The organism is Subdoligranulum sp. DSM 23681 (assembly GCF_057005535.1).
The window spans coordinates 345,552-457,512 of sequence record NZ_CM168050.1; the positions used below are offsets into that span (position 1 = coordinate 345,552).

Below are 111,961 nucleotides of genomic sequence, written 5' to 3' on the forward strand. Positions count from 1 at the left end.
GTGTGCGAAAAAAGACAAGACGCAGAAAAGCATAAATTCAACGAAAAAAGACCGTCGTTTCGGGTCCTCTGCCCGACGGCGGTCTTTTATTCTGCCTTCCGGCGGCCTCTGCCACGCCATACAAAAAGAGCCCGCCGCAGAAAGGCCGGAGCCCTTCCGCGGCGGGTTGGAAAAGGTGGTGAGAAACAGCAGGATTACTTCTTCTGGACGTACTTCAGGCAGTCGAGCATAACGGCGACCAGAATGATGATGCCGGAGAAGACGAACTGCAGGTTGGTATCAATGCCCAGAGTGGTCAGGGAGTAGGTCAGCGCGGTGAAGATGAAGACACCGACCACAACGCCGGAGATCTTACCGATACCGCCGGTGAAGGAGATGCCGCCCACGACGCAGGCCGCGATGGCGTCCATTTCCCAGCCCTGGCCGTATGCAGCGGAGCCGGAGCCCACCATGCGGATGCATTCCAGCCAGGAGCCGAAGCCATACAGGATACCGGCCAGGATGAAAGCGCCCACGGTGACGCCGAAGACGGAGATACCGGAAACGGAAGCCGCTTCAGGGTTGCCGCCGACAGCAAACAGGTTCTTGCCGAAGGTGGTCTTGTTCCAGATGAACCAGACGATGGCAACGGCCGCGACAGCCCACAGAATGATGGTGGGGAAGCCGTTGATCTTGGGGATGATCATGCTGGGAATGCTGGATTCAATGGCACCGAAGGATACGCCCTTGGTGGAGTAGGTAACCAGACCGAAGATGACCAGCATGTTTGCCATGGTGGAGATGAAGGGGTGCATCTTGAACTTGGCCGTGAAGAAGCCGGCGATGGTCGTGAAGATGGTGCACAGCACGATGCAGACCACCAGAGCCAGCAGCACACGGGCGATGACCGGCAGGCCGGTGAAATCGAAGGTGTGGCCGAACACAGAACCGGTGTTGGGGCCGGAGTGCATCACGATGGTGGCGGCGGTCATGCCCATACCGACCATACGGCCGATGGACAGGTCAGTACCGGCCAGCAGGATCAGGCCGGCAACGCCCAGCGCCAGGAACATACGCGGCGAAGCCTGCTGCAGAATGTTCAGGATGTTGTTGACGGTGAGCAGCTGCACATTCTTGACGATCGGCGTGATGATGCACAGGGCAATAAAGATGACGATGATGGCAATGTACAGGCCGTTGCGCAGCAGGAAGTCCCGACGGTTGAAAGTGTACTTGTAGTTTTCCCACTTCTGGGCCAGGGACTCCCCTACCGTGAACTTGGACATGCGCAGCATGTCAATGAGGTGATACTTGTAGTCAAAGGCCGCATGCTGGCGGTCCTTGACCAGCTGCAGGTCCTTGTCCAGCCGCATCTTGGCGTCAAACAGACGGTTCTTGTGGACATACTTTTCGTCCTTGATCTCATGGGCGTCGGTGAGCTTGGACAGGGTGGCCTGATGCTCCTTTTCCAGTTCAGCCACAGCTGCCTTGTACTTTTCCTGGGCGGCGACCTTTTCCAGCTTGCAGCTTTCCACCACGGCCTGATAATAGTCGGTGTCATAGTGGGCTTTCAGGTAGCTCTCCGCTTCGCTGACAAGCTTGGCAATGGCATCCTTGTTCTTGGCTTCCACAGCCTTGGCCTTTTCCAGCGCAGCTTTCTGCTGGGTGATCTTGGTCTGCTTTTCTGCTTCGGTATAAATGCGGTCACGCTTGAGGTTGTCGATGTTGTTCTGAATCTCGATGACCTGGTCGGTGCCGTCCACGCGCAGGGCGTTGATCTTTTCCTGAATGGCGCCGACGTGCTCGTCGATGGGCTGCAGAAGCGCTGCTTCCTGTTCAGCCGTCAGGATTTTCGTTTTTTCTGTCACCATAAGTATTTTCCCCCACTTACAGGTATTTCGCACTGAGTCTCAGCAGCTCTTCCTGATTGGTCTCCTTGGTATTGACAATACCGGAAAGGTGACCGTTGGACATGACGCCGATACGGTTTGTGATGCCCAGGATCTCAGGCATTTCGGAGGAAACAACGATGATCGTCTTTCCCTGTTTAGCCATGTTGATGATCAGCTCATAGATTTCGTACTTGGCGCCGACGTCAATGCCGCGGGTAGGTTCATCCATCATGAAGACCTGCGGTTCGCGTTCGAGCCACTTGCCGAAGATGACCTTCTGCTGGTTGCCGCCGGAAAGGCTGGTAATCATATCATCCGGGCCCATGCACTTGGTGTGCATGATCTTGATTTCCTTGTTGGTGGCCTTGACCATCTTGGGGTTGGACAGCGCCACGCCGGCCTTGTACTGGTTCAGGTTGGCAATGGTGGTGTTGAAGGTCAGGTCACACTTCAGGAACAAGCCGTTGGCCTTGCGTTCCTCGGTGATCATGGCAAAACCGTGCTCGATGGCTTCCTTGGCGTTGTTGAAGTTCATCATGCGGCCCTTGAAGTACACGCGTCCGGCGGCGCGGGTACGAACACCGAAGATGGTCTCCAGCAGTTCAGTACGGCCGGCGCCGACCAGGCCATACAGGCCGAAGATCTCGCCTTCCCGCACGTCGAAGGAGATATCCTGCAGGTGCGGCGCGTACTTGGTGGAAAGATGCTGCACCGAGAGGATCGGTTCGCCGGGGGTGTTGTCCACCGGCGGGAAGCGGCTTTCCAGAGAGCGGCCGACCATGGCGGAGATCAGTTCGTTCATGTTGGTGTCGGCAGTGTCCTTGGTCATGACCAGGTTGCCGTCACGCAGCACCGAGATCTGATCACAGATCTCGAAGATCTCGTCCATCTTATGAGAGATGTAAATCAGAGAAATACCCTGCGACTTGAGCATGCGCATCATCTCGAAGAGCTTTTCCACTTCCTGCACGGTCAGGGAGGAGGTGGGCTCGTCCAGAACGATGACCTGGGAATTGTAGGAGATGGCTTTCGCAATCTCGCACATCTGACGCTGGGAAACGGACATATTCCGCATGGGCTGGGTCAGGTTTACGGTCATGCCGAGCTTGCGGAACAGCTCGGAGGCCTTTTTCTTCATTCTCGTCTCGTCAACAACGCCGGCGGAATTGACCGGGTAACGGCCAAGGAACAGGTTATCGATGACGTTGCGTTCCAGGCACTGGTTCAGTTCCTGGTGGACCATGGCAATGCCGTTTTCCAGGGCATCCTTCGGGCCGGAGAAGTTGATCTCCTTGCCGTTGAGGAAAATCTTGCCTTCGTCCTTCTGGTAGGTGCCGAACAGGCACTTCATCATCGTGGACTTACCGGCACCGTTCTCGCCCATAAGCCCCATGACAGTTCCGCGCTTTACGTCCAGGTTGATATGGTCAAGAACCCGGTTGCGGCCGAAGGACTTGCACATACCACGAATTGACAAGACGATATCGTCTTTCGCATCTGCCATTCTAGTTACTCCCGTATCTGCAAATTTACAAGCGGCGGCGCAGGGCCACGCCTGCTGTGGTTTCATCAAAAAACGCTATTAGGGAGAAGCTGCTTTGCATATCAACTCCCTAATAGCAAGTGGGTGTTACCTGTTAACGAATCGGTTCACCGCACACTGCGGTGGGAATCACTGGCTCAGCAGAGCAGTGTAGGAAGCGCCGTTGTCAGTCTTGACCATGTTGATGGCGAAAGCATCATACTGGCTGGGGTTGCTCAGACGGTTGGTGATGTTGGCCTCGGTCTGGCCGTCGCCGGCGATGTACTCGACTTCCAGGTTCAGCAGATCGTCATAGTTCTGCAGCAGGGGCTGGTAGGTGGAGCCCAGGAAGTTATCGGCGGAGTTGTAGATGTCCAGCCAAACCTTCTTGGTGGGATGGGTGGTGGCATCCAGCTGGTTGGAGACGGGCTCGTAAACCTTGGTGGAGTCCATGAAGTCCTGATAGTTTTCCTCGGTGACAGCCACGTTCAGAGCGTAGTAGGAGCGCTCGGTATCAACGTACTTGTAAACGTCGTCGCTCAGCACGTTGCCGGCTTCGTCGGCGGTGCCGATACCGGTATCAATGTCCACGCCGTCCAGCGCGTTGCGGATAACACGCAGGGTCAGGTAAGCCTGAACGTCGGCGTGCTGGCTGATGGTGCCGCCGTAGCCTTCGCCGATAGCAGCAACAGCGTCAGCGTTGGCGTCATAACCGAAGGTGGGGATGCCCTTTTCCTTGGACCAGGCGTTGAACATGGACATGCCCATGCCATCGTTGTTGGAGACGACCACGTCGATGGAGTCACCGAAGGAAGCGGCCCAGGTGCCGATGGCGTTGCCGGCAGTGGCAGCGTCCCAGGTGGCGCCGGCGGAGTTCTTCATTTCCTGAGAAGCCAGCTCGCGGACGGTGTAGGTCTTGCCGTTGATATTCAGGGTGCCGTCCTGAACGGCGGTAGCAGTACCGTCGGTGTTGGTGCCGACAGGATCGCTGTTCACAGCGCCGTCAACCTCAACGGCGGTGCCCAAAGCGCTGCGGACGCCGCGGGTACGGGCGATGGAGTCGTTGTGGCCGATATCGCCGATGGCCAGAACGTAGCCAATGATGCCGTCACCGTTCTTGTCAATGGTATCGATGTTCTTGGTGATGTAATCCAGAACCATCTGGCCCTGCAGCTCGGCGCCCTGGTTGGCGTCGAAGCCGACGTAGTAGGTGTTGTCGTTGAACTGCAGAGCAGTCATGTCCAGCTCACCGGTAGAGCTGTTGGAGGGCTGACGGTTGAACCAGACCAGAGGCTTGTCCTTGTTGGCAACTTCGCCGGAAGTGGCATCGGCGGAAGTAGCGGCCTCAGAGGTGCCGGTGGAAGTGGTGGAATCGGAAGTGGTAGTGGTGGTGTCGCCGCCGGAGCAGGCTGCCAGACTGAGTGCCATGGCCGCAGCCACGGTCAATGCAAGCGCTTTTTTCATAGTATTTCTCCTTCTAACTATGAGATTTTTTTGCGGAGCCGTTCCTCTCACGGTCCCGCCTGACAATATTTATGGTAAAGGAAAAACACCCTGTTTTCAAGGTGAAATTTCACCGAAATACAGGGTGTTTTTTTATCCCATTTGGCTGTTTTGCAAGCATTTTGTCGGCGCTTTTTGTGCAGATTGTTTAACTCCGGGCCAAATGATGGAATTTTATTCCGTTAGCCGAACGCAAAAAGGGCCTTTTGGCTGTCCATAGCGAAAAGATTTTTCCGATCCACGATGCGGGTGGCAGTATCCACAGTCTGGGACAGCTCAGACCCCTGTCCGCTGAGGAGTTTGTAGGCGCTTTCCACCCCCAGATAGCCCATGGCATAGGGATTCTGCACAACCAGGGCATCCACCGCTCCGGTCTGCAGATCATCCACCGTTTCCACGTTGGAGTCAAATCCGACCAGAAACACCGTATCCGAAAGGCCCAGCTCCCGCACGGCACCTGCCGCACCCACACTGGTGGGTTCATTGAAGGCGAGCAGGACATTGATCTCCGGGTTCTGCTGCAGAAGGGTCACGGTATCCGCCTGGGCGGCGCCGGCTTCCGCCAGAGTATGCACCACCTGCACCACCTGGGCACGGCCGCTCTCTTCCAGGGCATCGCAGGCTCCCCGTTCCCGTTCCTGGCCGTTGGCACTGTTCAGACCATAATTGATGATGCCTACGTTCAGCTGCCCTTCCGTGCGCTCCAGCGCCGCCTGGGCGGCCATACGGCCGGCGGCGTAGTTGTCGGTACCGATATAGGTGGCCACCGCCGTGGAATTCACATCCGAGTCAATGGCCACGATGGAAACGCCTTTCTGGGCAGCGGAATCAATGGCCACCGCGGTGTTCTCATAATCGGTGGCGGAAAAAACAATGGCTTCGGCGCCATCCTGCACGGCCTGCTCCACCAGAAGATTCTGGGCGACGTAGTCTTCTTCGGATTCCGGCGCGGTGATGGTCAGGTCAATGTTGTATTCCGCGGCGGCGGCCTCCGCACCCGCAAACATGGAAAGGAAAAACTGGGTCTCGCTGGATTTGACCACCAGCGCCACCTTGTGGGGGTCACCGGCGGTGGGGTCACCCATACAGCCGGACAGCGACAGGAGCAGGACGGCAGCGGCCATTCCCAGCGCCCCGACGGCGCGCAGGCGGGTGTTATTTCGTTTCATATTCACCCTCCCGTACTTGCGGCATGCGGATCTCCACACAGGTCCCCACATCCGGCTCACTCTCGATGTGCAGGCCGTAGCCTTCCCCGAAATAGATGCGCAGGCGGTCATTGACGTTCTTGATGCCAATGCCGGTACGGTCTCCCGGTTCGCTGTGCAGGATGTGCCGGACCTGCTCTTCGTCCATTCCCACACCGTCATCCCGTACCCGGAACAGGATATCCTGGCCGTCACGGCAGACCTCCACATCAATGTGACCGGGTTCCACCATCAGGTCCAGACCGTGGGCAATGGCGTTTTCCAGGATGGGCTGCAGGGTAATTTTGTTGCACAGACAGTCCAGACAGCTTTCGTCCACCTGGAAATCATAGGAAAACTGGTTCTTGTAGCGGTATTTCTGGATCTGCAGATAGCTTTCGGCATGCTCCAGCTCCTTGCGGATGGGAATGAGTTCATGCCCCTTGCTGATGCTGATGCGGAACAGGCGTGCCAGAGCGTGCACCATATTGACGGCATCCGTATTGCGGCCCTGCTCACACATCCAGGCGATGGAATCCAGCGTATTGTACAGGAAGTGCGGGTTGATCTGAGCCTGCAGCGCCTTGAGTTCCGTTTTGCGCAGGTTGACCTCTTCTTCCCGGACAGTGGCCATCAGATGCTGGATGCGGTGCACCATATGGCCGAAGGAATCGGAAAGCTCTTCCACTTCCCGGGTGCCGGCCACCGGCTCATAGGCAAAGTGGTCCGCGTCCTGCTCGAACCGTTCCATGGCGGAAGCCAGCGCCGCCAGCGGCCGGGACAGGATGCGGGAAAGCAGCCAGCCGGCCCCCAGCACCACAGCCAATACCGTGACCACCACAGCCAGACAGATACGCAGCATGGCCTGCACGCTCAGGTCCACCAGCTCATCCACATAGCTGACGCCCACCACCCGCCAGGTGCTGTTCTCAATGCCGGTGATGGAATAGATCACCGTTTTTTCCGCCCAGGTTCCGTCCCCCAGTTCAGCCAGGTGGGCGGTATCCTCGCTTTTCAGACCGGAATAGATCAGCTGCTGCTGGGGATGGTATACGATGGTTCCTTCCTCATCCATCAGGAAGCAATAGCCGTGGGCACCGATGCCTACGCTGGAAATATACTCCGAGATGGTGGAAAAGCTGATGTCCAGGGACACCCATGCCGCCTGTTCCTCCCCTTCCAGGCGGGCTGCTATGGTCACCACCCAGGGATAATATCCTTCAAAGATGGTTTCCACATGGGGTGGTGTAACATAGCTGTCCGACACAGCCGCACTCTGCGCATCAAAGGAGAGGTTCTGCAGGATCTCGGCGCGGGGCTCATGGCCCAGCGCCCAGCAATCCACCAGGGTCCCGTCCTCGGTATAGGTGGTGACCGCCACCACATCCGAGCGTACCCGAAGAAGGTCGCGCAGGAATTCATCCCGCTCGGCCCCCTCATATTCCATGGAGGTCTGGACCAGGTCCATGACCTCATTCATATCCCGCACATACCGTGCCACCGTGACCGCAGCCTGGGTGCAGGCCTGCGCACTGGTGGTCCTGGCGCTCTGGACCATACCGGCCCGGTACTGGGCAATAAAAATGGTGCTGACAGCGCCCAGCACCACGGCGGTGACCCCGGCCACCATCCCCACCAGCATGGTCAGCAGACGGGGACGGCGGGGATGGCGCAGGGCGGTCATTGCTTCGCCCCCTGCTGCCGGCGCAGGGCATTGGGAGAAGTCCCGCAGTATTTCTTGAAGCAGTAGCTGAAATAGTGCTGGTCGGTATACCCGCACCGGGCAGCAATCTGCTGGATCTTCAGCGGCGTGGTCATAAGCAGCTCCCGGGCTGCATCCATCCGCTTGCCGATGAGGATGTTGATGAAGGTCTCCCCTGCATACTTCTTGATGCAGGCACTGAGATGGTTGGGGCTCACATCCAGCATGGCACTGAGGGATACCAGGGACAGATCCTTATCCATATAATGTTCGTCGATGGCGGCCAGGGCCTTCTGGCACAGAAGGCTGCCGCCTTTTTTCTGTTGGGTGCTGAGCTGGTCCATGGCTCCCAGGCACAGGTCCTGCAGGGCCTGCCGCAGCTCTCCGGCGTTACGGTAGTGGAAAGACAGGTCCGGCAGAAGTCCCCGGCGGTCCAGTTCATTCAGCGCTTCCGGTCCGGCACCGGCTTCCAGGACCCGGTACACTTCCGCCATGAGCTGGATAGCCACCGCATCCAGCCAGGGGCCGGTACTTTCCCCCGGCTGCTGGCTGCACATGCGGGACAGACCAGCACACAATGCATCCCGGTCTCCGGCACGGAAAGCCGCCTTCACCTCTTCCAGGCAGGCGGTGACCGCCTCCACGGCTGCGGGCGTGCCCCGGTGAACGTCGGTGATAAACTGGACGCCGCCTTCCTCCGACGGCGTAAAGCCGGCGGCTTCAACAGCTTCCCGATAGGCCGCATGCAGCCCGCCCAGGCGGTCGGTGCGGCGGCTGACGCCCACGCGCCCCCGCCGGCCCAGCACACGGTGGGCTGTCTGGAGGATCTCTTCCGCCAGGATATGCAGATACTCTTCAAAGTCCGAAGCATTGCCCATGAGCACCGCCACCACCCGGCCGGGGCTGCAGAACACCGCATGGCGCAGATACTTGCCGGCCAGCGTCTCGATCACATGTACAAAGGTGGGCAGGGTGCAGTTGTTGCCCTGTTCATCATACAGCGAGGTGGTCAGCACCACATACTGCGGGTGATCGTCCGCCCCGCGCAGCAGCCCGCACCGGCAGGCATCCGCCCGCAGATGAAATTCCGTATCATGAGCAGGCAGCTCGGCATGGCCGTCCAGCACCAGAGGGACCAGGAACTCATCCCGGCCGGTCTGGGCCGCCGCCGCGTTCAGCTGCTGCTGAAAAGCGGCAAACTGACGGTCAATCTTTTCGTGGATCCCCCGCAGTTCCGTTGCCAGACCTTCCATGGTCAGGGGCTTGAGCATATAGCTGATGATGTTGTACTGGATGGCCTGTTTGGCGTATTCAAAATCGTCGTATCCGCTCAAAAAGGCAATGTGCATGGCCGGACGGATCTCCCGCACCTGACGGGCCAGCTCAATGCCCGAAATAAAGGGCATGCGGATATCGGTGAGCAGCAGATCCGGTTCCAGCTTTTCCACCAGTTCCAGGGCGTCCAGACCGTTGCTGGCGTTGCCCACCAGGTGAAATCCCAGTTCCTCCCAGGGGATCATGGTGCAGACAGCCTGACGAAGTTCATCCTCGTCGTCCGCCACCACAACGGTATAGATGGTTTGGCCAGCCATGAGAGCTTCTCTCCTTTATTGGTCTTCCAGCGCTTCGGCCCGGGCCTTTTCCGCCTTGCGGCGCATCCGTTCCCGCTGGGCGGCTTCCTGCCGTTTCCAGCGTTCGTAGGTATCGGGACGGATGGCCTCGGTGCAGCGGGCAAAATTCCAGTGCAGACCGTCCCGGCGAGACAGCTTGAACCGCACGAACCAGGAGCCGTGCTGCGGACAGACACCCTCGGTATAATAGCCGGTATTGCCGCGCTTGAGCCAGATGTCTCCCAGAGTCAGGGCGGCTCCGCACTCCGGACAGGTCACCCGGCACAAGGCGGGGTCCGTTTTGTAGGCGTCATGCTCCATCAGGCCGAACCAGGTCTGTACATCCCGGTAATCGGCGTCCGGATCGGTGAGAAGCGCTTCGATCAGCTGGGCCTCCTCGTCGGGATAGGCGGCCAAGCCTTCCGCCAGAGGCAGTTTGCGGCAGACCTTGACGGTATACAAGGCATCGTCCAGAGCGTTGTGGAAGGGGTCCTGCTTTTCAATTCCCAGCCGGTCCACCACACTCTCCAGGGTCATACCCTCCCCTTCCTTGCGGGGATAGGCCTGCAGGAAGATCCGCTGCAGATCATACCAGCGGGTGGGCCAGCTTTCGTCCAGCCCGCACAGGAACAGGTTCTGCTTGAGGACCGGCACATCATCCAGGCCCCATTCCGCAAATTCGGCATCCGGTCCGGCCCACTTCACAAAGCGTGCCAGACCTTCAGCGATGGGAACGCCCGCATCCAGGTCTCCCTGGCTCATGCCGGTGACCTTGGCAATGTGACGCTGCAGCTTGCGGAAAATCCGCGGACGAAGGGTGATTTCAAAAGTATCCAGGACTTCCCCGCTCTCGCTGATGCGCACAGCGCCGATCTGGATGATCTCTCCCCGCAGGGTGAGTTCAGTATCATGGTACCGGAAGGTCTTGGGCTGATACCCGATGTTCCATTCCAGATCGAATACAATCAGATTTCTGCCCACGTTCACACCTCCTGTCCCAGAATAAAGCGTTCCACCGCCACGCCCACGCCATCATGGTCGTTGTCGGTGCTGACAAAGCCGGCCGCCGCCTTTACCGGCGGCACCGCATTGCCCATGGCCACGCCCAGACCGGCAAACTTGATCATGGGCAGGTCGTTCCAGCCATCGCCGCAGGCCATGAGTTCGGCGGGGGTCAGGCCCAGCGTCTGGAGCAGCACGCTCAGAGATGCCGCTTTCTCCACACCCAAGGGCATGGTTTCGATAAAGAAGGGAGCGGAGCGGTAGATGGACAGCTTGCCTGCAAATTCCTGCTGCATCAGCTCTTCCACATGGGGCATATCCACCGGGTCCCCCACCAGCAGCAGCTTGTTGACGGGATAGGTCACTTCGGCAGGCAGGTCGGGCACCTGACGCACCGGCAGCTTGTTGATGCGGGCCTCTTCCAGCACATAGGGGTGGTCGGGCACCTCGGTGACGATGCCCTCGTTGTCGTAGGTCAGGGGCACCACGTTCCAGTAACGTGCGAAGGTGCACACTGTGGGGATGAGCTCCGCGGGAAAGGGATGCTGGACCATCTCCTGGCCGGTGGCGCACTCGATGATCTTGCCGCCATTATAGCTGAGGATATAGCCGCCGGTCTGTTCCAGCCCCAGTTCCCTGGCCAGCGGACGGATGCCCGCGGTGGGACGGCCGCTGGCCAGCACAATGCGGACACCCTGTTCCGCAGCCTGGTGCAGGGCAGCCTTGGTGCGCGGGGTCACGATCTTGTCACTGTTGGTCAGGGTTCCATCCAGATCCAGGGCCAAAACTTTATATTGCGTCATGTTTGCAGCTCCTTGCCGGTTTTGTTTTTTTAACATTGTACCCCAAAGCCCCGTATTGCGCAAGGGCAGGCCCGCTGCGGCGCCGGATGCAGAGCACAAAAAGGCACCCCGGCCGGTACACGGACGGGGTGCCTTGCAGCAACATATTGGAAAAAATTACTTGCCGGCCTTGGTGGTCTTCTTGGCAGCCGGCTTCTTGGCGGCGGGAGCCTTCTTTTCGGCAGGCTTCTCGGCAGCCTTGGGCGCAGCGGCCTTCTTGGCGGCGGGCTTGGTCTCGGCAGCAGCCTTCACCTCAGCGGCGGGCTTGGCTTCGGCCTTGGGAGCGGCAGCCTTCTTGGCGGGAGCTTTCTTGGCCGGGGCCTTCTCGGCAGCGGGCTTGGTTTCGGCAACAGCCTCTTCCTTGGCCTTGGCGGCAGCCTTGACAGCCTTGGGCTTGCGGGTGACTTCGGAGATGACCCAATGCTGGTTGTCACCGTTCACATCGGCCCAGATCTGCAGGCCGGCGCCGTTTTCGCTGTTCATGCCCACCACGTCCAGACACTTGCCGGAAACGTTGGACTTGATCTTGACGCGGCCATCATTGCCGGCCTCCACCACCCACAGCTGGCTGCTGGCGGGAGCGCCTTCCCACTGATGGACAGCGGTGCCGTCGCCGATGCCGCCCTGGTACAGGTCCAGCATCTTGCCGGTGAAGCGGTTCTTGATGCGGTAGACACCTTCGCCGGCGCGGACGAAGCCCCACTGCTGCCACTCGGCATTGGCGTTGTCCCACAGCTGGATGCGGGCGCCGTTGTCGGTGTTGTAATCGGCGACTTCCACGACCTTGCCGTTGGCGGCGCTGATGGTATAGAACTTGTCTTCCTTGATCACGGTCTGAGCGACCTTCTTGCTGACTGCCATGTTGATACCCCTCCTGTTAGGTTTTTCGTATAATTTTCTTGATTCACGCATTGGCAGGCCGCTGTCCTGCGCACATCAAAATTGTTGCGCTTTTTGTCCCTCTGACAGCGGCAAACGGAACTGCATTCGCCGTCCCTATGTGGTTATTATAGCCATTTTTTTCCATAACGTCAAGTTTTTGGCGCTCTAACGGCAAGTTGTACAAAAATTGCCGGAATGTCCAGCGACATCCCGGCAATATTTCGGAATTTGTTAGGAATTTTCCGCAAAATTACCGGTATAAAGCCGATAATAGCGGCCCTTCTGCTCGATCAGTTCGTCGTGGGTACCGCGTTCAATGATGCGGCCCTGCTCCAGAACCATGATGCAGTCGGAGTTGCGCACGGTGGACAGGCGGTGGGCGATGACAAAGGTGGTGCGCCCGTACATCAGACCGTCCATGCCCTGCTGCACCAGCGTCTCGGTGCGGGTATCAATGGAGGAAGTGGCTTCGTCCAGGATCAGAACCGGCGGGTCGGCCACGGCGGCACGGGCGATGGCCAGCAGCTGGCGCTGGCCCTGGCTCAGGTTGGTGCCGTCACCGGTGAGCATGGTATCAAACCCGTTGGGCAGATGGCGGATGAACAGCTCGGCGTTGGCCAGACGGGCCGCAGCACGGCATTCTTCATCCGAAGCATCCAGACGACCGTAACGGATGTTCTCCATGACCGTGCCGGTGAACAGGTGGGTATCCTGCAGCACGATGCCCAGGGAGGAACGCAGGTCATCCTTGCGGATGGAAGTAATATCCAGACCGTCGTAGAGGATCTGGCCCTTCTGGATATCGTAGAAGCGGTTGATCAGGTTGGTGATGGTGGTCTTGCCGGCACCGGTGGAACCGACAAACGCAATCTTCTGGCCCGGACGGCCATAGAGGTTGATGTCGTGCAGGACGATCTTTTCGGGCACATAGCCGAAGTCCACGTCCTTGAAGACGATATCGCCCTTGAGCTCCACATACTTGTTGGTGCCGTCCTTCTGGGGGACCTTCCAGGCCCACAGACCGGTGCGGGTCTGGGCTTCGGTGACGGAGTCGTCCGCCAGACGCTTGGCGTTGACCAAAGTAATATTGCCCTCGTCCACCTCGGAGGGTTCATCCAGCAGGTCAAAGATACGCTGACCGCCGGCCAGAGCCATGACGATGGAGTTGAACTGCATGGACACCTGGTTGATGGGCATGTTGAAGCTGCGGTTGAAGGTCAGGAAGCTGGCCAGTTTGCCCAGGGTCAGACCGGTGGCACCGGACAGAGCCAGGGCGCCGCCGATGATGGCGCACAGAACATAGCTCAGGTTGCCCAGCTGGCCGTTGAAGGGCATGGCCACCAGGGAGTAGGTGTTGGCCTTGTTGGCGCTCTCGAACAGTTCGTCGTTGAGAATGTTGAAGTCCTCAATGGCCTTTTCCTCATGGCAGAAGACCTTGACGACCTTCTGGCCGTTCATCATCTCTTCGATGAAGCCGTTGACCTTGCCCAGTTCCCGCTGCTGGGCCACAAAGTAGCGGCCGGAATTGCCGGTGAGGTAGCGGGTGACCAGCAGCATGACGCCCACCATGACCAGGGTGACCAGGGTCAGGGGGATGCTGAGGAAGATCATGGAGAAGAGCACACCGATGATGGTGATGCCGCTGTTGAGCATCTGGGGGATGCTCTGGCTGATCATCTGGCGCAGGGTATCAATATCGTTGGTGTACACCGACATGATATCGCCGTGGGCGTGGGTATCGAAGTACTTGATGGGCAGGGTCTGCATGTGGGTGAACAGTTCGTCACGCAGCTTTTTCAGGGTACCCTGGGTGATGATGGCCATCAGACGGGTCTGGGTGAAGGTAGCCGCCACGCCGATGGCATAGAAGCAGCCGGTGCGCAGGATGGCGAACAGCAGACCGGAGAAGTCGTTGCTCTTTTCGGTGAGCAGGGGCAGAATGTAGGAATCGATCAGGGTCTGCATGAACAAAGTACCCTGAATGTTGGCCAGCACCGAGATCACGATGCAGGCAATGGCGATGAGGTACGGCACACGATACACATGCAGCACATACCCTATGATCCGCTTGAGGATCTTGCCGGGGTTCTTTACCTTGGGGCGGGGACCATGGGCGCCACGGCCCGCATGGACAACCTTTACGCGTTCCTGTGCCATTATTCCTCGCCTCCCTTCTCGTCAAAGTCGCCGCCGCCCTTGGTCTGGCTGCGGTAGACCTCCTGGTAGATCTTGTTGGTTTCCAGCAGTTCCTGCGGGGTGCCCCATCCCTGGATACGGCCGCCGTCCAGAACCAGAACATGGTCGGCATGTTCAATGCTGGAGATACGCTGGGCAATGATGAACACGGTGGTGCCGGGGATCTTTTCCGCAAAGCTGTGCCGGATCTTGGCATCGGTGGCGGTATCCACGGCGGAAGTGGAGTCGTCCAGGATCAGGATCTTGGGCTTCTTCAGCAGAGCACGGGCAATGCACAGACGCTGCTTCTGGCCGCCGGACACGTTGGTGCCGCCCTGCTCGATGTGGGTCTCATACTTATCGGGGAAGCGCTCGATGAATTCATCGGCGCAGGCCTGACGGCAGGCTTCGGCGATCTCCTCGTCGGTGGCATTGGCGTTGCCCCAGCGCAGGTTCTCGGCAATGCTGCCGGAGAACAGCTCATTCTTCTGCAGCACCATGGCCACACTGTCACGCAGGGTTTCCAGGTCGTACTTGCGCACGTCCACACCGCCCACGCGCACGGTGCCGGCGCTGACATCATACAGACGGGGCAGCAGCTGGACCAGACTGGTCTTGGCGCTGCCGGTGCCGCCGATGATGCCCACAGTCTCACCGGAACGGATGTTCAGGTCGATGTCGGACAGAACTTCCCGTCCGTCCCGCTTGTAGCGGAAGCCCACATGCTCGAACTGCACAGCGCCATTCTTGACTTCCATGACGGGGTTCTCGGGGTTGGTCAGGTCGGACTTTTCGCTCAGGACCTCGGCCACACGGCGGGCGGAAGCGGCGGACATGGTGATCATGACGAAGACCATGGACAGCATCATCAGGCTCATGAGGATGTTCATGCAGTAGGTCAGCATGCTCATGAGTTCGCCGGTGGTCAGGGCGGTAGCACCGCTGGACACGATCATCCGGGCGCCCAGCCAGGAGATGACCAGAATGCAGGTGTACACGGTGAACTGCATCAGGGGTGCGTTCCAGGACAGGATCATTTCCGCGCGCAGCAGCAGCTTCTGGACATTGCCGCTGGCTTTCTGGAACTTTTCACCCTCGAACTTTTCCCGCACATATGCCTTGACCACGCGGATGGCCGAGACATTTTCCTGCACGCTCTCGTTCAGGTCGTCGTACTTGCGGAAGGCTTCGCCGAAATAGCGGGTGGCGCGGGTCATGATGAAGATCAGCGCGGCACCCAGCAGGATAACGGCCACCAGATAGACGCTGGCCAGTTCCCGGTTGATGGCAAAGGACATGACCATGGCGATGACCATGCTGGCCGGGGCACGCACGAACATGCGCAGGATCATCTGGTAGGCGTTCTGGATGTTGGTGACGTCGGTGGTCATACGGGTGACCAGGCCGGCGGTGGAGTACTTGTCGATGTTGGAAAAGCTGAAGGTCTGGATATTGCGGTACATGGACCGGCGCAGGTTGCGGGCAAAGCCGGTGGCGGCACGGGAACCGAACACCGCGCCCAGCACGCCGAAGATCAGACCGATGATGGCGGCCACGATCATCCAGCCGCCCACCCGGTAGATGTGCTCCATGTTGCCGGCGGTGACGCCGTCGTCAATGATGGAAGCCATCAGGCGAGGTACGATCATTTCCATGACGACTTCGCCGATCATGCACACCGGTGTGAGCACTGAGACCAGCTTGAAGCCGTCGATCTCTTTGTACAGTGTCTTAAACATAGTGTGTGTACTTTCTCCTATTCCTTTTCTCATTCAATATGCGGGTCGTTCTGCACAGCTTTGGCGTTGCACAGCAACTTGTCCAGCACCGTTTCCAGGCTGGTCAGTTCCGATTCGGTCACACCCTGCTGTAGCCGCGCCTCAAACGCGTTGATGCAGCGTTCCAGCTGATCGTAACAGGCCAGACCTTTCTCGGTGGCAGCCAGACTTTTCAGGCGCGCATCCTGTTCCACCGCCGTGCGGGTGATGAAGCCGGCGCTCTCGATGCCCTTGAGCATGGTGGTGATGCTGGAACGCTGCACCCGGAAACAATGTTCCAGGTCCCGCTGGTACACCGGCCGCCCCGAACGGGTGGTGCGGACAATGTACCCCAGAACCATCCCCCGCATGCCGGTCAGCTCCTGGCTGACCGTCTCACCGATGCAAGCGTCCAGGGCCCGGTTGATCTGGTGGGATGTGTGGGTCAGCGAACGTCCCACCCGCCGCATATCAGGGTCTACGGTCCGTTTTTCCTGCGTGAGAATCACCTCTCTTGGCGGCCGTCATTTCGTGCCGCGGAAATTGTTCATGTTCTAACTGTTTGATTGCGTACAGTCTGTTATTATACTCAAAGTCGGCCCGCCTGTCAATGACTCCCGGGCAAAAATCACATTTCCTGCACATTTTGTCCGCCTTCCCTCTTTCTGCCCCAAAAGCAGCGCCCCTGCCTCCGAAGGACGGAGGACAGGGGCACCGATGGCATGATTCATGGATGGGTCTGACAGGAAGCCTGATTTCGGGAAAACAAAGCCAGTTTGGCATACAGATCTTCCAGGATAAACCGGTTGTCCACCCGGTTGTATACGCGGATTTTGCGGGAAAGACCGGTGTGGAGATACCGGCCCTCCTCCGTGATCTGCGGTGCCGGCACACAATCATAATCAAACCGGTGCCCGTACAGCAGCAGCCCCACAGCGGGGTTATCGCCCAATACCCAGGCCTCCCCTGCCCGGAAAGGACTGGTTCTTGGCCCCGGTTCATGACTGTGCGCTTCCAGCTGGTCACAGAGATAGGCACCGATCTTACCGCAGGGCCGGACCCGGTATTCCAGTTCGGCCAGCGAGACCGTCATCATCTGATAAACATCCTGCGGCACCTGCCACAGCTCCATATTGCTGGCAAAAACCACCTGTGCCGCCGTGATGTCATTTCCCAGGTTGTATTCCGGACCTCCATCCGGATACCGGCCGCCGCCGATCCATATGGCGCACAAACGTCCGGCGATCCGGGGTTCCATCAGGTAAGCCGAGGCCAGATCCGTGAGCGGCCCCAGAAAGAGCACATACAAGGGCCTGGGATCTGCCTTCATCGCCTCCCGCACGATCAGGCGGGCCCCTTCCGATTCCACCGGCAGGTCGTCCCGTTCCATTGCATGGGGCGCACCTTTGTACAGCATATCCCGGGAAGGCAGGTCCATCTTTTCAAAAATGGTCTGCAGTTCCCGGTAGCTCCGCTCCATGGAATCCGGAACCTGGTCGGTGCCGAAATGGGCCGCGATCAAACCCACATTTTCAAACTTGGGGCTCAGGAGCGCCTGAACGATGGCAAATTGGTCATCCGCCTCATTCTTGGCATCGGTATCTGTGATGACCCGGACCATTTTTTCCTGCGGCACCGAAAATTGATACTGATGGTAATTCATGATATCCGTCCGCCTTTCCTGTCTGTGCACCGGACAGGCCTCCGCTTTTGGGACCGGTCCGCCTGTCCCGGTACCGGTTTTGTTTCCCGGGAAACGCCTTTTCTTCATCATACTTTGCTTGTCCGTTTCCGTCAATCCGCCATTGGCCAAATAAAAATCCGGGTGACCAACCCCCGGCAGGGTACGGTTCACCCGGAAAAGACACAGCCCTCATTCGGGGGCCTTCATGCTCTCCACCATGGAGATCTGCTTGAGCTTGCGCCCCATAACCAGATTCACGAACAGGCTGAACAGGAAGGTCAGTGCCAGAGCATACACGAAGCTCATGGGCTGGATATCCCGCCCGAACATGACCGCGTCCACTTCCACGGTAAGGATGACGAACTTGTGCAGCGCCACGCCGCCAACCAGCCCGAAGAGGGCCCCGATCAGGGTGAGGATGACGCTTTCCCGGTTGACGTAGGCATCCACCTCCCGGTCATAGAAGCCCAGCACCTTGATGGTGGCGATCTCCTTGACGCGTTCGGCAATGTTGATGTTGGTCAGGTTGTACAGCACCACGAAGGCCAGACAGGCGGCACAGACGATGATCAACACCACTACGGCGTCGATGGATTCCAGCATATTGAGCACCATGGCCATGCTGTCGGCCGTAAAGTTCAGGCTGGCCACCTCATCCATGGCCAGCAGGCTGGCAGATACCGCGTCCCGGCCCTGCTGGGAGGTATCGGTCAGCTGGCTCATGATGGCATTCCAGTCCGGTTCATGGCCGAAGCCCTTTTCGTAGCTTTCGGCACTCATGTACACATAATTATATACATAATGCTCGCACACGCCGGTGACAGTGAACTGAGCCTGGTTGCCGTCGGCATCTTCCAGGGTGACCGTATCCCCCGGCTTCACGTCCAGGGTACCGGCCAGCTTTTCGGTCAGGACCACACCTTCCTGCCCCAGCGGCGTGGGATTTTTGGTCTGGCGGTTGTGCAGGTCCGCAAAATCGGCAAAACGGTCCACGTCCTCCGGTACCATATAATAGTAGTCCACGGTGCTGCCGTCCTCCAGTTCCTGTTCCACCTGCTGGGTGAAGACGGTGAGGGAGGATTTGACGGCGTCGTCATGATAGAGGTACTCGTAGGCAGGGCCTTCCCGGGTATATTCAGCGTCGGTGACGGCGGTGAGCAGGTCATAGTGGTAAACCTCCCCGAACTGTTTGGTGACAATGCTGTTCAGGGAATCCGAAATGCCGAAACCGGTGACCAGCAGGGCCGTGCAGCCTGCCACCCCGATGACGGTCATCCAAAAGCGCTTTTTATAGCGCAGCAGATTACGGCAGGTGACCTTGTAGGTAAAGGGCAGGCGCCGCCACAGGAAGGTGATCCGTTCCAGCAGGATGCGCTTGCCGGCTTTGGGGGCCCGGGGCCGCATGAGGGCGGCGGGGTATTCGTGCAAGGTGGCACGGCAGGCCGACCAGGTGGCCACCATGGCGATGGCGATGAGGGAACCGCCGGCCAGCAGGCCCACGTCCCACCGCCAGGGGGACAGGAAGGCCGGCGCGTAGTACATCATCTGATAGGCAGTCCAGATGACCCGCGGGAAGACGAAGAATCCCAGCACCAGCCCGAACACCGCCCCGGCCGCGGCCGCCGTAAGGGCGTAGAGCAGGTATTTCTGCATGATGGTGCCGCTGGTATAGCCCAAAGCTTTCATGGTGCCGATCTGAAGCCGTTCTTCTTCCACCATGCGGGTCATGGTGGTGGAGACCACCAGCGCCGCCACCAGGAAGAAGAACACCGGGAACACCTTGGCCAGAGCAGCCAGTTTGGTGGAGTTGGAATCAAAGGAGGCATAGCTGACGTTGCGGCCGCGGTCCCAGACGTACCATTCCCCTTCCTCAATGTCATTGAGTTGGGCTTCGGCGTCCTCGATCTCCGCTCGGGCGTCGGCCAGCTTCTGGTCCGCTTCCGCTTTGGCATCGGCGTATTCGATCTCGCCGTCCCGCAGCTCCTGGGTCTTTTCGGCAATGGTCTGTCGGGCGTCCTCCAGCTCGGCTTTGGCGTCGGCCAGGGTGGCACGGGCATCCTCGATCTCCCGGCGGGCATCGTCCAGCTCCATCTGCTTGTCGATGAGCAGGTCCCAGCCTTCGTCCAGGGTGGTCTTGGCGGATCGCAGCTGGTTGATGCCGTCATACAGTTCTGTCCCCTGGGCTTCGTACTGGGCCCACCCGGCATCCAGCTGGGCTTTTCCGTCGATGAGGGTCTGTTCATTGGCTTCCAGCTGGGCACGGCCTTCCGCCAGCTGGGCGGCGCCGGCATTGTACTGGGCCCAGCCGTCGTCCAGCTGTGCCTTGACGGAGGCCACATTCTCGTCCGAGATCAGGGCGTAGGCTTCATCCTCGGTCAGTTCCTGCCCCTGCTGCTGATAGGTCAGGATGAGAAGCTGAATACCGGCGTCGATTTCCTTCTTACCCTCAATAAGCTTTCGGGCGCCCTCCACCAGGGACAGATTTCCTGTGTCCTGCTGGCCGGGATCAGGATTTTCCCGCACCGAGCGGGAAGCGTCTTCCGTGGTTTCGGTGGCGGCGGACGTCGGTTGGGACGCAGACAGCGCATTGCCGTCGGGTTCCGCCACATAGGGTGTTTGTTCCGCAGGGTCTTCCGCTGCCGCGTCGGTTCCGGTTTCGGAAGTGTGGGACGTTTCCTGCGGTGCAGGATCATCCGCAGCATTTTCTTCCGTGGGGGTCTCTGCGGTATCAGCGGGGTCTTTTTCGTCGGATTCCGGGTCAGCCGCTGCGTTCTGTTCCCCGGCGGTTTCCTCATCGGCAGCGGAAGGCTCTTCCGCCGCCGTCTCCGCCGGTTCCGGCTGCTCCGGCTCCTCTGTTTCGGGCTCCGGCACAACTTCCTCGCCCGGGTCCGTGGGCGGCACCAGGTCTCCGGTGAGCTTGTTCACGATGTACAGCATCATCCGGGTATCGTCCGCCGGCCACTGGTCCTCCTCCAATTGGGACAGGTCAAGCAGAATGTCCTCCATCTGATCTGTGGTCACGGTAAGGGGATACGGCAGCATGGCGGCATACTGCTCCAGGGCATAGTTCACCCCATCGGTATACTGCTGCAGGCCTTCCTCGTACGCATTCAGACCCTGATTGAACTCAGCCAGCTGCTCATACTGGGCCTGGGCGGTGTCCAGCTTGGTCTTGTTTTCGGCCAGGGCCGCTTCCCCGGCTTCGATCTGGGCCAAAGCCGCGTCATAGGCCGCCTTGCCCTCCTCATACTGCCGCTGGGCTTCCTCCAGCTGCTTTTTGCCTTCGGCCAGAGCGGTCTCGCCGTCCTTGGCCTTCTGCCAGTTTTCCTGCCACTGTGCCTGACCGCTGATCAGTTCCGCCATGCCGGCGTTCAGGGCGGCTTCGCCGTCCTTGAGCTGCTGCTCATAGTCGGCCAGTTCGGCCAGACCATCCTGATAGTCCCGCTCGCCGTCGGCCACTTCCTGTTCCCCGTCGGCCAGAGCCTGCCAGCCGTCTTCCAGTTCCCGGGCGGCATCGGACAATTCTTCATCCGCCTCGGCAGCGGCATCGTTGTACTCGTCCCAGGCGTCATCGATCTCCTGTTGGGCGTCGGACTTGACCTCCTGCAGGCGGGCTTCACACCGGGCGCCGGCAATCTCTTCCGCCTCGTCGCTGACTGTCTGGACCGCCTTTTCATACGCATCTCCCATGCTGTTCATGGCAAGGGCGTCGTCCACGGTCAGATAGATCTCGGTATAGCTTTCATAGGCGAAATCCTGGGGCAGTATGTAGAAGATGGTTTCCACCGCGCCGCTGCCCACACTGGCGGGTTCCCGTTCAAAAGAGAAGTAGGTGGCGTCATGGACCACCCCAACCACCGTGTACTCGGTGGTGGCAAGGGTATCTTCCAGGTCCTCGTTGTCGTTGGCGGGCACCTGGATGGTGTCCCCGATGTCCAGTCCCCGGGTCAGGTCCCCGGCCCCGGCTTCCACCACACACTCGCCGGAGGCCTGGGGCCAGCGGCCCTGTTCCAGTACCAGCCGGTTGATGACCGAAGTGCCTTCCGGGTTGCCGTCGGCATCGGTGGGCAGGCTGTGCACCCGGGCTACCGCCTGGTCGGATTCGGGGGTTTTGACCAGCACATCCGCCGACCAGGCGCCCCGGACATCCTGCACGCCATCAAGCTGTTCCAGGGCCTGCACATCGGCATCGGTCAGTCCCAGGGTCCCGATGATGCGCAGGTCATACAGGTTGGCATCATCCAGATACCGTTCCACCGAGTCCCGCATATCGGGCGTAGTGGACACAAGGCCGGCCAGAAAGCCGACCCCCAGGGCCACAATGGAAAAGATGGCCAGAAAACGGCTGCGCGTGCTGGCCAGTGTGCGGCGTATATTTTTTTGGTACGTCCTGTTCATTACCACTCGATCCTTTCGACCGGGGTCGGCGACGGGTTGCACTGCATGTCAATGACACGGCCGCTGTTGATGCGGATGACCCGGTCCGCCATGGCGGCCAAAGCGCTGTTGTGGGTGATGACGATGACGGTACGGCCTTTCTGGCGGCAGGTATCCTGCAGAAGGGCCAGGACCTGCTTGCCGGTTTTGTAGTCCAGGGCGCCCGTGGGCTCATCACACAAAAGAATCTTGGGATTTTTGGCCAGGGCCCGGGCGATGGACACCCGCTGCTGTTCGCCGCCGGAAAGCTGCGCCGGAAAATTGTTGCGCCGCTGCAAAAGGCCCACTTCCTCCAGCACCAGGTCGGCATCCAGCGGGTCACGGCAGATCTCAGAGGCAAGTTCCACATTTTCCCGGGCGGTCAGGTTCTGTACCAGATTGTAAAACTGAAACACAAAGCCCACGTCATAACGGCGGTACTGGGTCAGGCGTTTCTGGTCAAAGGCGCTGACTTCCTCCCCGTCCAGGAGGATGGTGCCTTCGTCACAGGTATCCATACCGCCGAGCATGTTGAGCACGGTGGTCTTGCCCGCGCCCGAAGGGCCCAGGATGACGCAGAACTCCCCTTTTTCGATCTCAAAGGTCACGTGGTCGGCCGCGGCGATGCGCGTATCGCCCATCTGATAATATTTACAGACGTCTTTGAATTGTACAAACGACTGCTTGGACATGTGCGGCTCCTTTTTCTGTGTTGCATACTGCTTGAACATGTGTTTAGTATAGCACGAAATTGCAAACAAACAATAAACAAAGATTGAAAAAAGGTGGGAAATTGCACAAAAGACCAGTCTGTTGTCCCTTTTTGAGAGAGGGTGACGAAGCTGTCCGGCCATGTGAAAAAACACAAAAAAGCAGGCAGCTGCCGGGGCCGGAAAGGGCCTGCGGAAGCTGCCTGCCGATAGGAGTGCGTCAGCGTTTGTTCAGAATATAGCACTTGACCTCATGGGGCCGGAGGGTGGGGCGGATATGGAAGCTCTGCACGGTGCTGTGCTCCGTCTTGGGGCGGGAGGTTTCCTGCATGATCTCCACCTGGTCCGCGGTGGGATACTGGGGCGCCCCCAGCTTGAGCCAGTTGTGATAGGCGGAGGTATCTTCGTCCAGGGTGTACACCGTCTGGTCATAGGTTCCCTGCAGTTCCAGCGACAGATCCACCGTCAGTTCCTTGTTCTGGAAAATTTCCTCCCGCCGGGTCTCGGTGAGTTTGCTGCGGTCACCATCAGCAAATTCGTCGGTATAATAGCAGTAGTTCCAGACAATGACCTGATAGTTGTCTCCGCTGCGGGCGACAACATGGTCCTCGCCCACTTCCAGAATTTCTTCGCCCAGTTGGTTGAGCATCCAGAAAGCCCAGTAGGAAGGCTTTTTCACGTTATCCACATTGATGAGGCCGAACCCGCCGTGGAACGGACTGCGGCCGGGGCCGTTCTCCTCAAAAATGTCGGTAAAGGTCCAGTATCCCAGGCTGTCCACCTTGCCATAGTTCTGGGTATAGTTGTACAGAAGGAACGAGGCCATGAAGGGGGTGTCGTGCACCAGATCCCGGGGACTGGGGGACGAATTCCATTCGGTGAGCATGATCTCCGCATCCGGGTAGGGAGAACCGTCTACGATGGAGCGGATGTTGTCCAGGAACTGCAGGCAGATATCCTTGCCGATGTATCCCATCCGCTCGGAGCCGTCGCCGTCCAGCGCCCAGCATGTGGGGTACGGATGGGCACAGAAGAAATCCACCGGCAGATGATTTTCATTGGCATAGCGGATGAATTCTTTCAGATATCCCAGGCCGTCCCGAAAGTCGGCACCGCTGGTGGAAGGGCCGCCCACCTTATATTCCGGACAGACCGACTTGACCGCTTCGGCCGTGACGGTATACAGCTGGAAATATTCCTGCTGGGTGCCCCGGAAGAAGGAATCCAGATTGGGCTCGTTCCAGATTTCAAAATACCAGGTCTTGAGTTCTTCCTCCCCATACCGTTCCGTCAGATGCAGGATGGTGGCCCGGACCAGGTCATGCCACTTCTGATAATCGGTGGGAGGGCAGCCGTTGGCCTTCCACCAGAAGGTGGTGTTGGGCACTGTGGCCAGCTGGATGGGCATAAAAGCCAGCTCCAGGAAAGGCCGGATATGCACCGACAGCAAAAAGTCAATGAGTTTGTCCACATATCCGAACCAGTAGACGGGATTGCCGTTTTCGTCCTCATCGTATACGGCCATATCATCATGGAAAATGCCGTGGAAGCGGACATATTCAAAGCCGATGTCCTGCTGCAGTTCCCGCATCTGTTCCTGAAAGTCGGCGCGCAGCCCCTCGGTGGCCCGACCGAACGCGATACATTTTTTGAAGTATTTGTCGTTTTTCATGGTGGTTCCTCGCTTGGCAGATAACGTTTTCCGGTCGGGCTTTGCCCGCCGCCTTACAGGCACAGTGTACTCCCCGCAGCCTTGCCAACACAAGCAATATGTTTTATACTTATAGACAAAAGTTCAGGTGGTGGCATATGATCGATTTTGAGGCGAACCGTTCGGACAAGCGGGAATATCTGTATCACAGCACCAACACGGACTTTGTTTTCCGCAAACATATGCATCGCAGCTTTGAACTGAACTATGTATTTGCAGGCGAACTGCTGTGTGAGGTGGATGGACACAAGTTCAGTGCCACAGCCGGCGAGGCGGTGCTGACCCTGCCGGGGCAGATCCATTCCTTTGCTACCGAGACGTTCAACGAAAGCATTCTGTTCATCTTTTCCAACGACTGGGTGGAAGATTTCTGCAACGATATGCGGGGCACGCGGTTCCTGCCCCCGGTCTGCCGGTTTGAGAGTGATGCCTTTGTACAGATCCTGTGTGATCCGCGCACCAGCAAATACCGGATCCGGTCTGTACTGTACGACGTGTGCAGCCGCTTTTATGAGACATGCGACCGGGAGAAAGCCAATGAATCCGACTACGCCCTGACCAACGCCATCGCCGCCTACATCGAGGAGCATTACCAGGAAAAGGTCACCCTGACAGGCATGGCGGAAGCGCTGGGATACAACCACTGTTATCTTTCCGGTTTCTTCAACCGGCATTTCGGGGTCGGGTTTTCTGCCTATGTCAACGGATATCGCATCCAGTATGCCAAAGGGTATCTGGCCGCCACCGACAAGAAAATCACCGAAATCGCCTCCCTGTGCGGATTTGAGACCATCCGCAATTTCAACCGCATCTTCCGCCAGGAATTCGGCATGACCCCCAACGAATACCGGCGCCTGCATACCGGTAACTGAATCCATACAAAAAGCCCGCCTTCCCTCCCAGGGAAAAGCGGGCTTTGTCAGTATGGGATTACGGTATCGGCTCAGACATCTTCCTTGCTGCCCATGAGCCAGGTGACCCAGGCGCCCAGGGCGGCCAGCACCAGGCCCACAATGAGTTCGACCACCGAGAAAGCGCCGAAGGCATTGGCCGAGTACAGGATGGCAAAGGGAGAGGACAGGATCAGGCCAATGATGGCGGCAAACGTCTGGCTAGGGAAACGGTTGAACAGATACTCAATGATCTTGGCAATGAGGAAGATGCCCAGCACCACACCGACGGCAAAGGGAACCAACAGCAGGCAGTTGTGCACCACACCGCCGAAGTCGCCGTCCTTGAGCATGGTCACCGTGCCGGTGACCAGCGAGAGGATGGTGCTGTAATAGCCCAGGACCATGAGCACCATGCTGCCGGACACACCGGGGATGACCATAGTGGCACTGGCGATCAGACCCAGCAGGAACAGGATCACGATGGTGACCGGATCAATGGTCAGGGTCTTGATGGCACCCTCGGCCCCCTGTACCAGCGGCAGGCCCACGCCGATGGCCAGCAGCACCAGGAAGCTGATGACCTCTCCGGCGCCGATACGGCGGGAGGGCTTTTTCTCGATGTTCTTGCGCAGGTTCATCCACAGGATGGGCAGGCCGCCCAGGATCAGGCCCACAAAGGTCAGGCAGGTTGCCAGCACAAAATTGTTGAGCAGATATTCCAGCAGGAAGCCGAAGCCCACAATGCCGATGACCATGCCCACCCCCAGAGGGATCAGCAGGCGCATGCTTTTTTTGAAGTGCTTGAACAGGCCGGTGACCGCGCTGATCAGCTTGTCGTAAATACCCATGGACACCGCCATGGTGCCGCCGGAGACGCCGGGAATGACGTTGGCGATACCGATGACGATACCGCGCAGGATGTTCAGTACAGCGTTCATTCTATGTGTCTTTTCTGTCAGGAGTTTTTCACACCGAAAGGCCGCGCCGCTGTTGGCGGGCGCAGGCTCACAATGGCTAATAATACCGCATACCGCCTTTGGGAGCAAGGGGGCGCGGAAAGTTTTTCCCTGTCTGACGGTCAGATTTTGCGCATATATGGGATATTGAACAGCAAAAAGCGGCAGCTACACCAAAAGCAGCTGCCGCCGGAAAGTTTTTACCGGGAAAGGGTGATGGATGTTTCACTGCCGCCGAAAGCCTGCCGCAGTTCCTCGGCGGAGGCATCCTGAATGGTGGCCAGACGGGTGTAGGCCCAGGTGTTGGCGCCATAGAAAAAGACGATGGAGTCCCCCTGGTACAGCATCACATCCCCCGGCCGGGTGGTGATGCGGCTGTCCGCCTGCGGCAGAGCCTGGGGCAGACTGCCCACCTTTTCAAAACCGCCGTAATTTTCCGCCTGGATGGTGACGGGGCCGTCCGCCAGCAATTCCATCAGGGCTTCGGCGGCTTCCGTCTCCACCGGGACGGCGGTAAAAGTGGTTTCTCCGATCTGAATCTGCATGATGGCTTCCTCGCTTTCTTTCTGTGGCGTCTCTTCCCCGCTTGCTTGCTCAGGGGTGGCAGGTGCTGCCGCGGCCGGGGCAGGGGTCGGCTGTACCGGAGTCTGCACCGGCTGCTGGCGGGCACAGCCGGTCAGCGCCACCATCAAAATGACCGTGGCCGCCCGCAGAAAGCCGGTTTTCACCACAACCCTCACAGGCTGGCCCGCAGGATGGTGATCACATCCTCCCGGGTCAGGGTCTTGTAGCCGCCGGTGAGCAGGAAAGTACCGTCGGCGATGCCCTCGATCATCTCCTCGGTAACGCCCAGTTTCCGGATGTTCATGACCACGCCCAGTTCCTTCATCCAGCCTTCCATGGCGGAAAGTCCGGCTTCGGCCAGTTCCTTTTCGGTCTTGCCGGTGGGATCAATGCCCCACACATTGGCGGCAAACCGGGCAAACTTGGCCGTTCCGTAGGGCAGGATGAACCGGTAATAGGCCATAGACACAGCAGACAGGGTCATGCCGTGGGTGGCATCGGTGTAAGCACCGATGGACTGCCCGATCATATGCACTTCCCAGTCGGTGGATTTGCCCATAGCCAGCAGGGTGTTCAGGGCCCAGGTGGCCGCCCACATGATGTTGCTGCGGGCCTCATAGTTCTGCGGGTCCCGCACCGCGATACGGGAGCTGTGTACCAGAGAGCGCATCAGACCTTCTGCTATGTAGTCGGTGGTGTTGTCGTCCTCACCGGAAAAATACTGCTCGCAGATATGGTTGAAGGCATCATAAATGCCCGCCACCATCTGGCGCATGGGCACGGTGTAGGTATAGGTGGGATTCAGGATGGTGAAGCGGGGCATGACATTGCTGCCGAACACATGGCCGATCTTGCGCTTCTGTTCATGGTTGGTGATGACCGAGCCGCCGTTCATCTCCGAGCCGGTACCCACCATGGTCAGCACGCAGCCCACCGGGATGATGGGATTGTCCACCTCTTCCATGCGCAGGTAGTATTTGTCCCAGGGGTCCTCGGTGCACCAGGCGGAAACCGAGACCGCCTTGGCGTAGTCACACACGGAACCGCCGCCCACGGCCAGAATCAGGTCCACCTGATGGTCTTTGGCCACCTGGCAGCCCTCATACAGCTTTTCCACCGTGGGGTTGGGCATGACGCCGGGTACCTCAAAGACCTGCTTGCCGCAGTCCTGCAAAATGGAAAGGATCCGGGCATACAGACCGGATTTTTTTACCGAACCGCCGCCGTAGGTCAAAAGGACCTTGCTGCCGTATTGCGCCAGCTCTGCGCCCAGCTGGTCCAGGGATTGTTCGCCGAAATGAACACGGGTGGGATTGCAGTAGGTAAAGTTGCCAAGCATGGGGATTCTCCTTTCTGAAACAGAGGTTCATGCGCATCCGCCGGTCTTGCAGCTGCCGATGCGCTTGCAGATGATCTCGCCGTGGGAGTCCGGGTCGTCCCGGATGACCTGCCCCACTTCCGGCAGTTCGATCCGGCCGGAACGGGGGTTCTTGATGCTGAGAACCGGCGTGGTGATGGTGGCGCGGACTTCACTCTTTTCAAAAGCCAGGTCGGTGTCCACCATCTCGCAGTTGATGAGCTGCAGTCCCTTGCAGTAGCACAGGGGCTGGGTACCGATGATCCTGCAATTCTCAAAGGTGACGTTCTCGCAGTACCAGGCCAGATACTCCCCCTTTACCACGCTGTTGCGCACCACCACGTGTCTGGCATGCCAGAAAGCATCCTTGGTGTCGAAGCTGCAATGGTCAAAGGTAGCATCCTGGATGTACTGGAAGGAGTATTTGCCTTTCAGGGTCACGTTGGTGAACTGCAGGTGGTCCGACCGCATCATGAAATATTCACTCCGGGCGGTGCAGTCTTCCATGGTGATGCCCCGCACCGACCAGCCAAATTCCGGAGAGTCGATGTCACAGCGGCGCACGGTCACATTATCGCACTCCCGCAGGGCCTTGATGCCGTGAAGGCTGGTATCGGTGATGGTAACGTTGCGGGAATACCACAGTGCGGCGCGGCAGAGTTCGGTCATCTCGCCGTCGTGAATCACCAGGTTGGTATCATGCCAGAAGGGATACCGCAGATTGAAATAGCAGTGTTCCGCCGTGATGTCGGTGCCTTCCTTGAAGGCGCTCTCCCCGTCTGCCGGCCCGTCAAAGCGGCAGTCGGTGACAAAGATGCCTTTCTGCCCGTACAAGGCCCGCTCTTCATCAAAAGTCTGGTTTGCAATCCGTTTCATGGATGAGTCATCTCCCGTTGTCGTTGTCGGATGCCGGACTGTCCAGGCAGTAGGCCAGATAGTCCAGACAGCTGATCTGTTTTTCCTGCTTATGGATGCGCTGCAGCAAACAGCGGCGCTGTTTGGCCAGCAGGCGCATCTGTTCCCGGTGGTCACCTGCCTGCCAGCAGGCCAGAAAGCCTGCAGCGGCCTGCGGCGTAAAACCAGCGTCCTTCAGGTTCTGGCGAACCGTTTCCGGGGTAAGTTCCTGTGTTTCCATCCGGCCGTCCTCCCGTTCCTCGGCAGACTTTTTCCCGTCTGCCTTGGTATGCTCTCAGTGTAGTCCTTCTGCCGCAAAATAGCAAATACTTATATTTTATATTCAGAAATGCCTTGCAGGCATATCATATTTCTGGTAGTATAGGGACAATAAAGGAAGTACAGGAGGATCTTTTATGGAATTACGGGTACTGCGGTACTTTTTGACCATTGCCCGGGAAGGCAACATCACCAATGCGGCCAACGCCCTGCATGTCACCCAGCCAACCCTGTCCCGCCAGATCCACGATCTGGAAGAGGAGCTTGGCCAGCAGCTGTTTGTGCGCGGCAGCCATAGTGTGACCCTGACCCCGGAGGGAATGCTGCTGCGCAAACGTGCCGAGGAGATCCTGGATCTGGTGCAGAAGACCGAGCAGGAGTTTGCCCAGACGGAGGAGGCCATTTCCGGGGAGGTGTACATTGGCGCCGGTGAGACGGTGGGGGTCCATTACCTGACCCGGGCGGCCCGACAGCTACAGGAATCCTATCCGGACATCCGCATCCATATTTCCAGCGGCGATGCCACCGACGTGCGGGAGGATCTGGACAAAGGGCTCATTGACTTCGGACTTTTGTTTGCGCCGGTGGATCTGTCCCGGTACAACGTGATTCATCTGGCCTACCAGGACACCTGGGGTGTGCTGATGCGCCGGGACAGCCCTCTGGCACAGAAAGCAGCGCTGCGTTTGTCCGATTTGAAAGGACAGCCGCTGATCGTATCCCGGCAGATGTACAAGACCAGCCGGCTGCAGGAATGGTTCGGAGAACCGGCCGGTCAGCTGCAGGTGACCGGCACCTACAACCTGGTTTACAACGGGTCCCTGATGGTGGAGGATGGTATGGGATACGCCATATGTCTGGACGGCATCATCAATGTGACCGGCGACAGCCCGCTGTGTTTTCGCCCGCTGGAACCCAGGCGGCAGGCAGACATGTACATTGTATGGAAGAAATACCAGATCTTCTCCCCTGCCGCTGAGCGGTTTCTCAATGTGCTGCGGGATATGGAAAAAGCCTGACAAACTTTATCCGCGGCAGGGACAGGAAAGACAAAAAAGAAGAGAGATTGCCTCCCCCATTTCCGGGAAAGGCAATCTCTCTTTTTTGGTTGTACCGGTCCGTCCGCCCCGTTTGGTCTGCCAAGGCAGCCTGGGTACGGCAGGTTACTGTTCTTCGGCGCGTGCCATAGCCAGCTGGAAGTCCCTGGTATCGGTGAAGATCTCGTTGGTGTAGGGGTTCTTCTTCTGCTCGATGGAGCGCTTGATAATGATGGCCAGCACGATGACATTGGCAGCCAGGGCCAGCAGTGCAATGACGCCCTGCATGGTGGGGTCGGCCGCCGTGGGATGGGTGGCCGGATCCATCACGCCGTCCACATACAGCACGGGAATGGTGGCAAAGACGCCCTGATCCTGGAACAGCGGGAAGACCTGGGCAAACATGCACCACAGGGCCAGGGTGTTGGCGCGGTTCTGGATCCAGCCGCCCTTGTTCCAGAAGGCATTGGCAAAGGTGGGCGCCAGCAGCAGGGCCAGGCCGCAGTACCAGGCATGGGTGGGCAGGTTGTTGTAGGTGTACTCAAAGTTCCACAGGTCGTAGGCCACGATGTAGAAGATGGTCATATCCGGCCAGAGCATGTCCTGCTGTTTCTTGGAGGAATAGATGCCCCACCAGCCGGTCATGCACAGGATATTCAGGATACCGGCGATGCCGTTGACCCAGTTCCACCAGCCGCCGTAGACCCAGACTTCCTCGCTGGACAGCCACCAGCGGCTGCCGGTTTCGGCCAGGGCCATGGCGCCGCGGATGCCGGACTCGAAGTCGCTGGCCACCGCGATGAGGATGTTGATGCCCACAATGACAAAGGGGAAGGCCTTGAACCAGTGGGTCTTGCCGATGCCCCACTTATACTTGAGCATCATGAAGCCGATGCAGCCGATGGTAGCGGCATAGAGCTTGGCATAATGGAACCAGCTGTTCATGTACAGGTAGGTGGGATTGTTCAGCGCCCACTCTGCCCCCATGGAGGCACCCACGGCCACCGCAATGAAGTAGACCGTCAGGCCTGCAGGCAGAATCAAGAAGCAGAAGATGCCGCCCTGCTTGGTGCAGCGGGCCAGCTCATTGACGAGAATGAGCCCCACAAAGACCAGCAACCATCCGAACAATTGCCAGCCGGCGTTTTCGCCGTAAATCTGAAACAACATACAAAATTCCTCCGTTCAAAAACGTTCTATGTTACGGCATATCCGGGGAGGAAGATTCTTTCGGCTCCGCTTCTTCCCCCTCGGGCACCGTAATATCCCGGATCATGGTTTCGTTGCCCTGGATCAGGTGGGTATGTCCGCTGCCGCATCCGGGGCAGGTCCTGCCGTGGGCCACGGTGGGGTACACAAGGCCGCATTCCTCGCAAAGGGTCTTGGCGGGGATGGTCTCCACCTGCAGTCGGGCGCCGCGCAGCATATCGGATCTGGCCGCCGCCCAGTTCCAGCAGTCCTGAAGGTAGTCTTCCAGCACGCCGGAGACCTCCCCCAGTTCCAGCGTCACCGCGTTGACCCGCTTGACGCCGTTCTGGCGGCCCACTTCTTCCACGCTGCGGATGATATGAAAGACAATTCCCAGTTCGTGCATCTCAGTCTTCCTTCTTGCCGAACCGGATTCTGAATTCCCGCTTGAGCATATAAGGCAGGATGGCCTTGAATTTATCCTCGCTGCGTACCATGGTGCTGCACTCGGGGCGTTCACGAGAAAGGTGGATGGCGTCGAATTCGCACTTGGTGGTGCAGACGCCGCAGCCGATGCACTTGTTGGGGTCCACCACCGAAGCGCCGCAGCCCAGGCAGCGGGAGGTCTCCTTCTTGACCTGTTCCTCGGTGAAGGTCTGGTGGCCGTCCCGGAAGGAGCGGTGATAGTCGATATCCTGGGCCATGCCGGCCACCTGACGGGCGGTGGTATCGTAGCTTTCCAGGGCCAGGTCGGTCTTGTCCAGCTCGATGAACTGGCGGCGGTTGCGGCCGATGGTCATGCTGGTGTTGGGCTGGACAAAGCGATGGATGGAGACAGCCCCTTCCTTGCCAGCGGCGATGGCGTCGATGGCAAACTTGGGACCGGTGTACACGTCGCCGCCCACAAACACGTCGGGCTGGGCGGTCTGGTAGGTCAGGGGATCAGCCACAGCACGGCCGCCCCGGCCCAGTTCCACCTTGCTGCCTTCCAGCAGATTGCCCCACTGGATGCTCTGGCCGATGCTCAGGAACACATGCTCACATTCCACCGTGACGGTGTCGTTGTCATCATAAGTGGGGTTGAAGCGGCCTTCGGCATCCAGCACCGACAGGCAGCGTTTGAACACCACGGCCGTGGCCTTGCCGTTCTCGGTCAAAATCTCCTTGGGGCCCCAGCCGCAGTGGACCTTGGCACCCTCTTCCTCCGCCTCGGCGACCTCGCCGGGTGTGGCAGGCATCTGGTCCCGGGCTTCCAGGCAGAACATATCCGCCGAGGAAGCACCGCAGCGCAGACCGGAACGCACCACGTCGATGGCTACGTTGCCGCCGCCGACCACCACAATGCGGCCGCTGAGATTGATCTTTTCCCCTTCGTTCACGCGGTGGAGGAACTCCACAGCGGTGACCACGTTGGGGGCGTCCTCACCGGGGACACCGGCCTTGCGGCCGCCCTGGCAGCCGATGGCCAGATAGAAGGCCTTGTACCCCTGGGCACGCAGCTCGTCCAGGGTCACATCCTTGCCCACTTCCACGCCGCAGCGGATCTCCACGCCCATCTGACGGATGATGTCGATCTCGGCTTCCACCACGTCCTTTTCCAGTTTGTAGGAGGGGATGCCGTAGGTCAGCATGCCGCCGGGCTTCTGATTCTTTTCAAACACGGTGGGATGGTAGCCCTTTTCAGCCAGATAATAGGCGCAGGACAGCCCCGCCGGACCGGCGCCGATGATGGCGACCTTCTCACTGAAGCCGCCCCGGTTGGAAGGCGGGTTGATGGGCGGGATGTAGCGGGTGGCCGCTTCCAGGTCCTTCTGAGCAATGAACTTCTTCACCTCATCAATGGCCACCGCCTGGTCCACGGCGCCGCGGGTGCAGGCATCCTCACAGCGGCGGTTGCACACCCGGCCGCACACCGCCGGGAAGGGATTTTCCCGCTTGATGAGAGCCAGCGCTTCGGTATAGCGGCCCTGGGCAGCCATCTTCAGATACCCCTGCACCGCAATGTGGGCAGGGCAGGCCGTCTTGCAGGGAGCGGTGCCGGTGTCGTAGCAGTTGATGCGGTTGTTGTCCCGGTAGTCGATATCCCACTTTTCCGGGCCCCACTTGACATTGTCGGGCAGTTCCTGGCGGGGATACTCCACCGGCCCGTGGCTGGTGCACAGCTTCTGGCCCAGCTTGACCGCACCGGCGGGGCAGTACTCCACGCAGCGGCCGCAGGCCACGCAGTTCTCCGGGGTAACATGGGCCACATAGGCGGAACGACTCATATTGGGGGTGTTGAACAGCTGGCTGGTGCGCAGGGCGTTGCAGATGTTCACGTTGCAGTTGCAGATGGCAAAGATCTTGTTTTCGCCGTCGATGTTGGTGATCTGGTGCACAAAACCGTTGTCCTCGGCCCGCTTCAGGATGCGCATGACCTCGTCGTAGTCCACATAGTGGCCCTTTTTGGTCTCCACCAGGTAGTCGGCCATGTCACCCACACCGATGCACCAGTCCTCCGGGTCATCGCCGCATCCCTCCCCCATCCGGGCCCGGGACATACGGCAGGAACAGGGACTGGCCGCATATTTGCCGTCGTACTTTTTCAGCCAGTGGGAGATGTGCTCGATGTCCACCGACTGGTTTTCGGTCTCGATGGCCTTTTCCACCGGGATGACATGCATGCCGATGCCGGCGCCTCCCGGCGGCACCATGGCGGTGATGTGTTCCAGCGGCAGGAAGGTCATCCGTTCAAAGAAGGCGGTGACTTCGGGGTTGTTTTCGATCTGGCTCTTCTGCATATTGAAGAACTCGGCGCTGCCGGGTACGAACATGGGCAGCACGTACTGCTTTTCATGGCGCTCGTTCTCCCAGTTGTATTCCAGCAGGCCCACATAGCTCATCTGGTACAGAAGGGGTTCCAGCTCCTCGGCGGATTTGCCGGTGACCTTGACCAGTTCGGGCAGGGTCATGGGTTTGCGGACCTTCATCTTCAGGGCCACATCCGCCATCTCATCGGTGATGAGCCCCGCCAGACCCCAGTACTCCGGGTCTTCGGCGGTGAGGGGACGCAGTTTGGCCGGGATACGGTCGGTGATCTTCTGGCCCAGTTTGAGGATCTTTTCCCGGGGCTTTTCGTCCTTGGGAATCTTGAAGGGCAGCTTGCTCTCGTCCAGAGGAAAATGGGTCTGGCTCATGGTCGGTTCCTTTCTGTGTAGTGTCCTTACTGCTTGTCCGGATTTTTCCAGGCCGCAACCTGGGTGCGCAGCCAGTCGGCCCACTGGTCAATCCCCTCCCCGGTGCGGGCACAGATGGGAATGACCTTGGCTTCAGGGTTGCGCATGCGGATGTATTCCTTGCATTTTTCCATATCGAAATCAAAGTAGGGCATCACATCGATCTTGTTCACCAGCACCACATCGCAGACGGTGAACATCAGCGGATACTTCAGGGGCTTGTCATGGCCTTCCGGCACCGAGAGGATCATGGCGTTCTTGACCGCGCCGGTATCGAACTCCGCCGGACAGACCAGGTTGCCCACGTTTTCCAGAATGGCCAGGTCCACGTCCTCCAGGCCCAGGCCTTCCAGTCCCTGGCGGGTCATATCGGCATCCAGGTGGCACATGCCGCCGGTGTGCAGCTGGATGGACTTGGCACCGGTCTCGGCAATGGCTTTGGCGTCCACGTCCGAGTCAATGTCCGCTTCCATGACGCCGATGCGCATCTCATCCTTCAGCGCCTCGATGGTACGCCGCAGGGTGGTGGTTTTGCCCGACCCCGGCGAGGACATGAGGTTGAGCAGGAACACGCCTTTTTCCTTCAGCTGGCGGCGGACCTCATCGGCTTCGCGGTCGTTGGAGGCAAACACGCTCTGCTTGATCTCCAGAATCTTTACCTTTTCCACGGGAATCGTCCTTTCTCCTCTGTTTGTGGTTCTGCCACACGCCGGCACATTGGCCGGAGGCACACTTTCTTTTGTGAATAGTTTAACGCTCATTGAGAAAATGGTCAATAAAGTCCGGCCATTTCCGTGAATATAGAAAAAGCAAGGCTTTTTATTTGGTGAAATGTATGATAAAATTCATGTATGGTATGTGGTATAGCCACAGCCCAGAGAGGAGGTCCGCCATGGAATTTGAAAAGCTGAATGCGCCCAGTCTGAAGGATCTGTTCATCCAGCAATTGCAGCGGATGATTCTGTCCGGAGAACTGGCTGTGGGGACGCAGCTGCCCCCCGAGCGGGAGCTGGCCCAGCGAATGCAGGTAAGCCGTGCGGTGGTGAACGGAGGCATGGCCGAACTGGCCAAACAGGGCTTTGTGGAGGTGCGGCCGCGGCAGGGCGCCGTGGTGGCGGACTACCGCCGCCGGGGAAACCTGAGCACCCTGATCGCCATCATGGAGTATCAGGGCGGCGTGCTGGGAAAGGAGGAGGTCCAGTCCATCCTGGAAGTGCGCATGGCGCTGGAACATCTGGCGGTGGCCAACGCCATTGACCGGGCTTCCGACGAGGCCCTGGACAGACTGGGCAAGCTGCTGGCCGCCATTGCGGAATGCACCACCCCGGCACAGGCTGCCGAAGCTGCCTGGACATACCAGCATGAACTGGCCCTGGTAAGCGGCAACAGCATCCTGCCCCTGATCTACTATTCCTTCAAGCCTCCGGTCATTACCCTTTGGACCCGGTTCTGCCGGCTATACGGTATCGGGGCATTGTGCCGCAACACCGAAAAACTGTACGATCTCATCCGTGCCCGGGACAAGGAAGGCGCAGCCCGGTGGATCGACGAATATCTGGGGCAGGCCATTTCGGGCAATCAACAAATTTATACCGAGTAAATCCATCATATGGAAAAGAGGTAGAATCCCATGAATCTCCAATGTCTGGACCGGCACTGTGCGGTCATTGACAAGCAGGATGTGGTGCATTTTTTTGATGAGCTGGCTGCCGGCTGGGACCGGGACCTGGTCGTGGACCGGGACAAGATCAACCTGATTCTGGACGCAGCCGGCATTGAGCCCGGTGTGCGGGTACTGGATGTAGCCTGCGGCACCGGGGTTCTGTTCCCCTTTTACTGCCAGCGGCAGGCGGCCCATGTGCTGGCCGTGGACATTTCCCCCGAAATGACCAAAATCGCGGCGAAAAAGGCACAGCCGCCCATCCGGGTGATGTGCAGCGATATCCAGGCTTTGCAGGGCAACGGTGATTATGACTGCTGCGTTGTCTACAACGCCTTTCCCCATTTTGCCGATCCGGCCGGATTGCTCCGGGACCTGTCCGGCTGGCTGCGCCCGGGAGGACGCCTGGCCGTGGCGCACAGCATGAGCATCGCCCAGCTCAACCGGCATCACGCCGGACGTGCGGCCCGCGTGTCCATGGGGATGCTGCCTGCCGCAGAGCTGGCCGAGCTTTTCAGCCCCTGGTTTGATGTGGATACAGCCATTTCCGACCAGGAGAAATACATCCTTTCGGGAACCAGAAAGATGTCGTGACCCCATCCGTTTATACAGAAAACCGTCCGGGACATGCCGCGCACGTCCCGGACGGTTCCGTTTTATTCGTGAATTTCGATGGGCAGGCCATCCGGATCAAAGAAAAAGGTCATCTTTTTGCCGGTGTAGTCGTCCAGACGGACGGGCTCACAGGCGATTCCCAGGTTTTCCAGTTCCTGCACGGTTGCCTCCATGCTGTCCACATGAAAGGCCAGATGGCGCAGACCGCAGGCTTCGGGCCGGTTCACCCGCCTGGGCGGGTCCTTTTCCGCGAAGATTTCCAGCTCTGTCTGCTCGTTCACCCGCAGATCCAGCTTCCAGTCTTCCCGGTCCGGCCGATAGTTTTCCCGCAGGATCGGAAAGCCCAGTTTTTCCACATAGAAAGTCTTGGCCGCCTGGATATCGGAAACAATGATGGCAATATGATGGATGGCATTCAATTTCATGCCGGACACCTCTGTCTTTCCTGTTGTTCATCTCTGTGGTCGGGGCTGTCGCTTCCCGTTTGTGCTTATTGTACCATACCGGCCTGGTGCCATACAACCGATCCCGCCGTTTTACTCGTCGGCAGCCGCATCAAAACTGCCGGTGGTGTCCAGCGTGATGGCAGACTGCCGCCGCACTGAGGTTCCCGCTGCCGGGTACAGGCTGGTGACCCGCTCTCCATCCCCGATGACGGACGCTTCCAGACCGTATTCCGCCAGCTTCTGCCGTGCGGCTGCCACCCTCCAGCCGGAAACGTCCGGCACCTGGGTGAAGTATTTTTCCAGCTCGGCTTCGGTATAGCTGGGTTCGATGCCCAGATACGGCAGGGCCTGTTCCAGGACCTCGGCGCAGACCGGCCCGGACAGCGCACCGCCGCTGGTGGTCCAGCTGTGGGGTTCATCCAGGCAGACCAGCACCGCGATTTTAGGGTCATCAATGGGTGCCACCGCCACAAAGCTGGCAATACGGGCAGAGGCATCCTCGCTGTCCAACTTCTGGCTGGTGCCGGTCTTGCCGCCCACCCGATAGCCGGCCACCGCACCGTTTTTTCCCGTTCCGTCTGTGACAACGCCTTCCATCAGGGTGCGCATGGCGGCGGAAGTCTGCTCCGAAATGACCCGACGCTTCACCGTCGGTTCCACCGTCCTGACCGTCTGTCCGTCCGCGTCGGTGACCGACTGCACGATATACGGCTGCATCAGGTTGCCCCCGTTGACGATGGCTGCCACGGCGGTGATCATCTGCAGATAACTGACCTTGCTGCTCTGCCCGAAAGAACAGCTGGCCAGCTCCACCGGCCCCATCCGGTCGGCAGTATAGTATTCGCTGCGCTTGATCTCCCCGGGCAGATCGATGCCGGTGGCTTCCCGCAGACCGAAAGCCGCAAAATAATCACAGAACGCCTCTTTTCCCAACCGGGCCCCCACCTGGATGAAGCAGGGGTTGCAGGAAGCCGCCAGCCCCTGAGCCAGGGTCTCCAGCCCGTGGATATGCCCGTTGGCGCAGCGGAACGTGGTGCCCGAAACCTTGATCTTGCCCGCACAGACAAACTGGGACTCCGGGGTGACCGCTCCGGTATCCAGGGCCGCCGCGCAGGTGATGAGCTTGAACACGCTGCCCGGTTCATACAGATCGCTGATGGCTTTGTTGCGCCACTGGGCCTGCTGGGCAACCTGCAGCGCCTGACTGCGCGCCTCGCCGGACAGGGCATTGACCGCCGCACGGGTCTCTTCATCCACAATGGTGCGCGGGTCATTGGGATCATAATCCGGCTTGGTGGTCATGGCCAGAATGGCGCCGGTCTGCACGTCCATGACGATCCCCACCCCCCGGGCTGCCACCCGGTGCTCGGTCACCGCCGCCGCGAGCGCCCCTTCCAGCATATGCTGGATGTTGGCATCAATGGTCAGGGTCAGGCTGTTGCCGGGTACCGCCGGCTGAAGAGTGCTGTACTCTTCCGGCATATCATACCCCCAGGCATTCTTGACTGTGAGGACCCGTCCGTTTTCTCCGGTCAGGTCCTCGTTGTATTCCAGTTCCAGCCCCCACAGACCGGCGTTGTCCACATCCGTGAATCCCAAAAGGCAGCCCATGAAATTCCCCTGGGGATAGACCCGCCGGGTATCCTGCCGGATCTGGATGCCCTGGGCGTCGTTTTCCTCACACCAGAGCCGGACCGCGTCGGCGGTGGCCCGGTCTACCCTGCGGCGCAGGAGGCAGTCATTGGAGCTGCGCTGGCTGAGTTTTTCCAGGGTCTCGGCTTCGTCAATGTCCAGAATGGCACTGAGCGCTTTTGCCGCAGGTTCCACCAGCTCATCGGCCAGTTCCCGGGGTGCAGCCCGGATGGTCCAGCAGGTCTCACTGGCCGCCAGCAAAGTGCCATCGGCCGAATAGATCTCGCCCCGGGCCGCCGGGACCACCGTATCCCGCAGCTGTTGGTCAGCGGCGCGGGCCGCGTACCCGTCCGGGTCCACCAGCTGCAGCCAGAACAGGCGCCCCAGCAGCCCGCCGAAGCAAAGCACCGCCAGACAGCCCGCAAACACCCGGATGCGGCGGCGGATATGCCGGTCAAGACCGGGTGTGATGGGCCGCCAGACAGAACCGGCCCTATCCGTCTTCTTTTGATTCATGGCGCCGCCCTCCCCTGTGTTGTTCTTTTCACAGAGGTATGCGGCCATCCGGAGCGGTATGCCCTTGCCCTTTGGGGGCATAGCGTGTATGATGAGAAAAAGGCAAAAAGAACGGGAGGATTTCGGATATGCAGCCATCCATCAAGGCCGTTTTGTATCACAGCACACCAGTGGGGCTTTTACGGCTGTGCGCCGATGAATCCGGGGTATGCGGGGTATATTTTGTGCGGCAGGCCACCGAGGCAGCCTGTCCGGAGAATACCTTGCTGCAGCGCACCGCCCGGGAACTGGATGAATACTTTGCCGGGAAGCGGAAGGCGTTTGACCTGCCCCTTTCCCTGCACGGCACACCGTTTCAGCTGCGGGTGTGGGCGGCGCTGCAGCAGATTCCCTACGGAGAGACCCGCAGTTATGCCCAGGTAGCCGCCATGGCCGGCAATGCCAAGGCCTGTCGGGCGGTGGGTATGGCCAACCACCACAACCCCGTCAGCATCCTGGTCCCCTGCCACCGGGTCATCAACGCCGACGGCGGACTGGGGGGATACGGCGGCGGGCTGGACGTCAAGAAATTCCTGCTGACATTGGAAAAAGGCTGCCTGTGAAGGCAGCCTTTTTTGTTGGTATTTATGCGCGGAACACGTATGTATCCAGACGGCGGAAGGCTTCCTGTACACGGTCCAGGGGCAGCGCCAGATTCATGCGGATGGCGCAGGGACCGTGGAAGGGACGGCCATCCTGCCATGCCACCCCCACGTCCCATCCGGCACGGAGCAGGTCATCCAGGGTACAGCCGTGGGCCGCACACCAGCCGCTGCAATCCAGGAACAGCATGTAGGTGCCTTCAGGGTGGGCCACCCGGACCCCCGGATACCGCGCCGCGATATGGTCGCAGGCATAGCGGACATTGCCACTGAGGACTGCGCAGAGTTCATCCACCCAACGGCTGCCGGCGTCACTGTACGCGGCGATGAGTGCGTGCATGGAAAGCACATTCATGGAATTGTAATGGGATCTGCCGCCCGCAGCCTTTACCCGGTCCCGCAGCCGGCTGTTGTAGATAATATGATAACTGCCGATGAGCCCCGCCAGATTGAAGGTCTTGCTGGGGGCATACAGGGCCACCGTGCGCTGTCGGGCATCCTCACTGACGGACTGGGTGGGGATATGCTTGTGCCCGTCCAGAAGAATGTCCGACCAGATCTCGTCCGAGATCACATAGCAGTCACAGCGGCGGTAGATCTCCATGGCCTGTTCCAGCTCTTCCCGGGACCAGACACGGCCACAGGGATTGTGGGGGCTGCACAGAATGGCTGCATGAATGTGGTTCTGGCGCAGTTTCTGTTCCATGTCCGCAAAATCCATCCGCCAGACGCCGTTTTCATCCAGATGCAGCGGGCTGTGCACAATGTGGTACCCGGCACTTTCCAGGCTGTGGGTAAAGCCGATGTAGGTGGGGCTGTGCACCAGGACCGCGTCCCCGGGAGCCGCCATAACCGACAGCGCGGATACCACACCGCCCAGCACGCCGTTCTCATAGCCGATATGCTCTCTGGTCAGCCCCTGCACCCCGTTGCGCTGTTTCTGCCAGCTGCAGATGGCGTCATAGTATGCGTCCGTGGGGCTGAAGTATCCGAAAGCCGGATGCTGGGCCCGCCGGGTAATGGCCGCGGGGATGTCCGGCAAGGTGGGGAAGTTCATGTCCGCCACCCACATGGGAATGACATCAAAACCGTCTTTTGGTGCACCGGGCGCTGTGCCATGCCCCACACCGTCCACCGCGATGGCATCCATGCCATGACGTTCCAGATGAGATGTAAAATCGTACTCCATACTGCATTCTCCTTTTTTCCCGTTCCGCATGGTTCGCACGGCCTGTTTTTCGGCAGAAAAAATTCCTGTTCCGCTTTGTGCAACTTGCCTGTTGCGAAAATTGGAAAATTTTGCTATCTTTTTTAATAAAGTGATATTCTTTTCAAATTTTGCTTACAAATCGGCTTGGCTGAGTCAAATATAAGGGAGAGTGTTCCTGTGAGCGACAACGAAATGTTAGAACTGGTCAAACAGTTCGTCCCTTTTTTGGGGGAAGTGTGCGGCTCCGGCACCGAAATTTGCGTGTATGATCTTTCCGTTCCGGAACAATCCTTGGTGGCCGTTTGTCATCCGCGGGCCGGCCACACTCCGGGCAGTCCCCTCCCCCAGGCATTGCGTGAAGTGGCGGATGCTGGTTTTTCCGCACCGCAGGACTGGGTCACGCTTCCCCCCGGGCAGGGTCACAACGCGGATCTTTGCTGCCGGGTATGCCCCATCGGCGACGCCGCACACCCCGCAGGGCTACTGTGCATAACCAGGGATCTCTCCCCCGCCAGAGAGCTGAACGGCGCTTTGCAGGCTGTGCTGGAACGGTTCGCGCTGGAACAGCCCCGGGAGGCAGCCCCTGCACTGTCCGTACCCACCCTGACTTCCATGATGCAGCAGCGTGTCTCCGACGTGATCCGGGAATACGGTATTCCGCCGGCCCGGATGTCGGTGCCGGAAAAAGTGGAAGTGGTGCACCGCCTCAGCGAAAGCGGCGTCATGAACATCAAGGGCGCCGTCAGCGAGATTGCATCACAGCTTTCGGTGTCGGTCCCCACCGTTTACCGGTATCTGAACCGCCCCGCCAAACCATAAGCCATCCCCAACGGCTGTCCCGCACGGGCAGCCGCCTTTTTTATTATACCGCCGTCCGGCACATTTTGGTAGTGGCTCTTCCTCCGGTGCAAAAAAGATGCGCTTGCGCCAGGTATCCCGGACTCTTCCCCTTTTTGCCGGTTGTTTGCCGGGTATTATGCCCCTGTCTCCGAAAGCAAAAAGCGCAATATTTATGCGTTTTGCATCGATATTGACATTTCCCCGGGCAGGGGCGTATAATAGCCGATACACGGCATTTTGCCGAAACATGTGAAGGGGAAGTGCATCCAGAAATGACAGACACGGCACAGATTCGGGCGGGACAGCCCATGTTCAGCCGTAAGGCCCTGCAGCGGCTGATTTTTCCCATGCTGCTGGAACAGCTTCTGAGTGTGACCATGGGTATGTCGGATACCCTGATGGTATCCGGCGTGGGCGAAGCGGCGGTTTCCAGCGTAAGTCTGGTAGACAGCATCAATATTCTGATCATCCAGATCCTGTCCGCCCTGGCCACCGGCGGCGCGGTCATCGGCAGCCAGTACATCGGCCGGCACGACGAGGACAATGCCCGCCGCAGCGCCGCCCAGCTGTACACGGTACTGGCGGTTTCCACCATTTCGGTCATGCTGGTCACCCTTCTGCTCTGCCGCCCCATTCTGCGGCTGGTATTCGGGCAGATTGATGACGACGTGATGAACTTTGCCCAGACCTATTTCATCATCAGCGCCATCTCCTACCCGTTTATCGGCGCGTACAACGCTGGCGCGGCTTTGTTCCGTGCCCAGGGTAACAGCCGCATCAGCATGCTGGCCAGCCTGGTCATGAACATCATCAACATTGCGGGCAATGCCCTTTTGATCTATGGATTCGGGCTTGGCGTACTGGGTGCGGCCCTGGCCACCCTGGTGGGGCGTATTTTCGCAGCCTGCTGGGTTTTCTGGCAGCAGCAGCAGTTTGAAAATCCCCTGCGCATTGAAAAATGGCAGGATATGCGCCCTGACCGGACCATGATCCTGCGCATTTTGGGGATCGGCATTCCTTCCGGACTGGAAAACGGCATGTTCCAGATCGGCAAGCTCTGCGTGAGCAGCCTGACATCCACCCTTGGCACGTCGGCCATTGCAGCCAATGCGGTGGCAAACTCCATCAGCAGCCTGACCAACATCCCCGGCAATACCATGAGCCTTGCCATGATCCCGGTGGTGGGGCAATGCCTGGGGGCCGGCGAGAAAAAGCAGGCCAAGCACTACGCCTGGCTGCTGCTGGGAATCGCGGTAATCGGACTGGCAGCCACCAACATGGCCCTGTTCCTCAGCGCTCCGCTGATGTGCCGTCTGTACAATCTGAGTCCCGAAGCCACCATCATGTGTGAGCAGGTCCTGCGCTGGTTTGCGGTGTTCAGCATCTTCTTCTGGGCATGCAGCTTTACGCTGCCCAATGCCCTTCGCTCCGGCGGCGACACCAAATATACCATGTCGGTGAGCATTTTCAGCATGTGGCTGTTCCGGGTGATCCTGAGCTACTTCTTCGTGCTGCAGCTGCACATGGGTCTGCTGGGCGTATGGCTGGGCATGTTCATTGACTGGATCTGCCGCGGCATCTTCTTTATGGTACGGTTCGTGCGCGGCAAATGGATGGAACACAAGGTGATCTGATCCTCCCTGCCAAATCAGAATCAGGCGGTGGGCCTATCGGTCCGCCGCCTGATTTTTTTGCTGTGAAAAACAAAAGGGGCCCGCTCCCTGACCGGGAGCGGGCCCTGCTTTTTTCAACCCCGTTGCGGGGCGGTTTCCTTCATTACTGCTTCAGCGCACGGACAACGCGGTCCAGTTCCTGCTCGTCTTCGCAGACGATCTTGACAGGGCGGCTGTAGTCCAGGCTCATCATGCCGAGGATGCTCTTCGCATCGGCGATGCTGCCCTTCATGTCATGCACGCCAACCTCGTTATAGCATTTGGCAGCGGCAGACACGATCCCCTGTACTTCGGTGAAGTTGGAAACCTTGACTTGTCTTACCATATTGAAGACCTCCATACATATCCCCACGCGCCGGCCTATTCCGGCGCGGGCAAGGCATCGGGAGCCGCGCTCCGTACCTTTGCCTTGCGTGGGTATTATAGCATGATTATCGCCCTGGAATTCATGTTGCAGACAACGGAGGTCTTGTTTTCTACAGGATGCACAAAAGGGCTATTTCTTCATTTTCTGTTTTGTGGGCTATTACAATTTTCAGTGAACACTTCCGCCTTTTTATCACCAGTTTTTATATCATCATTTCTTTATTTTTATATAAAAGTTTTCCATTTTATGGTTTTGGACTTTTTTTCCATATTTTGCACATTCTGTATAGGGGGTGTTCACATCATACGCACAACATTACTCCATAACGAAAAGGTTTTTCGGTACTTCTCCCCCGATCCCGTCATTTTTTACTGTGCAACGCCCTTCATTGTCAGTGCAATGCGTTTTTTTGCCGTATCCACCTGAAGAATCTTCACCTTGACGACCTGGCCGACCTTGAGCACGTCCCGGGGATGTTTGACAAAGCGGTCCGAGATTTGGGAAATGTGCACAAGGCCGTCCTGATGCACCCCGATATCCACAAAAGCGCCAAAATCAATGACGTTCCGTACCGTACCGGTGAGTTCCATACCGGGCTTGAGGTCCTCCATCCCCATAATGTCACTGCGCAGAAGCGGCTTGGGCAGGCTGTCGCGCACATCCCGGCCGGGACGGCACAGTTCCGCTGCGATGTCCATAAGGGTCGGTTCGCCCACACCCAGGGTTTCGCACAGGGCGGCGGCGCCTTTGGTTTTGATGCGGCGGGGCAGCTCCTGCATGGTGTCGGTGCCGATATCGGCGGCGGTGTAGCCGCAGGCATCCAGCAGCCCCTTGGCGGCGGCGTAGCTTTCGGGGTGAACGGCGGTGCCGTCCAGGGGATTCTTGGCACCGGGAAGCCGCAGGAAACCGGCACACTGCTCAAAGGCCTTGGGGCCCAGGCCCTTGACCTTTTTCAGCTGGGCGCGGGAAGTGAAAGCGCCTTCCTCCTCCCGTCGGGCCACGATATTCTTGGCGGTGGCAGCGGTGATGCCGGCCACACGGCGCAGCAGAGGCGCCGAGGCGGTGTTCAGGTCCACGCCCACCGAGTTGACGCAGTCTTCCACCACACCGTCCAGGGTCTCGGTCAGGCGCTTCTGGGGCATGTCATGCTGGTACTGGCCCACGCCGATGGCCTTGGGGTCGATCTTGACCAGTTCGGCCAGGGGGTCCTGCAGGCGGCGGGCGATGGACACGGCGCTGCGCAGGTTCACATCAAACTGGGGAAACTCTTCCGCCGCCAGTTTGGAGGCGGAGTAGACGCTGGCGCCGGCCTCACTGACCACCATGTACTGCAGATGCAGGCCTTTTTCCGCGGCCAGTTCCCGGATAACCTGGGCGGCAAACTCCTCGGTCTCGTGTCCGGCGGTGCCGTTGCCGATGGCCATGAGCTCCACATGATGCTGCAGGACCATGGACTTGATCCTGGCCTTTGCCTGGTCCACCTTCTTGAATTCCGGCACCGGATAGACCACACCGGTATCCAGCACCTTGCCGGTGGGGTCCACCACCGCCACCTTGCAGCCCATACGGTAGCCGGGGTCCAGACCCATGACCACCTTGCCCGGGATGGGCGGCTGCAGCAGCAGCTGGCGCAAGTTATCGCCAAAGACCGAAATGGCCCCTTCCGCCGCCGCGGCAGTGAGGTCGGCCCGCAGCTCATTTTCCAGGCTGGGGTGAATCAGCCGGGTATAGGCATCCTTTGCGGCGGCTTCCACCAGCAGAGCACTGGCACCGCCGGTCTTTTTGCGGGCAAACATCCAGGCAACAATGGCCGCGGCACGCTCGGCATCCACAGCGATGCTGACCTTGAGAAAACCTTCCCGCTCGCCCCGGTCCAGGGCCAGTACACGGTGGCCGGGAATCTTGGACAGGGGTTCGCTGTAATCATAATACTGGGCGTAAACGCTGTCCTCTTTCTTTGCCTGCACGCTCCGGATCTGGCCAAAGGCACGGTAATACCGGCGCAGCTCGGCACGGCAGCGGGCATCATCCGAGATGAACTCGGCAATGATGTCCTGGGCACCGGCCAGGGCGGCGGCCGCATCGGGCACTTCTTCGGTGCAGTAGGCGGCGGCCTCCTGTTCAGGGTCAAAGTCAGCGCGCTGCGCCAGCAGAGCATCCGCCAGAGGCTGCAGCCCCCGGGCCCGGGCGATGCTGGCCCGGGTCTTGCGTTTGGGCTTGAAGGGGCGGTAGATGTCCTCCACCTCCGCCAGAGTCTTGGCGGCAGACAGGGCTGCGGACAGTTCCGGCGTCATGGCCCCCTGTTCACTGATGAAGGATTCCACCTCACCCTTTCGTTTGTCCAGACCGCGCAGATATTCCAGACGGTCCCCCAGGGTGCGCAGAGCCTGGTCATCCATGGACCCGGTGGCCTCCTTGCGGTAACGGGCAATGAACGGGATGGTATTGCCCGCATCGATCAGGTCAATGGCCCCCTGGACGTTCTTGGCGGACAGGGACAGTTCCTGTGCGATTTGTTCGGCGTAGTTGCTCATGGTTTCTCCTTTTTCACTGAAATGACCTTTTATATACTAAAGATATATAAAATTTATGATAGGTGATTTTCGGGCTGCTTCCGGCGGCGCAAAACCAGCAGATAGACCGCATATGCGGCCAGAGCCGTCAGGCTGACGGGCACCGACACGGACAGGCCGGGGGTGCGGTAGGTAAAGAGAATCTCGCTCTCCCCTGCCGGCACCGGTACCGCCATCAGCCCGTTATCCACATTTAGGATGGGCACCTCCTGCCCGTTGACGGTGGCGGTAAACCCGTCATCGTAGGGAACGCTGAAAAAGACCAGCGTGTCTTCCTGCTGGCTGCTCACGGCAGAAAACCCGGTTCGGGTGGCCGTGAAACCGGTCACCCCGCTGGAGCGGCGGTCGGCACAGTCCTGCACATACGTCTCGTAGTCCCGGGATTCCAGCAGGTCCTCCGGCAGCGGCTGGAGGGAGCCGCCCCAGGTTTCGGCCTGTTCTTCGGTGAGGAGCAGGGCTTTCATCAGAACCTGGGCGCGCTCATTTTCCGGCAGATTCTCAAAGCGGTCGGGGGTGATATAATACTCATAGGTAAATCCCATGGGGACCCAATCCTGATTTTCATACACCGCGTAGTGTTCGGTGGAACTGACCAGGGCCCAGCTGCGGGTCATATCGCCTTCCCAGGCTGAGACCTTGTCCTCCGGCACCAGGGTATAGCGCACGCTGAGCAATCCCCGCAGGGCATACAGGTCCATATCCGGTTTGGAACTCACATCCCGGGTGACGCCCACAGAGGGATAGAATTCCAGAATATGGGGCGCCACCGTGGAATGGAAACACTGGATGCAGCTCTTGTCCAGCCAGATGCCCATATTATTGTAGCACTCATAGGCGTCCAGCCGGTAAAAGCCATCCGAGGGCAGAGCGTCGTTCAGTTCGTCCACATCGCCCCAGGTTTCGGCAGGATAGTCCAGGTCATGGTCCCACTGTCCGTATTTGCAAATGGAAATGTGTACGGTACCGTACACAAAGGTAAACCCCAGGATACCCGCCAGAAGCACCGAAGAAAACCGGCGGGGACGCCGCAGGCCGTAGCGCAGCAGCAAGGCAAACAGCCCCACCCCCAACAGGCTGAGGATGAACAGTCCCCAGAAACGGTACTGGTTATCCACCACGCCCAGCACAAAATTGCCGTCCTCGTTGGCGTTGGGCACCAGGGCAAAGGCGGCGGCGGAAACGGTCACCACAGCTGCCAGCCCCAGGGCCCGGGGGACTTCCGTTTCCCGCACGCCTTCGTGGCGCAGGGCCATGGCACTGGCCGCACACAGAATCAGGATGGGCATGTAGTACCAGCGGGCGTAATAGCTGGAATTGAGGGCGTAAAAGGCACTGTTGAGCACCGGCACGAAGGCACAGACCACACAGACTTTCAGGATCCGGGTGAAGGGGTGCCGCCGCCAGACCCGGCAGAAGGCCAGACCGGCCACGATCCCCACCACCGGCAGATACGCCGTCAGGCTGGTCCATTTGGTGATGCCCTGGGTAAACAGGTCGGTGAGATAGGGCGCATCCGGCGCCATAAAGGCACTGTACAGGATGGCCAGATACTGCTGGGGATTGCCGTACACCAGATAGCCATATCCATTGAAAGGATCGATGGTTCGTGGATTCTGCAGAAGAGACAGACCCGCCGGAAGGAGCAGTACACACCCCATGGCACAGCCCAGCAGGGTTTCCAGGGCAAGGCGGCCAAACAGGCGCAGGGTCAGGCGATACCGCTTTGACAGGCACATGCACACAAAGTAGACGACCAGAAACACCGCCTGTCCTGCAAAGAAGAAATAATTGTTGAGCAGGTTCAGGGCCGCCCAGAAGGGGAACCGGCCATATTTACGGTCCAGCACCGCCTCATCCAGGGCATTGAGCATATATGGGAACAAAGCCGGGGCGTCCAGAAAGAAATAAAAGAAGATGTTGTAGATATTGAATCCGCAGAATGCGTACAGCACGCCGCCGATGATACTCCATTCCTCACTGCGCACCCACCGGCGCATCCAAAGGTAGGCCCCGCCCCCTGCCACGGCAAATTTCAGGCAGAGCATTGGCACCATGGTAAAGGGCATCCAGCGGGCAGGGATGAGGATGGTCAGCCAGAAAAAGGGCGATCCCAGGCAATAATAGGAGTAGGCGTTGAGGAACCCGCTGCCCAGGTCGGTGGCCCAGCTGAAAGAACCGCCCTGCTTGACGAAATCGTTGGCGTAGGCGTAGAACGGGATCATCTGGTCGTTGAAGTCGCCTGCATAATGGAAGAAGCCGCCGGTGACCCCGTCAATGATGCAATGGGGCACGAACAGAACGGCCGCCAGCACCAGACAAAGGCCGAACACCTGCCAGTAGCAGGTGCGGCGCGCACGCAAAGGCAGCAACGACATGGAAAAACCCTCCTTTGGACGGAAAAAACCGTTTTCCAACGCCGGGGAATGTGGTATACTGAATCTATTGTTTCAGAAAGGATCTGCTCAGATGAAAACGTTTCCCTTTAACGCCCTGCTGGGGCGGATGAAATACATCACACGATGGGCTTTGATGCGCAATGGCCGGCCCGAAAGCCTGAGCGAACACACCGCCGACACGGCTCTCATCGCCCATACCCTGTGCCTGATCGCCCAGAACTGCACCGGTACGGGAGCCGGCATCCGACCGGACACGGTGGCCACCGCGGCACTGTACCACGATGCCCCGGAGATCCTGACCGGAGACATGCCCACGCCGGTAAAATACAAGAACGATGCCCTGCGCACCGCCTACAAGGCAGTGGAGGCGGAGAGCGCCCGGGCTATGGCCGGACTGCTGCCCCCGGAATTGCAGAACACCGGGGTGCTGTATCTGACCGGGACCGTGCTTTCCGATGCGGAGCGCAAACTGCTGAAAGCGGCGGACCGGCTTTCGGCCCTGATCAAGTGCATAGAGGAAAGTCAGGCCGGCAACCGGGAATTCGAGGCGGCCATGGCGCAGCAGCGTCAGGCGCTGGTGGACATGCACTGTCCGGAAGCCGACTATTTCATGGAGCATATGCTCCCCTGCTACACCCAGAACCTGGACGAGCTGACCCGGGGACGGTTCTGAGCCTTACTCCTGACAGCGGTAGACCGCGTCGATGAGTTTGTCCACATCCTCAAAATGAGACAGGGTGGCACAGGCACGGCGCAGGGCGGCCGCCCCGCGCAGGCCTTTCATATAATGCATGGCCTGACTGCGGGCCTGGGGCATGGCCGCCCACTCCCCTTTTTCCTCACACATTTCGTAGACCTGGTTGCGAAGGGCGGTCATCCGCTGGTTGAGGGTGGGCTGCGCCGGCTGGGGCTGACCCAGCATGGCAGCCCGTACCCGCTCAAACAGCCAGGGATCCCCCAAGGCGCCCCGGCCGATCATGACACCGTCACAGCCGGTGCGTTCCATCATCTCCATGGCGCCCTCGGCGGTGGTGATGTCGCCGTTGGCCAGTACCGGGATGGACACCGCCCTTTTCATCTCGGCGATGGCTTCCACGTTCACCGGCGGGATGTACATCTGTTCCCGGGTGCGGCCGTGCACCACCAGAAGGTCGGCGCCATTTTCCTCACAGGCCGCAGCCACCCGGGGACCGGTCAGGTGTTCCTCGTCCCAGCCGATGCGCATCTTGACGGTGAGAGGGGTATCCGGGCCCAGAGCCTGTCGGGCGGCTTTGACCATAGCCCCGCACAGATCCGGGTCCAGCATCAGTTTGCTGCCCGCTCCGCTGCCGGTGATTTTGGGCGCCGGACATCCCATATTGATATCCAGGATATCGAATTTGACGCCCTTTTCCCGCACAATGGCAATGGCATGGGCCAGGATCTCCGGCTCGTTGCCGAACAGCTGGATGGCATATACCCCGCCGGGGGCATCATCCCGCAAAAGCTGCACACTTTTATGATCGCCGAAGGTGATGGCCTTGGCACTGGCCATCTCGCTGACGCTCCAGACCGCACCGTGCCGCATCATAAGATGCCGGCAGGCGGCGTCGGATAATCCGGCCATGGGGGCGAACACCGCTCCCGCCGGGATATTCAGGTTTCGTAACTGCATGGGGACCTCTTTCTTACAAAACGGTACGGGCGCCGTGCGCCCGGTCAGATTATTGTACCACACTCCCCACAAGTTCGCAATTTGTGATATACTGGTTCCGGCTGTTTCAGCCGAACTTTTACAACGGAGGACAAAATGAAACTGCTGGTACTGGATGGCAACAGCCTTTTGAACCGCGCATTTTTCGGCATTCGGGTACTGACCACCAAGGACGGAAAGTACACCAATGCCATTTTCGGATTCCAGAATATTCTTCTGAATCTGCTGGCAAACCACAGCCCCGACGCCGTGGCCATTGCCTGGGACGAACGTGCCCCCACCTTCCGCCACAACGCCTTTGACGGGTACAAGGCCACCCGTCACGGTATGCCCCCCGAACTGGCCGAGCAGATGCCGGTGATGAAGCAGCTGCTCACCGACCTGGGATTTGCCCAGGTGAGTCTGGCCGGATGGGAAGCCGACGACATCCTGGGCACCCTGTCCGCCGCCTGTGAGGCCGCCGGCGGGCAGACCCTGCTGGCCACCGGGGACCGGGACAGCTTGCAGCTGGTGGACGACAACACCACCGTTCTGCTGGCCACCAACAAGGAGACTCTTGTCATGGATCCGGCCGCCATCCGGGAAAAGTACGGGGTGGAGCCCATTCAGCTCATTGAAGTGAAGAGCCTGATGGGGGATTCCTCGGACAACATTCCGGGCGTGCCGGGAATCGGCGAAAAGACCGCCCTGGCTCTTGTCCAGAAGTTCGGCAGCCTGGAAGGGGTGTACGAGCATCTGGACGACAAGGCCATCAAACCCAAGCAGCGGGAAAAGCTGGCAGCTTCCCGGGAGATGGCCGACCTCTCCCACATGCTGGGCACCATCCGCCGGGATGCCCCCATTGACACCGACCCGGAGCATTACCGCCGGACCAAGGGAGACCCCGCCGCCGCAGCCAAGCTGCTGGCGGAACTGGAAATGCACAAGCTGGCCGCCCGCTGGGGGCTGAACCAGGCGGAATCCGCCGAACAACCCCAGGAAGAACTGCCGAAGGTGACCGCCTCTGCCCTGCCTCTGGTGCCGGAAGGCCGGTATTATCTGGCCCGCACCGCCGGTAAGGAGGGCGGGGCCTGGTATGCCGTGCAGGGCAGCGAGGTGTTCGCCCTGGACGAAAGCCGTCTGCCCGGACTGCTGGACAGCAGCGCCGATCTGTTTGTGTTTGATGCCAAGCCTTTGTACCGGCTGGCCTTGGAGCACGGCGGCGTGGGAGCCGCCATCCGGTTTGACGGCAAGCTGGCCGCTTACCTTTTGAATCCGTCCGCCAGTGATTACCAGGTAGCGCCTCTGGCGGCAGAATACGGTGTTGCCCCTGCCTTTGCCTGCGAGGAATACCCGGATGCCGGCGTGCTGGCCGCTGTGTGCGACACCCTGGCCCAACACCTGGATGAGCAGGGGCAGCACAGGCTGCTGGCCGAGATGGAACTGCCCCTGGCCCGGGTGCTGGCGGACATGGAACGCATTGGCTTTGCGGTGGACGCCGAGGGCATCCGCGCTTTCGGGGACAGTCTGCGGGCGGAACTGGACGGGATTCTGCGGCGCATCTACAACGCCGTGGGGTATGAGTTCAATCTGAACAGTCCTAAACAGCTGGCCGAAGCCCTGTTTGACAAGCTGGGGCTGCCGCCCCGCAAAAAGACCAAGAGCGGGTATTCCACCGACGCCGAGACGCTGGAAAGCCTGCGCCCCTACAGCGAAGTGGTGGACGACATCCTGAAATACCGCACCTATGCCAAGCTGCTTTCCACCTATGTGGAGGGACTGCTGAAAGCCCAGGGGCCGGACGGGCGCATCCATTCCACCTTCATCCAGACCGAAGCCCGCACCGGGCGCATCAGCTCCACCGAACCCAATCTGCAGAACATTCCCATCCGCACCGAGCTGGGCAGCCGTCTTCGGGGCTACTTTGTGGCCGGGGAGGGCTGCACCCTGGTGGATGCCGACTATTCCCAGATCGAGCTGCGGATCCTGGCCCACATCACCGGCGACGAGGCCATGTGCCATGCCTTCGCCTCCGGGGCGGACATCCACCGCTCCACCGCGGCCAAGATCTACCACATTCCGGAAGAGGAAGTCACCCACGAGCTGCGCAGCGCTGCCAAGGCCATCAACTTCGGCATCATGTACGGCAAGGGGGCCTTCTCCCTGGGTAAGGACCTGAACATTCCGGTGAAGGAAGCCGAACGGTTTTTGCAGACCTATCTGAACACCTTCCCCAGTGTGGACGGATATATGAAAGACTGCATTGCCCACGCCAAGGAAAAGGGATATGTGGAGACCCTCTTCGGCCGCCGCCGGCCTTTGCCCGAGCTGGCCAGTTCCAACTTCCAGGTGCGCAGTTCCGGCGAGCGGATGGCCCGCAACACCCCCATCCAGGGCACGGCCGCGGACATCATCAAGCTGGCCATGGTCCATGTGTGGCAGCGGCTGCGGGACGAAGGCCTGCGGTCCCGGCTGCTCTTGCAGGTGCACGACGAACTGATTGTGGAAGCACCGCTGGAGGAAGTGGAACAGGTCAAGGCCCTGCTGAAGCAGGAGATGGAGCAGGTGGTGCAGTACCGCGTGCCCCTGACCGCCGAGGTGGGAACCGGCAAGACCTGGCTGGAAGCACACTGAATATAAAAAGAGGACTGGGATTTTTATGTATATACTGGGATTTGAATCCACCTGTGACGAGACCGCAGCCGCTGTGGTCAAGGACGGGCGGGAAGTCTGCTCCAACGTCATTGCCACCAGCGTGGCCGAGCAGGCCCTGTACGGCGGCGTGGTGCCGGAGATCGCCAGCCGCCGCCATGCGGAAAACATCAGCGCCGTGGCCGAAAAGGCCCTGGCGGATGCCAACCTGACCATGGCAGACATCGACGCCGTGGCCGTGACCTTTGCGCCGGGGCTGATCGGTGCCGTGCTGGTAGGGGTCAACTTTGCCAAAGGGCTGGCCTACGCCGCCGGCAAGCCCCTGGTGCCGGTGCACCATCTGCGCGGCCACATCGCGGCCAATTATCTGACCCACCCGGACCTGAAGCCGCCTTTCCTGTGTCTGGTGGCCAGCGGCGGGCACAGCCACATCGTACTGGTGCAGGACTGGTGCCGGTATCAGATCCTGGGCCGCACGGTGGATGATGCCGCCGGCGAAGCCTTTGACAAGGTCGCCCGCACCCTGGGCCTGCCCTACCCCGGCGGCCCCAGCGTGTCCCAGGCGGCCCGCACCGGCGACCCCCATGCCTATCGCCTGCCGGTGCCCCATGTACAGGGCAAATACAACGTGAGTTTTTCCGGGCTGAAGACCGCCGTGGTCAACGAGGTCCACAACGCCCAGCAGCGGGGCGAGACGGTGAGCGTACCCGATATGGCAGCCAGCTTCCAGGAGCGCATTGCCCAGATCCTGGCCAAGAAGCTTCTGGCCGCCGCAGCCGACACCGGCGCCAAGACCGTCTGTCTGGCCGGCGGCGTGGCAGCCAACGGACGGCTGCGCCAGCTGGTGAATGACGGCGTACAGAAGCTGGGCGCCAAGGTGTATCTGCCCGAGCTGAAATACTGCGGAGACAACGGAGCCATGATCGCGGCACAAGGGTATTATGAGTATCTGGACGGCAACCTGGCCGACTGGACCCTCAACGGCCTGCCAACCCTGGAGATCGACTACCGGTGAGGGGTTGCGTTCTACGGCTATCTATTGTAAAATATGGGATTGTAACATTCGATTTGGGGTGTCATTATGTCTGAAGAAAAATTTTCCAATTTTATAACCGAGGTCATCGATGCCGACCTGGCCGAAGGCAAGGTCAAGGAGATTCACACCCGGTTCCCGCCGGAGCCCAACGGCTACCTGCATATCGGTTCCGCCAAGGCCATCTACATCAACTACATGGTGGCCAAAACCTACGGCGGCAAGTTCAATCTGCGCTATGACGATACCAACCCTGCCCGGGAAGACGACGAATATGTACAGAGTATTCTGCGCGATCTGAAGTGGCTGGGCGCTGAACCCAACGGCGGCATCTTCTACGGCAGCGATTACTTTGAAAAGTGCTACGAGTACGCTGAGAAGCTCATCGAAGAAGGCAAGGCCTATGTGGACGACCTGACCCGGGAAGAGATGCAGGAGTACCGCGGCAACGATGCAGGCAAGCCCAGCCGGCCTTCCCCCTACCGTGACCGCACGCCGGAGGAGAACCTGGACCTGTTCCGCCGCATGCGCGCCGGCGAGTTTGCCGACGGCGAAAAGACCCTGCGCGCCAAGATCGATCTGGCCAGCCCCAACATGAACCTGCGTGATCCGGCCATCTACCGCATCAAGCACGTGCATCATCACCGCCAGGGCGACAAGTGGTGCATCTATCCCCTGTACGACTTTGCCCATCCCATCCAGGACGCCATCGAGGGGATCACCCACTCCCTGTGCAGTCTGGAATTTGAGAACCATCGCCCGCTGTATGACTGGGTCATCCGGAACATCTTCGGCGGCGAATTTCCCAAACAGCGCGAGTTTGCCCGCCTGAACGTGACCAACACCGTCATGAGCAAGCGGTATCTGCGGGAACTGGTGGAAAAAGGCATTGTGGACGGCTGGGACGATCCCCGCATGCCCACTCTGAGCGGTCTGCGCCGCCGGGGCTACACCCCCACCAGCATCTTTGAGTTCGTACGCGGCGCCGGCATCTCCAAGGCGGACAGTCTGGTGGATATGCGTCAGCTGGAAGCTGTGCTGCGCGCCGAGCTGGAACTGAGCGCCCAGCGCCGCGTGGCGGTTCTGGACCCGGTCAAACTGATCATCGACAACTACCCCGCCGACAGCTGCGAATATTTTGACCTGCCCAACAACCCCAACCGGGAGGCCAACGATTCTTCCACCCGGCAGGTGGCCTTCACCAGGGAAGTCTGGATCGACCGCAGTGACTTCTTTGAGGTCCCGCCGCCGAAGTTCAAGCGCCTGACCCTGGGCAGCGAAGTCCGCCTGATGGGTGCCTATCTGGTGCGCTGCACCGGCGTGGACAAGGATGCGGAGGGTAACATCACCGCCATTCACGCCGAGGCCGATCTGGAGACCCGCAACGGCAACCCCGCCGATGGCCGCAAGGTCCGCGGCACCATCCATTGGGTGAGCTGCGAACACTGTGTGGATGCCGAGGTGCGCCTGTATGACAAGCTGTTTACCGAAGCCAACATGAACAGCATCCCCGACGACGCCGACTTCAAGGATTATCTGAATCCGGAAAGCGTCACCGTCATGCCCCATGCCAAGCTGGAAAAGAGCCTGGAAGGCGCACAGCCCGGTGAACGGTTCCAGTTCGTGCGCACCGGTTACTTCACGCCAGACAGCCATGATCCGCATGTGTACAACCGCATTGTGATCCTGAAGGACAGCTTCAAATTGAACTGATTGATCTGAATATACAAAATAGGCCATAGAAAAGCCCCCAACTGTTCGGAATTTCCGGAAAGTCGGGGGCTTTGTTTGTACGATTTTTTTACGACTTTACGACTCAAATGCGACCTAAATTCATACTGTATTTTACATTATTATGCAGTATCACACATAAAGAAAACCGCGCAACAATGAGATTTCCTCATGTATACGCGGTTTTCTTTTGGCGGAGTAAGAGGGATTTGAACCCTCGCGGCCCGTTAAGACCCTACGCCCTTAGCAGGGGCGCCTCTTCGACCTCTTGAGTATTACTCCAAGTCAAAGTGATTCATCTATTCACTTTTTACAAAAAATGGCGGAGAGGATGGGATTCGAACCCATGGTCCGCTCGCGCGAATCGCTGGTTTTCAAGACCAGTTCCATAAACCACTCGGACACCTCTCCATAGTGGCTCCACCACAATGCGAGAATTATTTTAGCACAGGGTCTTCTCCCTGTCAAGAGGATTTTTTTCTTTTCTTGCAAAAAATGTATCTTTCCTGTTTTGCCCCACTTGCAATGGGACAGATGAACCGATATACTAAAGGACAGGAAAATGGTAAGGAGGATGCCGTATGCGTTTGTTCGATGTTCTGGGTCCGGTGATGACCGGGCCTTCCAGCAGCCATACAGCCGGTGCCGTGCGCATTGGATTGACGGCCCGAAAACTGCTGGGAGAACAGCCCGCCCAGGCGGAGATACTTTTGCACGGCAGTTTTGCGGCCACCGGGCGCGGACACGGCACCGACAAAGCACTGGTGGCCGGGTTGCTCGGCATGCAGCCGGATGACGAAAACATTCCCCGCAGCTTCACTCTGGCCCGTCAGGCAGGAATGCTGTTCACCGTGGGAACCATCAATCTGCGCGGCGCCCACCCCAACACTGCCCTGCTGCGTCTGCGCGGTGCGGATGGGCACAAGCTGGAAGTGATGGGATCTTCCATCGGCGGCGGGCGGATCAACATCTGCAAGATCGACGGCATCACCACCAATTTCGGTGCCGACCACGATACCCTGATCGTACACAATCTGGATACCCCCGGCCATGTCTCTGCGGTAACCACCTGTCTGAGTGAGCACCATATCAATATTGCCACCATGCAGCTGTATCGCTCCGCTGCCGGCGGTTATGCCGTGATGGTCCTGGAATGCGATCAGCCCATCCCGGCCGAGATCGTGGAAGAGCTGCGCCGCATGCCGGGTATTGTAAAAGTGACAAGTCTGAATCTGTAAAGGAGAACAAGATGGCATATACATCGGTGCGGGATCTGCTGAACGCCTGCAAAACATCCGGCATCCCCATGGACGAGATGATCCTGCGCAGCGATCTGGGCGAAAGCGGCCTGACGGAAGAGGAATCCCGGGCAGAGATGCGGCGTCTTTGGAAGGTCATGACCGAGACCAGCCGCAACTACCGGGCCGAAGACCGATCGGCCAGCGGTTTTGCGGGTGGTGACGCCGCCAAAGTGGAAAAAGCGGCTGCCGCCGGAATGCTGTACAGCAGCGGGTACTATGCCGAGGTGATTTCCGAAGCGCTGAAAACCGCGGAGTGCAATGCCTGCATGAAACGTATTGTGGCCGCCCCTACCGCAGGCAGCTGCGGGGTTCTGCCTGCGGTGCTGCTCCCCTTGTGGCGTGCCGGGGCCTTTGAGGAAGAATCCATCTGCCGTGCGCTGTATGTAGCTGCGGGATTCGGGCAGATTGTGGCCTCCCGGGCCACTCTGGCCGGCGCCGAAGGCGGCTGTCAGGCAGAAGTGGGTGCAGCTTCCGCCATGGCCGCCGCCGCACTGGTCTATCTGAAGGGCGGCACTGCCGAAGCCTGCGCCGAGGCCTTTGCCCTGGCCCTGACCAACCTGGAAGGGTTGGTGTGCGACCCGGTTGCCGGACTGGTAGAACTGCCCTGCATCAAGCGCAACGTGATCGGTGCAGTAAACGCCGTTTCTGCCGCCGACATGGCCTTGGCCGGCGTGGTGGGCCATATCCCCGCCGACGAAGTCATTGATGCCATGGCCGAGGTGGGGGCTGCCATGAGCGCCGATCTGCGGGAAACCGGTATTGGCGGATTGGCGGGCACCCCCACAGGGCAGGCCATCCGGGAGATCGTGACCATGGCCGGGGACAACGAGTGAGTGTCCCCGGCTCTCTGCCGCGGGTTCAATCGTAATCGTATTCGGGACTCTCGGCGGCCCTGTTGTCCAGATAACGGGCCAGCCGTTCCATATCTGTAAAACTGATGCGGCCGGTATCCGCCAGCGCCCCCAGCATGGCCTTCAGGTCTCCCCGGTACAGCCGCTGCAGATGGGCCGCACTGACCGCTCCGCAGTAGGTGACCTGCCGCACCAGCGGCGTATAAATATTCCGGTTGCCCTGTTTTTCTGACCGGACAAAATGCTTGTTTTCCAGCCGGAGGAGGAAATTGAGAAGAGTCGAATCCGCCCAGGTGCAATCTGCGGGCAGACAGGCTGCAATTTCCCGCCGGGTGGCAGGCTTTCCGCAATTCCACAAAGCGGTCATGACCTGTTCTTCGCTGTGAGAGAGTGTTTCCATTGCGCTGCGCTCCGCTTCTTTTACGTTTGTGGTTGTTTTTCTGTCATTTATTTTACATTTGTGGAAGATATTTTGGCAAGACGAAAATGTGCACAAAGTTGGTGACACATTTTCGTCTATTATTTTATCTTTTATTTTACGTTTGTAAAAGAAAGTGTATCTCATTCATGTACATTTGTCGTCCTTGTTTCCAAGACACCGGCCGGGATGGGTTCTTTTCGGTATTTTGCCGGTAGGTTTTTGCTTGCGGCCTGGATTTTGCACGGCGTATAATACGGATATCGGGCCGCCAAAGCCCGTACATGTGTGAAAGAAATCAGAGGAGGGGTTTCCCAATGGCGAGAGTGTATAATTTCAGTGCCGGACCTTCGATGCTGCCCGAAAGTGTGCTGCGCAAGGCGCAGGCTGAACTGCTGGATTATCACGGGTCCGGTCAGAGCGTGATGGAGATGAGCCACCGCAGCAAGTGGTTTGATGATATCATCAAGAACATCGAGGCCTCCATGCGGCGGGTGCTCAACGTCCCCGACAACTACAAGATCGGCTTTTTCCAGGGCGGCGCCACCCAGCAGTTTGCCATGGTGCCCCTGAACTTCATGACCACCGGCACCGCCGATTATCTGGTCACCGGCAATTTCAGCAAGAAAGCCGCCGAGGAGGCCGCCAAGTTCGGTACCGCCCGCATCGCAGCTTCCAGCAAGGACAGAAACTTCACCTATATCCCTGACGTGAAGGCCATCGACTACGACCCCAACGCCAGCTACATCCACATCTGCCAGAACAACACCATCTTCGGCACCACTTTTGCGGAGGTGCCCCAGGTGGAAGGTATTCCCCTGGTGGCGGACATGAGCTCGATGATCTTCTCCGAGCCCACCGATGTGACCAAATACGGCTGCATCTATTTCGGTGTTCAGAAGAATGTGGCCCCCGCCGGCATGGCCGTGGCCATCATCCGGGAGGATCTGCTGGGACACAGCGCCAAGGGCATTGCCCCAGAGACCATCCCCACCATGATGAACTATACCACCTTGCTGAAGGCGGACAGCATGTACAACACTCCGCCCTGCTGGTGCATCTACATGACCGGCCTTGTCATGGACTATCTGGAACATGAGGTGGGCGGCCTGGAAGAGATGAAGAAGATCAACGAGGCCAAGGCCAAGGTTCTGTATGACTATCTGGACAGCCAGGACTTCTTCAAGAATCCGGTGGAAAAGCCCTACCGCAGCCGGATGAATGTGACCTTCACCTCCCCCACCCCGGAACTGGACAAAGCTTTCTGCGCCCAGGCCGCCGAGGAAGGGCTGCTGAACCTGAAGGGGCACCGCCTGGTGGGCGGCATGCGGGCTTCCATCTACAACGCCATGCCGCCTCAGGGCGTGCAGAAGCTGGTGGAATTTATGGAGAAGTTCCGCAAGGAAAACGCCTGATTTTTTCAAAAGCAAGTCACAGGAGGGCTGAACGCCGATGTATACCATTAAAACCATGAACGCCATCTCCCCCGTAGGGCTGGCCAAGCTGCCTGCCGGGATGTTTGAGATCGACAACGATGCCGCAGAGCCCCAGGGCATTCTGGTACGCAGCGCCGACATGCACGAAGCACCCCTGCCGGAAAGCCTGCTGGCCATTGCCCGGGCAGGCGCCGGCACCAACAACATTCCCATTGACCGCTGCACTGAGGCGGGCATCGTGGTGTTCAACACCCCGGGTGCCAACGCCAACGCGGTAGCCGAACTGGTCATCGGGGCGCTGGTGGGCGGCAGCCGCAACCTGCCCGACGCCATCCAGTGGGCCAAGGGTCTGAAAGGCAGCGCCACCCTGGCCAAGGATGTGGAAAAAGGCAAGAAGCAGTTTGTGGGTCCCGAACTGCGGGGCAAAACCCTGGGTGTCATCGGCCTGGGAGCCATCGGTTCCCGGGTGGCCAATGCCGCCGTGGCCCTGGGCATGGAAGTTCTGGGCTATGACCCCTACATCAGCATCGACGCGGCGTGGAGCCTGTCCCGCAGCGTACAGCACTGTGTGGCGCTGAGCGACATGCTGCCCCGGTGCGATTATCTCACCGTGCATGTTCCCTATATGCCGTCCACCAAGCATACCGTCAATGCCCAGACCCTGGCCATGTGCAAGGACGGTGTCCGGGTGCTGAACTTTGCCCGGGGTGAACTGGTGGACACCGCCGCCATCCTGGACGGTCTGAGCACCGGCAAAGTGGCTTCCTACTTCTGCGATTTCCCGGCAGAGGAACTGCTGGGGGTACACGGTGTGTACTGCACGCCTCACCTGGGCGCCTCCACCCCCGAGAGCGAGACCAACTGCGCCGTGATGGCGGCCAACGAGCTGAGCGACTATCTGCGCAACGGCAACATCACCCACAGTGTGAACCTGCCCGACGTGCAGCAGCCCCGCCTGGGCGGACGCCGCATCTGCATGATCCACAAAAACGCTCCCGGCGTCATCTCGGCCATCACCGGGGTGCTGACCGCTGCCAACCTGAACATCGAAAACATGGTGAACAAGAGCAAGAAGGATGTTGCCTACACCATGCTGGATGTGACCGGCAATCTGGATGACGGTCTGGCCAAACAGCTGGCCGCCATTCCGGAAGCCATCCGGGTGCGGATTCTGTAACCACTTCTCCTCCCAACATAGAAAAACAGGTGTCTCCGGCTTGCGCAGTCGGAGACACCTGCTTTTTGGCTGATGGGGATGGGTTCAGCGGGTATACTGAGAGATCATGTGATCCAGGTCTTTCAGCGCCTTTTCGGCCCCGCGGGTCATCTTGTTCATGGTCTTGCGCATCTGGCGGCGGTCCTGGGTGGCCACATACACGGCGGCAGCGCCCATGGCGGCCCCCATGGCGGCGGTGGCCATACTGGTCATGGTGGTACTTTTCATGGTAATACGGCTCCTTTCGGTGTGAATCTTCCCGGTTTTGCGGGATCAGTGATAGTTTTCCAAACAGATTCGCCATTATGCGTCTTTTTTTCTCCCGGGCGATATGGTAAAATCATCTCAACCGCCCGAAAAGGGCAAAATCTCCACGAAAAGAGCGTGCGTTCCATGTCAGTTGCCCCCAAAACCGTCCTGTGTATCCACGATCTGCCCGGTTTCGGACGAGCCGGCCTGTCGGTCATCGTCCCCATCCTGTCGGCGATCGGCGTGCAGGCCGTGGCGTTGCCCACCGCTGTTCTGTCCACCCATACCGGCGGACTGGGGGCTCCGGCCAGACTGTCCAGCCCGGGATACGGTCCCGCTGCCCTGGCCCATTACCGCCGGCTGGGCATCAGATTCGACTGCATCTATTCGGGGTATCTGAGCGAGCCGGAACAGGCCTTGCTGGTGGAGCAGGCCATGGAATACTGGCCCGACGCCCTGACCGTGGTGGACCCGGTGATGGGCGACAACGGCCGGATGTACAGCGGTCTGGCCCAGGAGATGGTCCCCGCCCTGTACACCCTGTGCAGCAAGGCAGACATGATCCTGCCCAATGCCACCGAGGCGGCCCTGCTTTTGGGAGAGCCTTTGCCCGTCCCCGGCGCTGTGACGCCGGAAGCCGCCGCCGCTGCCGCCGAGCGGCTGACCCGTGTCTGCCCCCAGGTACTGCTGACAGGCGTTACCGCCGGACACAGCATCGTCTGTGCCGGGGCGGACAAAAATGGTGCGGCCTATACCGTGCGGACCCCGCTGATCCCCCGCCTGTTCCACGGAACCGGCGATATTTTCGGCGCGGTGCTGGTAGGGCGCCTGCTGCAGGGCAATGTTCCGGAAGCCGCCGCCCAGGCTGCCGCCGTCTTTGTGGGCGACTGCCTGCGCGCCACCCCCGAAGGTGCCGACGAGCGTCTGGGCGTGTGGCTGGAATCGGTATTGGGACGCCTTGTGCCCAACATCTGAGAATTTCCACTATCTACCATAAGGAAGTTAAATTCTATGCCTGTTTTGAACATCGTACTGGTCGAACCGCAGATCCCCCAGAACACCGGCAATGTGGCCCGCACCTGCGCCGTCACCGGTGCCAGACTGCATCTGGTAGGGCCCATGGGATTCAAGATCGACGACAAGAAATTAAAGAGAGCCGGTCTTGACTATTGGGGTCAGCTTGATATAACATACTATCAGAGCCTTTCGGAATTTATGGAGGCAAACTCCGGTCCGTTTTTCTATTTTTCTTCCAAGGCGACCCACCGGCACACGGATATTGCCTATCCGGACGGTGCGTATCTTGTCTTTGGACGTGAAGACGCCGGCCTGCCCGAAGAGCTGCTGGCTGCCAACCCCGATTCCTGCGTGCGCATCCCCATGCGCCGGGGGGGAGCGCTGCCTGAACCTGTCCAACTCTGTGGCAATTGGGGTATACGAAGCTCTGCGTCAGTGGAACTTTGCGGATCTGGAAACACAGGGACAACTGACCAAATTTAAATAGAAGTGAGAGAAGTGAGTGCACCGATGGAACGTAAACTTGCGATCATGACCGATTCCAGCTGCGACATCCCGAAGGATATGGCCGAGAAGTACGGCATCGACGTTTATGACTTCCCGATCAACATTGACGGGAAGGAGTATTTTGAGCGTCGGGACCTGACCTGCGACCAGTTCTACGAGCTGATGCGCAACGCCCAGGGCGTACCCACCACGGCCGCCATCACGGCCATGCAGTGGCTGGAGATCTATACCCGCTACGCCGACGAAGGCTATACCGACGTGCTGCATGTGAGCATCAACAGCGGCGGTTCCGCCACCTACGGTTATGCCCAGCAGGCGGCTGCCCAGCTGGCAGAGGAGCGCCCTGACTGCACCATGAAGATCCACCTGGTAGACAGCCATACATATTCCATGGTGTTCGGCTACTATCTGTGCGAATGCGCCCGCAAGCTGCGCAACGGCGGCGAGCTCCACAGCTGCATTGCCGAACTGGAACACAAGCTGGCCTGTGTGGAAGTCTGTCTGGCCGCGTACAGTCTGAAACAGATGAAAAAGTCCGGCCGCGTTTCGGCTGCCGCCGCTTTCGCGGGCGAGCTGCTGGGCCTGCGCCCCATCATCAGCCTGAACGACGGCATCAGCCACGTGGAAGCCAAGGTCCGCGGTGACGCCGCTGTCCCTGTGGCCATGCTGAAATGGGTCAAGTCCCGGGTGGACGACATGCGTCAGACCCCCTACCTCATCGCCTACACCTCCAGCACCGAAAAGCGGGACGAGCTGCTCAAGCTGTGCAAGAAGGAATTCGGACACGCACCTCTGGGCGTGTTCCAGCTGGGCGGCGCCGTCAGCGCCAATACCGGGCCCGATGCCATCGCTGTGGTTTTCGAGGGCAAGCCCCGTCGTCTGGCGGACTACCAGCCTTCCCTGCCCTGACCTATTTGCTCTTGCGGGCCGTCACCCCCTGTCGGGCGGCGGCCCTTTTTGCTGCGCTGTTTTGCTTTGCGGTATCTGATTTTTGTGTGAAAAGGACGTGAATCCCATGCAGACGAGCGACACCCTGACCCTGCGGGAGTGTGTGCTGGGCGACCGCCCCTTCTACCGCCATGTGGCGGTGGTGGTCATGCCCATCATTGTGCAGAACACCCTGTCCAATGTGATCAGCCTGCTGGACAATGTGATGGTGGGCCAGGTGGGCACCCTGCCCATGAGCGCCGTGGCCATCATCAACCAGCTTCTGTTTGTGTACAATCTGGTCATCTGGGGCAGTCTGGCCGGAGCCGGCATCTTCGGCGCCCAGTTCTTCGGCCAGGGAAATATGGAAGGGGTACGGCAGACCTTCCGCATCAAGCTGGTCACCGCCGCCATCCTCACCGCCGGGGCCCTGCTCCTGTTTGCGGCAGCGGGAACCCCGCTCATCGAGCTGTACCTCAGCGGCGATACCTCCCCCGCCGATGCGGCCGCCACCCTGGGCTATGCCCGGGACTACCTGTGGGTGATGCTCATCGGGCTGATCCCCTTTGCGGTGACCCAGACCTATGCCGGCACCCTGCGGGAATCCGGCCAGACCACCCTGCCCATGCAGGCCAGCATGACCGCCATGGTGGTGAACTTCATCTTCAACGGCCTGCTGATCTTCGGCCTGTTCGGGCTTCCGGCCCTGGGCGTGGTTGGCGCCGGCATTGCCACCTCCATTTCCCGTTTTGTGGAGTGCGCCATTGTGGTGTCCGGCTCTCACCGCAGCGTGGAGCGGTATCCCTTCTTCTCGGGGGTGTACGCTTCCTTCCATATTCCGGGCGCCCTGGTACGGCAGGTGGCGCTGAAAGGCGCGCCCTTGCTGCTCAACGAATTTCTGTGGAGCGTGAGTCAGGCGGCCCTGCTGCAGTGCTACTCGGTGCGGGGCATCCAGGTGGTGGCGGCGCTGAACATCTGCAACACCATCACCGTCATCTTCAACGAGGTGTTCCTCTCCCTGGGCAACGCCACCGCCATTCTGGTTGGCCAGGAACTGGGCGCGGGGCGCAAGGACGGTGCCCGCCGCACCGCCTGGCGGATGATCGTGCTCAGTGCTTTCAGCTGTCTGGTCATGGGCAGTCTGCTGGCGTTGTTCAGTCCCCTGATCCCCCATGTCTACAACACCGAAATGTCCATCCGACTGCTGGCGTCCAGCCTGATCCGGGTCGCTGCGCTGTGCATGCCCCTGTTCGCCCTTTCCAACGCCATGTACTTCACCCTGCGGTCGGGCGGCAAGACCTTTGTCACCTTCCTGTTCGACAGCTGCTTCACCTGGGCCGCCAACGTGCCCATGGCCTTTGTTCTGACCCGGTACACCGGGCTGGACATCGTTCTGGTCTACTTCATGGTGAACGTGCTGGACCTGATCAAATGCATCCTGGGCTTTGTGCTGGTCAAGCGCGGGTCCTGGGTGAGAACCATTGTGGAATAACCGGATTTTTCCGGCAGCAAACCTGCCCCGGCATCTTGCAAGGTGCCGGGGTTTTTGTTATAATAGCTTTTTGTTGAGCAACTTAGGATTTTAGGCTCCGCCGCCCGGTTTTGCACCGTGCGGCGACAAACCGGCCGGGGCTGGCGGTCCCGTATCCGGTCAAAATCTATCCGCCGGAGTATTGTACTATGATGAAATGGATTATCGTGTTCGTGGCCGCTGTGCTGGCGGTCTTTCTGGGTGTGCGTCTGGCCATGCGCCGGGACGACTCCGCACAGGGCAGCGCCCTGCGCACCAACCGGATGGTTCGCTGCGCCATGATCGCCGCCGTGTATGTGGTGCTCTGTCTGGCGCTGCAGCCCTTCAGCTACGGCGCCGTGCAGGTCCGTCTGGCGGAGGCCCTGTGCCTGCTGCCGGTGTTCGGCCCGGAATACATCGTAGGCGTGACCCTGGGCTGCCTGCTGGCCAACGCCCTGGGCTCCACCGTCATTGACGTGGTGTTCGGCACCCTGGCCACCCTGCTGGCCTGCCTGGTCACCTACGCCCTGCGCAATGTGCGGGTGAAGGGTCTGGCCCTGCCCGCTTCCCTGCCTCCGGTACTCTTCAACGCCCTCATCGTGGGGTGGGAGATCAGCGTCTTCTTCTCCGACACCCCCGCCACCCTGCCCGTCACCCTGTTCAACATGCTGACGGTGGGCATTGGCGAAGTGATCAGCTGCTGCATCCTGGGTGTGCTGCTGGTCCGCCTGATTGAAACCAACCGCGAGCTGAAAAAGCTCTTTGTGGAACCCGTGAAGCATCCTGCGGCCTGAGACCGCACCGAAAGGAGGACGTCATGCGCCCCGAACTGATTTTATGGGATTGGAACGGCACCTTGCTGGATGACGCCAGACTCGGCCTGGATGCGCTCAACCGTCTTTTGGCCCGCTTTGGCTACCCCCAGCGGTACGACATGGCGTCTTACCGGAAGATCTTCGGATTCCCCGTGGAAGACTATTACCTGCGCGCCGGGATGGATTTTTCCCGGCACCCTTTTTCTGTCCTGGCCGAAAGCTATATGGCCGACTACATCCCCCACGCCACCGCCTGCACCCTGGCACCGGATGCCCGACAGGTCCTGCAGACGTTTGCGGACGCCGGACTGCGGCAGGTCATCCTGTCCGCCTCCCCCGTGAACGTACTGGAAAGTCAGGTCCGGGAGCGAGGCGTCCGGCCCTATTTTGACCGGCTGCTGGGGCTGGGAGACATCTATGCCAAGAGCAAGGTGGACCTGGGTCTTGGCTATCTGCACGAAAGCGGCATGGACCCCGCCCGTGCGGTCATGATCGGCGATACGGTGCACGACTTTGAGGTGGCCCGGGCCATGGGCGTGCGGTGCGTGCTGCAATGCGGCGGGCACCAGAACGCCGAGACCCTGGCCGCCACCGGTGCACCGGTCTGCGATACCCTGGGCGACGCAGCCGCCCTGATACTGGAGGAACGTTGAAATGCAGTCAAAAAGCAGCAACATTATGGGGGCGTTTCTGACCATGTTCGGGGCCGCCTGCTGGGGGATCTCGGGTTGTACGGGACAGTATCTGTTCACCCGGCAGGGCATGGACGCTTTCTGGCTGGCCCCTATCCGGCTGTTCCTGGCCGGCGTCCTGCTGTGCGGGTACTTCCTGATCCGGAACCCCAAACTGCTCTTTGCTCCCTGGCATGGCCGCCGCAACATCATCGACCTGCTGATCTACGGCATCGCCGGGGTCAGCGGCTGCCAGATGCTCTACTTTACCACCATCCAGCTGGCGGGGGCCGGCATGGCCACCATTTTGCAGAACATCTCCCCGGTGTTCATCCTGATGGTGGTATGCTGGCAGGCCAGACGGATGCCTCGCGGTTTTGAGGTGGGCTCGGTGATTCTGGCTCTGGTGGGGCTGTTCTTCCTGACCACCCACGGCAGTCTGGACGGACTGGCCGTGAGCCCCGAAGCCCTGGTCACCGGTCTGTGCTGTGCCGTGTGCGTGGTGATCTACACCGTGTGGCCCCGGAATCTGCAGCAGCAGTTCCCCACCCCGGTTTTGCAGGGTTGGGCCTTCCTGGTGGGCGGCATCCTGTTCAGCCTGATCTGCCGTCCCTGGGAGAGCGGCTATGTGCCCAATGCCATGGGCTGGCTGGGCATTGCGGTGGTGGTGATCATCGGCAATGTGGTGGCCTTCTGCTGCTTCATGCAGGGCGTGAAGATGGTGGGCGCCCAGAAAGCCAGCCTGTACAGCTTTGCGGAGCCGGTGACGGCCGCCGTCATCAGCACCCTGGGGCTGGGGTCCGCCTTCACCTTCTGGGATGCACTGGGCTTCGGGTGCATCTTCCTGATGCTGGTCCTGCTGGCAAAACCGGAACACCCTTCCGCCCGTGCTGCCAAACCGGCTGAAGCCCGCACCTGAACGCTGCTGCGACAAAAGAATATGCCAAAATACACCCGTGCAAGGTTTGACACAGACCCTTGCACGGGTGTATTATATTGGAGTGTATCAACTGGCATACGACTAAATCGACCGCCCCGCAAGGCGGCAGAAATGATAGGGGTTCACATATGTCTTTTATGGAGAAACTGTTCGGAACTTTTTCCGACAAGGAACTCAAGCGCATCAAACCGCTGGCCGATAAGGTGCTGGCTCTGGAGCCGGAGATGCAGAAGCTGACCGACGCCGAGCTGCAGGCCAAGACCCCCGCTCTGAAAGAAAAGCTGAAGAACGGCGCCACCCTGGACGAGATCCTGCCTGAGGCATTCGCCGTCTGCCGGGAAGCCGACTGGCGTGTTCTGGGCCTGAAGCCCTACCCCGTGCAGGTCATCGGCGGCATCGTGCTTCACCGCGCCTGCATCGCCGAGATGCAGACCGGTGAAGGCAAGACCCTGGTGGCTACCATGCCCGTCTACCTCAATGCCCTGACCGGCGAGGGCGTGCACGTGGTCACCGTCAACGACTATCTGGCCAAGCGCGACAGCGAATGGATGGGCAAGGTCTACCGCTTCCTGGGCCTGACCGTGGGTCTGGTGATCCATTCCGTCACCCCTGCCGAGCGCAAGAAGGCCTACGAGGCTGACGTCACCTACGGCACTAACAACGAATTCGGCTTTGACTATCTGCGGGACAACATGGTGGTCTACAAGGCCAACATGGTCCAGCGCGGACATGCCTATGCCATCGTGGACGAGGTGGACTCCATCCTCATCGACGAGGCCCGTACCCCGCTGATCATCTCCGGCAAGGGCGAAGATTCCAGCGTGATGTACAAGCGCGCCGACGACTTTGCCAAGACCCTGAAGAAGAGCGTCATTGTGGAGCTGGACGACAAGGTGGCCGCCGAGGAACAGGTGGACGGCGACTATGTGGTGGACGAAAAGCACAAGAGCTGCACCCTGACCGAGAGCGGCGTGCAGAAAGCCGAAGCCTGGTTCGGCGTGGACAACCTGGCCGACGCCGACAACATGACCCTGCGCCATTACATCGACCAGGCCATCAAGGCCCGGGGCGTCATGCACCGCGACACCGACTACATCGTCAAGGACGGCGAAGTCATCATCGTGGACGAGTTCACCGGCCGTCTGATGTACGGACGCCGCTACAACGATGGCCTGCACCAGGCCATCGAGGCCAAGGAAGGGGTCAACGTGGCCGCCGAGAGCAAGACTCTGGCCACCATCACCTTCCAGAACTACTTCCGCATGTACAAGAAGCTGGCCGGCATGACCGGTACCGCTTCCACCGAGGCCGACGAATTCAGCGAGATCTACGGTCTGCAGATCGTCAGCGTGCCCACCAACAAGCCCCGGGCCCGCAAGGATCTGCCGGACAGCGTATACAAGACCGTCAAGGGCAAGTATGACGCCGTCATCAACCAGATCGTGGAATGCCATGAGAAGGGCCAGCCCGTGCTGGTGGGCACCGTCAGCGTGGAGAAGAGCGAGACCCTTTCCAAAATGCTGAAGGCCCGCGGCGTGCCCCACAACGTCCTGAACGCCAAGCACCACGAGCGCGAGGCGGAGATCGTGGCCCAGGCCGGCAAGCAGGGCGCCGTGACCATTGCCACCAACATGGCCGGCCGTGGTACCGACATCATGCTGGGCGGCAACGTGACCTATATGGCCAAGGCCACCCTGCGCAAGGAACTGGAGCGCAAGCTGGCCCAGGACGACGAAAAGATCGAGGCCGAGTATCAGGCAGCCCGCGCCGCCGCCAAGGCGGCCAATCAGCCCCTGCCCGAAAAGCCGGCGCCGGTGGATCATTCCGCCCGCCTGGACCTGCTGCTCACCGAAGCCGACGGCCATGCCGACACCGAGGATGCCGAGATTCTGGCTGCCCGCAAGCGGTTTGACGAGCTGGTGGCCGAATATGAGCCCGAGGTGAAGGCGGAAGCCGAAGCTGTGCGTGCCGCCGGCGGCCTGTTCATCATCGGCACCGAGCGCCACGAGAGTCGCCGTATCGACAACCAGCTGCGCGGCCGTGCCGGCCGTCAGGGTGACCCAGGTGCTTCCCGTTTCTTCCTGAGCCTGGAAGACGATCTGATGCGCATCTTCGGCGGTGAGCGGGTACAGAATATGATGAACTCCCTGGGCATCGACGAGGACATGCCCATTGAGAACAAACTCATCACCAACACCATCGAAAGCGCCCAGAAAAAGCTGGAAGCTTCCAACTTTGCCATCCGTAAACAGGTGCTGCAGTACGACGATGTCATGAACCAGCAGCGCGAGATCATCTACAAGCAGCGTCAGATGGTGCTGGACGGCGAGGATATCTCGGACAAGCTGCATGAGATGATGCGGGAATCCATCGACGAGAGCTGCAACTCTTTCCTCAGCGGCGATGTGCCGGATGACTGGGATTTTGCCGCCCTGCGCCGCCATTATATGAACTGGCTGTGCCTGCCCACTGACTTCAACTACTCCACCGAGCAGCTGAGCAATGTCACCAAGGAAGAAGTGGCCAAGACCCTGTATGACCGGGGCATGCAGATCCTGCAGGCCAAGGAAGCCAAGTACGGCTCCAAGACCATGCGGGAGCTGGAACGCATCTGCCTGCTGCGCAATGTGGATACCAAGTGGATGGACCACATCGACAACATGGATCAGCTGAAGCAGGGCATGGGTCTGCGCGGCTACGGCCAGCACGACCCGGTGGTGGAATACCGTCTGGAAGGCTTTGCCATGTTTGACGAGATGATCGCCTCCATCCGTGAGGACGCCGTCCATATGCTGCTGACCATCGAGATCCGCCGCCCCGAAGCCCAGCCCCAGCGGGAACAGGTCGCCAAGCCCACCGGCGAAGGCGCCCCCACCCGTCCCGGCGCCAAGGGCAGCGCCCCCGTGCGGGTACAGAAGATCGGCCGCAACGATCCCTGCCCCTGCGGCAGCGGTCTGAAGTGGAAGAAATGCACCTGCAAGGAATACCATCCTGACCTGTAATCCAAGTGCCCAAGACCGGACCCTGTGTCCGGTCTTTTTTGTTTGCCTGTTGCCATGGCCTTTGTTTTCGGGGCCAGATGTGGTAGAATAAAATTCATTTCCAATGAACTGCGGAGGTTTCATCGCTTATGAAAGCACATATCCAGAAGGAACCGCGCTGCGTGCTGCTGTGGAATTTCGGACCGCTGAATGCGGGATACGACCACCTGGCCCGCACGGCCTCCTCCTTTGGCCTGAAGGTCCGCTCCGTGGGGCCCGCCGAGTTGAGCGCCCGGGTGGGCGACCTGTGCACCGGTCGCCATGCCCCGGACAGAGCTTCCCTTCCCTCCCCCACCGACCACGCGGCCATGATCATCAGCGGGCTGCGCCATGACAACGGCTCTCTGGGCCGCTTTGTGGACGAAGTGCGCCGGGGCGGAGCCGCCATTGCCCTGCGGGCCATGGTGACCCCCACCAGCCGGGACTGGACCCTGGACGCCCTGCTGCGGGAGCTGTGTGAGGAACACGCCACCGTGGGAGGCCAGTCTTGACCCGCCGGGGCTGGATGGCCCTGGGCCTGTGCGCGGCGCTGGCAGCGGTGGTGGGATTCAGCTTCTGGCAGGACCGCACCGCCCCCAAAGCCTACACCGCCACCTGGTGGGATGTATTCGACACCGTGACGGTGGTCACCGGGTATGCCTCCAGCGAGGAAGAATGGCAGCAGCAATCCCAGGCGATCCACGATGACCTGCTGCATTATCACCAGCTGTTCGACATCTACAACACCTACGACGGCCTGACCAACATGGCCACCGTCAACGCCCAGGCCGGACAGGAACCGGTAACGGTGGACGCAGACCTGTTTGCCCTGCTGCAGTTCGGCAAACAGGCCTACGACCTGACCGACGGCGCCTGCAACATTGCGGCGGGCACGGTGCTTTCCTTGTGGCACGACGCCCGCACCGCCGCCGAAGCGGCTTCCCCGGAGACAGCCCTGACCGCCGATATTCTGCCCGCCGGGGACGCTTTGCAGCAGGCCGCCGAACACATGGATATGGATGATCTGGTCCTGGATGAGACGGCCTGCACCGTGCAGTTCGCCGACCCTGACCTGCAGCTGGATGTGGGCGGCATTGCCAAGGGCTGGGCGGTGGAACAGGCCGCCCAAAAAGCCGAAGTCCGGGGGCTGACCTCCGCCATCCTGAACGTGGGCGGCAACGTGCGGGCCATCGGCAAAAAGCCGGACGGCAGCCGCTGGACCGCCGGGGTCCAGGACCCGGACGGAGAGGAATACCTGGCGCAGGTATCCCTGGAACCGGGCCAGAGCCTGGTGGTCAGCGGAGACTACCAGCGACATTTCACAGTGGATGGGGTGCGGTATCATCACCTCATCGACCTGAGCACCCTGCAGCCCGCCCGCTACTGCCGCAGCGTGGCCATCCTGTGCACCGACAGCGGCATCGGGGATGCTCTTTCCACCGGGCTGTTCTGTCTGCCTCAGGCCCAGGGGCAGACGGTGCTGGCCAAGGTGGAGGGAGCCAGTGCACTGTGGGTGCTGGAGGGAGATGTGCTCCTTCCTTCCGACGGCTGGCCCCAATGATCTGCAAGCAAAAAGACCTTTCCCGCCGGGAACGCCCCGGTCCGGGAAAGGTCTTTTTTTATGGATGTTTCAGCTGATTCAGGTAAAACTGCCATGAGGCGGCTGTTCCACCAGCCCCATGGACACGCCCAGGGCCTCGTCCACCCGCTGCATGTCCTCGGGCGGGATGCGCCCCGCCCGCTCCCGCAGGCGGCGTTTGTCCAGGGTGCGGATCTGCTCGGTGAGCACGATGCTGTCCTTGCTCAGACCGCACCGGTCCGCCCGGACCCCGATATGGGTGGGCAGGCGGTTTTTGTCCTGCCGGGACGTGATGGCCGCCGCAATGACGGTGGGGCTGTGCCGGTTCCCGATTTCATTCTGGATGATAAGTACCGGCCGCACGCCTCCCTGTTCCGAACCCACCACCGGGCTCAGATCAGCGTAGAAAACTTCTCCTCTGTGTACCTCCATGGATTTGCCCTCCCTGCTTGTTTGTTCTGTTTACAGTATAAGCAGGCAGAGCGGGATTTAATCATCCCTGTTCCAAAACCGCAAAAGCACAGGCCAGACCCGCATCATGGGTCAGACTCAGGTGGGCCGTCAGATGATGTTCCTGCACCCACCGGGCCGCCTCGCCGCAGAGTTCATAATAAGGGGCACCGCTTTCCCGGCGCAGCACACCGATCTCCGCCAGGGCAAAGCCGCCCAGGCCACAGCCGCAGGCCTTGAGGAACGCTTCCTTGGCTGCGAAGTTGGCAGCGGCCGTCTCGGTCCGGTGTTTGCCGGTATGGGAGAGGAGCAGTTCCTGTTCCGCCGGGGAAAAGACCTTTTTCAGAAAAAGGTCCCGGGCAATGGCCTTTTCCATCCGGGCGCTCTCACACAAATCGGTCCCGATGCCGTAGATCATGCCGCACCTTCCTTTTGCTGATTGCGTCTTGCCTCAGCGCACATACACCACATAGTTTTCCTTGCGGGGAGCGGCAGGCTTTTCCCCGCCGGGAACGCCGTACCCCACCACGCAATTGCCCACGCCGGCCAGATATTCCGCGTTGGGCACGCCCCATTCCTTCAGCAGGGCTTTGCCTTCCTCGGTCTCAAACATCTCATAGGCGCGGTTGATCCAGCAGGAACCCAGGCCCAGGCTGGCCGCGGCGTTGAGCATGTTGCCCATGACCAGGCTGCCGTCTGCCTTCCAGTTGGGCTGCCGGGTATCGGCCAGAACCACCAGGTCCACCGGAGCCCCGTAGAAGGGGTCCTTGTCCGAGCCCATGACGGCAGCGTTCATACGGGACAGGTGATCCCGCACTTCCTTGTTGACCACAGCCACGATCACCGGGCTCTGCTGGCCCATGGCAGTGGGGGCGTACGTACCGGCCTTCAGGATGGCTTCGATCTTCTCGGCTTCCACCGGACGGTCCGCATAAGCACGGCAGCTGCGGCGGGTGTTCAGCGTATTCAGAGTTTCATTGGTCAGCATAATCAAAATCTCACCTTTCCGGCGGGGGCACCAACGGCCGTCCGCCCTGTTTTTTGTCTTTATTATACCATGCCTTGCAAGTTCCCGGCGCCAAAATGTGTTAATTTTTTTCAAATTTGCAGTTGGGTCCATTGCCTTTTGCAGTGCTTTCGGCTATACTAAAGACAGTCCATTAAAGTGGCATACAATGGCATATAAGGAGGTAGTTTCCCATGGAGACTTATGGAATCGAAAAGTTCGGGATCATCGGCCCCAAGGCCGTGTACCGCAACCTGACCCCCGCCCAGCTGACCGAGGCCGCTCTGCGCCGCGGTGAGGGCACTTTGTCCAACACCGGTGCCCTGGTGGTTACCACCGGCAAGTACACCGGCCGCTCCCCTAACGATAAGTTCATCGTTGATACCCCCGCTGTGCATGACGACATCGCCTGGGGCAAGGTCAACCGCCCCATCAGCCGCGAAAAGTTCGATGCCATCAAGGGCAAGGTCGCTGCGTACCTCCAGGGCCGCGAAGTCTTCATCTTCGACGGTTTTGCCGGCGCCGACAAGAAGTACACCAAGAAGTTCCGCATCATCAATGAGATGGCCAGCCAGAACCTGTTCATCCATCAGCTGCTGATCCGCCCCACCGCGGAGGAACTGGCCAACTACGGCGAACCCGACTACACCATGCTGGTTGCTCCCGGCTTCAAGTGCGATCCTGAAGTGGACGGCGTCCACAGCGAAGCTGCCATCATGATCGACTACGAGGCTCATGTCATCGTCATCTGCGGCAGCCAGTATTCCGGCGAGATCAAGAAGAGCGTCTTCTCCACCATGAACTACGTCATGACCAAGGAGAACGTTCTGCCCATGCACTGCTCCGCCAACATGGACCCCGTGACCCATGAGACCGCCGTCTTCTTCGGCCTGTCCGGCACCGGCAAGACCACCCTGTCTGCCGACCCCGCCCGCAAGCTGATCGGCGACGACGAGCATGGCTGGAGCCCGGACGGCGTCTTCAACTTTGAGGGCGGCTGCTATGCCAAGTGCATCAACCTGAGCGCCGAGAACGAGCCCGACATCTACAATGCCATCCGCTTCGGCTCCCTGGTGGAGAACGTGGTCATGGATCCCGAGACCCGTGAACTGGACTTTGATGATGGCAGCCTGACCGAGAACACCCGCGTGGGCTATCCCGTCAACTACATCAACAACGCCCAGATCCCCGGCGAAGGCGGCATCCCCAAGGTTGTCATCTTCCTGACCGCCGATGCTTTCGGTGTTCTGCCTCCGATCAGCCGTCTGGACAAGAACGCTGCCATGTACCACTTCGTCACCGGCTTCACTTCCAAGCTGGCCGGCACCGAGCGTGGCATCACCGAGCCGCAGCCCACCTTCTCCACCCTGTTCGGCGAACCCTTCATGCCCATGGATCCTTCCGTCTACGCGGAAATGCTGGGCGAAAAGCTGGACAAGTACGGCACCAAGGTCTACCTGGTCAACACCGGCTGGGCCGGCGGCAGCGCCGCTGCCGGTGCCAAGCGCATGAAGCTGGCTTACACCCGTGCCATGGTCACCGCCGCTCTGAACGGCAGCTTCGACTCCATCGAGTTCAAGCACCATGACGTGTTCAACGTGGATTATCCCGTCAGCTGCCCCGGCGTGCCCGACGAAATGCTGGACGCCCGCGGCATGTGGGCCGACAAGGACGCCTACGACGCCCAGGCCAACAAGCTGGCCCAGATGTTTGCGGACAACTTCGCCAAGAAGTATCCCAACATGCCTTCCGAAATTGCGGAAGCCGGCCCCAAGCCCAAGAACTGAGTTTCTGCGGCTGAGCTGAATCCATAAACCACCGTCCCCGCCCCTGCTGCTGCACGGGGCGGGGACGATTTATTTTGCAAAGGAGGCTCTGCCCCATGCAGATGGCACAGGAACTGCTTTTGTTTGTGGCGTCGGAAGAAAACCTGGGCCAGACCAACCAGAGTATTGCCCGCTACTGTCTGGCTCACTTTGATGAACTGCTGAACATGAGCATCACCCAGCTTGCAGCTGCCTGCCATGTTTCGGCCGCCACCATCACCCGGTTCTGCCACAGCCTGGGCTATGATGACTTTCTGCATTTCAAGGATGAGTGCGTCCTGGATCGCCGCATGCGGGCCCAGTCGGCCTACTACTGCGGCAATGTATTCGGCTACGACAAAGCCGCCCTGGTACAGCCTGCCCTGCAGGACAGCTGCCGCACCCTGGGAAGCGATCTGTACGCCTGTCTGGCCGGGGTGGACCCCAACCAGATGCAGGCCCTGGCGGATGCCATCCGGGCCGCAGAGGACGTGCTGCTGCTGGGGATGGAATACTCCGGCCTGATGATGCTGTACCAGCAGCGGGAACTGGTCAAACGGGGCAAAATCATCCGGGTTCTGCTTTCCACCGCCAACCTCCATGATGTGACAGTGAGCCGCGGCACCCTGATTTTAATGCTGAGCATGAACGGGTGCGGACTGGAAGTCATGATCGATGCCGTGCAGCGTCTGGCCGAGGAAGCCGGCGAATTCTGGCTGCTGACCCAGAACGCCGAAACGGCCCGGAAGTATCCCTTTGTAAAAAAGGCTGTGGTGGCCGGTGCCGGCAAGGATTATACCTTTCACCGGTATGCGGAGCTGGCTTTGGCCGACATGCTGCTGGCATACTTCGGCCCGCTGACACAGTTTGATGCAAATGGATTGCCCCTGCCGCAAGGGCATGCTATACTGTAAGCAACCGTTACAATAGAAAGAAGGAATATCATGTACAATCCTGGGGATTCCATGATCGAGGTGCGCGAATTGCTGATCAAGGCGTTCGCTTCGGCATGGGAAGTATGCGGTGACAAGATGACGAGCACCGACCGCGACGGCTACATTACCAGCAGCATCACGGTAATCGACAGCATGCAGGTGAGCCCGGAAATGATCTACGCTGAGGAAGGCTCCGGCCTGACCGACGGCGAGGAACTGGATCACCTGAGTGATCTGGTACGCGCCGACGGGATCTGGGTCTATTACGGAGTGCCGGCGGAGAATTTCTTCCTGGTGACCTGGATGCCCGATGAGGAAGCGGCCCGCCTGAAGGTGGCTTCTCTGATGGAAGAGGGCGACTGCGTGGCCTGCACCGTGGACCTGAGCCAGCAATGGCATTTTGAATGATCCATATCCGAAAAGGAAAGGAGGTACGGATATGAACGATATCGCCCAGATCCGGCCTCCGGTACAAGCCTGTCGTCTGCTGGACAGATTGCAGCAAGCCGGGTATGATGCCTACATTGTGGGCGGATGCGTGCGGGACAGTTTGTTGGGCCGCATCCCGGATGACTGGGATATCTGCACCAGCGCCCGTCCCGATGAGATCGAAGCCTTGTTTGCCGGACAGCGGCTGCTGCTGAAAGGCAAAAAACACGGCACGGTGGCGGTGGTGCTGGACGGCAGAAGCTGGGAGATCACCACCTTCCGGCAGGACGGGCATTATACGGACGGCCGGCATCCCGACTGCGTCCGCTTTGTCCCCTGCCTGCGGGAGGATCTGGCCCGCCGGGATTTCACCGTCAATGCCATGGCCTGGTCCCCGAAGGAAGGCCTTGTTGACCTTTTTGGCGGGCAGCAGGACCTGCAGGCAGGCATCCTGCGCTGTGTGGGAGACCCGGCGGCACGCTTCGATGAAGACGCCCTGCGCATCCTGCGGGCAGTGCGGTTTGCCGCCCAGCTGGGGTTCCGCCTGGATCCTGCCACGGCCGAGGCGGCCCTGGGTGCCCGGATGTCGGTGCGGTGTGTTTCCGTGGAGCGGATTTTTACCGAGCTGGATCGCCTTCTGGAAGGCTTTGCCGCCGGAACGGTCCTGGCCCGGTATGGACATATTCTGGCCGGTGCTTTGCCGGAAATCGAAGCCTGCATCGGCTGTTCTCAGCTGGGGCGCTGGCATTGCTACGATGTGTGGAACCACACGGCGGCGGCCGTAGGCGGATTGGACACCGAGGGAATGGACCCTCGCAGTGCCCGGGTCCTGCGCTGGTCCGTGCTGCTGCATGACATGGCAAAGCCGATGTGCCGCACCGAGGACGAGGACGGCACGGCTCATTTTCCGGGGCACAACCAGCGGGGTGCCCACCTGGCCCGCCAGATTCTGCAGCGGCTGCGGGCGCCTGTCTACCTGATTGACGGGGTGACGGCTCTGGTGGCGGTACACGACAGTCCCCTGCCCCAGTCGGAAGCCGAGATCCTGGAACAGCTGCATCAGCGCGGTCCGCTGTTCTGGCAGCGGCTGTGCCGTCTGAAACTGGCTGATCTGGCGGCCCACGCCAACAATGAAGCGGTGGCGCTGCGCTGCCGGGAAGTGCGGGAGTTTGCCGCCTGCATGCAGCACCTGGCCGATACCGCCTGTTATACCGTTTCAGGACTGGCCATCACCGGCAGCGACCTGATTGCCGCCGGACTGACCCCCGGCCCCCTGGTGGGCAATACGCTGGAATGGCTGCTGCGATCCGTCATGCAGGGCATCCTGCCCAACGAACGGGAGGCATTGCTGCAGGCTGTGCGCAGCCGGCAGCTTTCATAAGAAAAAGGCCCTCTGCCTTGGCGGCGGAGGGCTTTTTTGGTATATCATTCATCCAGAAGCAGATCTTCCAGGCAGTTCATGTACAGGTCCCGGAAGCCCTGTTCATCGGCATTGGCCAGCAGGTGGCTCAGGCGATTCAAAATAACGTCGTTCCAGATTTTTTTCCAGTTCAGCATGGTGTATCGGCTCCTTTCCCGTTTTTCGGTTTGTCTTTCGGTCTGACTGTATGATACCGCAAAACAAGGAGGGAGTTCTGTTTTTTTCAAAATATGAAAAGGCCGCCCGAACCCGGAGATATCCGAAAGGGCGGCCTGCCATTTTTTAATTGAACTTGAAGATCTTCTGAGCCACGCGATAGCCCCACAGGGTGATGCCGCGGCCGGCTTTCCCGGGCAGGTTGCACAGCCCCGCCACCGACGCCACACAGCGGCGGTAGACGCGGCGGTCATGCAGCTTGAGGAACTGCCAGAGCTCGGCCTTCTTGGCCAGGGCTTCCGCACTGCCATCCATAGTCAGGAACACGCTGGAGATGGTCATCATCATGGACAGATAGTTGAACATATAAGCCCGCAGCTTTTTCTGCTCCGGCGGCAGGGCGTACAGGTCCACAGCGGTGATCATCAGCTTGGTGACCCGCACCTGCTGGTCCACCCGCTTGACCATGACCTTTTCGTTGACGCTCTGGTCCTCCCGGCCGATGAAATACCGATAGAGATCCAGGTCCATATAATACAGGCTGCGGCAGCTGGGCAGAGGCAGATAGACAAAGACATTGTCCACGTAGAAGGTGTGCTTGGGCAGGCGCAGGCCACAATCCCGCAGAATCTGGGTGCGGTAGATGACAGAGTGCATCAGGATGTTCTGGCTGGGCGGGAAATGGCCGATGTCCTGCCAGGTAAAGACCTTGTCCTGGGGCAGAATGCCGGTATACCGCACCGTGTGGTGGGTGTTGTCCACCGTGTGCTCATACACATAGTTGCACAAAAGCAGGTCCACGGGCTGGGGCATAGCCGCGAATTCCCGCAGCTTGGCCATGACCTTCTGCAAAGCGTCGGCGTCCAGCCAGTCGTCCGAGTCCACTACCTTGAAATACATGCCGGAAGCGTTGCGGATGCCCTGGTTCACGCCCTCGCCGTGGCCGCCGTTCTCCTGATGAATGACGCGGATGATGGTGGGATATTTTTCCGCCCAGGCGTCCGCAATGGCACCGGTCTCGTCCTTGGAGCCGTCATCCACCAGGATGATCTCCGCGTCCTCCCCCGCAGGCAGCAGGGTCTTGATGCAGCGGTCCATATAAGCGGCCGAGTTGTAGCAGGGCACGGTAAAGGTGATCAATTTCATACTGACTTCTCCTCTTACATTTGGTTTTGCGCCAGCCAGTCGGGCCAGCGTTCGCACAGGCTGTCGGCCGTCTGCCCCAGGCCGGGCCAGGCGTCGGCGGTGTAAGTGTCCCACACAGCTACCGTGTACAGGCCCAGCTGTCTGGCTGTGGCCAGTGCCGTGGGGGAATCCTCAAATACCATGACCTGTGCGGGGTCGGGGCTTCCAAAAGCTTTCAGCGCCCGCAAGTAGACCTCGGGGTCCTGCTTGCCCCGGGGCGAAAGGCAGGAGAGGGTGAATTCAAACCGGTCCAGGATTCCCAGATGTCCCAGAGCTGCATCCACCAGCGGCTTGTCGGTGCCCGAAGCCACACACAGCCGCACCCCTTTGGCCCGCAGGGCGTCCACCACATCGGCGGCACCGGGCTTGAGGGTGGCGCAGCTGGTGTAGGCGCGGCGGGCTTCGGTGCGGATGCAGTCGGCCAGTTCCGGCGCCGTGACCGGCAGATGATACCGCTGCACATAATACTGTGCCGTGCCCTCGATGGTCAGGGCAACGGTGTTGTCCCGATCCTGCTCATCAAAGCGCATATTCCACCGGGCCAGGACCCGGTCAGCCACCAGGTCCCACATACCGGTGGAATCCAGCAGAGTCCCGTCCATGTCAAAGATGGCGTAAGGCCGCCATGACACAGGCATCTCCCCTTTCCTTGGTATACCTATATAGCATACCTTTTTTTGCGCAAAAAAACAAGACCGGCCAACGTTTTTTGCGTTGGTCGGTCCCGGATCCATGCTCAGAATTCGGTATGCTGGAAATCATGCACGCCGGACGGGATCACGTCGTTGTACACATCCTCCGGCAAACCAAAGTCCTCGCCGCGCTGAATGATACCGCGCATCCATGTCGTAATCTTATGCAGGCTCAACATAGCGATCCCCTTTCTGTAGATGGGCGGAAGTCCGGCTGCTTGCGGGTGCCGGCCTTCCTCTCTTTGCATCTTCAGTATACACGGAAGGTCTGACTTTTGCAACCTGCATTTTGTACAAACTTACAAAAAGTTCTTTTGTTATTTTCAACATTTTCGTTGTTTTGTCTATACGGCATCCACGTTTGTACGCGTCAGGCGCACAGTTCCCGCCAGGCTTCCTCCATGGTATCGGCGGAGAAAAGGAACTCTCCCTGTGCGGAATACACCTCGATGTGGCCGTTGACATTCTTGAACTTGGTGGTCATGGAACCTGCCTGCCTTTCTTTTGTTTCTGTCTTCATTATACAGAAGCAAAAGGTCCATAAAACGGACTTCGGCAGTCCGGCCGGAGCAAACCAGTCCTATAAAACGGTCTGTGTGTGCAGCAGCCGGCGCAGGGCACGCAGGCCGCCCAACAGCCAAAAACAGAGCAAAAACCACAGCAGGCAGTACTTCGGGCAGATCAGACCGGCGATGTTTCCCCACTCGGTACTGTAGTCCCACACATGCAGCCCCAACAGGCGGGTACAGAATACACCGAAAACCAGTTCCACCCCGGACACAGCTGCCGCTGCCAGCAGGGCCGCGGCTGGCAGCGGCCAGCGGAAACAATCATCAAACCAGCGTAGCAGGCACAGGCAGAGCCCGCCCGCAAAGAACATGGTCCAGTGGGTGGTGCCCCGCCAGGCCATCTCCAACCCCAGGTACGCAACCCCGCCCAGCAGAAACAGCGAGCCCGCCTCCCAGCGGCAACTGCGGACCAGCACCATAAAAAAGCCCCCTTCCCCGGCAGAAACCTTTGTAGGAGTATTCTGTGCAGGAAAGAGGGTCTGTAATCACTTTGTAACTATTTTTTGCCTTACTTGGACAGGACCTTCAGCAGTTCGCTGCGGGTATCCCACAGTTTCTGGCTCAGGTCCACATAATAGCGGTGGGGGTTCTCAAAGCGCTTCACTTCATCCCACAGGGTGTTGATCTGGGCCTTGCAGAACTTGCGGATATCTTCCAGGCAGGGGCTGGTGTAGACGCGCTCGCCGTTCACATAAATGGGAGTGGACAGGCAGCGGGCGGTGCAGTTGACGTAGGTGCGCTCCTTCCAGGTTTCCACCGGGTCAAACAGGGTGATGCCGTGCTTGGTCTCCACCTCTTCGTCGGCCATGGTGATCAGGTCGGCCATCGCCTTGTTGTCCTCGTCATAGATACGCCAGACCTTCTTCAGGCAGGGAATGGTGGTCTTTTCGGCGGACTCGCTGAGCTTCATCTTGGGCGTATAGGTACCGTCTTCTTCCTTGACGGCAGCCAGCTTGTACACCCCGCCGAAGACGGGATCGCTCTTGGCGGTGATCATGTTCTCACCGATGCCGAAGCTGTCCACACGGGCCCCCTGCAGGATCAGATCCCGGACCAGGTATTCGTCCAGGCTGTTGGAAGCGCAGATGGTGCAGTCGGGATAACCGGCTTCGTCCAGCATGCGGCGGGCCTTCTTGGACAGGTAGGCGATATCGCCGGAGTCGATGCGCACCCCCTTGGGACGCTTGCCCATGGGTTTGAGGACCTCATCAAACACCTTGATGGCATCGGGAATGCCATGGCGCAGCACGTTGTAGGTATCCACCAGCAGGAGGCAGGCATCCGGATACATCTCGGCATACTTCTTGAAGGCCTCGTACTCACTGGGGAACATCTGCACCCAGGAATGGGCCATGGTGCCGGAAGCCGGGATGCCGAAATCCCGGGCCGCCATGACACAGCTGGTAGAACCGCAGCCGCCGATGTAGGCCGCACGGGCGCCGAAGTAGGCCGCGTCATACCCTTGAGCACGGCGGGCACCGAATTCCATGACCGGACGCCCCGAAGCCGCCCGCACGATCCGGTTGGCCTTGGTGGCGATCAGGCACTGGTGGTTGAAGGTGACCAGAAGCAGGGTTTCCAGCAGCTGGCATTCAATGGCGGGACCTTCCACCGTGACGATGGGTTCCTGGGGGAAGATGGGGACGCCTTCCTCGATGGCCCAGATATTGCAGTGAAGCTTGAAGTTGGCCAGATATTCCAGGAAATCCTCCCGGAACATGCGGGTAGACCGCAGATAGTCGATGTCCTCCCGGGTAAACTGCAGATGATCCACCGCGTCGATGAACTGCTGCAGCCCCGCCATGATGGCGTAGCCGCCGCCGTCCGGCACACGGCGGAAGAACATGTCAAAGACAGAGATCTTGTCCTTGTAGCCTTCGTCAAAATAGCCGGCGGACATGGTCAGTTCGTAAAAGTCGGTCATGGTGGTCAGGTTGCGCTTGATGTCCAGCATGGTATTTTCCTTCCTTTCGGTCAATAGGGTCCATATTGACGCAAAACCGCCGGGGCGGTTTGTACCACAAGGTCAGGCAAAAAAGGCGTTCTGCACGGCGCACAGCACCGCGGCGCGGGCGGCGGTAAAGTTCACCCCGCCCTGCAGGTAGCAGGTATAGGGTTCGCGCAGAGGGCCGTCGCAGGAAAGTTCAATGGTACTGCCTTCGGTGAAGCTGCCGGAGGCCATGATGACTTTATCGGTATAACCGGGCTCATCGGCGGGTTCGGGAGCCGCAATGCTGTCGATGGGGCTTCCCTGCTGGATACCGGTGCAGAAGCCCTGCAGCGCGGCGGCACTGCCGGAATCAAAACAGGTGACGATGTCGTTGTGGTCGGCGGTATACCGGGGCACCGGGTTCACGCCGGACAGTTCCAGCAGACACTGGGCATAGATGGCGGTCTTGAGGGCCTCGCACACCACGCCGGGGGCGTAGTAGAAGCCCAGGAAGGTATCCCGCAGACTGTCCTGGGTGCAGCCCAGTTCCGCGCCGATACCGGGAGCGGTGAAGCGGTGGCTGACCTTTTCCACCAGGTCGGCCCGTCCGGCAATGTATCCGCCGGTGGGGGTAATGCCGCCGCCGGGGTTCTTGATGAAACTGCCGGCGATGAGGTCGGCGCCCACTTCCAGGGGTTCCTGCTTCTGGGTGAATTCCCCGTAGCAGTTGTCCACAAAAATCACCGCGTTGGGGTTGGCCTGACGGGCGATTTCGGCCACCTTCCGAATGGTGGCCAGGTCAAAGGCATTGCGCTGGGTATAGCCCCGGCTGCGCTGGATGTGCACCACCGTGGCGTTCTTGGCCTGACGGGCAATGGCCTCGTAATCGGGGGTGAAATCCGGTTTGAGGGGACATTCGTCGTACAGCACGCCGAATTCCCGCAGGGTGCCGCAGCCTTTGCCTGCCTCCCCGATGCCGATGACCCCTTCCAGGGTATCATAAGGGCGGCCGGTGGCGGCCAGCAGGGTGTCACCGGGACGCAGCAGACCGAAGAGAGCCACGGCCAGGGTGTGGGTTCCGCTCATGAACTGGGGGCGCACCAGAGCGGCCTCGGCGCCCATGCAGCGGGCAAAGACTTCCTCCAGCTTGTTGCGGCTGTCATCCCAGACGCCGTAGCCGGAGGATCCCCAGAAATGTCGGGCCTCCACGCCGCAGCCGGTGAAGGCCTTGAGCATCTTCAGCTGGTTGTAATCCCGGATCTCCTCCACATGGGCAAACTGGTCCTTGCACAGTTCCAGCGCTTTTTTGTCCAGGGCGAGGACTTCGGGTTTCAGGTCAAAAAATTGTTCGATCATTGATTTTCGATTCCTTCGTTGTTGGTTTGGGCGGGCAGATGATATTGCCCATAGCTGCCCACGCACACAAAGCCCAGACGGTCGTAAAAATGCCGGCGCTTTGCCTCACACAGAAAGGTGACGGTATATCCTTCGGCAGCCAGTTCATTGGCCAGGGTGACGATCAGGTGCCCGCCGATGCCCTTGCCGCGCAGGTCGGGGCGGGTCTCCCCCGCTGCCATATAGGCTTCCCCCGCACAGATGGCGTAGGCCCCCACCGTGCAAACCATTTTTCCTGTTCCGTCACACACGGCCAGCACCCGGGCATAGCCGTGGTTGAGGGCGGTGCAGGATTCGGAGTAGAAGGCCTCCTGCCGTTCCGGTTCTTCGGGGAAGAGTTCGGCACTGATGGCCTGCATGGAAGGATGGCGGTCTATATGCAGTTCCGGCAGCAGCGGCGGCACCGGCAGCTGCCCGCCGGGGGCCAGAGTGTACAGGTACAGGTCCCGGCGCAGCGGCCAGATCTCCGGCGGCCGGATGCTGGCCGTTACCCGTTCCACCCCGGCAAACCGCAGGAACAGCGCCAGCTCCTCCCAGTCCGGGGCAGCCGCATTGTCACAGCAGAGCTGGGCCGAGCGGCCGCTCAATGCCAGGGCCCCACCGGGCAGGGTAAACAGCCGGGTGGGGGCACCGGGGTTACCGGTCCAGAGGGCGGCATCCCGCCCCAGCAACGCCTGAAAATAGGGCTTGCCGGAAGCGGTCTGCAAAAAGGCCCGCTGTTGGGCGGCATCGGTTACAGCCTGGATCACGGGGCGGACCTCCTGTTACAGTGCATTCACGATCTGCTTGTATTCCCGTCCGCGGGCTTCAAAGTTGGGGTAATGGTCAAAGGAGGCCGACGCCGGGGACAAGCTGACGATATCGCCGGGACGGGCAGCACCGCGGGCCTTTTCCACCGCATCCTGCATGGAATCGGCGTGGAGGAGCTCCAGACCGCTCTCCGCAAAGCCGGGGCAGGCGCGGACTTCCCGCTCGATAATGGGGCCGGTATCCCCCATGAGGATCAGCACCTTTACATGGGCAATGAGTTCCGGCGCCAGAGGGGCGTAGCTGATCTTTTTGTCATACCCGCCCGCGATCAGGATGAGCTTCTGGTCGAAGCTGCGCAGGCCGGCGATGGTACGGGTGGGGCTGGTGGCAATGGAGTCGTTATAGTACTGCACGCCGTCCAGCATCCGGACCGGTTCGATGCGGTGTTCCACACCGGTGAAGGTGGACGCCACCTGACGCATGACCTCCACCGGAACCAGACCCCAGACAGCAGCCATGGCGGCCAGCAGGTTCTCCACGTTGTGCAAGCCGCGCAGTTTCACTTCGGACCGGGGCACGATGGGGGTGACCACACCGTTTTCCGCGTAGCAGAGGGTATCGTCGGAGGCCCGCAGGAAGGCGCCCTTGTCGGTCTCGTGCAGGCGGGTGAACCAGACCTGTTCCCCCTTGCAGTCGGCGGCCATGCCCCGGGTAATGTCATTCTCATATCCCAGGACCGCACGGCAGGGCGGGGTCTGCCACAGCAGGATGTTGCGCTTGGCGTCAATGTATTCCTGCATATCCTTGTGGTGGTCCAGGTGGTTGGGGGTGACGTTGGTCACCACCGCCACCTTGGGACTGTGGCGCATGCTGATGAGCTGGAAGCTGGACAGTTCCGCCACGGCAATGTCGTCGGCGGTGACCGTTTCCAGCTGAGGCAGCAGGGCAGCCCCGATGTTGCCGCCCAAAAGGACCTTGCGGCCGGCGGCTTCCAGCATCTTGGCAATGAGAGTGGTGGTGGTGGTCTTGCCGTCCGAACCGGTCACAGCCACGATCTCACAGGGGCAGAGCTCAAAGAAGAGTTCCACCTCGCTGGTGACCATGGTGCCGGCCTTCAGCGCCGCCTGCAGTTCGGGCTTATAATACTCATAGCCGGGGGTGCGCATGATGATATCCTGTCCGGCAAAGCCGTCGGTGTAATGCTCACCCAGGCTCAGGTTCACCTTCAGGCGGCGGAGGGTATCGGCGTAGTCGCCGAAGGCTTCCAGATTGGGTTTCTGGTCGCAGAGGGTGATCTGGGCACCCAGGGCGGCAAACTGTTCGATGCACGGTTTGTGGCTGACACCGGCCCCGATGAAGGCCACCTTTTTGCCGGCGACCATCGCCCGCAGACGTTCGATTGGCAGCATACAAAACCTCTCCTTTTTCGGCAACGGGGCGGGAGGCCCCGGGAATTCTTTATACCCCATTATTATAACGAGACAGGCGCCGCAATGCAAATTTTTTGCCTGTGCCGAAACGGCACAGGCAAAAAATCAAAAGTGATTCAGATGTGAGGTGTGTCTCAGCAGCCCATGGGGATGCCGTGACGGCCCAGCAGAGCGCGGATCTTGACCATGGGGTCAATGATGCTGGACACGCTCTTGTCATGGTTGATGGCGGCGATAAAGTAGGCAGTGTACTTGGACACGTCCACATCATGGTACCATTCACGTTCCAGCAGCTCGGGCATGCGGTAGGTCAGGTTGGTGCCCAGCACGGCAGCCACGATGCCGTCCTGGTAGGCCTTGTCGAACTTGTCCAGACCGGCGGTGAACAGCGGGAAGGTGGCGTAGGTGAAGATCTTGCGGGCGCCGCGCATCTTCAGGCCGTAGGCGATGTCCAGCATGCTCTCGCCGGAAGCGATGATGTCGTCGGCAATGAAGACGTCCTTGCCTTCCACGCTCTCGCCCAGGTACTCATGAGCGACAATGGGGTTGCGGCCGTTGACGATCTTGGAGTAGTCGCGGCGCTTGTAGAACATACCCAGGTTGCAGCCCAGCACGCTGGAGTAGTACATGTTACGGTTCATGGCGCCTTCATCGGGAGAAACGACCATGAAGTGCTCCTTGTCGAAGCGGACATCAGGCACATGGTGCAGCAGGCACTTGAGAACCTGGTAGGTGGGCATGACGTTGTCAAAGCTCATGGTGGGCACAGCGTTCTGGACGCGGGGGTCATGGGCATCGAAGGTGATGATGTTCTTGACACCCACAGAACGCAGCTGCTGCAGGGCGAAAGCGCAGTCCAGGCTTTCGCGGCTGACACGGCGATGCTGCCGGCCGCCGTACAGGCTGGGCATGATCACGCTGATGCGGTGAGCACGGCCGGAAACAGCCTGGATCAGACGCAGCAGGTTCTGGAAATGATCGTCGGGAGAGAGATGGTTCTCATACCCGAAGAGTTTGTAGGTAACACTGTAGTTGCCCGGATCAACAAAAATAAAGATGTCATCACCGCGGGTCGAGGCCTTGACCAGGCCCTTGGCGTCACCGGACTGGAAGCGCGGGCAATCGGAGGGAATGATAAAGGTATCCACATCCATACCGACCTCGCGGGCCCAGCGCACCAGGTGACCGTCCACCAGGTTGGCCAGTTCCTCGGCACCGGGGCAGGCCAGAAGCCCCAGATCGGCAATTGCGTCCTCTTTCGCAAAAAAGTCACGGGGGCCAAGATTCATGTCAGCCATACGTTGCTCCTTCACTGATCTTTATACTTATTTTGTGCGCACAAAGGCGCATCATAACTCATCTTTATTTTATCACATGGGAACGGCAAAAGCACCTGTCAACCGTGCTTTTTTTGTACAATCTTTGATTTTCCGCACCTTGCACATCCCCTTTCAGGAGGCGCCTCAAAATTTCTGGTGTTTTTTACAAAATTTTTTCAAATTCGCCAGATTTGCCCTTGTTGTGCTGTCCGATAGACTCCCCTGCCCTATTGCTGCCTTGACAGTCCAGGGGCCGTATGTTAGACTTTTGGTATCTGGTCTATCGTTTTAGACCAACTTGTATTTCCTCTTCAAATCTGACAGGAATCAGAAGGAGCGATGAAAACGAAACCTTCACGCACCTCTCTGCTGGACGCCTGGCGATGCCGCCGTACCGTCCGGCGATGGCATAAAAAAGAAAAGCGCAGCGCTGCCCAACACCGGTTTCTTTCCCGGGTACGGAGCCTCCCATACTGGCATGAAACCGGCGAGTTTTTATACGCCATCGGCTTTCTGGTGGAATATACCCTTATCCGGCTGGCACGGTCAGTGGGCTGGTTCGTCGTACTGCTGCTGCGCGGTTTTGTCTCCCTGGGGAGTGCCTTGGTCCGCCCCCTTGTGCCCCCCGATACCGGGCAGGCCGTGGCCTTCTCCCCCGGCCTTTTGCTGCGCAGCGCCCTGCTGGCCGCTGCAGCCGGAGTGCTGGGCTGGACTGTCTATACCGGGTTGGACCGGAGCTACGTGCTGCAGGTACAGGTAAACGGTCAGACCGTTGGTTATGTGGAGAACGAGCAGGTTTTCGACGACGCCCGCGCGGCCGTGTACGAACGTGTGGAAACGGCCCAGCGGGTGCTCAGTGATGCGGGACAATCTTCCGCGGAATCCGGCTTTGAAATCTGGCCTACCTACATCCTGACCACCGACTACGACCAGACCATGGGACAGAGTGAACTGGTCAACGCCCTGCTGATGGCGTCCGGCGGCGAGCTGCAGGACGCCACCGCCGTGTATCTGGACGGTGCCCTGCAGTATGTGACCACCGACGGGGACCACCTGCGCAGTTTTCTGCAAAGCTGTCTGCTGCCTTACAAGCAGGTGGACAATCCCAACCAGCGGGTGGCCTTTGTACATGATGTCCAGCTGGTGGACGGGCTCTTTTTCTCCGACTCGGTACAATCCTACGCTGATGTGCTGGGGCAGCTGCGCGGTGACCCTGACCTGCTGAAAGTCCGGTCCATCGAGCGGCAGACCTACCAGGAAGAAATCCCCTATCCTGTTTATACCCAGGAATCCGCCGCTTATGACTACGGCGAGACCGTGGTGCTCCAGACCGGACAGAATGGTCTGCGGGAGATCACCCAGGACGTGACCACGGTGGACGGGGTACAGACTGACGTACAGACGGTACAGGTCAAGATCCTGACCGATCCGGTGGCGGAAGAACGTGTCACCGGCACCCAGCTGAAGGATTATATGTACGGCAGCATCAACGGCTATGACTTTGTCTGGCCTGCCCCCGGATACCGGCACATCAGCCAGTGGATGGTAGGCGGCCATACCGGCATTGACATTGCAGGGCCCAGCGGCACGCCCATCCTGGCAGCGGCCTCCGGCACGGTGGTCCAGACCTACACCTGGAACGGTATTGTGACCCGGGGCGACTGGAACAGCTACGGCAACTATGTGGTCATTGAGCATGACGGCGGCTACACCACCCGTTACGGGCATCTGCTGCAGTACATTGTCAGTGAAGGCGAGCATGTGGAAGCCGGTCAGGTCATCGGCTACATGGGTTCCACCGGCAACTCCACCGGTAGCCATTTGCATTTTGAGATGTACGGGCCGCAGGGACGGTTCAGTGCCCACACGGTCTTCCCCGACATCCCCACCTGGAACAAATAAACCAATCACAGTACAGGAAAGCTCCGGCACCAAGGTGCCGGAGCTTTTGTATGCCAATAAATACCGATAAAAAAGCCCGCCCCCGGCTTTCATCAGGGGCGGGCTTTTATTCAGTCAACGCTGAAACGGTCCGATCAGACCAGTTCCAGGATCGCCATCTCGGCGGCGTCGCCGCGGCGCATACCGGTGCGGATGATGCGGGTGTAGCCGCCGTTGCGGTCGGCATACTTGGGACCATACACATCGATGACCTTCTTGGCAACATCTTCCTTGGTGATGTAGCTGAAGATCTGGCGCTTGTCGTGCAGATCGCCGGCCTTGCTCAGGGTGACCATCTTCTCGGCCATGGAGCGAACCTCCTTAGCGCGGGTAACGGTGGTCTCGATCTTGCCGTTCTCGAACAGATAAGTGACCATAGCGCGCAGCATCGCCTTGCGGCTGTCGGTGGCGCGGCCAAGCTTTCTAGTACCGGGCATTCTGTTTCACTCCTTTATCAGTTGTCGTCGTCTTTGGTGAGCATGAAGCCCAGGCTGTCCAGTTTCGCCATGACTTCTTCCAGGCTCTTGCGGCCAAGGTTCCGGACCTTCATCATGTCGTCCTCACTCTTGTTGATGAGGTCGCCCACGGTGTTGATGCCGGCGCGCTTGAGGCAGTTGAAGGAACGGACGCTCAGGTCCAGCTCTTCAATGGTCATTTCCAGCGCTTTTTCCTTGCCCTTCTCATCGTTCTCGACCATGATTTCGGTCTCGGCGGCTTCATCACACAGGTTGACGAACAGATTCAGGTGTTCGGTCAGCACACGGGCAGCCAGGCTCATGGCCTCCTGCGCGTTGGTGGTGCCATCGGTCCAGACCTCGATGGTCAGTTTATCAAAGTCGGTGATCTGGCCCACACGGGTGTTCTCCACCGTGTAGTTGCACTTGAGCACCGGAGTATAGATGCTGTCCACAGGCAGGGTGGTGACATCGTTCTTCTCGATGAGCGCCAGCTTGTTGCGCTCGGCGGGAACATAGCCACGGCCCTTGTCAAAGGTCAGCTCCATGACGAGCTTGGCTCCCTCACCCAGGGTGGCAATGTGCCATTCGGGATTGAGGATCTCCAGGTCGTCGCCCTGCTTGATGCTGCCGGCAGTGACTTCGCACGGACCGGCGGCTTCCACGCGGACGGTCTTGGGGCCGTCGCCATAGATCTTGGCGGCAACACCCTTGAGGTTCAAAACGATCTCGGTCACGTCCTCGCGCACGCCCTCGATGGTCGAGAATTCATGCACGACGCCGTCGATCTTCACACTGGTGACCGCCACGCCGGGCAAGCTGGAGAGCAGCACACGGCGCAGGCTGTTGCCCAGCGTAGTGCCGAAGCCACGCTCCAGAGGTTCCACCACGAACTTGCCGTAACGGCCGTCGGGGGAAAGGTTGGCCATCTCGATCTTGGGGCGTTCAATCTCCATCATAAAAACCCTCCTTGATCAGCCGGCCCGCAGAAAAACGCGGAGCCGGTTTTGGTGAAAAAACGGTTTTGGCAGAGGATTACTTGGAGTACAACTCGACGATCAGGTGTTCCTGGACCTCGTAATCGATGTCGCTGCGTTCGGGCAGCTTGGTGACGACGCCCTTCAGGGAACCGGTCTCGCGGCTCAGCCAGGAAGGCAGAGCGACAACGGGAGCATCGGCGCCGGTCAGCTTGGAGAACTTTTCGATCTTGCGGCTGGACTCGCACACTTCGACCACATCACCGGCCTTGACCTGGTAGGAAGGAATGTTGACCTTCTTGCCATTGACGGTGAAGTGAGCGTGGCTGACCAGCTGGCGGGCATCACGGCGGGTGGAAGCAAAGCCCAGACGGAACACGACGTTGTCGAGACGGCATTCCAGCATCTGGAGCAGGTTCTCACCGGTCTGGCCCTGGCGGCGTTCCGCCTCGTTGAAGTAGTTGGCGAACTGCTTTTCCAGAACGCCGTAGATGAACTTCAGCTTCTGCTTTTCCTTCAGCTGAGTGGCGTACTCAGACTGCTTCTTGCGGAAGTTGCCGGTAGAGTTGCGGGTGGTATTCTTCTTGGCATAGCCCATGACGGCAGGAGAAATGCCGAGAGCTTTGCAACGCTTGGCGATGGGCTGCGTATTCTTAGCCATAATTCAGTATCCTCCTTCCATCAGACACGGCGGCGCTTGGGCGGGCGGCAGCCGTTGTGCGGGATCGGGGTCACGTCACGGATCATGGTGACCTCCAGGCCAGTGGCCTGCAAAGCGCGGATGGCGCTCTCACGGCCGGAACCCGGGCCCTTGACGTAGACCTCGACGGTCTTCATGCCATGCTCCATCGCGGCCTTGGCGGCCACTTCGGCAGCGCTCTGGGCGGCGTAAGGAGTGCTCTTGCGGGAACCACGGAAGTTCAGGGTACCCGTGCTGCACCAAGAAATGGTGTTGCCCTGCGTGTCGGTGATGGTGACGATGGTGTTGTTGAACGTGCTCTGGATATGAGCAGCACCGGCGCTGACGTTTTTACGCTCTTTGCGCTTGGTGCGGGTCTTAGCAGTTGCTTTCGTAGCAGCCATTTACAGTTCCTCCTTACTTCTTCTTGTTCGCGACGGTGCGCTTCGGACCTTTGCGGGTACGCGCATTGGTCTTGGTGCGCTGGCCGCGCACAGGCAGGCCCTTGCGATGGCGGATGCCACGGTAGCACTGGATTTCAGTCAGACGCTTGATGTCCAGCGCAACGTTGCGGCGAAGATCGCCTTCCACGATGATATTGTTCTTGTCGATGTAGTCACGGATCTTGGCTTCATCTTCGGCGGACAGATCCTTGACGCGGATATCCGGGTTAATCCCGGTGCCGGCGAGAATCTCGTCAGCAGTACTCTGACCGATACCGTAGACATAGGTCAGACCAACCTCGATCCGCTTCTCGCGAGGCAGATCAACACCAGCAATACGTGCCATAAAGCACCTCCATAAATAACATCCCATGTCCTGTGTCGGGGCCTGCGCCGGGAATCTACGCACTTGGCCCCCAAGCGTTTTGGGTACGGTTTCCAGGGGGAGTCCCCCGGACCTTTAGCCCTGACGCTGCTTATGCTTGGGGTTGATGCAGATGACCATCACGCGGCCTTTGCGCTTGATGACCTTGCACTTTTCGCAAATGGGTTTCACGGAAGGTTTTACCTTCATGATGTTAACCTCCTTCTATGACACAAGGCGTTTATTTGGAACGCCAGGTGATCCGGGCTTTGGTCAGGTCGTAGGGCGACATTTCCATGGTGACCTTGTCGCCGGGCAGGATGCGGATGAAGTTGGTCCGCAGTTTGCCGGAGATGTGCGCCGAAACCGTGTGGCCGTTGGGCTTGCCCTCTTTGTTGAGCAGCTCGACCTTGAACACGGTGTTGGGCAAAGCCTCACGCACGACGCCTTCTACTTCGATGACATCTTCTTTAGACAAGCTGATTGCCTCCTTGAAGGGTTCATTCAGCGGGATGCGCCGCGTCATAGGCGGCGATCGCTTCACTGAGCAGTTGATCGCTTTTCAGAAGCTCGTTTGCCAGAACGGTGGCGGTGGGTGCCACATGCCGGACTTTTTTGCGCTTGGGTGCGGTCAGGGACCGCTTGCTCCCGTTGGCCAGCCACAGCATGCAGCCCTCGGCAGCCACCACGGCGAAGGTACGGGTCTTATCGCGGCCCGCTTTGGAGCGCACCAAACGGCCTTTTACAAAGTCCATTCGGGTTCCTCCCAGCCGTGGGTCAGGATCTCAGGCCCGTCCTTGGTGATGAGGACCGTGTGCTCAAAATGAGCTGCCAGTCCACCGTCACAAGTCTTGACCGTCCATCCGTCCTTCAACGTCTTTACCGCGTACTTGTACTGGTTCACCATCGGTTCGATGGCGATGCAAATTCCGGGGACCAGGCGAGGTCCGCGGCCCGGGGTGCCGTAGTTCGGAACTTCGGGGTCTTCGTGCAGTTCCTTGCCGACGCCATGGCCGACAAAGCTGCGCACAACCGAGAAACCGTTCTCTTCCACATAGCTCTGCACCGCGTGGCCCACATCGCCGATCCGCATGCCGGCCTGGGCCGCAGCAATGCCGCGGTGCAGGCTCTCGCGGGTGACATCCAGCAGACGCTGTGCTTCCTTGTCTACCTTGCCGCAGGCAAAGGTGCAGGCGTTGTCGCCGTTGAAACCGTCGATCTTGCAGCCGGTGTCGATGGAGACGATATCACCGGGGCGGATCTTCTGGTCGCGGCTGGGGATGCCGTGGATCACGGTGTCGTTGACGCTGATGCAGGCGGTGGCCGGAAATCCGTACAGATGCAGGAAATTCGGTCTGGCGCCGTGGCGCACGATAAAGTCGTAGATAATCTTGTCGATCTCCGCCGTTGAGATACCGGCCTCAATCGCTTCGCCGCCTGCCTTGAGCGCCGCCGCGCTGATGGCGCAGGCGCGGCGCATTTTCTCGATCTCGGCAGCGTTTTTGATTTGGATCATGGGTGCGTTATGCCTCCAACTCTTTGAGGATCAGCGCAGTGGTGCCTTCGATGGAACCCTGATCCGGGATCTCCACCAGTTTGCCGCGTTCGCGGTAGAAGGCCACAAGAGGCTCGGTCTGTTCGTGATACGCTTTCAGACGGTCCAGCACGGTGGCGGGCTCGTCATCCTTGCGGATGACCAGTTCCCCGCCGCACCGATCGCAAACGCCCGGCTTGGCGCTGGGCTTATTCTTGATGTGGTAGCTGGCGCCGCACTTTGCGCAGACGCGACGACCGCTCATACGCTCCATGATAGCTTCGTCAGCAACGGTCAGGTTCAGTACCTTGTCGATCTCCACGCCCATGGCTTCCAGGGCTTCGCCCTGCGCGATGGTGCGCGGCATACCGTCCAGGATGAAACCGCCGGCACAGTCGGGCTGCGCCAGACGTTCCTTCACGATGCCCACAATGACATCATCGGGAACCAGCGCACCCGCGTCCATAAAACTTTTGGCTTTGAGGCCCATCGGGGTGCCGTCCTTGACGGCGGCACGCAGGATGTTGCCGGTGGAAATGGTGGGGATACCCAGCTTATCGCAGAGGATCTCTGCCTGGGTTCCTTTGCCGGCGCCGGGGGCGCCCAAAAGGATCAGTTTCATATGTTGTTTCCCCTTTCCTGTTGACTGCCTTCTGGCAGCCGTCCGCTGTTATTCCAAAAAGCCTTTGTGATGACGGGCGGTCATATAGCCTTCCAGAGAACGGGCGGTGTCAAGTGCAACACCAACCACGATCAGCAGGCTGGTACCGCCAAGCTGGATGGAGATGTGGGTCAGATCACCCAGCACAATGGGCAGGCCCGCGACAACCGCCAGGAAGATGCCGCCGATCAAGGTGATCTTCTGCAGGGTCTTGGTGATGAAGTCGCTGGTGGGCTTGCCGGGGCGGATGCCCGGGATGGTGCCGTTGTTCTTGCGCAGCTGATTGCTGATGTCGATGGGGTTGTACTGGATCGCAACATAGAAGTAGTTGAAACCGATGATCAGCAGCACATAAGCCACCAGGTACACCGGGCTGGTGTAGTTGAACACCTGGAAGAAGATGTTGTCGGTCCAGCCCAGGAAGCTGCCAATCATGTTGGGCAGGCTGCACAGCGTCATGGCGAAGATGACGGGCATAACGCCGGACATATTCACCTTGATGGGGATGTAGCTTGCCTGACCGCCGTACATCTTACGGCCGACCACACGCTTGGCGTACTGTACCGGGATGCGGCGCTCCGCGTTGGTCAGGATGACCACGAAGATCACCGCGACGATGGCCAGTACCAGAATGACCGGCAGCAGGATGTAGTACCCGCTGGAGGTCTGGGCGGCGGTGAGCACCCCCTTGACCATGGTCAGCACACGGGACCAGTTGGCCACGATGCCGGCGAAGATCAGCAGGGACACACCGTTGCCGATGCCCTTGGCGTCAATCTGGTTGCCCATCCAGGTAACCAGCTGGCTGCCGGCGGTGAAGCACAGCACAATGACGATGGCGGTGAACACACCGGCAAAGCCATCGGTGTACTCCAGAGCGGAGCTGCGGCGCAGGATGAAGTAGTAGGCGATGGACAGCATCAGAGCGATGCCGGCGCCCACATAGTTGGTGATTCGGGTCAGCTTGCGGCGACCCTCCTCCCCTTCCTTGGAAAGATTCTCCAGGTAGGGAATGGCGACAGTCAGCAGCTGCACGATGATGGACGCGTTGATATAAGGCTGAACGCCCAACGCGAAGATCGCGCACTGGCTGAGCGCGTTACCGGACATCATGTCCAGGTAGGTCAGCATACTGCCGGTGGTGTCGAACATGTCTTTGAGATTGCCAGCGGTGATATAAGGTACCGGAATCGCACAGCCCAGACGGAAGAGGACCAGGATCAGCAGCGTATACAGAAGACGCTTGCGCAGATCGTCGATCTTCCAGGCATTGCGGAACGTTTCGAACACCTTAGATCACCTCAGCTTTCCCGCCTGCCTTCTCGATTTTTTCCTTGGCAGAGGCCGTGTAGGCCGCGACCTGGACATTGAGAGCCTTGGTCAGCTCGCCGTTGCCCAGGACCTTGACGCCGTCCAGGGTGCGGGAGATGATGCCCTTTTCCAGCAGGGCGGCGGCGTCAACAGTGGCGCCGGCCTCAAACTTTTCAAGGTCGGAAACCTTGATGGTGACATACTTGGTAGCGAAAATGTTGTTGAAGCCGCGCTTCGGCAGACGGCGCTGCAGCGGCATCTGGCCGCCTTCGAAACCGGCCTTCTTGACGCCGGAACGGGCTTTCTGGCCCTTGTGGCCGTAGCCGGCAGTCTTACCATTGCCGGAACCCGCGCCGCGGCCCTTGCGGGTAACGGCCTTGCGGGCGCCCTTGGGCGCGTTCAGTTCATGAAGCTTCATGCTTGCACCTCCATTACAGCTTGGTCACAACGACCAGGTGAGAGATCTTGGCGATCTTACCGGCAGTAGCGGCGTTGTCAGGCTGTTCGACAACGTCACCCGGACGATGCAGGCCCAAAGACTTCGCGACGGAAATCTGCTCTTTGCCGCGGCCGATCAGGCTCTTGGCAAGACGGATGCTCAGTTTTTCCATGATTCAGCGCCCTCCTTAGCCCAGGATCTCGGCGACGGTCTTGCCGCGCTTGGCAGCAACAGACTCGGCGTCGGTCAGACCGCACAGGCCGGCGAAGGTCGCGGCGGTAACGTTGATCGGATTGTTGGAACGCAGGCTCTTGGTACGGATGTCCTTGATACCGGCGCATTCCAGAACCGCACGGACCGGGCCGCCGGCGATAACGCCGGTACCGGGAGCGGCGGGACGCATCAGCACGCGGCCGGCGCCAAACTCGCCGACGATCTCGTGCGGGATGGTGGTGCCCTTCAGAGCGATCTTGTGCATGTTCTTCTTGGCAGCACCTTCGCCCTTGCGGATGGCCTCGGGAACTTCGCCGGACTTGCCGACGCCGTAACCGATGTTGCCCTTGCCGTCACCGACGACGATCAGGGCGGCGAACTTCATAACGCGGCCGCCCTTGACGGTCTTGGAAACGCGGTTGATGGAGACGACCTTGGTGATCATGCCGTCATCTTGTTCTCTGTTTCTCTGCATGGCCATGTTCGATCCCTCCTTACAGCTTCAGACCGGCTTCGCGGGCGCCCTCAGCGAGAGCCTTCACGCGGCCGTGGTAGACGAAACCGCCGCGGTCATAGACCACTTCGGTGATGCCCTTGTCCAGGCATTTCTTGGCGATGGCGGCGCCGACCTTCTTGGCGGCTTCGACGTTGCCGCCGTAGTCCTCAAAGTCCTTGTCCAGGGTGGAAGCAGCTGCCAGAGTCACGCCGGCAACGTCATCGATGACCTGAACGTAGATGTGCTTGGCAGAGCGGAAAACATCCAGACGAGGACGCTCGGCCGTGCCGCTGATCTTGCCGCGGACGCGGCGGTGACGGCGAAGACGAGCTTCGTTCTTATCAGCCTTGTTGACCATAATGTTTCTCCCCTCCTATTATTTGCCTTTACCGGCTTTGCCTTCCTTGCGGATGACATACTCGCCAACGTAGCGAATGCCCTTGCCCTTGTAGGGTTCCGGCGGACGCTTGCCGCGGACTTCGGCAGCGAACTGACCGACTTCCTGCTTGTCGATGCCGACGATGCTGAAGTGCAGAGCGTCCTTGACCTCGATCTGGATGGTGTCGGTCTCTTCGACGTTGACCGGGTGAGAGAAGCCCAGGGTCAGGGTCAGGGTCTTGCCCTGCTTGGCGCAGCGGTAGCCGACGCCCTGGATCTCCATATCCTTGCGGAAGCCTTCGGTCACGCCAACAACCATGTTGTGGATGTTGGTACGGGTCAGGCCGTGCAGGCTGCGGGCCTGTTTTTCGTCATTGGGGCGGGTAACCAAAATTTCATTGCCCTCGACCTTGACGGTCATCAGGGGATGATATTTGGAATGCAGGGTACCCTTGGGGCCTTTCACGGTGATGGTGTGTTCGGCCTCGTCGATCTTCACATCAACACCCGCAGGAATGACGATGGGTTTTCTTCCAATTCTCGACATTGTCTTCTAGCCCCTTTCTTACCACACAAAGGCGAGCACTTCACCGCCGACATGGGCAGCGCGGGCAGCCTTGTCGGTCATGACGCCTTTAGAGGTGGAGATGATCGCGGTGCCCAGGCCCTTCATGACCTTGGGCATATCCTCGCAGTTGGTGTAGATACGCAGGCCGGGCTTGGAAACGCGCTTCAGGCCCGCGATGACCGGCATACCATTGTCCTGGTACTTGAGGGTCAGGGTGATCACGCCCTGCTTGCTGTCTTCGGTCACTTTCATACCCTTGATGTAGCCCTCATCAACCAGGATCTGGCAGATTGCCTTCTTCAGGTTGGAAGCAGGAACGTCCACGGAAGGGTGTTTGGCAGTGCTGGCATTGCGGATGCGGGTCAGCAAGTCCGCGATAGGATCGGTGATTTGCATGCCACTAACCTCCTTAGGTTGTGTTAAAGATGTTGTTGTTACGTCTTTTCCTGTCTCTGATTACCAGGAAGCCTTCTTCACGCCGGGGATCTCGCCCTTGTAGGCCAGTTCACGGAAGCAGATACGGCAGATGCCGTACTTGCGCAGATAGGCATGGGGACGGCCGCAGATCTTGCAGCGGTTGTAAGCGCGGGTGGAGAACTTGGCCGGGCGCTGCTGCTTGATCTTCATAGAAGTTTTTGCCATTGGTTTTCTTCCTCCCCTTCTCAGTTGGCGAACGGAGCGCCCAGAGCCTTCAGCAGCTCCTTGGCTTCTTCGTCGGTCTTGGCCGTGGTGACAAAGCAGATATCCATGCCGCGGATGGCATCGACCTTATCGAAGTCGATTTCCGGGAAGATGATCTGTTCCTTCAGGCCGAAGGCGTAGTTGCCGCGCCCGTCGAAGCTGTTGCCGGAGATGCCGCGGAAGTCGCGGACACGGGGCAGAGCCACATTGAACAGGCGATCGACGAACTCGTACATACGCTCGCCGCGCAGAGTGACCTTGGCGCCGATGGGCATGCCCTGGCGCAGCTTGAAGTTAGCCACGCTCTTCTTGGCCTTGCAGACGATGGCCTTCTGGCCGGTGATCTGGCCCAGGTCAGCGACGATGGCGTCGATAACCTTGGCGTTTTCCTTCGCCTCGCCGGCGGCCACGTTGACGATGACCTTGTCCAGCTTGGGGATCTGCATCACGCTCTTGTAGCCGAACTTCTTGTTCAGGGCCGGAGCGATCTCGTTGACATACTGTTCTTTCAAACGTGCCATGATTCAAACTCCTCCCTTACAGTTCGGCGCCGCACTTGCGGCAGATGCGGACGTTCTTGCCGTCCTTGACGGAATGGCCCACGCGGGTGGCCTTGCCACACTTGGGGCACACCGGCATGACCTTGCAGGCGTAGATAGCGCCCTCGGCCTTGACGATGCCGCCCTGCTCGCCTTGGCGGCGGGGCTTGACATGCTTGGTGACCATGTTCAGGCCTTCGACAATGACCTTGCCCTCTTTCGGGGAGGTCTGCAGAACCTTGCCGGTCTTGCCCTTGTCCTTGCCGGAGATGATCATAACGTTGTCGCCGGTTTTAACATGAAGATTGTTCATTCTATTAAAACCTCCTTACAGCGATTCGGGAGCCAGGGACAGGATCTTGGTGTAGCCGGCGTCGCGCAGTTCGCGGGCGACGGGTCCAAAGATACGGGTGCCCTTGGGGCTCTTGTCAGCCATGACGATGACGGCGGCGTTCTCATCGAAACGGATGTAGGAACCGTCGTCACGGCGCAGGCCATGCTTGCTGCGGACGATAACGGCCTTGACCACATCGCCCTTCTTCACGGTACCGCCGGGGGCAGCCTTCTTGACGCTGCACACAACGACGTCGCCGATGTTGGCATATCTCTTGCGGGTACCGCCCAGTACACGGAAGCACATTAACTCCTTGGCACCGGTGTTGTCGGCCACTTTGAGATAAGTTTGCATCTGAACCATCTTTCAGGTCCTCCTTTCAAAGTACCAGGCTGATTATTTCGCTTTCTCGATGATCTTCACCAGACGCCAGTTGACGTCCTTGGAAAGCTTGCGGGTCTCCATGATCTCGACGCGGTCACCGATGCCGGCCTCGCCGTTCTCGTCATGGGCCTTGAACTTCTTGGTGCGCTTCATGATCTTCTTGTAGAGGGGGTGCTGGACGCTGTCCTTGACGGCGACAACGATGGTCTTGTCCATCTTGTCGGACACGACGACGCCCACACGGCTCTTTCTCAGATTACGTTCCATGTTTTACCCTCCCTCTTACGCGTTCTTCGCGTTCTTTTCCGCCATGATGGTCATCACGCGGGCGATGTCCTTCTTGACGGTCTCGATGCGCAGCGGGTTTTCCAGCTGGTTGATGGCGTGCTGAAAGCGCAGGTTGAACAGTTCCGCTTTCAGATCTTTGAGCTGCTTTGCCAGCTCAACATCGGTCATTTCGCGCAGTTCAGTGGCTTTCATTCAGCGTCGCCCTCCTTCACAGTGTCGATTTCTTCGCGCTTGACGAACTTGCAGCGCACCGGCAGCTTGTGAGAGGCCAGACGCAGAGATTCACGCGCAGTCGCCTCATCAACATCAGCGATTTCAAACAGCACACGGCCGGGCTTGACAACGGCCACCCAGTATTCCGGGCTGCCCTTGCCGGAGCCCATGCGGGTGCCGGCCGGCTTTTCGGTAACAGGCTTGTCCGGGAAGATCTTGATCCAGACCTTGCCGCCACGCTTGATATAACGGGTCATGGCAACACGGGCTGCCTCGATCTGGTTGGAAGTGATCCACGCCGGCTCCAGAGCCATCAGGCCGTACTGGCCCTGATTGACCTTGTTGCCACGCATGGCCTTGCCGGTCATGCGGCCGCGCTGAACGCGGCGGTATTTAACACGTTTCGGCAGTAACATTACTGTTTGCCTCCTTCCTTCTTGGCAGCGGTCTTGGCGCCCTTCAGGATCTCACCCTTGTAGATCCAGACCTTGACGCCGACCTTGCCGTAGGTGGTGTTGGCCTCAGCGAAGCCGTAGTCGATGTCAGCACGCAGGGTCTGCAGGGGGATGGTGCCTTCGTGGTAGCTTTCCACGCGGGCAATGTCAGCGCCAGCCAGACGGCCGGAGCAGGTGACCTTGATGCCCTTGGCAGGCACGCCGCCGCGGGGCTGCATGGCGTTGCGGATGACCTGCTTCATCGCACGGCGGAACGCGATGCGGCGCTCCAGCTGGGAAGCGACATCCTCGGCCACCAGCTGAGCGGTGGTGGAAGTGCCCTTCACTTCGACGATGTTCAGGTTGACGTTCTTGCCGGTCATCTTGGCGAGCTGCTTTTCCAGCTTGGCGCTCTCAGAGCCGCCCTTGCCGATGACGATACCGGGCTTGGCGCAGAAGACGTTGACCTTGACGCGGGGGGTGCCGGTCTGGCTGTCAACAGTGCGCTCGATTTCGATCTTGGGGATACCGGCGGAATACAGCTGCTTCTTCAGCGTGGTGCGGATCTTGTGATCCTCCACCAGGGTGTCGCCGAAAGCCTGCTTAGAGGTAAACCAGCGGCTGTCCCAATCCTTGATAACACCCACGCGCATGCCGTGGGGATTGACTTTCTGGCCCATTTGTTTACCTCCTTACTCTTTCTCTTTCAGCACAACAGTCATGTGGCTGGTGCGCTTGAGGATGCGGTACGCACGGCCCTGTGCGCGGGGCATGATACGCTTCAGCGTGGGGCCGGGGCAGACGTAGCATTCGGCAACGTACAGGCTGTTGCGGTCCATGTTGAAGTTGTTTTCAGCATTGGCCGCGGCCGAGTTGACCAGCTTGAGAAGGGGCTCGCAGGCCGCCTTCGGGGTATACTGCAAAATAGCCAGCGCTTCGTCCAGAGGCTTGTTACGGATGAGGTCCATCACGATCGAAACCTTACGGGGACTGATGCGGGCGTAACGGAGAATAGCCCGTGCTTCCATCTTATGCTCCTCCTCTCTTATTTACCGGTGGTCTTGCCGCCGGCATGGCCCGAGAACTTACGGGTCGGGGCGAACTCGCCGAGCTTGTGACCGACCATATCTTCGGTGACGTAAACGGGCACATGCTTGCGGCCGTCATGCACAGCGAAGGTGTGGCCAACGAACTCCGGGAAGATGGTGGAGGCGCGGCTCCAGGTCTTGACGACGCTCTTCTTGCCGCTTTCGTTCATGGCTTCGACTTTCTTCATCAGAGAAGGCAGGACGTAAGGGCCTTTTTTGGTGCTGCGAGACATAGTACTTTACCTCCCTTAACCTTTGGCGCGCTTGACGATGAACTTGTCGGAGCGAGCATGATGTTTGCGGGTCTTGAGGCCCAGAGCCGGCTTGCCCCACGGGGTGCGCGGGCTGCTGTGACCGACCGGGGCGCGGCCTTCGCCACCGCCGTGCGGGTGATCGCAGGGGTTCATGACGGTGCCGCGGCTGCCGGGACGAACGCCCATGTGGCGCTTGCGGCCGGCCTTGCCCAGGTTGACGTTCTCATGGTCAAGGTTGGAAACGACGCCGATGGTCGCGATGCAGTTCAGCGGGACGTTGCGCATCTCGCCGGAAGGCAGACGAACCAGAGCGTAGCCATTCTCTTTAGCCATCAGCTGAGCCATGACACCGGCGGAACGGACCAGCTGGCCGCCCTTGCCGGGATACAGCTCGATGTTGTGGATCATGGTACCGACGGGGATGTTCTCGAAGGGCAGAGCGTTGCCCGGCTTGATATCCGCGTGGGGGCCGGCCATGACCTTGTCGCCCACCTTCAGGCCATCGGGAGCCAGGATGTAGCTCTTGACGCCGTCTTCATATTCGACCAGCGCGATGAAAGCGGAGCGGTTCGGATCGTATTCCAGGGTCAGGACAGTGGCAGGAACATCAAACTTGTTGCGCTTGAAGTCGATGACACGGTACTTGACGCGGTTGCCGCCGCCGTGGTGACGGACGGTGATCTTGCCGGTGTTGTTGCGGCCGGCATGCTTCTTCTTGGGTTCCAGCAGGCTGCGCTCGGGACCGACCTTGGACAGCACGCTGTAATCGGTAACAGTCATGCCGCGGCGGCCGGGCGTAGTCGGCTTGTACTTTTTGATCGCCATGGTAGTACTCCTTTTTAGTATCTTATGAATTTTTGTCGGGGTCATATCCCCATAGCTGAGCCTTCGGCAGGCTCGAAAGGATCAGGCGAAGTGCCCGATCAGGTCATGCTGGTGAAGAACTCGATCTCCTTGGAGTCGGGGGTCAGCGTGACGATGGCCTTCTTGCTCTTGGCGGTGTAGCCGGCATGCAAGCCCTGGCGGCGGTACTTGCCGCGCACGGAGATGGTGTTGACCTTGGCGACCTTGACGCCGAACAGCTCTTCAACAGCGTTGGCGATGTCGACCTTGGTGGCGTCGGTAGCGACCTTGAAGGTGTACTTCTTGTCAGCGATACCGGCCATGGAGTTCTCGGTGATGACCGGAGCGAGAACGATATCCTGTGCGAATTTCATCAGCCCAGTACCTCCTCAAGTTTCTTGGCCGCGTCCAGGCTGATGATCATCTTCTCGGCGTTGACAACGTCGTAGGTGTTCACGCTGGTAGCGGTGGTGGTTTTGACGCCCGGGATGTTGGCGGCGCTCTTGACGAACTTGGCGTCCACAACATCGTTGACGACCAGGTTCTTCTTGCCGGCGCCGACAGCAGCCAGCATGGCAACCACGGTCTTGGTCTTGTACTCTTCCACAGCCATCTTGTCAACAACGATCATGTTGCCGCTGGCAGCCTTGTCAGACAAAGCGCTGAGCACGGCCAGACGCTTGACCTTCTTGTTGATGCGGTAGCTGTAATCGCGGGGCTTGGGGCCCAGAGCAACGCCGCCGTGGGTCCACTGCGGAGCGCGGATAGAGCCCTGACGCGCATGGCCGGTGCCCTTCTGACGCCAAGGCTTCTTGCCGCCGCCGCGGACTTCCTTGCGGATCTTGGTGTTCTGGGTGCCCTGGCGCTGGTTGGCCAGGAAGTTGACGACCGCCTCATGGACGGCCTTTTCGTTCGGGGTGATCCCGAAGACGGCGTCGGAAAGCTCAACGGTGGAAACTTTCTTGCCGTTCATATCGACGACATCAAATTTAGCCATTGTGTTTTCCTCCCTTACGCTTTGACGCTGTCGTGGATGGTAACCACAGAGCCCTTCGGGCCGGGGATGGCGCCCTTGACAGCGATCAGATTGTTTTCAGCATCAACCTTGACGATGCTGAGGTTCTGCACGGTCACCCGCACAGCGCCCATGTGGCCGGGCAGCTTCTTGCCCTTGAACACGCGGGACGGGGTGGAAGTGGAACCGTTGGAACCGGCATGGCGGCTGACAGGGCCAGTGCCGTGGCTTTCACGCAGACGGTGCTGGCCAAAGCGCTTGATAACGCCCTGGTAGCCCTTGCCCTTGGAAGTGCCGACCACGTCGACCTTGTCGCCGGCGGTGAAGACATCAGCCTTCAGGATGTCGCCCACGTTCAGGGCGGCGATGTCGTCCAGGCGGAACTCACGCAGAGTGCGCTTGGCGGCGACGTCGGCCTTGTCGAAGTGGCCCTTGGCAGCCTTGTTGACTTTCTTGGCGGAAACTTCGCCGAAGCCAAGCTGGACAGCCTGGTAACCGTCGCTCTCGACGGTCTTCTTCTGCACGACGGTGCAGGGGCCGGCCTCGATCACGGTAACCGGGACGACCTTGCCGTTCTCGTCGAACAGCTGGGTCATACCCAGCTTCTTGCCGATGATACCTTTTTGCATTGTTTTTTCCTCCTAAAAAGGTTATTGGTTGGTGGAGCCAACGTAGCTCCATCAACATGACCTCTCCGCGGTCATTCATCTTGGTCTTGCTGCTTGCCTTGACGCCGCGCTTTGCCGGCGGTCAACGTTCACGGCCGTTCGGACCGGCGTGAGAGCAGCGTATAAATAAGGTTTACAGCTTGATCTCGATGTCGACGCCCGCGGGGAGCTGCAGGCTCATGAGAGCCTCGACCGTCTTGTTGGACGGCTTCAGAATGTCGATCAGACGCTTGTGGGTGCGGGTCTCGAACTGCTCACGGCTGTCCTTGTACTTGTGGACAGCACGCAGGATCGTGACGACTTCCTTGTCGGTGGGCAGGGGGATCGGACCAGACACGCGCGCACCGGTGCGCTTCGCGGTCTCCACGATCTTGGCCGCCGCCGCATCGATCAGGGATGCATCGTAGCTCTTCAACCGAATTCTGATTTTCTCTTTGACTGCCATTACTTTCGCCTCCTAATTTAGTGTTGCCTTAGGCGAGCCGATAAATTACACACGCTTCCGGGTGTTCAATCTCTTCGCATGACAAAATCCGGTGAACCGCCAGGCAGTTCTCCCGGAAAGAATCCTCGCAAAGCATAGTTGGACATTGGTCCGTGCCGCAGAATGCAGCGCCGTACATATCCCTTCGCATCCGTAATTCTTTCGCCCGGTTCTAAGATCGGACATACTCCGCGGAAAAACCCGCATCCTCTTGTTGGGCACAAGAAGTGCGGCAACCTCCCGCATCAACGCATATCGCCGGCTGTGATGAACGGATGTTCATCACACACCGTTCGCAGCCATGAAGTAGTATATCACACGTTTCCGTGTGTTGCAAGTGTTTTTTCGGCCTTTTTCCAATTTTTTTTGAAAAAATTCTGCGTTTTGCCGAAAGAAGAAGTGCTCTCGCTCAGAAGGGCACCTCCGCCTTAGCCACACGCCAGCCGTCGGCTGTGGGTACCAGGTGTACAAGAGCATAATACAGCCTCCCCTGCCCTTCGTCAAGAGGATGGCCTTCGTCATCCGTGATGCAGATACAGACAGCGGCAAAGCGCAGGCTGCCGTCCGGCTGTTGTTCCGGTTCGGTACAGGTCAAACCGGACTGGGGGATGATATTGTCAAAGGCATAGCCCTGCATCCACAGTGCATCTTCCGGGCCTTCCTTATAATAAGGGTCTGTCCCCTGCCCGTCCAGCATGGCCGACACGGCTTCCGGGGTATAGACGCTTTCCAGCCAGGATTTCAGCTGGGAGAAGGTATCATACCGGACACCGGATGTCACCTTCACATAATCCGGATTGTCCGGCAGCGCTTCGGTGGTAAGCCCCTGACCATTGGATTCCATCTGGTAATAGCACAGAGCCAGTGTACGGGCGGCATCATCCGTCAGGGCATCGGGCAGCTGGTAGGTCCGGCTGTCGTAAGGCTCGGGCATACCGGGCATGGTCACCGTGCCCCGGCAAACCTCCGTCTGCGGGATGGGCCAGGCTTCGGACAAAAGCAGGTCTGTACCGGCGCTCTGCAAGTTGCCCTGGGCATCCTCCGTCACATCCGGGTTCAGTATGCGCAGATCATCCGCCGAAAATCCGGTGTCGGCCGCCACTTTCTCCCAGGTCTTCCCTTGCCAGCTTCTATAATAAAGAGGCAAAGTCTGCGGCGGCACGGAGCTGCCGTCATAGAGGGTGGCAGGCTGGTCCCGTTCAATGGTCACCTGTTCCCGCTGCACCGCAGGGGCGGACATCTCCGGGGTGGCGGGGCTGGCCGTTTCCGCCGTGATGACCGTGGCCGGCCCGTCAGCCGTCTCCGAAGAGGGAGCCTCGGCACAAGCTGCCAGCAGCAAAGCCGCCAGAGCAGCCATGGCCGGATACATCCAGAAACTTCTTTTCATGGTCTTCTCCTTGCTGGTTCCGGCATCTCCGGTGCCGGGTCATGTTTCGGGCAATTCCGCCCGATGCCATCCATCTTCGGTTTTCACCCACAGCACAGTGCCTTCCCAGGCAATACCGGGATATGTACAGGGAACGACCTCGGTGCCGGTGGCATCCAGCAGTCCCCATTGGCCGTCCCGACAGACGGCAGCGTAGCCGTTTTGCAGGCAGGCGGCATATTCCGGAGGATTGCTCTCTCCCCCGTTGTGCCAGACGGGTTCGTAGACCGCTTCGGTGACCAGATTGCCCTGCCGATCCGTATATGCCCACTGGCCGTCAAAGGAGACCGGGGCCAGCTCTTCCCCGAAGAACCATCCTGCCGCATCCGGTTCTGCCCCGGCAGCATTGCGGGGCTGCATCTGCTCTCCGGCGGCATTGACATACAGCCAGCCGCCCTCTGCCGTACCAAGATCATATTCATCCTTCATCCGGGCAGGATAGACAGGCAGCCAATCTCCGAAGGCGGACCACTCCGCATCTTCTACTGTATTATTGAAGGACGAGCCGTCCAGGACGCTGTGCCTCCTGACTTCCCCAGCATCCAGATCATAATAGTACCATCCATAGAGCACACCGTGAGGAAGGCAAAGGGATCTTCCGGTGGCTTGCTGCAAAGCGATGGCATCGGGATGCGCTTCGGTGGTATAGGTCTGCAGGGCTTCGCAGATCCATTCGTCCTTGTCACAGATATCAATGGGCCTGTCATTGATGCAGTCCAGAAGCGGCTGGCCGTCGGCGGTGACAAGCCCCCACAAACCATCCTTGCAAACGGTATAGTACCCGGGCTCGGAACGCATGAGCATGGTGCCCCAGATTCCCACCGGCTGCATGGCATCCCAGGAATACACCTCTTCCGAAAGATGCAGGGATGGTTCTGCCAAAGATGCGGCGGGGGCAGACGCGGTTTCCTCCGTTTCCGCCGGGACAGCAGGCGATGGTGTCGGGGACGCTTCCGGTCCCGTGACCGGGGACTTTGTGCATCCGGACAGAAGCACCGCCGTCAAGAGCAGACAAAACAGTTTGTTCCGCACGGAAATCACGCTCCTTATTTATAATAGGAAAGGCGTTGGGACATCACTGCGTTTTGCTGACAGTTCAGGCCGGGAGCTCCTCCTGGTGCCAGCCGTCCTCCGACTTCACCCACAAGGCCGTGCCCTCCCAGGCAACACCGGGGTGTTCACAGGGGATGACCTCGGTTCCGGTAGAATCCAGCAGTCCCCACTTTCCATCCCGGCAGACGGCAGCGTAGCCGTTTTGCAGGCAGGCGGCATATTTGGGTGCGGCAGGATCTTCCGGGTTGTCATATTCTCCCTGGGCGCCCCAGGTGGCGGAATAGATTGCTTCGGTTTTCAGGTTGCCGCTGCGGTCCACATAGGCCCAGCCGTCCCCGATCTGCACCGGGGCCAGATTTTCACGGAAGAACCAGCCGGCCTGGACGGCGCCGGGAACATAGAAAGCGGACCCATCCTCGCAGAGATACCAATACAAAGCCCCTGTATTATCCGGAACAGGATCACCAGGGAACTTGGGATCGCCTTCCTCCCCCTCTTCATAGGCAGAGTACACCGGCAGAATACCGCCGTAGGAGGCCCACAGAGTGTCATTCATCTCAGACACATATCCGGGAGTTCCCATACGATACCAGCGCAGGGCACTCAGATCCACAGCCGTAGTATCACGGCCCGGGGAATCCAGGTCATAGAAAAACATATCTCCCAAACCGCCGTGACCAGGGCAAAGAGCGCCGTCCCCTGCTTCGGTAAGCTCGGCGGAAAGGGCGTCAAAGTCCTCCCAGTTCATGGGCTGTTCCGGGAACCAGATCCAGTGGTCTTCCGCCCCACAGCGGGAAACCGGTGCAGTGGACTGACACGACAGCACTTCGGTGCCGTCAGCGCGCATGAGTCCCCACAGGCCGTTCTGGGACATGGTGAAATAGCCTTCATTGGGGGTGGAAGGCGTGGCATCCAGTTCTTCGACGGTGCGGATCTCATCGTAGGGCAGGCCCGGTTCCGGCGTAACCGTGGGCGCCGGTGAGGCGGTAGTTTCAGCGGCGGGCGCTTCTTCCGCGGTGGCGGGAGGATTTGCGGCGGAAGTGGGAACGGTGCAGGCGGACAGCAGCAGTCCGGCTGTCACCGTCAGGCAGAGTAGTTTGCGGCGCATACAGGGATCACGCTCCTTTTTCTTATAGCATTTTGGTGGTTCAGGCAGGCAGGCTCAGTTCATCCACCCGCCAGCCGGTCTCAGTGGGAATCAGGCGTACAGGGCTTAGGTAGGCAGTATCCGGCGTATAGACAATATCCTGGCCCCACCCCTGGAAATCCTCGCTTTCGATATTCAGGGAAAGCTGCCAGAACTGCAGACTGCCGTCCGGCTGCAGTTCCGGCTGAGTATACACGGTACCGCAGTGGGAAATATTACCGCCCCGGTCGCTCATCCCGAAAACGATGGAATCATCCGGGCCCTGGTAATAGGTTCCAAAAGTCCACGAACCATCCGTCGGCAGAGGTCCGCTGAGCATCTTTCCGCACCAGTCCGCCGAGAAGATGTTCCCCAGGTACTGTTCCAGATCGGTATACCGGGTGTACAGGGCACCGTCGCTGGAAATATAGTACCCTTCCTCTTCCTGGTATTCGCTGGGGTCAATGCCGATGTGCATCCCATAGTGTTCATACAGGAAATCGTACGCGGCAGCCAGAGCGGCGGCTGCCTGCTCATCCAGGGCAGCGGGTACCGTATAGGTATCTACCGTCTCGGTACGGGTAAAAGCCACCCAGGGGGTTTCGATGGTCACATCCTGCATCTCGATTTCAGGCAGGACATAGGCCTCATCCAGACAAAGAAGATAGTACCCACCACTAAAATCACTTTTTTCCGGGTCCGGGTTCATCGCCTGGAAGGTCTCCCACGGAACATTGTAGGTTTGGGCGGCTTCCTCCAGAGTACCGGGCCAGTAAAAAATCTTCAGTTGCACCGTTTCCGGCCAGTTCACATCCTCATCCACATTCAGTTTCCCCGGCGCGTAGGAAAAGTCGGGGGTGTTTTCCGGCATATTGGCCAGCCAAGAATCCAATGACACCGGCTCATAGGACGGAGCGGGGGTCGGCTCCGGGGAGGGTGTAAGGCTGGGTGCGGGCGTGGCGGTGGGCGGCGCCGGGGTGGATTCCGGCTGGGAGGATCCGGTGCAGGCCGACAGCAGCAGTCCAGCGGCAAGGGTCAGGGACAGGCAGACAAGGCGGGTACGCATGGGGCATTCCTCTTTTCCCGGCTGCCTTGCCAGGGACCGCAGGACAGCCTTGGTTTCTTACCTTCAGTATAGCATAAAGCGCGCCCCTTTCCCATTAAAACCGGGAAAAGAACGCGCTTTTTTACAGATGTATCTCAGATGTATCGCAGCCGGTCACTTCTGCCGCAGCTGTTCTTCCAGACCGGGGCGCGGGGTGACATACACGGTGGTATACACCTCATACAAAACCATGCCCGGTTTGGCGCCGTTGGCTTTCCAGATGTTTTTCACCTCGGTGGTATCCACCGGAACCTTGGCCCCGCCGTTCTGGCTGGAATGGAGCACTGCCAGTTCCGCCGCTTCCTGTCTGGTGGTATCGGGGATGTCCTCTCCGTGGCTCATGACAACCGCGTGGCTGCCGGGGGCTTTCTGCACATGGAACCACAGGTCCTTGCCCCGGGCGGTGTGCAGGGTGAGCTTGTCGTTCTGGGTGTTGTTGCGGCCCACCAGGATCTCAAAGCCGTCGCTGGAACGGTAGCGCAGGAAATCGGCAGGCTTCTGGCGTTTGTCCCGCTGTTTGAAGTATTTCAGGTATCCCTGGCTCTTCAGCTCGGCACGGATCTCGTTGAGTGCCTGTTCCCCGGGGGCAGATTCCACTTCATACAGGACGGTGGCCAGATATTCGATCTCGGTCTCCCCTTCCGCCAGCAGCTTTTTCAGCATGGCACCGGCGGTCTGTTTCTTCTTGTAGTCCTTGAAGTATTTCTGGGCGTTCTCATTGGGACCCAGACGGGGGTCCAGCCGGATGGTCACCGGCTCGCCGGTGTAATAGTTTTCCACCGTGGCCTCCCGGTCCCCCTTGTGGATGGCCCACAGGTTGGCCTGCAGCAGTTCGCCGTACAGGCGCAGGGTATCGGCCTTCTGGCTCTGGGCCTGCTCCTCCCGGCGGGCCGCCTGCTTGCGCACGGCACGCTCGTACATGTTGTGAACAGCCTTGTACAGTTCCCGGCTCTTCTGGCGCAGGCGTTCAGCCCGGTCCTTGGTGGCGTAGTAGTCTTCCAGCATGACGCTGTAAGAAGGATACT

Annotated in this window: 113 protein-coding genes, 2 tRNA genes, 2 pseudogenes and 1 riboswitch (2 of these 118 only partly in view); of the genes and pseudogenes, 32 read left to right on the forward strand and 85 right to left on the reverse strand. The window is 59.5% G+C overall.

Annotated elements, in window-relative coordinates; all coding sequences use genetic code 11:
- A protein-coding gene (locus AC127K_RS01730; RefSeq protein WP_483721339.1) for a flavin reductase family protein crosses the window boundary here: on the forward strand, positions 1-35 show its 3' portion. It extends 544 nt beyond the left edge of the window; the window shows 35 of its 579 coding nt (coding positions 545-579); the start codon falls outside the window, past its left edge; its stop codon occupies positions 33-35.
- Between the two features lie 159 nt (positions 36-194).
- Here AC127K_RS01730 and AC127K_RS01735 read toward each other — a convergent pair whose 3' ends face one another.
- From AC127K_RS01735 to AC127K_RS01810, 16 genes are all read right to left on the reverse strand, one after another.
- Positions 195-1,850, reverse strand: a complete 1,656-nt coding sequence (locus AC127K_RS01735; RefSeq protein ID WP_294542835.1) for an ABC transporter permease subunit — start codon at positions 1,848-1,850, stop codon at positions 195-197.
- A gap of 16 nt (positions 1,851-1,866) precedes the next feature.
- Positions 1,867-3,375, reverse strand: a complete 1,509-nt coding sequence (locus tag AC127K_RS01740) for a sugar ABC transporter ATP-binding protein (RefSeq protein WP_483721340.1) — start codon at positions 3,373-3,375, stop codon at positions 1,867-1,869.
- A gap of 168 nt (positions 3,376-3,543) precedes the next feature.
- Positions 3,544-4,857, reverse strand: coding sequence for a substrate-binding domain-containing protein (locus AC127K_RS01745; protein WP_483721341.1), 1,314 nt, complete (start codon positions 4,855-4,857; stop codon positions 3,544-3,546).
- A gap of 221 nt (positions 4,858-5,078) precedes the next feature.
- Entirely contained in the window at positions 5,079-6,065 is a 987-nt protein-coding gene (locus AC127K_RS01750; RefSeq protein ID WP_294539196.1) for a substrate-binding domain-containing protein, read from the reverse strand.
- A complete protein-coding gene (locus AC127K_RS01755) occupies positions 6,052-7,767 on the reverse strand; it encodes a sensor histidine kinase (protein ID WP_483721342.1) in 1,716 nt (571 codons plus the stop codon). The genes AC127K_RS01750 and AC127K_RS01755 overlap by 14 nt, the downstream gene beginning before the upstream one ends.
- Positions 7,764-9,377 (reverse strand): response regulator, encoded by a 1,614-nt coding sequence (locus AC127K_RS01760; RefSeq protein ID WP_483721343.1) that lies wholly within the window; start codon positions 9,375-9,377, stop codon positions 7,764-7,766. Before AC127K_RS01760 ends, AC127K_RS01755 begins: the two co-directional genes overlap by 4 nt.
- Positions 9,378-9,392: 15 nt before the next feature.
- Complete coding sequence (locus tag AC127K_RS01765; protein WP_483721344.1) at positions 9,393-10,376, reverse strand: 3'-5' exonuclease; 984 nt, start codon at positions 10,374-10,376, stop codon at positions 9,393-9,395.
- 2 nt (positions 10,377-10,378) lie between these two features.
- Positions 10,379-11,200, reverse strand: coding sequence for a Cof-type HAD-IIB family hydrolase (locus tag AC127K_RS01770; protein ID WP_294539184.1), 822 nt, complete (start codon positions 11,198-11,200; stop codon positions 10,379-10,381).
- A 156-nt stretch (positions 11,201-11,356) separates the two neighbouring features.
- Positions 11,357-12,100, reverse strand: coding sequence for an RICIN domain-containing protein (locus AC127K_RS01775; RefSeq protein ID WP_294539181.1), 744 nt, complete (start codon positions 12,098-12,100; stop codon positions 11,357-11,359).
- A 252-nt stretch (positions 12,101-12,352) separates the two neighbouring features.
- Positions 12,353-14,278 carry an ABC transporter ATP-binding protein gene (locus AC127K_RS01780; protein ID WP_483721345.1) on the reverse strand — a complete coding sequence of 642 codons (1,926 nt, stop codon included), beginning with the start codon at positions 14,276-14,278 and terminating at the stop codon, positions 12,353-12,355.
- Entirely contained in the window at positions 14,278-16,035 is a 1,758-nt protein-coding gene (locus tag AC127K_RS01785; protein WP_483721346.1) for an ABC transporter ATP-binding protein, read from the reverse strand. Before AC127K_RS01785 ends, AC127K_RS01780 begins: the two co-directional genes overlap by 1 nt.
- A gap of 29 nt (positions 16,036-16,064) precedes the next feature.
- On the reverse strand, positions 16,065-16,562 hold the full coding sequence (locus AC127K_RS01790) for a MarR family winged helix-turn-helix transcriptional regulator (protein WP_483721347.1): 498 nt from the start codon (positions 16,560-16,562) through the stop codon (positions 16,065-16,067).
- 218 nt (positions 16,563-16,780) lie between these two features.
- Positions 16,781-17,716: a nucleoside hydrolase gene (locus AC127K_RS01795; RefSeq protein ID WP_483721348.1), complete on the reverse strand. Its 936-nt coding sequence runs from the start codon at positions 17,714-17,716 to the stop codon at positions 16,781-16,783.
- Between the two features lie 210 nt (positions 17,717-17,926).
- A complete protein-coding gene (locus AC127K_RS01800; protein WP_483721349.1) occupies positions 17,927-22,135 on the reverse strand; it encodes an FtsX-like permease family protein in 4,209 nt (1,402 codons plus the stop codon).
- Positions 22,135-22,845 (reverse strand): ABC transporter ATP-binding protein, encoded by a 711-nt coding sequence (locus AC127K_RS01805; RefSeq protein WP_483721350.1) that lies wholly within the window; start codon positions 22,843-22,845, stop codon positions 22,135-22,137. Before AC127K_RS01805 ends, AC127K_RS01800 begins: the two co-directional genes overlap by 1 nt.
- 238 nt (positions 22,846-23,083) lie before the next feature.
- Positions 23,084-24,535: a GH39 family glycosyl hydrolase gene (locus tag AC127K_RS01810; RefSeq protein ID WP_483721351.1), complete on the reverse strand. Its 1,452-nt coding sequence runs from the start codon at positions 24,533-24,535 to the stop codon at positions 23,084-23,086.
- Positions 24,536-24,672: 137 nt separating this feature from the next.
- Between AC127K_RS01810 and AC127K_RS01815 the strand changes: the two genes are divergently transcribed.
- On the forward strand, positions 24,673-25,446 hold the full coding sequence (locus AC127K_RS01815) for a helix-turn-helix transcriptional regulator (RefSeq protein ID WP_483721352.1): 774 nt from the start codon (positions 24,673-24,675) through the stop codon (positions 25,444-25,446).
- Between the two features lie 71 nt (positions 25,447-25,517).
- Here the strand turns inward: AC127K_RS01815 and AC127K_RS01820 are convergent, their stop codons facing one another.
- From AC127K_RS01820 to AC127K_RS01840, 5 genes are all read right to left on the reverse strand, one after another.
- Positions 25,518-26,405 carry a DUF368 domain-containing protein gene (locus AC127K_RS01820; protein ID WP_483721353.1) on the reverse strand — a complete coding sequence of 296 codons (888 nt, stop codon included), beginning with the start codon at positions 26,403-26,405 and terminating at the stop codon, positions 25,518-25,520.
- 218 nt (positions 26,406-26,623) lie between these two features.
- Positions 26,624-27,151 carry a cyclophilin-like fold protein gene (locus AC127K_RS01825; protein WP_483721354.1) on the reverse strand — a complete coding sequence of 176 codons (528 nt, stop codon included), beginning with the start codon at positions 27,149-27,151 and terminating at the stop codon, positions 26,624-26,626.
- 8 nt (positions 27,152-27,159) lie between these two features.
- Positions 27,160-28,326 carry an iron-containing alcohol dehydrogenase gene (locus tag AC127K_RS01830; protein WP_483721355.1) on the reverse strand — a complete coding sequence of 389 codons (1,167 nt, stop codon included), beginning with the start codon at positions 28,324-28,326 and terminating at the stop codon, positions 27,160-27,162.
- Positions 28,327-28,353: 27 nt separating this feature from the next.
- On the reverse strand, positions 28,354-29,220 hold the full coding sequence (locus tag AC127K_RS01835; RefSeq protein WP_483721356.1) for a DUF3737 family protein: 867 nt from the start codon (positions 29,218-29,220) through the stop codon (positions 28,354-28,356).
- 7 nt (positions 29,221-29,227) lie between these two features.
- Positions 29,228-29,479: a hypothetical protein gene (locus tag AC127K_RS01840; protein WP_483721357.1), complete on the reverse strand. Its 252-nt coding sequence runs from the start codon at positions 29,477-29,479 to the stop codon at positions 29,228-29,230.
- A 175-nt stretch (positions 29,480-29,654) separates the two neighbouring features.
- Here AC127K_RS01840 and AC127K_RS01845 point away from each other — a divergent pair, with 175 nt between their 5' ends.
- A complete protein-coding gene (locus AC127K_RS01845; protein WP_483721358.1) occupies positions 29,655-30,536 on the forward strand; it encodes a LysR family transcriptional regulator in 882 nt (293 codons plus the stop codon).
- 144 nt (positions 30,537-30,680) lie between these two features.
- On the opposite strand, the gene AC127K_RS01850 is transcribed toward AC127K_RS01845, so the two are convergent.
- The 4 genes from AC127K_RS01850 to hypB are packed head-to-tail and all read right to left on the reverse strand — an operon-like array spanning position 30,681 to position 35,625.
- Entirely contained in the window at positions 30,681-31,724 is a 1,044-nt protein-coding gene (locus AC127K_RS01850; protein ID WP_483721359.1) for a DUF5692 family protein, read from the reverse strand.
- A 31-nt stretch (positions 31,725-31,755) separates the two neighbouring features.
- Entirely contained in the window at positions 31,756-32,148 is a 393-nt protein-coding gene (locus AC127K_RS01855) for a hydrogenase maturation nickel metallochaperone HypA (RefSeq protein ID WP_483721360.1), read from the reverse strand.
- Position 32,149: 1 nt separating this feature from the next.
- Positions 32,150-34,918: an FAD-dependent oxidoreductase gene (locus AC127K_RS01860; RefSeq protein ID WP_483721361.1), complete on the reverse strand. Its 2,769-nt coding sequence runs from the start codon at positions 34,916-34,918 to the stop codon at positions 32,150-32,152.
- A 26-nt stretch (positions 34,919-34,944) separates the two neighbouring features.
- A complete protein-coding gene (gene hypB, locus AC127K_RS01865; RefSeq protein ID WP_294539128.1) occupies positions 34,945-35,625 on the reverse strand; it encodes a hydrogenase nickel incorporation protein HypB in 681 nt (226 codons plus the stop codon).
- Positions 35,626-35,849: 224 nt separating this feature from the next.
- On the opposite strand from hypB, the gene AC127K_RS01870 reads away from it, so the two are divergent.
- Both AC127K_RS01870 and AC127K_RS01875 read left to right on the forward strand, forming a co-directional pair.
- Complete coding sequence (locus AC127K_RS01870; RefSeq protein ID WP_483721362.1) at positions 35,850-36,557, forward strand: FadR/GntR family transcriptional regulator; 708 nt, start codon at positions 35,850-35,852, stop codon at positions 36,555-36,557.
- A gap of 30 nt (positions 36,558-36,587) precedes the next feature.
- On the forward strand, positions 36,588-37,211 hold the full coding sequence (locus AC127K_RS01875; protein WP_483721363.1) for a class I SAM-dependent methyltransferase: 624 nt from the start codon (positions 36,588-36,590) through the stop codon (positions 37,209-37,211).
- Between the two features lie 62 nt (positions 37,212-37,273).
- On the opposite strand, the gene gloA2 is transcribed toward AC127K_RS01875, so the two are convergent.
- Complete coding sequence (gloA2, locus tag AC127K_RS01880) at positions 37,274-37,657, reverse strand: SMU1112c/YaeR family gloxylase I-like metalloprotein (protein ID WP_483721364.1); 384 nt, start codon at positions 37,655-37,657, stop codon at positions 37,274-37,276.
- Between the two features lie 111 nt (positions 37,658-37,768).
- On the reverse strand, positions 37,769-39,826 hold the full coding sequence (locus tag AC127K_RS01885) for a penicillin-binding transpeptidase domain-containing protein (RefSeq protein ID WP_483721365.1): 2,058 nt from the start codon (positions 39,824-39,826) through the stop codon (positions 37,769-37,771).
- A gap of 128 nt (positions 39,827-39,954) precedes the next feature.
- Between AC127K_RS01885 and AC127K_RS01890 the strand changes: the two genes are divergently transcribed.
- Positions 39,955-40,428, forward strand: a complete 474-nt coding sequence (locus AC127K_RS01890; RefSeq protein WP_483721366.1) for a methylated-DNA--[protein]-cysteine S-methyltransferase — start codon at positions 39,955-39,957, stop codon at positions 40,426-40,428.
- 22 nt (positions 40,429-40,450) lie between these two features.
- Here AC127K_RS01890 and AC127K_RS01895 read toward each other — a convergent pair whose 3' ends face one another.
- Entirely contained in the window at positions 40,451-41,656 is a 1,206-nt protein-coding gene (locus tag AC127K_RS01895) for a MalY/PatB family protein (protein WP_294539109.1), read from the reverse strand.
- A 198-nt stretch (positions 41,657-41,854) separates the two neighbouring features.
- On the opposite strand from AC127K_RS01895, the gene AC127K_RS01900 reads away from it, so the two are divergent.
- Positions 41,855-42,496, forward strand: coding sequence for a helix-turn-helix domain-containing protein (locus AC127K_RS01900; RefSeq protein WP_483721367.1), 642 nt, complete (start codon positions 41,855-41,857; stop codon positions 42,494-42,496).
- Between the two features lie 293 nt (positions 42,497-42,789).
- The gene (locus AC127K_RS01905; protein ID WP_483721368.1) at positions 42,790-44,151 is read left to right on the forward strand and encodes an MATE family efflux transporter; all 1,362 of its coding nucleotides are present in this window, start codon (positions 42,790-42,792) and stop codon (positions 44,149-44,151) included.
- 142 nt (positions 44,152-44,293) lie between these two features.
- On the opposite strand, the gene AC127K_RS01910 is transcribed toward AC127K_RS01905, so the two are convergent.
- The 3 genes from AC127K_RS01910 to AC127K_RS01920 all read right to left on the reverse strand — a co-directional run bounded on the left by AC127K_RS01910 (position 44,294) and on the right by AC127K_RS01920 (position 49,505).
- Positions 44,294-44,515: an HPr family phosphocarrier protein gene (locus AC127K_RS01910; protein WP_294539101.1), complete on the reverse strand. Its 222-nt coding sequence runs from the start codon at positions 44,513-44,515 to the stop codon at positions 44,294-44,296.
- Positions 44,516-44,925: 410 nt separating this feature from the next.
- Positions 44,926-47,091 (reverse strand): Tex family protein, encoded by a 2,166-nt coding sequence (locus AC127K_RS01915; protein WP_483721369.1) that lies wholly within the window; start codon positions 47,089-47,091, stop codon positions 44,926-44,928.
- 53 nt (positions 47,092-47,144) lie between these two features.
- Positions 47,145-49,505, reverse strand: a complete 2,361-nt coding sequence (locus AC127K_RS01920) for a YfhO family protein (RefSeq protein ID WP_483721370.1) — start codon at positions 49,503-49,505, stop codon at positions 47,145-47,147.
- A 91-nt stretch (positions 49,506-49,596) separates the two neighbouring features.
- Between AC127K_RS01920 and yfbR the strand changes: the two genes are divergently transcribed.
- Positions 49,597-50,199 (forward strand): 5'-deoxynucleotidase, encoded by a 603-nt coding sequence (gene yfbR, locus AC127K_RS01925; protein WP_294539091.1) that lies wholly within the window; start codon positions 49,597-49,599, stop codon positions 50,197-50,199.
- 3 nt (positions 50,200-50,202) lie between these two features.
- Here the strand turns inward: yfbR and dusB are convergent, their stop codons facing one another.
- The gene (dusB, locus tag AC127K_RS01930; protein WP_483721371.1) at positions 50,203-51,180 is read right to left on the reverse strand and encodes a tRNA dihydrouridine synthase DusB; all 978 of its coding nucleotides are present in this window, start codon (positions 51,178-51,180) and stop codon (positions 50,203-50,205) included.
- Positions 51,181-51,315: 135 nt separating this feature from the next.
- On the opposite strand from dusB, the gene polA reads away from it, so the two are divergent.
- From polA to AC127K_RS01945, 3 genes are all read left to right on the forward strand, one after another.
- The gene (gene polA, locus AC127K_RS01935; protein WP_483721372.1) at positions 51,316-53,832 is read left to right on the forward strand and encodes a DNA polymerase I; all 2,517 of its coding nucleotides are present in this window, start codon (positions 51,316-51,318) and stop codon (positions 53,830-53,832) included.
- A 25-nt stretch (positions 53,833-53,857) separates the two neighbouring features.
- Positions 53,858-54,865 (forward strand): tRNA (adenosine(37)-N6)-threonylcarbamoyltransferase complex transferase subunit TsaD, encoded by a 1,008-nt coding sequence (gene tsaD, locus AC127K_RS01940; RefSeq protein WP_483721373.1) that lies wholly within the window; start codon positions 53,858-53,860, stop codon positions 54,863-54,865.
- A 66-nt stretch (positions 54,866-54,931) separates the two neighbouring features.
- Complete coding sequence (locus tag AC127K_RS01945) at positions 54,932-56,596, forward strand: glutamine--tRNA ligase/YqeY domain fusion protein (protein WP_483721374.1); 1,665 nt, start codon at positions 54,932-54,934, stop codon at positions 56,594-56,596.
- A 209-nt stretch (positions 56,597-56,805) separates the two neighbouring features.
- On the opposite strand, the gene AC127K_RS01950 is transcribed toward AC127K_RS01945, so the two are convergent.
- Both AC127K_RS01950 and AC127K_RS01955 read right to left on the reverse strand, forming a co-directional pair.
- A tRNA-Ser gene (locus tag AC127K_RS01950) sits at positions 56,806-56,896 on the reverse strand.
- Positions 56,897-56,934: 38 nt separating this feature from the next.
- Positions 56,935-57,025 (reverse strand) — tRNA-Ser (locus AC127K_RS01955).
- 170 nt (positions 57,026-57,195) lie between these two features.
- Here AC127K_RS01955 and sdaAB point away from each other — a divergent pair.
- Positions 57,196-57,852, forward strand: coding sequence for an L-serine ammonia-lyase, iron-sulfur-dependent subunit beta (gene sdaAB, locus AC127K_RS01960; RefSeq protein ID WP_294541695.1), 657 nt, complete (start codon positions 57,196-57,198; stop codon positions 57,850-57,852).
- An 11-nt stretch (positions 57,853-57,863) separates the two neighbouring features.
- Complete coding sequence (gene sdaAA / locus AC127K_RS01965; protein ID WP_483721375.1) at positions 57,864-58,748, forward strand: L-serine ammonia-lyase, iron-sulfur-dependent, subunit alpha; 885 nt, start codon at positions 57,864-57,866, stop codon at positions 58,746-58,748.
- 25 nt (positions 58,749-58,773) lie between these two features.
- Here sdaAA and AC127K_RS01970 read toward each other — a convergent pair whose 3' ends face one another.
- Positions 58,774-59,166, reverse strand: coding sequence for a BlaI/MecI/CopY family transcriptional regulator (locus AC127K_RS01970; protein WP_294541690.1), 393 nt, complete (start codon positions 59,164-59,166; stop codon positions 58,774-58,776).
- Positions 59,167-59,501: 335 nt separating this feature from the next.
- Between AC127K_RS01970 and serC the strand changes: the two genes are divergently transcribed.
- A complete protein-coding gene (serC, locus tag AC127K_RS01975) occupies positions 59,502-60,599 on the forward strand; it encodes a 3-phosphoserine/phosphohydroxythreonine transaminase (RefSeq protein WP_483721376.1) in 1,098 nt (365 codons plus the stop codon).
- A 37-nt stretch (positions 60,600-60,636) separates the two neighbouring features.
- Positions 60,637-61,797 (forward strand): phosphoglycerate dehydrogenase, encoded by a 1,161-nt coding sequence (locus AC127K_RS01980; protein WP_483721377.1) that lies wholly within the window; start codon positions 60,637-60,639, stop codon positions 61,795-61,797.
- An 84-nt stretch (positions 61,798-61,881) separates the two neighbouring features.
- On the opposite strand, the gene AC127K_RS01985 is transcribed toward AC127K_RS01980, so the two are convergent.
- Positions 61,882-62,064 (reverse strand): hypothetical protein, encoded by a 183-nt coding sequence (locus AC127K_RS01985; protein WP_294541680.1) that lies wholly within the window; start codon positions 62,062-62,064, stop codon positions 61,882-61,884.
- Positions 62,065-62,229: 165 nt separating this feature from the next.
- On the opposite strand from AC127K_RS01985, the gene AC127K_RS01990 reads away from it, so the two are divergent.
- From AC127K_RS01990 to AC127K_RS02040, 11 genes and pseudogenes are all read left to right on the forward strand, one after another.
- Positions 62,230-63,060, forward strand: a complete 831-nt coding sequence (locus AC127K_RS01990; RefSeq protein WP_483721378.1) for a bifunctional hydroxymethylpyrimidine kinase/phosphomethylpyrimidine kinase — start codon at positions 62,230-62,232, stop codon at positions 63,058-63,060.
- A gap of 36 nt (positions 63,061-63,096) precedes the next feature.
- Positions 63,097-63,589 (forward strand): annotated as a pseudogene (locus AC127K_RS01995) (tRNA (cytidine(34)-2'-O)-methyltransferase).
- A 23-nt stretch (positions 63,590-63,612) separates the two neighbouring features.
- The gene (locus AC127K_RS02000; protein WP_483721379.1) at positions 63,613-64,518 is read left to right on the forward strand and encodes a DegV family protein; all 906 of its coding nucleotides are present in this window, start codon (positions 63,613-63,615) and stop codon (positions 64,516-64,518) included.
- 106 nt (positions 64,519-64,624) lie between these two features.
- Complete coding sequence (locus tag AC127K_RS02005; RefSeq protein ID WP_483721380.1) at positions 64,625-66,028, forward strand: MATE family efflux transporter; 1,404 nt, start codon at positions 64,625-64,627, stop codon at positions 66,026-66,028.
- 75 nt (positions 66,029-66,103) lie between these two features.
- A riboswitch (PreQ1-III riboswitch) is annotated at positions 66,104-66,207 on the forward strand.
- Positions 66,208-66,216: 9 nt separating this feature from the next.
- The gene (locus AC127K_RS02010) at positions 66,217-66,840 is read left to right on the forward strand and encodes a QueT transporter family protein (RefSeq protein WP_366776804.1); all 624 of its coding nucleotides are present in this window, start codon (positions 66,217-66,219) and stop codon (positions 66,838-66,840) included.
- 23 nt (positions 66,841-66,863) lie between these two features.
- Positions 66,864-67,514 (forward strand): HAD family hydrolase, encoded by a 651-nt coding sequence (locus tag AC127K_RS02015; RefSeq protein ID WP_483721381.1) that lies wholly within the window; start codon positions 66,864-66,866, stop codon positions 67,512-67,514.
- Position 67,515: 1 nt separating this feature from the next.
- Positions 67,516-68,451: a DMT family transporter gene (locus tag AC127K_RS02020; RefSeq protein WP_483721382.1), complete on the forward strand. Its 936-nt coding sequence runs from the start codon at positions 67,516-67,518 to the stop codon at positions 68,449-68,451.
- Positions 68,452-68,609: 158 nt separating this feature from the next.
- Positions 68,610-71,216, forward strand: a pseudogene (gene secA / locus AC127K_RS02025) (preprotein translocase subunit SecA); the annotation flags it as partial.
- Positions 71,217-71,261: 45 nt separating this feature from the next.
- Positions 71,262-71,474, forward strand: coding sequence for an SEC-C metal-binding domain-containing protein (locus tag AC127K_RS02030; RefSeq protein WP_483722166.1), 213 nt, complete (start codon positions 71,262-71,264; stop codon positions 71,472-71,474).
- 128 nt (positions 71,475-71,602) lie between these two features.
- Positions 71,603-72,004: a DUF3783 domain-containing protein gene (locus AC127K_RS02035; protein WP_483721383.1), complete on the forward strand. Its 402-nt coding sequence runs from the start codon at positions 71,603-71,605 to the stop codon at positions 72,002-72,004.
- Positions 72,001-73,053: an FAD:protein FMN transferase gene (locus AC127K_RS02040; RefSeq protein WP_483721384.1), complete on the forward strand. Its 1,053-nt coding sequence runs from the start codon at positions 72,001-72,003 to the stop codon at positions 73,051-73,053. Before AC127K_RS02035 ends, AC127K_RS02040 begins: the two co-directional genes overlap by 4 nt.
- A 78-nt stretch (positions 73,054-73,131) precedes the next feature.
- On the opposite strand, the gene AC127K_RS02045 is transcribed toward AC127K_RS02040, so the two are convergent.
- From AC127K_RS02045 to AC127K_RS02055, 3 genes are all read right to left on the reverse strand, one after another.
- Positions 73,132-73,503, reverse strand: a complete 372-nt coding sequence (locus tag AC127K_RS02045; protein ID WP_204647443.1) for a type II toxin-antitoxin system PemK/MazF family toxin — start codon at positions 73,501-73,503, stop codon at positions 73,132-73,134.
- Between the two features lie 61 nt (positions 73,504-73,564).
- A complete protein-coding gene (gene acpS, locus AC127K_RS02050) occupies positions 73,565-73,939 on the reverse strand; it encodes a holo-ACP synthase (protein WP_483721385.1) in 375 nt (124 codons plus the stop codon).
- A 33-nt stretch (positions 73,940-73,972) separates the two neighbouring features.
- Positions 73,973-74,509: a nitroreductase gene (locus tag AC127K_RS02055; RefSeq protein WP_294540730.1), complete on the reverse strand. Its 537-nt coding sequence runs from the start codon at positions 74,507-74,509 to the stop codon at positions 73,973-73,975.
- Between the two features lie 212 nt (positions 74,510-74,721).
- Here AC127K_RS02055 and pckA point away from each other — a divergent pair, with 212 nt between their 5' ends.
- From pckA to AC127K_RS02075, 4 genes are all read left to right on the forward strand, one after another.
- On the forward strand, positions 74,722-76,314 hold the full coding sequence (gene pckA, locus AC127K_RS02060) for a phosphoenolpyruvate carboxykinase (ATP) (protein WP_294540728.1): 1,593 nt from the start codon (positions 74,722-74,724) through the stop codon (positions 76,312-76,314).
- Between the two features lie 95 nt (positions 76,315-76,409).
- Entirely contained in the window at positions 76,410-77,246 is an 837-nt protein-coding gene (locus tag AC127K_RS02065; protein WP_483721386.1) for a MurR/RpiR family transcriptional regulator, read from the forward strand.
- A 30-nt stretch (positions 77,247-77,276) separates the two neighbouring features.
- Positions 77,277-77,675, forward strand: a complete 399-nt coding sequence (locus tag AC127K_RS02070) for a hypothetical protein (RefSeq protein ID WP_294540724.1) — start codon at positions 77,277-77,279, stop codon at positions 77,673-77,675.
- 31 nt (positions 77,676-77,706) lie between these two features.
- Positions 77,707-79,077 (forward strand): CCA tRNA nucleotidyltransferase, encoded by a 1,371-nt coding sequence (locus AC127K_RS02075; RefSeq protein WP_483721387.1) that lies wholly within the window; start codon positions 77,707-77,709, stop codon positions 79,075-79,077.
- A 44-nt stretch (positions 79,078-79,121) separates the two neighbouring features.
- Here the strand turns inward: AC127K_RS02075 and AC127K_RS02080 are convergent, their stop codons facing one another.
- From AC127K_RS02080 to AC127K_RS02120, 9 genes are all read right to left on the reverse strand, one after another.
- Entirely contained in the window at positions 79,122-79,253 is a 132-nt protein-coding gene (locus AC127K_RS02080; RefSeq protein WP_483721388.1) for a hypothetical protein, read from the reverse strand.
- 145 nt (positions 79,254-79,398) lie between these two features.
- Positions 79,399-80,418: a glycosyltransferase family 2 protein gene (locus AC127K_RS02085; RefSeq protein WP_483721389.1), complete on the reverse strand. Its 1,020-nt coding sequence runs from the start codon at positions 80,416-80,418 to the stop codon at positions 79,399-79,401.
- Between the two features lie 14 nt (positions 80,419-80,432).
- A complete protein-coding gene (locus AC127K_RS02090; RefSeq protein ID WP_483721390.1) occupies positions 80,433-81,095 on the reverse strand; it encodes an HAD family hydrolase in 663 nt (220 codons plus the stop codon).
- A gap of 634 nt (positions 81,096-81,729) precedes the next feature.
- Entirely contained in the window at positions 81,730-82,137 is a 408-nt protein-coding gene (locus tag AC127K_RS02095) for a putative ABC transporter permease (protein ID WP_483721391.1), read from the reverse strand.
- A gap of 89 nt (positions 82,138-82,226) precedes the next feature.
- Positions 82,227-83,672, reverse strand: a complete 1,446-nt coding sequence (locus AC127K_RS02100) for a nicotinate phosphoribosyltransferase (protein WP_483721392.1) — start codon at positions 83,670-83,672, stop codon at positions 82,227-82,229.
- Between the two features lie 72 nt (positions 83,673-83,744).
- Positions 83,745-85,004, reverse strand: a complete 1,260-nt coding sequence (locus tag AC127K_RS02105; protein WP_294540708.1) for a methionine gamma-lyase family protein — start codon at positions 85,002-85,004, stop codon at positions 83,745-83,747.
- Positions 85,001-85,792, reverse strand: coding sequence for a GNAT family N-acetyltransferase (locus tag AC127K_RS02110; protein WP_483721393.1), 792 nt, complete (start codon positions 85,790-85,792; stop codon positions 85,001-85,003). Before AC127K_RS02110 ends, AC127K_RS02105 begins: the two co-directional genes overlap by 4 nt.
- A 15-nt stretch (positions 85,793-85,807) precedes the next feature.
- Positions 85,808-87,202, reverse strand: a complete 1,395-nt coding sequence (murD, locus tag AC127K_RS02115; protein ID WP_483721394.1) for a UDP-N-acetylmuramoyl-L-alanine--D-glutamate ligase — start codon at positions 87,200-87,202, stop codon at positions 85,808-85,810.
- 155 nt (positions 87,203-87,357) lie between these two features.
- Entirely contained in the window at positions 87,358-88,512 is a 1,155-nt protein-coding gene (locus tag AC127K_RS02120; RefSeq protein ID WP_294540742.1) for a ribose-phosphate pyrophosphokinase, read from the reverse strand.
- Between the two features lie 369 nt (positions 88,513-88,881).
- Between AC127K_RS02120 and AC127K_RS02125 the strand changes: the two genes are divergently transcribed.
- Entirely contained in the window at positions 88,882-90,444 is a 1,563-nt protein-coding gene (locus AC127K_RS02125) for a peptidoglycan DD-metalloendopeptidase family protein (protein ID WP_483721395.1), read from the forward strand.
- 134 nt (positions 90,445-90,578) lie between these two features.
- Here AC127K_RS02125 and rplQ read toward each other — a convergent pair whose 3' ends face one another.
- From rplQ to AC127K_RS02310, 37 genes are all read right to left on the reverse strand, one after another.
- Positions 90,579-90,920 carry a 50S ribosomal protein L17 gene (gene rplQ, locus AC127K_RS02130; protein ID WP_294540700.1) on the reverse strand — a complete coding sequence of 114 codons (342 nt, stop codon included), beginning with the start codon at positions 90,918-90,920 and terminating at the stop codon, positions 90,579-90,581.
- Between the two features lie 17 nt (positions 90,921-90,937).
- Positions 90,938-91,897, reverse strand: a complete 960-nt coding sequence (locus AC127K_RS02135; protein ID WP_483721396.1) for a DNA-directed RNA polymerase subunit alpha — start codon at positions 91,895-91,897, stop codon at positions 90,938-90,940.
- Between the two features lie 76 nt (positions 91,898-91,973).
- Positions 91,974-92,576: a 30S ribosomal protein S4 gene (gene rpsD / locus AC127K_RS02140; protein ID WP_483721397.1), complete on the reverse strand. Its 603-nt coding sequence runs from the start codon at positions 92,574-92,576 to the stop codon at positions 91,974-91,976.
- 20 nt (positions 92,577-92,596) lie between these two features.
- Positions 92,597-92,998: a 30S ribosomal protein S11 gene (gene rpsK, locus AC127K_RS02145; protein WP_317398813.1), complete on the reverse strand. Its 402-nt coding sequence runs from the start codon at positions 92,996-92,998 to the stop codon at positions 92,597-92,599.
- Positions 92,999-93,011: 13 nt separating this feature from the next.
- Positions 93,012-93,383 (reverse strand): 30S ribosomal protein S13, encoded by a 372-nt coding sequence (rpsM, locus tag AC127K_RS02150; RefSeq protein ID WP_204647463.1) that lies wholly within the window; start codon positions 93,381-93,383, stop codon positions 93,012-93,014.
- 114 nt (positions 93,384-93,497) lie between these two features.
- On the reverse strand, positions 93,498-93,611 hold the full coding sequence (rpmJ, locus tag AC127K_RS02155) for a 50S ribosomal protein L36 (RefSeq protein ID WP_204647464.1): 114 nt from the start codon (positions 93,609-93,611) through the stop codon (positions 93,498-93,500).
- Between the two features lie 31 nt (positions 93,612-93,642).
- A complete protein-coding gene (infA, locus tag AC127K_RS02160; RefSeq protein WP_204647465.1) occupies positions 93,643-93,879 on the reverse strand; it encodes a translation initiation factor IF-1 in 237 nt (78 codons plus the stop codon).
- 22 nt (positions 93,880-93,901) lie between these two features.
- The gene (locus tag AC127K_RS02165) at positions 93,902-94,156 is read right to left on the reverse strand and encodes a KOW domain-containing RNA-binding protein (protein ID WP_483721398.1); all 255 of its coding nucleotides are present in this window, start codon (positions 94,154-94,156) and stop codon (positions 93,902-93,904) included.
- A complete protein-coding gene (gene map, locus AC127K_RS02170; protein WP_483721399.1) occupies positions 94,144-94,917 on the reverse strand; it encodes a type I methionyl aminopeptidase in 774 nt (257 codons plus the stop codon). The genes AC127K_RS02165 and map overlap by 13 nt, the downstream gene beginning before the upstream one ends.
- A 7-nt stretch (positions 94,918-94,924) precedes the next feature.
- A complete protein-coding gene (locus AC127K_RS02175) occupies positions 94,925-95,557 on the reverse strand; it encodes an adenylate kinase (RefSeq protein ID WP_204647468.1) in 633 nt (210 codons plus the stop codon).
- A gap of 48 nt (positions 95,558-95,605) precedes the next feature.
- The gene (secY, locus tag AC127K_RS02180) at positions 95,606-96,886 is read right to left on the reverse strand and encodes a preprotein translocase subunit SecY (RefSeq protein ID WP_483721400.1); all 1,281 of its coding nucleotides are present in this window, start codon (positions 96,884-96,886) and stop codon (positions 95,606-95,608) included.
- Between the two features lies 1 nt (position 96,887).
- The gene (gene rplO, locus AC127K_RS02185) at positions 96,888-97,325 is read right to left on the reverse strand and encodes a 50S ribosomal protein L15 (protein ID WP_483721401.1); all 438 of its coding nucleotides are present in this window, start codon (positions 97,323-97,325) and stop codon (positions 96,888-96,890) included.
- Positions 97,326-97,338: 13 nt separating this feature from the next.
- Positions 97,339-97,518 (reverse strand): 50S ribosomal protein L30, encoded by a 180-nt coding sequence (gene rpmD / locus AC127K_RS02190; protein WP_204647471.1) that lies wholly within the window; start codon positions 97,516-97,518, stop codon positions 97,339-97,341.
- A 15-nt stretch (positions 97,519-97,533) separates the two neighbouring features.
- Positions 97,534-98,040 (reverse strand): 30S ribosomal protein S5, encoded by a 507-nt coding sequence (gene rpsE, locus AC127K_RS02195; RefSeq protein WP_204647472.1) that lies wholly within the window; start codon positions 98,038-98,040, stop codon positions 97,534-97,536.
- Between the two features lie 13 nt (positions 98,041-98,053).
- Positions 98,054-98,413, reverse strand: a complete 360-nt coding sequence (gene rplR / locus AC127K_RS02200) for a 50S ribosomal protein L18 (protein WP_204647473.1) — start codon at positions 98,411-98,413, stop codon at positions 98,054-98,056.
- An 18-nt stretch (positions 98,414-98,431) separates the two neighbouring features.
- Positions 98,432-98,980, reverse strand: a complete 549-nt coding sequence (rplF, locus tag AC127K_RS02205; RefSeq protein ID WP_483721402.1) for a 50S ribosomal protein L6 — start codon at positions 98,978-98,980, stop codon at positions 98,432-98,434.
- Between the two features lie 18 nt (positions 98,981-98,998).
- Positions 98,999-99,397: a 30S ribosomal protein S8 gene (gene rpsH, locus AC127K_RS02210; protein ID WP_483721403.1), complete on the reverse strand. Its 399-nt coding sequence runs from the start codon at positions 99,395-99,397 to the stop codon at positions 98,999-99,001.
- 60 nt (positions 99,398-99,457) lie between these two features.
- Positions 99,458-99,643 (reverse strand): type Z 30S ribosomal protein S14, encoded by a 186-nt coding sequence (locus tag AC127K_RS02215; protein ID WP_204647476.1) that lies wholly within the window; start codon positions 99,641-99,643, stop codon positions 99,458-99,460.
- Positions 99,644-99,663: 20 nt separating this feature from the next.
- A complete protein-coding gene (gene rplE, locus AC127K_RS02220; RefSeq protein WP_483721404.1) occupies positions 99,664-100,203 on the reverse strand; it encodes a 50S ribosomal protein L5 in 540 nt (179 codons plus the stop codon).
- Positions 100,204-100,219: 16 nt separating this feature from the next.
- A complete protein-coding gene (gene rplX / locus AC127K_RS02225; RefSeq protein WP_113999400.1) occupies positions 100,220-100,534 on the reverse strand; it encodes a 50S ribosomal protein L24 in 315 nt (104 codons plus the stop codon).
- Between the two features lie 15 nt (positions 100,535-100,549).
- A complete protein-coding gene (gene rplN / locus AC127K_RS02230) occupies positions 100,550-100,918 on the reverse strand; it encodes a 50S ribosomal protein L14 (RefSeq protein ID WP_204647479.1) in 369 nt (122 codons plus the stop codon).
- A 33-nt stretch (positions 100,919-100,951) separates the two neighbouring features.
- Positions 100,952-101,206 carry a 30S ribosomal protein S17 gene (gene rpsQ / locus AC127K_RS02235; protein WP_204647480.1) on the reverse strand — a complete coding sequence of 85 codons (255 nt, stop codon included), beginning with the start codon at positions 101,204-101,206 and terminating at the stop codon, positions 100,952-100,954.
- A gap of 15 nt (positions 101,207-101,221) precedes the next feature.
- On the reverse strand, positions 101,222-101,419 hold the full coding sequence (rpmC, locus tag AC127K_RS02240; protein ID WP_204647481.1) for a 50S ribosomal protein L29: 198 nt from the start codon (positions 101,417-101,419) through the stop codon (positions 101,222-101,224).
- Complete coding sequence (gene rplP / locus AC127K_RS02245) at positions 101,416-101,856, reverse strand: 50S ribosomal protein L16 (protein ID WP_483721405.1); 441 nt, start codon at positions 101,854-101,856, stop codon at positions 101,416-101,418. The genes rpmC and rplP overlap by 4 nt, the downstream gene beginning before the upstream one ends.
- Positions 101,856-102,554, reverse strand: coding sequence for a 30S ribosomal protein S3 (rpsC, locus tag AC127K_RS02250; protein WP_483721406.1), 699 nt, complete (start codon positions 102,552-102,554; stop codon positions 101,856-101,858). The genes rplP and rpsC overlap by 1 nt, the downstream gene beginning before the upstream one ends.
- A 12-nt stretch (positions 102,555-102,566) precedes the next feature.
- Positions 102,567-102,902, reverse strand: coding sequence for a 50S ribosomal protein L22 (gene rplV / locus AC127K_RS02255; protein WP_204647484.1), 336 nt, complete (start codon positions 102,900-102,902; stop codon positions 102,567-102,569).
- 17 nt (positions 102,903-102,919) lie between these two features.
- Positions 102,920-103,195 (reverse strand): 30S ribosomal protein S19, encoded by a 276-nt coding sequence (gene rpsS / locus AC127K_RS02260; RefSeq protein WP_204647485.1) that lies wholly within the window; start codon positions 103,193-103,195, stop codon positions 102,920-102,922.
- A 15-nt stretch (positions 103,196-103,210) separates the two neighbouring features.
- On the reverse strand, positions 103,211-104,041 hold the full coding sequence (gene rplB / locus AC127K_RS02265) for a 50S ribosomal protein L2 (protein WP_483721407.1): 831 nt from the start codon (positions 104,039-104,041) through the stop codon (positions 103,211-103,213).
- Between the two features lie 98 nt (positions 104,042-104,139).
- Positions 104,140-104,433, reverse strand: coding sequence for a 50S ribosomal protein L23 (rplW, locus tag AC127K_RS02270; protein WP_204647487.1), 294 nt, complete (start codon positions 104,431-104,433; stop codon positions 104,140-104,142).
- Positions 104,433-105,056, reverse strand: coding sequence for a 50S ribosomal protein L4 (rplD, locus tag AC127K_RS02275; protein WP_483721408.1), 624 nt, complete (start codon positions 105,054-105,056; stop codon positions 104,433-104,435). Before rplD ends, rplW begins: the two co-directional genes overlap by 1 nt.
- Before the next feature lie 14 nt (positions 105,057-105,070).
- The gene (gene rplC / locus AC127K_RS02280; protein ID WP_483721409.1) at positions 105,071-105,703 is read right to left on the reverse strand and encodes a 50S ribosomal protein L3; all 633 of its coding nucleotides are present in this window, start codon (positions 105,701-105,703) and stop codon (positions 105,071-105,073) included.
- A 172-nt stretch (positions 105,704-105,875) separates the two neighbouring features.
- Positions 105,876-106,187, reverse strand: coding sequence for a 30S ribosomal protein S10 (rpsJ, locus tag AC127K_RS02285; protein ID WP_270761128.1), 312 nt, complete (start codon positions 106,185-106,187; stop codon positions 105,876-105,878).
- Positions 106,188-106,635: 448 nt separating this feature from the next.
- A complete protein-coding gene (locus AC127K_RS02290; protein WP_483721410.1) occupies positions 106,636-107,613 on the reverse strand; it encodes a hypothetical protein in 978 nt (325 codons plus the stop codon).
- A gap of 39 nt (positions 107,614-107,652) precedes the next feature.
- Positions 107,653-108,684 carry a WG repeat-containing protein gene (locus AC127K_RS02295; RefSeq protein ID WP_483721411.1) on the reverse strand — a complete coding sequence of 344 codons (1,032 nt, stop codon included), beginning with the start codon at positions 108,682-108,684 and terminating at the stop codon, positions 107,653-107,655.
- A 64-nt stretch (positions 108,685-108,748) separates the two neighbouring features.
- Positions 108,749-109,813 (reverse strand): WG repeat-containing protein, encoded by a 1,065-nt coding sequence (locus tag AC127K_RS02300; RefSeq protein ID WP_483721412.1) that lies wholly within the window; start codon positions 109,811-109,813, stop codon positions 108,749-108,751.
- A gap of 40 nt (positions 109,814-109,853) precedes the next feature.
- Positions 109,854-110,897, reverse strand: coding sequence for a hypothetical protein (locus tag AC127K_RS02305; protein WP_483721413.1), 1,044 nt, complete (start codon positions 110,895-110,897; stop codon positions 109,854-109,856).
- Positions 110,898-111,050: 153 nt separating this feature from the next.
- A protein-coding gene (locus tag AC127K_RS02310) for an Rqc2 family fibronectin-binding protein (RefSeq protein WP_483721414.1) crosses the window boundary here: on the reverse strand, positions 111,051-111,961 show its 3' portion. 847 nt of this gene lie beyond the right edge of the window; the window shows 911 of its 1,758 coding nt (coding positions 848-1,758); its start codon lies off the right edge, out of view; it ends in the stop codon at positions 111,051-111,053.

Bases quoted from the DNA above. Each gene is read 5' to 3' on its own strand.
- rpsC (WP_483721406.1), bottom strand. From the start codon at position 102,554: ATGGGCCAGAAAGTCAATCCCCACGGCATGCGCGTGGGTGTTATCAAG.
- AC127K_RS02065 (WP_483721386.1), top strand. From the start codon at position 76,410: ATGCAGATGGCACAGGAACTGCTTTTGTTTGTGGCGTCGGAAGAAAAC.
- rplN (WP_204647479.1), bottom strand. From the start codon at position 100,918: ATGGTTCAGATGCAAACTTATCTCAAAGTGGCCGACAACACCGGTGCC.
- AC127K_RS01740 (WP_483721340.1), bottom strand. From the start codon at position 3,375: ATGGCAGATGCGAAAGACGATATCGTCTTGTCAATTCGTGGTATGTGC.
- AC127K_RS01830 (WP_483721355.1), bottom strand. From the start codon at position 28,326: ATGCTTGGCAACTTTACCTACTGCAATCCCACCCGTGTTCATTTCGGC.
- AC127K_RS02100 (WP_483721392.1), bottom strand. From the start codon at position 83,672: ATGCTGGACATCAAGCGCAACCTGACCACCATGACCGACTTTTACGAA.
- rpmJ (WP_204647464.1), bottom strand. From the start codon at position 93,611: ATGAAGGTAAAACCTTCCGTGAAACCCATTTGCGAAAAGTGCAAGGTC.
- AC127K_RS01890 (WP_483721366.1), top strand. From the start codon at position 39,955: ATGCAGCCATCCATCAAGGCCGTTTTGTATCACAGCACACCAGTGGGG.
- rpsE (WP_204647472.1), bottom strand. From the start codon at position 98,040: ATGGCCATGCAGAGAAACAGAGAACAAGATGACGGCATGATCACCAAG.
- rpsD (WP_483721397.1), bottom strand. From the start codon at position 92,576: ATGGCTAAGAATACGCAGCCCATCGCCAAGCGTTGCAAAGCTCTCGGC.
- rpmC (WP_204647481.1), bottom strand. From the start codon at position 101,419: ATGAAAGCCACTGAACTGCGCGAAATGACCGATGTTGAGCTGGCAAAG.
- AC127K_RS02020 (WP_483721382.1), top strand. From the start codon at position 67,516: ATGCAGTCAAAAAGCAGCAACATTATGGGGGCGTTTCTGACCATGTTC.
- AC127K_RS01800 (WP_483721349.1), bottom strand. From the start codon at position 22,135: ATGAACAGGACGTACCAAAAAAATATACGCCGCACACTGGCCAGCACG.
- AC127K_RS01875 (WP_483721363.1), top strand. From the start codon at position 36,588: ATGAATCTCCAATGTCTGGACCGGCACTGTGCGGTCATTGACAAGCAG.
- rplE (WP_483721404.1), bottom strand. From the start codon at position 100,203: ATGGCACGTTTGAAAGAACAGTATGTCAACGAGATCGCTCCGGCCCTG.
- AC127K_RS01840 (WP_483721357.1), bottom strand. From the start codon at position 29,479: ATGGAAACACAGGAACTTACCCCGGAAACGGTTCGCCAGAACCTGAAG.
- AC127K_RS01810 (WP_483721351.1), bottom strand. From the start codon at position 24,535: ATGAAAAACGACAAATACTTCAAAAAATGTATCGCGTTCGGTCGGGCC.
- AC127K_RS01775 (WP_294539181.1), bottom strand. From the start codon at position 12,100: ATGGCAGTCAGCAAGAAGGTCGCTCAGACCGTGATCAAGGAAGACAAG.
- yfbR (WP_294539091.1), top strand. From the start codon at position 49,597: ATGAAAACGTTTCCCTTTAACGCCCTGCTGGGGCGGATGAAATACATC.
- tsaD (WP_483721373.1), top strand. From the start codon at position 53,858: ATGTATATACTGGGATTTGAATCCACCTGTGACGAGACCGCAGCCGCT.
- AC127K_RS01980 (WP_483721377.1), top strand. From the start codon at position 60,637: ATGTATACCATTAAAACCATGAACGCCATCTCCCCCGTAGGGCTGGCC.
- AC127K_RS02010 (WP_366776804.1), top strand. From the start codon at position 66,217: ATGATGAAATGGATTATCGTGTTCGTGGCCGCTGTGCTGGCGGTCTTT.
- AC127K_RS02085 (WP_483721389.1), bottom strand. From the start codon at position 80,418: ATGAAATTGATCACCTTTACCGTGCCCTGCTACAACTCGGCCGCTTAT.
- AC127K_RS02125 (WP_483721395.1), top strand. From the start codon at position 88,882: ATGAAAACGAAACCTTCACGCACCTCTCTGCTGGACGCCTGGCGATGC.
- AC127K_RS02175 (WP_204647468.1), bottom strand. From the start codon at position 95,557: ATGAAACTGATCCTTTTGGGCGCCCCCGGCGCCGGCAAAGGAACCCAG.
- AC127K_RS01970 (WP_294541690.1), bottom strand. From the start codon at position 59,166: ATGGAAACACTCTCTCACAGCGAAGAACAGGTCATGACCGCTTTGTGG.
- rpsQ (WP_204647480.1), bottom strand. From the start codon at position 101,206: ATGGAACGTAATCTGAGAAAGAGCCGTGTGGGCGTCGTCGTGTCCGAC.
- AC127K_RS01990 (WP_483721378.1), top strand. From the start codon at position 62,230: ATGTCAGTTGCCCCCAAAACCGTCCTGTGTATCCACGATCTGCCCGGT.
- AC127K_RS01860 (WP_483721361.1), bottom strand. From the start codon at position 34,918: ATGAGCCAGACCCATTTTCCTCTGGACGAGAGCAAGCTGCCCTTCAAG.
- rpsH (WP_483721403.1), bottom strand. From the start codon at position 99,397: ATGCAAATCACCGATCCTATCGCGGACTTGCTGACCCGCATCCGCAAT.
- AC127K_RS02300 (WP_483721412.1), bottom strand. From the start codon at position 109,813: ATGCGCCGCAAACTACTCTGCCTGACGGTGACAGCCGGACTGCTGCTG.
- acpS (WP_483721385.1), bottom strand. From the start codon at position 73,939: ATGATCTACGGCATCGGGACCGATTTGTGTGAGAGCGCCCGGATGGAA.
- polA (WP_483721372.1), top strand. From the start codon at position 51,316: ATGAAACTGCTGGTACTGGATGGCAACAGCCTTTTGAACCGCGCATTT.
- AC127K_RS02000 (WP_483721379.1), top strand. From the start codon at position 63,613: ATGGAACGTAAACTTGCGATCATGACCGATTCCAGCTGCGACATCCCG.
- AC127K_RS02015 (WP_483721381.1), top strand. From the start codon at position 66,864: ATGCGCCCCGAACTGATTTTATGGGATTGGAACGGCACCTTGCTGGAT.
- murD (WP_483721394.1), bottom strand. From the start codon at position 87,202: ATGCTGCCAATCGAACGTCTGCGGGCGATGGTCGCCGGCAAAAAGGTG.
- AC127K_RS01805 (WP_483721350.1), bottom strand. From the start codon at position 22,845: ATGTCCAAGCAGTCGTTTGTACAATTCAAAGACGTCTGTAAATATTAT.
- rpsS (WP_204647485.1), bottom strand. From the start codon at position 103,195: ATGTCTCGCAGCACCAAAAAAGGCCCTTACGTCCTGCCTTCTCTGATG.
- rpsJ (WP_270761128.1), bottom strand. From the start codon at position 106,187: ATGGCAGTCAAAGAGAAAATCAGAATTCGGTTGAAGAGCTACGATGCA.
- rpsK (WP_317398813.1), bottom strand. From the start codon at position 92,998: ATGGCTGCTACGAAAGCAACTGCTAAGACCCGCACCAAGCGCAAAGAG.
- AC127K_RS02120 (WP_294540742.1), bottom strand. From the start codon at position 88,512: ATGAATCTTGGCCCCCGTGACTTTTTTGCGAAAGAGGACGCAATTGCC.
- AC127K_RS02215 (WP_204647476.1), bottom strand. From the start codon at position 99,643: ATGGCAAAAACTTCTATGAAGATCAAGCAGCAGCGCCCGGCCAAGTTC.
- sdaAB (WP_294541695.1), top strand. From the start codon at position 57,196: ATGCGTTTGTTCGATGTTCTGGGTCCGGTGATGACCGGGCCTTCCAGC.
- map (WP_483721399.1), bottom strand. From the start codon at position 94,917: ATGATCCAAATCAAAAACGCTGCCGAGATCGAGAAAATGCGCCGCGCC.
- rplO (WP_483721401.1), bottom strand. From the start codon at position 97,325: ATGAAGCTTCATGAACTGAACGCGCCCAAGGGCGCCCGCAAGGCCGTT.
- AC127K_RS02030 (WP_483722166.1), top strand. From the start codon at position 71,262: ATGCTGCTGACCATCGAGATCCGCCGCCCCGAAGCCCAGCCCCAGCGG.
- rplV (WP_204647484.1), bottom strand. From the start codon at position 102,902: ATGGAAGCACGGGCTATTCTCCGTTACGCCCGCATCAGTCCCCGTAAG.
- rplX (WP_113999400.1), bottom strand. From the start codon at position 100,534: ATGAACAATCTTCATGTTAAAACCGGCGACAACGTTATGATCATCTCC.
- AC127K_RS02070 (WP_294540724.1), top strand. From the start codon at position 77,277: ATGTACAATCCTGGGGATTCCATGATCGAGGTGCGCGAATTGCTGATC.
- AC127K_RS02290 (WP_483721410.1), bottom strand. From the start codon at position 107,613: ATGAAAAGAAGTTTCTGGATGTATCCGGCCATGGCTGCTCTGGCGGCT.
- rplR (WP_204647473.1), bottom strand. From the start codon at position 98,413: ATGGTCAACAAGGCTGATAAGAACGAAGCTCGTCTTCGCCGTCACCGC.
- AC127K_RS01985 (WP_294541680.1), bottom strand. From the start codon at position 62,064: ATGAAAAGTACCACCATGACCAGTATGGCCACCGCCGCCATGGGGGCC.
- AC127K_RS01855 (WP_483721360.1), bottom strand. From the start codon at position 32,148: ATGCACGAACTGGGAATTGTCTTTCATATCATCCGCAGCGTGGAAGAA.
- rplD (WP_483721408.1), bottom strand. From the start codon at position 105,056: ATGGCTAAATTTGATGTCGTCGATATGAACGGCAAGAAAGTTTCCACC.
- AC127K_RS02305 (WP_483721413.1), bottom strand. From the start codon at position 110,897: ATGCGTACCCGCCTTGTCTGCCTGTCCCTGACCCTTGCCGCTGGACTG.
- AC127K_RS01760 (WP_483721343.1), bottom strand. From the start codon at position 9,377: ATGGCTGGCCAAACCATCTATACCGTTGTGGTGGCGGACGACGAGGAT.
- AC127K_RS02035 (WP_483721383.1), top strand. From the start codon at position 71,603: ATGAAAGCACATATCCAGAAGGAACCGCGCTGCGTGCTGCTGTGGAAT.
- AC127K_RS01920 (WP_483721370.1), bottom strand. From the start codon at position 49,505: ATGTCGTTGCTGCCTTTGCGTGCGCGCCGCACCTGCTACTGGCAGGTG.
- rpmD (WP_204647471.1), bottom strand. From the start codon at position 97,518: ATGGAAAAACTGAGCATCCGTCTTGCCAAGAGCCTGATCGGCCGCGGC.
- pckA (WP_294540728.1), top strand. From the start codon at position 74,722: ATGGAGACTTATGGAATCGAAAAGTTCGGGATCATCGGCCCCAAGGCC.
- rplF (WP_483721402.1), bottom strand. From the start codon at position 98,980: ATGTCGAGAATTGGAAGAAAACCCATCGTCATTCCTGCGGGTGTTGAT.
- AC127K_RS01735 (WP_294542835.1), bottom strand. From the start codon at position 1,850: ATGGTGACAGAAAAAACGAAAATCCTGACGGCTGAACAGGAAGCAGCG.
- rplQ (WP_294540700.1), bottom strand. From the start codon at position 90,920: ATGCCCGGTACTAGAAAGCTTGGCCGCGCCACCGACAGCCGCAAGGCG.
- AC127K_RS01845 (WP_483721358.1), top strand. From the start codon at position 29,655: ATGGAATTACGGGTACTGCGGTACTTTTTGACCATTGCCCGGGAAGGC.
- AC127K_RS01745 (WP_483721341.1), bottom strand. From the start codon at position 4,857: ATGAAAAAAGCGCTTGCATTGACCGTGGCTGCGGCCATGGCACTCAGT.
- AC127K_RS02090 (WP_483721390.1), bottom strand. From the start codon at position 81,095: ATGCCTGTGTCATGGCGGCCTTACGCCATCTTTGACATGGACGGGACT.
- rplW (WP_204647487.1), bottom strand. From the start codon at position 104,433: ATGAAATTCGCACAGGATATCGTTCTCGCTCCGGTCATCACCGAGAAC.
- AC127K_RS02080 (WP_483721388.1), bottom strand. From the start codon at position 79,253: ATGCTGAACTGGAAAAAAATCTGGAACGACGTTATTTTGAATCGCCTG.
- AC127K_RS01815 (WP_483721352.1), top strand. From the start codon at position 24,673: ATGATCGATTTTGAGGCGAACCGTTCGGACAAGCGGGAATATCTGTAT.
- AC127K_RS02005 (WP_483721380.1), top strand. From the start codon at position 64,625: ATGCAGACGAGCGACACCCTGACCCTGCGGGAGTGTGTGCTGGGCGAC.
- AC127K_RS01910 (WP_294539101.1), bottom strand. From the start codon at position 44,515: ATGGTAAGACAAGTCAAGGTTTCCAACTTCACCGAAGTACAGGGGATC.
- AC127K_RS01780 (WP_483721345.1), bottom strand. From the start codon at position 14,278: ATGGCACAGGAACGCGTAAAGGTTGTCCATGCGGGCCGTGGCGCCCAT.
- AC127K_RS02045 (WP_204647443.1), bottom strand. From the start codon at position 73,503: ATGGAGGTACACAGAGGAGAAGTTTTCTACGCTGATCTGAGCCCGGTG.
- AC127K_RS01945 (WP_483721374.1), top strand. From the start codon at position 54,932: ATGTCTGAAGAAAAATTTTCCAATTTTATAACCGAGGTCATCGATGCC.
- rplC (WP_483721409.1), bottom strand. From the start codon at position 105,703: ATGCAAAAAGGTATCATCGGCAAGAAGCTGGGTATGACCCAGCTGTTC.
- AC127K_RS02105 (WP_294540708.1), bottom strand. From the start codon at position 85,004: ATGATCGAACAATTTTTTGACCTGAAACCCGAAGTCCTCGCCCTGGAC.
- AC127K_RS02075 (WP_483721387.1), top strand. From the start codon at position 77,707: ATGAACGATATCGCCCAGATCCGGCCTCCGGTACAAGCCTGTCGTCTG.
- AC127K_RS01755 (WP_483721342.1), bottom strand. From the start codon at position 7,767: ATGACCGCCCTGCGCCATCCCCGCCGTCCCCGTCTGCTGACCATGCTG.
- AC127K_RS01905 (WP_483721368.1), top strand. From the start codon at position 42,790: ATGACAGACACGGCACAGATTCGGGCGGGACAGCCCATGTTCAGCCGT.
- rplP (WP_483721405.1), bottom strand. From the start codon at position 101,856: ATGTTACTGCCGAAACGTGTTAAATACCGCCGCGTTCAGCGCGGCCGC.
- AC127K_RS01770 (WP_294539184.1), bottom strand. From the start codon at position 11,200: ATGACGCAATATAAAGTTTTGGCCCTGGATCTGGATGGAACCCTGACC.
- AC127K_RS01895 (WP_294539109.1), bottom strand. From the start codon at position 41,656: ATGGAGTACGATTTTACATCTCATCTGGAACGTCATGGCATGGATGCC.
- AC127K_RS01870 (WP_483721362.1), top strand. From the start codon at position 35,850: ATGGAATTTGAAAAGCTGAATGCGCCCAGTCTGAAGGATCTGTTCATC.
- AC127K_RS02095 (WP_483721391.1), bottom strand. From the start codon at position 82,137: ATGGTGCTGGTCCGCAGTTGCCGCTGGGAGGCGGGCTCGCTGTTTCTG.
- AC127K_RS01915 (WP_483721369.1), bottom strand. From the start codon at position 47,091: ATGAGCAACTACGCCGAACAAATCGCACAGGAACTGTCCCTGTCCGCC.
- gloA2 (WP_483721364.1), bottom strand. From the start codon at position 37,657: ATGAAATTGAATGCCATCCATCATATTGCCATCATTGTTTCCGATATC.
- rpsM (WP_204647463.1), bottom strand. From the start codon at position 93,383: ATGGCACGTATTGCTGGTGTTGATCTGCCTCGCGAGAAGCGGATCGAG.
- AC127K_RS02135 (WP_483721396.1), bottom strand. From the start codon at position 91,897: ATGATGGAGATTGAACGCCCCAAGATCGAGATGGCCAACCTTTCCCCC.
- AC127K_RS01835 (WP_483721356.1), bottom strand. From the start codon at position 29,220: ATGAAACGGATTGCAAACCAGACTTTTGATGAAGAGCGGGCCTTGTAC.
- AC127K_RS02055 (WP_294540730.1), bottom strand. From the start codon at position 74,509: ATGCTGACCAATGAAACTCTGAATACGCTGAACACCCGCCGCAGCTGC.
- AC127K_RS02165 (WP_483721398.1), bottom strand. From the start codon at position 94,156: ATGGACTTTGTAAAAGGCCGTTTGGTGCGCTCCAAAGCGGGCCGCGAT.
- AC127K_RS01750 (WP_294539196.1), bottom strand. From the start codon at position 6,065: ATGAAACGAAATAACACCCGCCTGCGCGCCGTCGGGGCGCTGGGAATG.
- AC127K_RS01885 (WP_483721365.1), bottom strand. From the start codon at position 39,826: ATGAATCAAAAGAAGACGGATAGGGCCGGTTCTGTCTGGCGGCCCATC.
- rplB (WP_483721407.1), bottom strand. From the start codon at position 104,041: ATGGCGATCAAAAAGTACAAGCCGACTACGCCCGGCCGCCGCGGCATG.
- sdaAA (WP_483721375.1), top strand. From the start codon at position 57,864: ATGGCATATACATCGGTGCGGGATCTGCTGAACGCCTGCAAAACATCC.
- serC (WP_483721376.1), top strand. From the start codon at position 59,502: ATGGCGAGAGTGTATAATTTCAGTGCCGGACCTTCGATGCTGCCCGAA.
- AC127K_RS01850 (WP_483721359.1), bottom strand. From the start codon at position 31,724: ATGTTGTTTCAGATTTACGGCGAAAACGCCGGCTGGCAATTGTTCGGA.
- dusB (WP_483721371.1), bottom strand. From the start codon at position 51,180: ATGCAGTTACGAAACCTGAATATCCCGGCGGGAGCGGTGTTCGCCCCC.
- AC127K_RS01795 (WP_483721348.1), bottom strand. From the start codon at position 17,716: ATGAATTACCATCAGTATCAATTTTCGGTGCCGCAGGAAAAAATGGTC.
- AC127K_RS01785 (WP_483721346.1), bottom strand. From the start codon at position 16,035: ATGTTTAAGACACTGTACAAAGAGATCGACGGCTTCAAGCTGGTCTCA.
- AC127K_RS01820 (WP_483721353.1), bottom strand. From the start codon at position 26,405: ATGAACGCTGTACTGAACATCCTGCGCGGTATCGTCATCGGTATCGCC.